105 protein-coding genes, 2 tRNA genes, 1 other RNA gene and 2 riboswitches (2 of these 110 only partly in view) are annotated in these 114,772 nt (G+C 70.1%); of the genes, 36 read left to right on the top strand and 72 right to left on the bottom strand.

The window, feature by feature from the left end:
- A protein-coding gene (locus OG302_RS26100; RefSeq protein ID WP_371528984.1) for a transglycosylase domain-containing protein crosses the window boundary here: on the top strand, positions 1-794 show its final stretch. Its footprint begins 1,777 nt before the window's first position; only the last 794 of its 2,571 coding nucleotides appear in the window; the start codon falls outside the window, past its left edge; its stop codon occupies positions 792-794.
- 40 nt (positions 795-834) lie between these two features.
- On the opposite strand, the gene OG302_RS26095 is transcribed toward OG302_RS26100, so the two are convergent.
- From OG302_RS26095 to OG302_RS26085, 3 genes are all read right to left on the bottom strand, one after another.
- Positions 835-1,155 carry a multidrug efflux SMR transporter gene (locus OG302_RS26095; RefSeq protein WP_160505255.1) on the bottom strand — a complete coding sequence of 107 codons (321 nt, stop codon included), beginning with the start codon at positions 1,153-1,155 and terminating at the stop codon, positions 835-837.
- A 49-nt stretch (positions 1,156-1,204) separates the two neighbouring features.
- A riboswitch (guanidine-III (ykkC-III) riboswitch) is annotated at positions 1,205-1,274 on the bottom strand.
- A 50-nt stretch (positions 1,275-1,324) separates the two neighbouring features.
- Positions 1,325-1,627, bottom strand: coding sequence for a co-chaperone GroES (locus OG302_RS26090; protein ID WP_258021436.1), 303 nt, complete (start codon positions 1,625-1,627; stop codon positions 1,325-1,327).
- Positions 1,628-1,745: 118 nt separating this feature from the next.
- On the bottom strand, positions 1,746-2,075 hold the full coding sequence (locus tag OG302_RS26085) for a DUF3618 domain-containing protein (protein WP_371528983.1): 330 nt from the start codon (positions 2,073-2,075) through the stop codon (positions 1,746-1,748).
- Between the two features lie 190 nt (positions 2,076-2,265).
- On the opposite strand from OG302_RS26085, the gene bcp reads away from it, so the two are divergent.
- From bcp to OG302_RS26060, 5 genes are all read left to right on the top strand, one after another.
- The gene (gene bcp / locus OG302_RS26080) at positions 2,266-2,733 is read left to right on the top strand and encodes a thioredoxin-dependent thiol peroxidase (RefSeq protein WP_361836452.1); all 468 of its coding nucleotides are present in this window, start codon (positions 2,266-2,268) and stop codon (positions 2,731-2,733) included.
- Positions 2,734-2,862: 129 nt separating this feature from the next.
- A complete protein-coding gene (gene proP / locus OG302_RS26075; RefSeq protein ID WP_371528982.1) occupies positions 2,863-4,359 on the top strand; it encodes a glycine betaine/L-proline transporter ProP in 1,497 nt (498 codons plus the stop codon).
- A 140-nt stretch (positions 4,360-4,499) separates the two neighbouring features.
- A complete protein-coding gene (locus OG302_RS26070; RefSeq protein WP_371528981.1) occupies positions 4,500-5,150 on the top strand; it encodes an HNH endonuclease in 651 nt (216 codons plus the stop codon).
- A 5-nt stretch (positions 5,151-5,155) separates the two neighbouring features.
- On the top strand, positions 5,156-5,815 hold the full coding sequence (locus tag OG302_RS26065) for an HNH endonuclease (protein ID WP_371750235.1): 660 nt from the start codon (positions 5,156-5,158) through the stop codon (positions 5,813-5,815).
- A gap of 51 nt (positions 5,816-5,866) precedes the next feature.
- Positions 5,867-5,949 (top strand) — tRNA-Leu (locus OG302_RS26060).
- Between the two features lie 70 nt (positions 5,950-6,019).
- Here the strand turns inward: OG302_RS26060 and rdgB are convergent.
- From rdgB to OG302_RS26040, 4 genes are all read right to left on the bottom strand, one after another.
- Positions 6,020-6,625 (bottom strand): RdgB/HAM1 family non-canonical purine NTP pyrophosphatase, encoded by a 606-nt coding sequence (gene rdgB, locus OG302_RS26055; RefSeq protein WP_371528980.1) that lies wholly within the window; start codon positions 6,623-6,625, stop codon positions 6,020-6,022.
- A gap of 27 nt (positions 6,626-6,652) precedes the next feature.
- A complete protein-coding gene (locus tag OG302_RS26050) occupies positions 6,653-7,048 on the bottom strand; it encodes a hypothetical protein (RefSeq protein WP_371528979.1) in 396 nt (131 codons plus the stop codon).
- 104 nt (positions 7,049-7,152) lie between these two features.
- A complete protein-coding gene (gene rph, locus OG302_RS26045; RefSeq protein WP_361836468.1) occupies positions 7,153-7,893 on the bottom strand; it encodes a ribonuclease PH in 741 nt (246 codons plus the stop codon).
- A gap of 175 nt (positions 7,894-8,068) precedes the next feature.
- Positions 8,069-8,302 carry a PTS glucose/sucrose transporter subunit IIB gene (locus OG302_RS26040; protein WP_361836470.1) on the bottom strand — a complete coding sequence of 78 codons (234 nt, stop codon included), beginning with the start codon at positions 8,300-8,302 and terminating at the stop codon, positions 8,069-8,071.
- A gap of 224 nt (positions 8,303-8,526) precedes the next feature.
- Between OG302_RS26040 and OG302_RS26035 the strand changes: the two genes are divergently transcribed.
- The 3 genes from OG302_RS26035 to OG302_RS26025 all read left to right on the top strand — a co-directional run bounded on the left by OG302_RS26035 (position 8,527) and on the right by OG302_RS26025 (position 12,362).
- The gene (locus OG302_RS26035; RefSeq protein WP_371528978.1) at positions 8,527-9,840 is read left to right on the top strand and encodes a PTS transporter subunit EIIC; all 1,314 of its coding nucleotides are present in this window, start codon (positions 8,527-8,529) and stop codon (positions 9,838-9,840) included.
- Positions 9,841-10,105: 265 nt separating this feature from the next.
- Positions 10,106-11,371, top strand: a complete 1,266-nt coding sequence (locus OG302_RS26030) for a PTS transporter subunit EIIC (RefSeq protein WP_361836474.1) — start codon at positions 10,106-10,108, stop codon at positions 11,369-11,371.
- Positions 11,372-11,459: 88 nt separating this feature from the next.
- Positions 11,460-12,362 (top strand): hypothetical protein, encoded by a 903-nt coding sequence (locus tag OG302_RS26025; RefSeq protein ID WP_371528977.1) that lies wholly within the window; start codon positions 11,460-11,462, stop codon positions 12,360-12,362.
- A 28-nt stretch (positions 12,363-12,390) separates the two neighbouring features.
- Here OG302_RS26025 and OG302_RS26020 read toward each other — a convergent pair whose 3' ends face one another.
- Positions 12,391-13,143 (bottom strand): MBL fold metallo-hydrolase, encoded by a 753-nt coding sequence (locus tag OG302_RS26020; RefSeq protein WP_371528976.1) that lies wholly within the window; start codon positions 13,141-13,143, stop codon positions 12,391-12,393.
- A gap of 224 nt (positions 13,144-13,367) precedes the next feature.
- Here OG302_RS26020 and OG302_RS26015 point away from each other — a divergent pair, with 224 nt between their 5' ends.
- The gene (locus OG302_RS26015) at positions 13,368-13,829 is read left to right on the top strand and encodes a type II toxin-antitoxin system PemK/MazF family toxin (RefSeq protein WP_371528975.1); all 462 of its coding nucleotides are present in this window, start codon (positions 13,368-13,370) and stop codon (positions 13,827-13,829) included.
- Positions 13,830-14,073: 244 nt separating this feature from the next.
- Here the strand turns inward: OG302_RS26015 and OG302_RS26010 are convergent, their stop codons facing one another.
- The 10 genes from OG302_RS26010 to clpS form a co-directional block, all read right to left on the bottom strand.
- Positions 14,074-15,027, bottom strand: coding sequence for a PLP-dependent cysteine synthase family protein (locus OG302_RS26010; RefSeq protein ID WP_371528974.1), 954 nt, complete (start codon positions 15,025-15,027; stop codon positions 14,074-14,076).
- A 6-nt stretch (positions 15,028-15,033) separates the two neighbouring features.
- Positions 15,034-15,312 carry a MoaD/ThiS family protein gene (locus OG302_RS26005; protein WP_371528973.1) on the bottom strand — a complete coding sequence of 93 codons (279 nt, stop codon included), beginning with the start codon at positions 15,310-15,312 and terminating at the stop codon, positions 15,034-15,036.
- Positions 15,313-15,450: 138 nt separating this feature from the next.
- Positions 15,451-15,552 (bottom strand): putative leader peptide, encoded by a 102-nt coding sequence (locus OG302_RS26000; RefSeq protein WP_336605789.1) that lies wholly within the window; start codon positions 15,550-15,552, stop codon positions 15,451-15,453.
- Positions 15,553-15,621: 69 nt separating this feature from the next.
- The gene (locus tag OG302_RS25995) at positions 15,622-16,434 is read right to left on the bottom strand and encodes an ABC transporter ATP-binding protein (RefSeq protein WP_371528972.1); all 813 of its coding nucleotides are present in this window, start codon (positions 16,432-16,434) and stop codon (positions 15,622-15,624) included.
- Positions 16,431-17,447, bottom strand: a complete 1,017-nt coding sequence (locus OG302_RS25990) for a FecCD family ABC transporter permease (RefSeq protein ID WP_371528971.1) — start codon at positions 17,445-17,447, stop codon at positions 16,431-16,433. The genes OG302_RS25995 and OG302_RS25990 overlap by 4 nt, the downstream gene beginning before the upstream one ends.
- Positions 17,448-17,512: 65 nt before the next feature.
- On the bottom strand, positions 17,513-18,499 hold the full coding sequence (locus OG302_RS25985; RefSeq protein ID WP_371528970.1) for an ABC transporter substrate-binding protein: 987 nt from the start codon (positions 18,497-18,499) through the stop codon (positions 17,513-17,515).
- Positions 18,500-18,543: 44 nt separating this feature from the next.
- A riboswitch (cobalamin riboswitch) is annotated at positions 18,544-18,701 on the bottom strand.
- The gene (locus tag OG302_RS25980; protein ID WP_361836495.1) at positions 18,665-19,087 is read right to left on the bottom strand and encodes a M67 family metallopeptidase; all 423 of its coding nucleotides are present in this window, start codon (positions 19,085-19,087) and stop codon (positions 18,665-18,667) included. Its footprint overlaps the riboswitch before it by 37 nt.
- Positions 19,088-19,170: 83 nt before the next feature.
- Positions 19,171-20,637, bottom strand: a complete 1,467-nt coding sequence (locus OG302_RS25975; RefSeq protein ID WP_371528969.1) for an amino acid permease — start codon at positions 20,635-20,637, stop codon at positions 19,171-19,173.
- A gap of 361 nt (positions 20,638-20,998) precedes the next feature.
- Positions 20,999-21,595 carry a DUF2017 domain-containing protein gene (locus OG302_RS25970; protein ID WP_371528968.1) on the bottom strand — a complete coding sequence of 199 codons (597 nt, stop codon included), beginning with the start codon at positions 21,593-21,595 and terminating at the stop codon, positions 20,999-21,001.
- Between the two features lie 11 nt (positions 21,596-21,606).
- The gene (gene clpS / locus OG302_RS25965) at positions 21,607-21,921 is read right to left on the bottom strand and encodes an ATP-dependent Clp protease adapter ClpS (protein ID WP_363211444.1); all 315 of its coding nucleotides are present in this window, start codon (positions 21,919-21,921) and stop codon (positions 21,607-21,609) included.
- Between the two features lie 80 nt (positions 21,922-22,001).
- Between clpS and OG302_RS25960 the strand changes: the two genes are divergently transcribed.
- Entirely contained in the window at positions 22,002-23,330 is a 1,329-nt protein-coding gene (locus OG302_RS25960; RefSeq protein WP_371528967.1) for a nicotinate phosphoribosyltransferase, read from the top strand.
- A 148-nt stretch (positions 23,331-23,478) separates the two neighbouring features.
- The gene (locus tag OG302_RS25955; RefSeq protein ID WP_371528966.1) at positions 23,479-24,063 is read left to right on the top strand and encodes an isochorismatase family protein; all 585 of its coding nucleotides are present in this window, start codon (positions 23,479-23,481) and stop codon (positions 24,061-24,063) included.
- A 16-nt stretch (positions 24,064-24,079) separates the two neighbouring features.
- Here OG302_RS25955 and OG302_RS25950 read toward each other — a convergent pair whose 3' ends face one another.
- Both OG302_RS25950 and OG302_RS25945 read right to left on the bottom strand, forming a co-directional pair.
- The gene (locus OG302_RS25950) at positions 24,080-24,409 is read right to left on the bottom strand and encodes a hypothetical protein (RefSeq protein WP_371528965.1); all 330 of its coding nucleotides are present in this window, start codon (positions 24,407-24,409) and stop codon (positions 24,080-24,082) included.
- Positions 24,410-24,565: 156 nt separating this feature from the next.
- Complete coding sequence (locus tag OG302_RS25945) at positions 24,566-26,977, bottom strand: immune inhibitor A domain-containing protein (protein ID WP_371528964.1); 2,412 nt, start codon at positions 26,975-26,977, stop codon at positions 24,566-24,568.
- Between the two features lie 474 nt (positions 26,978-27,451).
- Here OG302_RS25945 and OG302_RS25940 point away from each other — a divergent pair, with 474 nt between their 5' ends.
- Positions 27,452-27,745, top strand: a complete 294-nt coding sequence (locus tag OG302_RS25940) for a hypothetical protein (protein WP_371750234.1) — start codon at positions 27,452-27,454, stop codon at positions 27,743-27,745.
- A 101-nt stretch (positions 27,746-27,846) separates the two neighbouring features.
- On the opposite strand, the gene OG302_RS25935 is transcribed toward OG302_RS25940, so the two are convergent.
- Both OG302_RS25935 and OG302_RS25930 read right to left on the bottom strand, forming a co-directional pair.
- Positions 27,847-28,524: an RDD family protein gene (locus OG302_RS25935; RefSeq protein ID WP_361836517.1), complete on the bottom strand. Its 678-nt coding sequence runs from the start codon at positions 28,522-28,524 to the stop codon at positions 27,847-27,849.
- A 97-nt stretch (positions 28,525-28,621) separates the two neighbouring features.
- The gene (locus OG302_RS25930) at positions 28,622-30,181 is read right to left on the bottom strand and encodes an RDD family protein (protein WP_371528963.1); all 1,560 of its coding nucleotides are present in this window, start codon (positions 30,179-30,181) and stop codon (positions 28,622-28,624) included.
- Between the two features lie 221 nt (positions 30,182-30,402).
- Between OG302_RS25930 and OG302_RS25925 the strand changes: the two genes are divergently transcribed.
- Positions 30,403-30,882 (top strand): SsgA family sporulation/cell division regulator, encoded by a 480-nt coding sequence (locus OG302_RS25925; protein ID WP_361836523.1) that lies wholly within the window; start codon positions 30,403-30,405, stop codon positions 30,880-30,882.
- Positions 30,883-30,952: 70 nt separating this feature from the next.
- On the opposite strand, the gene OG302_RS25920 is transcribed toward OG302_RS25925, so the two are convergent.
- The gene (locus tag OG302_RS25920; RefSeq protein WP_371528962.1) at positions 30,953-32,332 is read right to left on the bottom strand and encodes an FAD-binding oxidoreductase; all 1,380 of its coding nucleotides are present in this window, start codon (positions 32,330-32,332) and stop codon (positions 30,953-30,955) included.
- A 98-nt stretch (positions 32,333-32,430) separates the two neighbouring features.
- Between OG302_RS25920 and OG302_RS25915 the strand changes: the two genes are divergently transcribed.
- Positions 32,431-34,035: a tetratricopeptide repeat protein gene (locus OG302_RS25915; protein ID WP_371528961.1), complete on the top strand. Its 1,605-nt coding sequence runs from the start codon at positions 32,431-32,433 to the stop codon at positions 34,033-34,035.
- A 538-nt stretch (positions 34,036-34,573) separates the two neighbouring features.
- Here OG302_RS25915 and nthA read toward each other — a convergent pair.
- The 4 genes from nthA to hppD form a co-directional block, all read right to left on the bottom strand.
- The gene (gene nthA / locus OG302_RS25910) at positions 34,574-35,161 is read right to left on the bottom strand and encodes a nitrile hydratase subunit alpha (protein WP_371528960.1); all 588 of its coding nucleotides are present in this window, start codon (positions 35,159-35,161) and stop codon (positions 34,574-34,576) included.
- On the bottom strand, positions 35,161-35,484 hold the full coding sequence (locus OG302_RS25905; RefSeq protein WP_371528959.1) for an SH3-like domain-containing protein: 324 nt from the start codon (positions 35,482-35,484) through the stop codon (positions 35,161-35,163). Before OG302_RS25905 ends, nthA begins: the two co-directional genes overlap by 1 nt.
- Positions 35,471-35,758 (bottom strand): hypothetical protein, encoded by a 288-nt coding sequence (locus OG302_RS25900; protein WP_361836535.1) that lies wholly within the window; start codon positions 35,756-35,758, stop codon positions 35,471-35,473. Before OG302_RS25900 ends, OG302_RS25905 begins: the two co-directional genes overlap by 14 nt.
- Before the next feature lie 71 nt (positions 35,759-35,829).
- Positions 35,830-36,990 (bottom strand): 4-hydroxyphenylpyruvate dioxygenase, encoded by a 1,161-nt coding sequence (gene hppD / locus OG302_RS25895; protein ID WP_371528958.1) that lies wholly within the window; start codon positions 36,988-36,990, stop codon positions 35,830-35,832.
- 133 nt (positions 36,991-37,123) lie between these two features.
- Here hppD and OG302_RS25890 point away from each other — a divergent pair, with 133 nt between their 5' ends.
- The 6 genes from OG302_RS25890 to OG302_RS25865 all read left to right on the top strand — a co-directional run bounded on the left by OG302_RS25890 (position 37,124) and on the right by OG302_RS25865 (position 42,237).
- Complete coding sequence (locus OG302_RS25890; protein ID WP_160505290.1) at positions 37,124-37,594, top strand: Lrp/AsnC family transcriptional regulator; 471 nt, start codon at positions 37,124-37,126, stop codon at positions 37,592-37,594.
- Positions 37,595-37,722: 128 nt separating this feature from the next.
- Entirely contained in the window at positions 37,723-38,370 is a 648-nt protein-coding gene (locus OG302_RS25885) for an ABC transporter permease (RefSeq protein ID WP_371750233.1), read from the top strand.
- A gap of 73 nt (positions 38,371-38,443) precedes the next feature.
- Complete coding sequence (locus OG302_RS25880) at positions 38,444-39,652, top strand: betaine/proline/choline family ABC transporter ATP-binding protein (protein WP_371750232.1); 1,209 nt, start codon at positions 38,444-38,446, stop codon at positions 39,650-39,652.
- A gap of 5 nt (positions 39,653-39,657) precedes the next feature.
- Positions 39,658-40,563: an ABC transporter permease gene (locus OG302_RS25875; protein ID WP_371750231.1), complete on the top strand. Its 906-nt coding sequence runs from the start codon at positions 39,658-39,660 to the stop codon at positions 40,561-40,563.
- Positions 40,560-41,531: a glycine betaine ABC transporter substrate-binding protein gene (locus OG302_RS25870; protein ID WP_371528957.1), complete on the top strand. Its 972-nt coding sequence runs from the start codon at positions 40,560-40,562 to the stop codon at positions 41,529-41,531. The genes OG302_RS25875 and OG302_RS25870 overlap by 4 nt, the downstream gene beginning before the upstream one ends.
- A 106-nt stretch (positions 41,532-41,637) precedes the next feature.
- The gene (locus OG302_RS25865; RefSeq protein ID WP_371528956.1) at positions 41,638-42,237 is read left to right on the top strand and encodes an ArsR/SmtB family transcription factor; all 600 of its coding nucleotides are present in this window, start codon (positions 41,638-41,640) and stop codon (positions 42,235-42,237) included.
- Positions 42,238-42,387: 150 nt separating this feature from the next.
- Here the strand turns inward: OG302_RS25865 and OG302_RS25860 are convergent, their stop codons facing one another.
- The 4 genes from OG302_RS25860 to OG302_RS25845 all read right to left on the bottom strand — a co-directional run bounded on the left by OG302_RS25860 (position 42,388) and on the right by OG302_RS25845 (position 47,608).
- Positions 42,388-43,194 (bottom strand): S16 family serine protease, encoded by an 807-nt coding sequence (locus OG302_RS25860; protein WP_371528955.1) that lies wholly within the window; start codon positions 43,192-43,194, stop codon positions 42,388-42,390.
- Positions 43,195-43,243: 49 nt separating this feature from the next.
- Positions 43,244-43,885, bottom strand: coding sequence for an IclR family transcriptional regulator (locus OG302_RS25855; RefSeq protein WP_190080202.1), 642 nt, complete (start codon positions 43,883-43,885; stop codon positions 43,244-43,246).
- 327 nt (positions 43,886-44,212) lie between these two features.
- Positions 44,213-46,009, bottom strand: a complete 1,797-nt coding sequence (locus OG302_RS25850) for a DEAD/DEAH box helicase (protein WP_371528954.1) — start codon at positions 46,007-46,009, stop codon at positions 44,213-44,215.
- A gap of 144 nt (positions 46,010-46,153) precedes the next feature.
- On the bottom strand, positions 46,154-47,608 hold the full coding sequence (locus OG302_RS25845; RefSeq protein ID WP_371528953.1) for an MFS transporter: 1,455 nt from the start codon (positions 47,606-47,608) through the stop codon (positions 46,154-46,156).
- A 294-nt stretch (positions 47,609-47,902) separates the two neighbouring features.
- Here OG302_RS25845 and OG302_RS25840 point away from each other — a divergent pair, with 294 nt between their 5' ends.
- The 3 genes from OG302_RS25840 (at position 47,903) to OG302_RS25830 (ending at position 53,002) form a co-directional block, all read left to right on the top strand.
- Complete coding sequence (locus tag OG302_RS25840; protein WP_371528952.1) at positions 47,903-52,411, top strand: DUF6531 domain-containing protein; 4,509 nt, start codon at positions 47,903-47,905, stop codon at positions 52,409-52,411.
- Positions 52,408-52,794, top strand: a complete 387-nt coding sequence (locus OG302_RS25835; protein WP_371528951.1) for a hypothetical protein — start codon at positions 52,408-52,410, stop codon at positions 52,792-52,794. The genes OG302_RS25840 and OG302_RS25835 overlap by 4 nt, the downstream gene beginning before the upstream one ends.
- Positions 52,795-52,927: 133 nt before the next feature.
- Positions 52,928-53,002: transfer RNA gene (locus OG302_RS25830), tRNA-Cys, on the top strand.
- 59 nt (positions 53,003-53,061) lie between these two features.
- On the opposite strand, the gene OG302_RS25825 is transcribed toward OG302_RS25830, so the two are convergent.
- The 12 genes from OG302_RS25825 to OG302_RS25770 form a co-directional block, all read right to left on the bottom strand.
- Positions 53,062-53,556 (bottom strand): AAA family ATPase, encoded by a 495-nt coding sequence (locus tag OG302_RS25825; RefSeq protein WP_371750230.1) that lies wholly within the window; start codon positions 53,554-53,556, stop codon positions 53,062-53,064.
- Positions 53,557-53,594: 38 nt separating this feature from the next.
- Positions 53,595-55,907: a xanthine dehydrogenase family protein molybdopterin-binding subunit gene (locus OG302_RS25820; RefSeq protein ID WP_371528950.1), complete on the bottom strand. Its 2,313-nt coding sequence runs from the start codon at positions 55,905-55,907 to the stop codon at positions 53,595-53,597.
- Entirely contained in the window at positions 55,904-57,601 is a 1,698-nt protein-coding gene (locus OG302_RS25815; RefSeq protein WP_371528949.1) for a 2Fe-2S iron-sulfur cluster-binding protein, read from the bottom strand. The genes OG302_RS25820 and OG302_RS25815 overlap by 4 nt, the downstream gene beginning before the upstream one ends.
- Positions 57,598-58,500 (bottom strand): xanthine dehydrogenase family protein subunit M, encoded by a 903-nt coding sequence (locus OG302_RS25810; protein ID WP_371528948.1) that lies wholly within the window; start codon positions 58,498-58,500, stop codon positions 57,598-57,600. The genes OG302_RS25815 and OG302_RS25810 overlap by 4 nt, the downstream gene beginning before the upstream one ends.
- A 297-nt stretch (positions 58,501-58,797) precedes the next feature.
- Positions 58,798-60,468 (bottom strand): beta-N-acetylhexosaminidase, encoded by a 1,671-nt coding sequence (locus OG302_RS25805; protein WP_371528947.1) that lies wholly within the window; start codon positions 60,466-60,468, stop codon positions 58,798-58,800.
- A 94-nt stretch (positions 60,469-60,562) separates the two neighbouring features.
- Positions 60,563-60,862, bottom strand: coding sequence for a DUF3039 domain-containing protein (locus OG302_RS25800; RefSeq protein WP_361186746.1), 300 nt, complete (start codon positions 60,860-60,862; stop codon positions 60,563-60,565).
- 152 nt (positions 60,863-61,014) lie between these two features.
- Positions 61,015-61,563: a hypothetical protein gene (locus OG302_RS25795; RefSeq protein ID WP_371528946.1), complete on the bottom strand. Its 549-nt coding sequence runs from the start codon at positions 61,561-61,563 to the stop codon at positions 61,015-61,017.
- Complete coding sequence (locus OG302_RS25790) at positions 61,560-62,297, bottom strand: hypothetical protein (RefSeq protein WP_371528945.1); 738 nt, start codon at positions 62,295-62,297, stop codon at positions 61,560-61,562. Before OG302_RS25790 ends, OG302_RS25795 begins: the two co-directional genes overlap by 4 nt.
- 32 nt (positions 62,298-62,329) lie before the next feature.
- On the bottom strand, positions 62,330-62,911 hold the full coding sequence (locus tag OG302_RS25785) for a hypothetical protein (RefSeq protein WP_371528944.1): 582 nt from the start codon (positions 62,909-62,911) through the stop codon (positions 62,330-62,332).
- 12 nt (positions 62,912-62,923) lie between these two features.
- Complete coding sequence (locus tag OG302_RS25780) at positions 62,924-64,222, bottom strand: putative T7SS-secreted protein (protein ID WP_371528943.1); 1,299 nt, start codon at positions 64,220-64,222, stop codon at positions 62,924-62,926.
- Entirely contained in the window at positions 64,219-64,533 is a 315-nt protein-coding gene (locus tag OG302_RS25775) for a hypothetical protein (protein WP_361836579.1), read from the bottom strand. Before OG302_RS25775 ends, OG302_RS25780 begins: the two co-directional genes overlap by 4 nt.
- A gap of 167 nt (positions 64,534-64,700) precedes the next feature.
- Positions 64,701-65,309 carry a YqgE/AlgH family protein gene (locus OG302_RS25770; protein WP_371528942.1) on the bottom strand — a complete coding sequence of 203 codons (609 nt, stop codon included), beginning with the start codon at positions 65,307-65,309 and terminating at the stop codon, positions 64,701-64,703.
- A gap of 244 nt (positions 65,310-65,553) precedes the next feature.
- Between OG302_RS25770 and murA the strand changes: the two genes are divergently transcribed.
- Complete coding sequence (murA, locus tag OG302_RS25765) at positions 65,554-66,897, top strand: UDP-N-acetylglucosamine 1-carboxyvinyltransferase (protein WP_361186749.1); 1,344 nt, start codon at positions 65,554-65,556, stop codon at positions 66,895-66,897.
- Between the two features lie 69 nt (positions 66,898-66,966).
- Here murA and OG302_RS25760 read toward each other — a convergent pair whose 3' ends face one another.
- The 6 genes from OG302_RS25760 to OG302_RS25735 all read right to left on the bottom strand — a co-directional run bounded on the left by OG302_RS25760 (position 66,967) and on the right by OG302_RS25735 (position 73,868).
- Entirely contained in the window at positions 66,967-67,248 is a 282-nt protein-coding gene (locus OG302_RS25760; protein ID WP_016645140.1) for an HU family DNA-binding protein, read from the bottom strand.
- Between the two features lie 296 nt (positions 67,249-67,544).
- Positions 67,545-68,978, bottom strand: a complete 1,434-nt coding sequence (locus OG302_RS25755; protein WP_371528941.1) for an NAD-dependent malic enzyme — start codon at positions 68,976-68,978, stop codon at positions 67,545-67,547.
- A 378-nt stretch (positions 68,979-69,356) separates the two neighbouring features.
- On the bottom strand, positions 69,357-71,720 hold the full coding sequence (locus OG302_RS25750) for a UvrD-helicase domain-containing protein (protein WP_371528940.1): 2,364 nt from the start codon (positions 71,718-71,720) through the stop codon (positions 69,357-69,359).
- 82 nt (positions 71,721-71,802) lie between these two features.
- Positions 71,803-72,603 (bottom strand): anti-sigma factor, encoded by an 801-nt coding sequence (locus OG302_RS25745; protein ID WP_371528939.1) that lies wholly within the window; start codon positions 72,601-72,603, stop codon positions 71,803-71,805.
- Entirely contained in the window at positions 72,600-73,184 is a 585-nt protein-coding gene (locus OG302_RS25740) for a sigma-70 family RNA polymerase sigma factor (protein WP_344521853.1), read from the bottom strand. The genes OG302_RS25745 and OG302_RS25740 overlap by 4 nt, the downstream gene beginning before the upstream one ends.
- A gap of 96 nt (positions 73,185-73,280) precedes the next feature.
- Complete coding sequence (locus tag OG302_RS25735) at positions 73,281-73,868, bottom strand: ABATE domain-containing protein (protein WP_371528938.1); 588 nt, start codon at positions 73,866-73,868, stop codon at positions 73,281-73,283.
- A gap of 166 nt (positions 73,869-74,034) precedes the next feature.
- Between OG302_RS25735 and OG302_RS25730 the strand changes: the two genes are divergently transcribed.
- On the top strand, positions 74,035-74,616 hold the full coding sequence (locus OG302_RS25730; protein WP_371528937.1) for a DUF1772 domain-containing protein: 582 nt from the start codon (positions 74,035-74,037) through the stop codon (positions 74,614-74,616).
- On the opposite strand, the gene OG302_RS25725 is transcribed toward OG302_RS25730, so the two are convergent.
- The 3 genes from OG302_RS25725 to OG302_RS25715 all read right to left on the bottom strand — a co-directional run bounded on the left by OG302_RS25725 (position 74,568) and on the right by OG302_RS25715 (position 77,888).
- Positions 74,568-75,719: a uroporphyrinogen-III synthase gene (locus OG302_RS25725; RefSeq protein WP_371528936.1), complete on the bottom strand. Its 1,152-nt coding sequence runs from the start codon at positions 75,717-75,719 to the stop codon at positions 74,568-74,570. The genes OG302_RS25730 and OG302_RS25725 overlap by 49 nt on opposite strands.
- Before the next feature lie 131 nt (positions 75,720-75,850).
- Positions 75,851-77,209: a nitrate/nitrite transporter gene (locus tag OG302_RS25720; protein WP_371528935.1), complete on the bottom strand. Its 1,359-nt coding sequence runs from the start codon at positions 77,207-77,209 to the stop codon at positions 75,851-75,853.
- Between the two features lie 139 nt (positions 77,210-77,348).
- On the bottom strand, positions 77,349-77,888 hold the full coding sequence (locus OG302_RS25715; RefSeq protein ID WP_371528934.1) for a MarR family winged helix-turn-helix transcriptional regulator: 540 nt from the start codon (positions 77,886-77,888) through the stop codon (positions 77,349-77,351).
- 135 nt (positions 77,889-78,023) lie between these two features.
- Between OG302_RS25715 and OG302_RS25710 the strand changes: the two genes are divergently transcribed.
- Positions 78,024-79,010, top strand: coding sequence for an EamA family transporter (locus OG302_RS25710; protein WP_371528933.1), 987 nt, complete (start codon positions 78,024-78,026; stop codon positions 79,008-79,010).
- Between the two features lie 72 nt (positions 79,011-79,082).
- Positions 79,083-79,727 (top strand): NAD(P)-dependent oxidoreductase, encoded by a 645-nt coding sequence (locus tag OG302_RS25705; RefSeq protein WP_371528932.1) that lies wholly within the window; start codon positions 79,083-79,085, stop codon positions 79,725-79,727.
- Between the two features lie 27 nt (positions 79,728-79,754).
- On the opposite strand, the gene OG302_RS25700 is transcribed toward OG302_RS25705, so the two are convergent.
- From OG302_RS25700 to OG302_RS25680, 5 genes are all read right to left on the bottom strand, one after another.
- Positions 79,755-80,279, bottom strand: coding sequence for a hypothetical protein (locus tag OG302_RS25700; RefSeq protein WP_371528931.1), 525 nt, complete (start codon positions 80,277-80,279; stop codon positions 79,755-79,757).
- A gap of 452 nt (positions 80,280-80,731) precedes the next feature.
- Positions 80,732-81,985 (bottom strand): acyltransferase, encoded by a 1,254-nt coding sequence (locus OG302_RS25695; protein ID WP_371528930.1) that lies wholly within the window; start codon positions 81,983-81,985, stop codon positions 80,732-80,734.
- Positions 81,982-84,231 (bottom strand): glycosyltransferase, encoded by a 2,250-nt coding sequence (locus OG302_RS25690; protein WP_371528929.1) that lies wholly within the window; start codon positions 84,229-84,231, stop codon positions 81,982-81,984. Before OG302_RS25690 ends, OG302_RS25695 begins: the two co-directional genes overlap by 4 nt.
- Positions 84,228-84,815 carry a hypothetical protein gene (locus OG302_RS25685; RefSeq protein WP_371528928.1) on the bottom strand — a complete coding sequence of 196 codons (588 nt, stop codon included), beginning with the start codon at positions 84,813-84,815 and terminating at the stop codon, positions 84,228-84,230. Before OG302_RS25685 ends, OG302_RS25690 begins: the two co-directional genes overlap by 4 nt.
- 340 nt (positions 84,816-85,155) lie before the next feature.
- Complete coding sequence (locus OG302_RS25680) at positions 85,156-86,157, bottom strand: LysR family transcriptional regulator (protein WP_371528927.1); 1,002 nt, start codon at positions 86,155-86,157, stop codon at positions 85,156-85,158.
- A 114-nt stretch (positions 86,158-86,271) separates the two neighbouring features.
- Between OG302_RS25680 and OG302_RS25675 the strand changes: the two genes are divergently transcribed.
- The gene (locus OG302_RS25675; protein WP_371528926.1) at positions 86,272-87,570 is read left to right on the top strand and encodes an MFS transporter; all 1,299 of its coding nucleotides are present in this window, start codon (positions 86,272-86,274) and stop codon (positions 87,568-87,570) included.
- On the opposite strand, the gene dacB is transcribed toward OG302_RS25675, so the two are convergent.
- From dacB to ftsE, 9 genes are all read right to left on the bottom strand, one after another.
- Positions 87,494-89,086, bottom strand: a complete 1,593-nt coding sequence (gene dacB, locus OG302_RS25670) for a D-alanyl-D-alanine carboxypeptidase/D-alanyl-D-alanine-endopeptidase (RefSeq protein WP_371528925.1) — start codon at positions 89,084-89,086, stop codon at positions 87,494-87,496. The two genes, OG302_RS25675 and dacB, sit on opposite strands and share 77 nt — an antisense overlap.
- A gap of 402 nt (positions 89,087-89,488) precedes the next feature.
- Positions 89,489-90,364 (bottom strand): collagen-like protein, encoded by an 876-nt coding sequence (locus OG302_RS25665; RefSeq protein ID WP_371528924.1) that lies wholly within the window; start codon positions 90,362-90,364, stop codon positions 89,489-89,491.
- Positions 90,361-90,633 (bottom strand): hypothetical protein, encoded by a 273-nt coding sequence (locus OG302_RS25660; RefSeq protein WP_371528923.1) that lies wholly within the window; start codon positions 90,631-90,633, stop codon positions 90,361-90,363. Before OG302_RS25660 ends, OG302_RS25665 begins: the two co-directional genes overlap by 4 nt.
- Before the next feature lie 180 nt (positions 90,634-90,813).
- Positions 90,814-91,202, bottom strand: a transfer-messenger RNA (tmRNA) gene (gene ssrA / locus OG302_RS25655).
- 128 nt (positions 91,203-91,330) lie between these two features.
- Positions 91,331-91,852 (bottom strand): SsrA-binding protein SmpB, encoded by a 522-nt coding sequence (gene smpB, locus OG302_RS25650; RefSeq protein WP_361836630.1) that lies wholly within the window; start codon positions 91,850-91,852, stop codon positions 91,331-91,333.
- Positions 91,853-91,870: 18 nt separating this feature from the next.
- On the bottom strand, positions 91,871-93,052 hold the full coding sequence (locus OG302_RS25645) for a S41 family peptidase (RefSeq protein ID WP_371528922.1): 1,182 nt from the start codon (positions 93,050-93,052) through the stop codon (positions 91,871-91,873).
- 131 nt (positions 93,053-93,183) lie between these two features.
- Positions 93,184-93,837, bottom strand: a complete 654-nt coding sequence (locus OG302_RS25640; protein ID WP_371528921.1) for a hypothetical protein — start codon at positions 93,835-93,837, stop codon at positions 93,184-93,186.
- A 112-nt stretch (positions 93,838-93,949) separates the two neighbouring features.
- Positions 93,950-94,861, bottom strand: coding sequence for a permease-like cell division protein FtsX (gene ftsX / locus OG302_RS25635; protein WP_361836638.1), 912 nt, complete (start codon positions 94,859-94,861; stop codon positions 93,950-93,952).
- A gap of 43 nt (positions 94,862-94,904) precedes the next feature.
- Entirely contained in the window at positions 94,905-95,594 is a 690-nt protein-coding gene (ftsE, locus tag OG302_RS25630) for a cell division ATP-binding protein FtsE (protein WP_030788113.1), read from the bottom strand.
- A 240-nt stretch (positions 95,595-95,834) separates the two neighbouring features.
- Here ftsE and OG302_RS25625 point away from each other — a divergent pair, with 240 nt between their 5' ends.
- Positions 95,835-96,026 (top strand): hypothetical protein, encoded by a 192-nt coding sequence (locus tag OG302_RS25625; protein ID WP_361186803.1) that lies wholly within the window; start codon positions 95,835-95,837, stop codon positions 96,024-96,026.
- Positions 96,027-96,128: 102 nt separating this feature from the next.
- Here the strand turns inward: OG302_RS25625 and OG302_RS25620 are convergent, their stop codons facing one another.
- From OG302_RS25620 to OG302_RS25605, 4 genes are all read right to left on the bottom strand, one after another.
- Positions 96,129-96,788, bottom strand: coding sequence for a hypothetical protein (locus tag OG302_RS25620; protein WP_371528920.1), 660 nt, complete (start codon positions 96,786-96,788; stop codon positions 96,129-96,131).
- 271 nt (positions 96,789-97,059) lie between these two features.
- Positions 97,060-98,166 (bottom strand): peptide chain release factor 2, encoded by a 1,107-nt coding sequence (gene prfB, locus OG302_RS25615; RefSeq protein WP_371528919.1) that lies wholly within the window; start codon positions 98,164-98,166, stop codon positions 97,060-97,062.
- 126 nt (positions 98,167-98,292) lie between these two features.
- Positions 98,293-99,528 (bottom strand): serine/threonine-protein kinase, encoded by a 1,236-nt coding sequence (locus tag OG302_RS25610; protein ID WP_371528918.1) that lies wholly within the window; start codon positions 99,526-99,528, stop codon positions 98,293-98,295.
- A gap of 108 nt (positions 99,529-99,636) precedes the next feature.
- Entirely contained in the window at positions 99,637-101,286 is a 1,650-nt protein-coding gene (locus OG302_RS25605) for a serine/threonine-protein kinase (RefSeq protein ID WP_371528917.1), read from the bottom strand.
- Between the two features lie 420 nt (positions 101,287-101,706).
- On the opposite strand from OG302_RS25605, the gene OG302_RS25600 reads away from it, so the two are divergent.
- The 6 genes from OG302_RS25600 to OG302_RS25575 all read left to right on the top strand — a co-directional run bounded on the left by OG302_RS25600 (position 101,707) and on the right by OG302_RS25575 (position 112,205).
- Positions 101,707-104,961, top strand: a complete 3,255-nt coding sequence (locus tag OG302_RS25600) for an FHA domain-containing protein (protein WP_371528916.1) — start codon at positions 101,707-101,709, stop codon at positions 104,959-104,961.
- A gap of 219 nt (positions 104,962-105,180) precedes the next feature.
- Entirely contained in the window at positions 105,181-106,575 is a 1,395-nt protein-coding gene (locus OG302_RS25595) for an ABC transporter substrate-binding protein (RefSeq protein WP_371528915.1), read from the top strand.
- Between the two features lie 73 nt (positions 106,576-106,648).
- The gene (locus OG302_RS25590; RefSeq protein WP_371750229.1) at positions 106,649-107,929 is read left to right on the top strand and encodes a carbohydrate ABC transporter permease; all 1,281 of its coding nucleotides are present in this window, start codon (positions 106,649-106,651) and stop codon (positions 107,927-107,929) included.
- Positions 107,926-108,807, top strand: a complete 882-nt coding sequence (locus tag OG302_RS25585) for a carbohydrate ABC transporter permease (RefSeq protein ID WP_371528914.1) — start codon at positions 107,926-107,928, stop codon at positions 108,805-108,807. Before OG302_RS25590 ends, OG302_RS25585 begins: the two co-directional genes overlap by 4 nt.
- A 160-nt stretch (positions 108,808-108,967) precedes the next feature.
- Positions 108,968-111,217, top strand: a complete 2,250-nt coding sequence (locus OG302_RS25580) for a CDP-glycerol glycerophosphotransferase family protein (RefSeq protein WP_371528913.1) — start codon at positions 108,968-108,970, stop codon at positions 111,215-111,217.
- 79 nt (positions 111,218-111,296) lie between these two features.
- A complete protein-coding gene (locus OG302_RS25575) occupies positions 111,297-112,205 on the top strand; it encodes a class I SAM-dependent methyltransferase (RefSeq protein ID WP_371528912.1) in 909 nt (302 codons plus the stop codon).
- Between the two features lie 36 nt (positions 112,206-112,241).
- Here OG302_RS25575 and OG302_RS25570 read toward each other — a convergent pair whose 3' ends face one another.
- Positions 112,242-113,426 (bottom strand): glycosyltransferase, encoded by a 1,185-nt coding sequence (locus OG302_RS25570; protein WP_371528911.1) that lies wholly within the window; start codon positions 113,424-113,426, stop codon positions 112,242-112,244.
- A protein-coding gene (locus OG302_RS25565) for a CDP-glycerol glycerophosphotransferase family protein (RefSeq protein ID WP_371528910.1) crosses the window boundary here: on the bottom strand, positions 113,423-114,772 show its 3' portion. The gene runs 1,467 nt beyond the window's last position; the window shows 1,350 of its 2,817 coding nt (coding positions 1,468-2,817); the start codon falls outside the window, past its right edge; its stop codon occupies positions 113,423-113,425. Before OG302_RS25565 ends, OG302_RS25570 begins: the two co-directional genes overlap by 4 nt.

The following is a 114,772-nucleotide window of genomic DNA, read 5'->3' as shown; positions in this document are numbered from 1 at the left end:
TCGAACTGCCGGAGCAGAAGACCGCGCAGGCCGTCAGCCGCGAGGCAGCCGACACCACCACCTCGATCCTGCAGAGCGTCGTCGACGGCGGCACCGGCACGGCCGCCCAGGCCGCGGGCCGCCCCGCGGCCGGCAAGACCGGCACCGCGGAGGAGGACAAGGCGGCCTGGTTCGCGGGCTACACCCCCGAACTCGCCACCGTGGTCTCCGTGATGGGCCAGAACCCGGACACCGGCGCACACACCCCGCTGTACGGGGCGCTCGGCCAGCCCCGCATCAACGGCGGCGCCTACCCGGCGCAGATCTGGGCCCAGTTCACCAAGGACGCCCTCCAGGGCGAGCCCGTACGGGACTTCGACCTGGAGCTGGAGGACGGCGCCGACGTGCCCCAGGTCCCGGACCCCTCGGGCACCGAGCAGGACCCGGCCACCGGCGGCGCGGTCACCGGCGGCGACGACACCCAGGGCCAGGACGCGGGGCAGACCCAGGGGCAGGACCAGGGCCAGACGCAGGGCCAGGACGCCGGACAGACCCAGGGCCAGGACCAGGGCCAGACGCAGGGGCAGGACCAAGGGCAGACGCAGGGCCCGACCACGGACGGCGGTGCCACCGCCGACGGCGGAACAACGGCCGACGGAGGCACCACCGCCGACCCGGGCGCCGCCCAGGGCGGCCAGACCGACGGCTCCACCGCCGACGGCGGCACGACCGAGGACCCAGGAGCCCTGGGCGGCCTCACGGAAGGCTCGGCGGCCAGAAGGAAGGGCGAGGGCAACCCGGCGTCGTACTACTAGGGCCCTGGGCCCTTCTGACGGATCTCCGTGGGAGAAGGGCCTAGTGCCCCGAGGTCGCCTTCAGGCCCACGACGGCGACCAGCAGCAGCACGACGAAGAAGATCCGGGCGGCGGTGGCGGGCTCACCGAGCACCATCATCCCGACCACCGCCGCACCGGCGGCACCGATACCGACCCACACGCCGTACGCCGTACCGATCGGCAGCGTCTTGGCGGCATGCGAGAGCAGCATCATGCTCGCGACGATCCCGAGGCCGGTGAACACGCTCGGCCACAGCCGGGTGAACCCCTCGGTGAACTTCATCCCGATCGACCAGCCCACTTCGAGCAGACCGGCGACGATCAACAGAACCCAGGCCACGACGGCACCTCCGACACTTAGAAACGCAAGATCGCGTCACTTCAATGGGGGTGCGTCGTCTTTGCGGAGACCCGGTACGGCGCGTCTCGTCGGGGTCCTTAAAAGGTAGCAAAGAACGCGCAAAGGGGGCTGGTGACGATGGTCACCAGCCCCCTTCGGAACGTCTGCCCTACAGATACAACCCCGTCGAATCCTCGGAGCCCTCGAACCGGTCGGCGGCCACGGCATGCAGATCGCGCTCGCGCATCAGCACGTACGCCACACCCCGTACCTCGACCTCGGCCCGGTCCTCCGGGTCGTACAGCACCCGGTCACCCGGCTCCACCGCCCGCACGTTCTGCCCGACGGCGACGACCTCCGCCCAGGCCAGACGCCTGCCGACGGCCGCGGTCGCGGGGATCAGAATGCCGCCGCCCGACCTGCGTTCGCCCTCGGAGGTGTCCTGCCGCACGAGCACGCGGTCGTGCAGCATCCGGATCGGCAGCTTGTCGTCGTGGGTGCTGTGTCCCTGGCTTTTGGCGCTCACGCCCCGAACCTACCTGCCGACGAGGCGCCAGGACGATGCCGGGGCAGTCCTAGCCGCGCAACGGTCAGTCCCTGCGGCGCCGCGAACCCACCGCGAGCATCCCCACGAGACCCACGACCACCAGCGCCACCGGCACGATGCGCTCCAGACGCGGCGCACCGTCCTCGTGCACCAGCTGGGCCCGCACGTCCGACACGATGCGGTTCGCACCGACGTACGCCCGCCCGAGGGAGTTGTCCACGCCGGCGACGACCTTGGCCTTCGCGTCACCGACGATCGTCTTCGGGTGCACCCGCACCCCGATCTCGTCGAGCGTCTCGGCGAGCGTCACGCGACGGCGCTTGATGTCCGCCTCGATCTGCGCCGGGGTCCTGATATCCGACGTGTCCGACACCGCGCTGCCTCCGTGGTCGTGTCCGGCTGTCTGTTCCTTCTGTACGTCTCGCCGACAGTCTGTCAGCTCCACGCGCACCGCACCCCACGGCACCCCTATTACGCTCGACTCCGTCACCACACGTTTTACGAGCATCCTGCTTATGACGAGCATCCTGCTTACGAGCAATCCTGTGCGAGGAGACCGAAAGATGAGCGAGCGACTCACCCCCGGCGACACGGCCCCGGCCTTCACCCTGCCGGACGCGGACGGCAACGAGGTCTCCCTGGCCGCCCACAAGGGCCGCAAGGTCATCGTCTACTTCTACCCGGCCGCCCTGACCCCCGGCTGCACCAAGCAGGCCTGCGACTTCACGGACAACCTCGACGTGCTCGCCACCGCGGGCTACGACGTCATCGGCGTGTCCCCCGACAAGCCGGAGAAGCTGGCGAAGTTCCGCGAGCAGGAGAACCTCAAGGTCACGCTGGTCGGCGACCCCTCCAAGGAGACCCTGGAGGCGTACGGCGCCTTCGGCGAGAAGAAGCTGTACGGCAAGACCGTGACCGGCGTCATCCGCTCCACGATCGTCGTCGACGAGGACGGCAAGGTCGAGCACGCGTTCTACAACGTCAAGGCGACCGGCCACGTAGCCAAGATCATCAAGGATCTCGGCATCTGACCGCCCGGCGGGACCCCCGCCCCTTCCCCGAGTGTGACGAAAGCCCCCTCGAAGGGGGCTTTCGTTTGCGTCGGCGCTGATCGAGCAAATGACCCCAGGAGGATTGTTCGCAGAACGGAAGGACTACCCATGGCGGCCCACGACGAGGCAGAGGCCGATGTTGATGCTGTGCGGCGACACCGCACCCTCTTCCGCGCCGTCAAACGCCGCAAGGATCCCCCACTGCGCCGCACCGACATCACGGTCACGGACGAGGCGGCGGTCAAACGAGCGGTCAAGGCCGCCTCGCTCGGCAACGCCATGGAATGGTTCGACTTCGGCATCTACAGCTACCTGGCCGTCACCATCGGCCACGTCTTCTTCCCTTCCGGGAACGACACGGTCCAGCTGATCTCCTCGTTCGCCACCTTCGCCGTCTCCTTCCTCGTCCGACCCATCGGCGGCATGGTGTTCGGCCCCATGGGCGACAAGATCGGCCGCAAGAAGGTCCTCGCACTGACGATGATCATGATGGCCATCGGCACCCTCGCCATCGGCCTCATCCCGTCCTACGCCACCATCGGCTTCTGGGCCCCGGTCCTGCTGATCTTCTTCCGCCTCGTGCAGGGCTTCTCCACCGGCGGCGAATACGGCGGCGCGTCCACTTTCATCGCCGAGTACGCCCCCGACAAGCGCCGCGGCTACTTCGGCAGCTTCCTGGAGATGGGCACCCTCGCCGGCTACACCGGCGCCGCGGGCCTCGTCCTCATCCTCAACAGCGCCCTCGGCTCGGACGCCATGGAATCGTGGGGCTGGCGCCTGCCGTTCCTCGTCGCGGGACCGCTCGGCCTGGTCGGCCTCTACCTCCGGCTCAAGCTCGACGAGACGCCCGCGTTCCAGAAGATGGAGGACGCCACCTTCCACTCGGCGTCCGAGGGCGCGTCCACGGTCGAGACGACCGCGAAGGGCGACCTGGCGAAGATCTTCCGCGACCACTGGCCCAAGCTGGTCCTCTGCATCGCCCTCGTCGGCGCGTACAACATCACCGACTACATGCTCCTGTCGTACATGCCGACGTACCTCTCGGACGAGCTCGGCTACGACGACTCGCACGGCCTGCTGATCCTCATCGGCACCATGATCGTCCTGATGCTGATCATCACCCAGATCGGCAAGCTCTCCGACCGCTTCGGCCGCAAGCCGCTCCTGATGACGGGCATGGTGGGTTTCCTGGTCATCTCGATCCCGGCGTTCCTCCTGATCAAGCAGGGCAGCCTGATCGCCGTCTCCGGCGGCATGCTCCTCCTGGGCCTCTCCCTGGTCTGCCTCCTCGGCACGATGTCGGCGACGCTCCCGGCCCTGTTCCCCACCTCGGTCCGCTACGGCTCCCTCTCCGTCGGCTACAACATCTCCGCATCGCTCTTCGGCGGCACGGCCCCGCTGGTCATCACCTCCCTCATCAGCGTCACGGGGACCGACATGGTCCCGGCGTACTACTCGATGGCGGCGGCGCTGGTGGGTGTCATCGCGGTGGCCTGCATGAAGGAAACGGCCCAGAAGCCGCTGGAGGGTTCACCCCCCTCGGTGGAGACGAAGCGGGAAGCAGCAGAAATGGTGGAGGCAGCGGCCCCGACCCCGCGCTTCTGACCCCACCCTCCTCTCCGGTCCGGACCGGCCCGCCCCACGTACAAGTGAGGCGGGCCGTTCCGCATTTCGGGCGTGACTGTCCGATAAGCGGTTCGTTAGCCCGTACGAGGCTGCAACGGGCGGCCGGGCGGAGGGGAATCATGCCGGTGAGTCAGTTCAGCAAGGAGCGTCTGGAGGAGGCCGCGAGGTCGTCACGGACGCTGTCCGAAGCGCTGGGGAAGTTGGGGGTGGACCCGAAGAGCTCGACGCGGCAGTACTTGCGGGAGCGGATGCGGAAACTGGGGGTGGATACGTCGCACTTCGAGCGGGAAGGCGTGCGATGGACGCGGGAAGTCCTTGAGGCAGCTGTTTCCACATCGACGAACATGTGCGAAGTGCTGCGCCGTCTCGGGCTTGAGGTCGTCGGGGGACACCACACGCACATCAGTCGCCGAATCAAGGCCTACGGGATCGACACGTCGCACTTTCGGGTGCCGACACGTCGTGGAATGCCCCGACGTCCCAGAACACCGGAGAGCCTGCTCGTCGAGCAGGCAGCTGCTCAAGCCCGACGTATTCCCAGCGATCGGCTCAGGTGGGCGATGACAGCAATGGGCGTACCGGAGCAGTGCGCCTTATGCGCTACGACAGGAGTGTGGCGAGGTCGACCGCTCCCCTTGGAGGTGGACCACATCGACGGAAACTGGCGCGACAGTCGCATCGAGAATCTGCGGCTCCTCTGCCCTAACTGCCACTCCACCACGGACAGATATCGGGGACGCGGCAAGCGTCGAGCCAGGGACATCTCATGAGCGGCATGCGGTACACCCGCGAGCTGCTCACTCACGCAGCCAAGGAGTGTTCCAACCTCGACGAGGTCATCGACTTCGTCGGCACTCGGCCGTACGCCAACCTCAGACGCCACCTGTACAGGCGCTTCCAGGAGTTCGGTATCGACATCTCACACTTCCCTGCGGCAAGCCGCAGACGCAAAGACCTGCCGAGTGAGAGCGAGTTGCGAGACGCCGTTGCTCAGTCCATTTCGGTTGCCGGAGTTCTACGGCTGCTTCAGCGCCCGGACAACACTCGTCTCCGAGCGCTGTTGCCCCAACTGACTGCCGAATACGCAGTGGACACCTCCCACTTCCTTGGCCAAGGCCACCAGCGAGGGAAACCCGGCCCGACGCCCTTGAAGCGCGCGAACGACGTGCTGATCCACCACGACCATAGGCGCCGGACCCAAACAGCCCTGCTTCGTCGAGCGCTCCGTGAAGTCGGCGTAGCCGAGGAATGCGCCGGGTGCGGGACCGGCCCCGAATGGCTCGGAAAGCCCATGACTCTGGAGATCGACCACATCAACGGCGACTGGAGTGACGACCGGCGCGAGAACCTGCGATTGCTGTGCCCCAACTGCCATGCGATCACCAGTACCTGGTGCCGAGGCGGCCGCAGGGGTCCGCGAAGCAGTACGGCGTAGGCCGATGCGCGTTCCACCACAGCTGCCAGCCAGATACGATACTGGCAGCTGGCGGCCGTTGCTGAATGGTATAAGCGGAGGTTTTAGGTGCCTCTGGGCGCATGCCCATGTGGGTTCGAATCCCATCGGCCGCACTAGCCTTGGATCCGAAGGCCCGGCTCGCGCACCCCGCGAGCCGGGCCTTCGTCATACGTACGCGCACCCTCAGCCCAACAACTCCCGAACCACCGGCACAAGCGCCCGAAACGCCTTCCCCCGGTGGCTGATCGCGTTCTTCTCCGCGGCGGAGAGCTCCGCGCACGTGCGCGTCTCGCCCTCCGGCTGGAGGATCGGGTCGTAGCCGAAGCCGCCCGAGCCGGACGGGGTGTGGCGGAGGACACCGCGCAGCTGGCCTTCGACCACCCTCTCCGTGCCGTCCGGGAGGGCGAGGGCCGCGGCGCAGGCGAAGTGGGCGCCTCGGTGGGTGTCGGCGTCGATGTCGCCGAGTTGGGCCAGGAGGAGGGCGAGGTTCGCGGCGTCGTCGCCGTGGCGGCCTGCCCAGCGGGCGGAGAAGATGCCGGGGGCGCCGCCGAGGACGTCGACGCAGAGGCCGGAGTCGTCGGCGACCGCGGGGAGGCCGGTGGCCTTGGCGAGGGCGTGGGCCTTGAGGAGGGCGTTCTCGGCGAAGGTGACGCCGGTTTCCCTGACGTCGGGGATCTCGGGGTAGGCGTCCGCGCCGACGAGCTCGTGGGTGAGGCCTGCGTCGGCGAGGATCGCCTTGAGTTCCGTGATCTTGCCGTTGTTGCGGGTGGCGAGGATGAGGCGGGTCATGCCCACCAGTATCCAAGCCTGGGCCCGTTACGGCGTACAGACCTTGGTGAGTTCTCCGGCGGCGTCGACGATGGGGCTGAGGTCGGGTGTCGTGTCGCCGTTGTCGATGGAGGTGCGGACGTTGCCGACGGCCTTGTCGAGGTGGTCGACGGCTTTGTTGACGTCGGCGTCGTCGGTCTTGTCGCCGATTTCGTCGATGTTCTTGTCGATGTCGTCGAGTGCCTTGTCGGCCTGTGTGGGGTCGTCGCCGGCTTTTTCGACGGCTTGTTGGAGGTCGGTGACGCTGTCGGCTATGGCGTCGGCGGTCTGGACGCAGTCGAGCGCCTTGTTGACGGCGTCGCAGCCGACCAGGCCGATGCCCGCCGGCACGGCGATCAGAACTGAGGTGATGGCGGTGGCGATACGGCGGTGGCGCGCGGCCATGCGTGGGTCCCTCCCCGAGTGCTGTTACGGGCGCTCGGCTTTGCCCGTGCGCCCGTATTCGTAAGAACGCCCGCGGAGGGCCCGATGGTTGCTTGTGGGGCGGTCTAGTTGGTTGCTTCGAGTGCCTTGCGCTGGAATGCAGCGAGGTCTTCGCAGCCGCCGACGGCGAGGTCGAGGAGGGCGTTGAGTTCCTTGCGGTCGAAGGGCTCGGCCTCGGCGGTGCCCTGGACCTCGACGAAGCGGCCGTCGCCGGTGCAGACGACGTTCATGTCGGTGTCGGCCTTGACGTCTTCCTCGTAGCGGAGGTCGAGGAGGGGGACGCCGCCGACGATGCCGACGGAGACGGCGGAGACGGTGTCGGTGAGGGGCTTGCGGCCGGCCTTGATGAGCTTCTTGCCCTGGGCCCAGGCGACGGCGTCGGCGAGTGCGACGTAGGCGCCGGTGATGGCTGCGGTGCGGGTGCCGCCGTCGGCCTGGAGGACGTCGCAGTCGAGGACGATGGTGTTCTCGCCGAGGGCCTTGTAGTCGATGACGGCGCGCAGGGAGCGGCCGATGAGGCGGCTGATCTCGTGGGTGCGGCCGCCGATCTTGCCGCGTACGGATTCGCGGTCGCCGCGGGTGTTGGTGGAGCGGGGGAGCATGGAGTATTCGGCGGTGACCCAGCCTTCGCCGCTGCCCTTGCGCCAGCGGGGGACGCCTTCGGTGACGGAGGCGGTGCAGAAGACTTTGGTGTCGCCGAAGGAGATGAGGACGGAGCCTTCGGCGTGCTTGCTCCAGCCGCGCTCGATGGTGATGGGGCGGAGTTGTTCGGGGGTGCGGCCGTCGATGCGGGGCTGTGAAGACATGCGTGGAGCCTAGCGTTCGGGCGGGTGTGGGGGTTGTTGGCCCTGGGCTCTGTCCTGGGCTCCGTCCCGGCCTCTTGTGTGTGGCACGCGGAGGCCCCGTCCAGGTTCTGGGCGGGGCCTCTGTGGTGCGTTCAGCCGCTGAAGCTGATGCTGGTGCTGCTGCTGGTGTTGCTGCTTACATCAGGTCTTCGATGTCGGCGGCGATGGGGTCGGCGTCGGTGCCGATGACGACCTGGATCGCGGTGCCCATCTTGACGACGCCGTGGGCGCCGGCGGCCTTGAGTGCGGCGTCGTCGACGAGGCTCGGGTCCTTGACCTCGGTGCGGAGGCGGGTGATGCAGCCCTCGACCTCTTCGATGTTGTCGATGCCGCCGAGCCCGGCGACGATCTTCTCAGCCTTGGTGGCCATGGTGTTTCTCCCTGTTCTTAAAGGACGCGGCCTCACCACACCGTAGGTCCGCTTTGTCACGGTAACGCACGGTTGGAGCATCTTCGCGGGCGGTTACGGCAGTCGTACCCAATGATGACGGTCAAGGTGCCACTCCTGCGGGCACGGCACCGCACTCGTTCCGCAACTGGTCTACACCAGTTTTCAACGACCGCCAAACCTGGCTTGTTCCGGAGGGGACGCCCATGAGTTCCAACGCAGCGGCGGTGCCGCAGAAGAAGTGGTGGAACGGCCTGTTCCAGGGCCTCCAGAAGATGGGCCGCAGCCTCCAGCTGCCCATCGCCGTGCTTCCCGCGGCGGGCATCCTCAACCGCCTCGGCCAGCCGGACGTCTTCGGTGCCGACGGCCTCGGCTGGGACAACGTCGCCAAGGTCTTCGCGGCGGCGGGCGGTTCCCTCCTGGACTCCACCCTCGGTCTGCCGCTGCTGTTCTGCATCGGTGTCGCGATCGGCATGGCCAAGAAATCGGACGGCTCCACGGCGCTCGCCGCTGTCGCGGGTTTCCTCGTCTACTACGCGGTCCTTCGCGCGTTCCCCGACGGCTGCCCCGCCGACACCACCTTCGGCGGCGCGGGGATGTGGGGCGGCGTCTGTGTGGCGGAGGACGGGACGGTCGCGCAGGCCCCGTACCAGAATCCGGGGGTCTTCGGCGGCATCGTGATGGGTCTGCTCGCCGCGTGGTTCTGGCAGCGCTACCACCGCGTGAAGCTGGTCGACTGGCTGGGCTTCTTCAACGGCCGCCGTCTCGTGCCGATCATCATGGCCTTCGTCGGTCTGGTCTTCGCCGGTGTCTGCGTGTGGATCTGGCCGCCGATCGGTGACGGTCTGACCAGCTTCTCCAAGTGGCTGGTGGACCTTGGGTGGTTGGGCTCCGGAATCTTCGGTGTGGCCAACCGTGCGCTGCTGACGATCGGTCTGCATCAGTTCCTGAACACGTTCGTCTGGTTCCAGTTCGGCGACTTCACCAAGCCGGACGGCACGATCGTGCACGGTGACATCAACCGGTTCCTCGCGGGCGACCCGACGGCCGGTCAGTTCACCTCGGGCTTCTTCCCGATCATGATGTTCGCGCTGCCGGCGGCGGCCCTGGCGATCACGCACGCGGCCCGCCCGGAGCGTCGCAAGGTGGTCGGCGGCATGATGCTCTCGGTCGGTCTGACGTCGTTCGTCACGGGCATCACGGAGCCGATCGAGTACTCGTTCCTCTTCATCGCGCCGCTGCTGTACGCGATCCACGCGGTGCTCACCGGTGTCTCGATGGCGGTGACGTGGGCACTGGGGGTGAAGGACGGCTTCAGTTTCTCGGCGGGCTTGATCGACTACGTCATCAACTGGAGTCTGGCCACCAAACCCTGGCTGATCATTCCCATCGGGCTCGCGTTCGCGGTGGTGTATTACGTCCTGTTCAGCTTCGTGATCCGCAAGTTCAACCTGCCGACGCCGGGGCGTGAGCCCGAGGAGGAAGCGGAAGCGCTGGACGCGGAGCAGACGAAGGCTTAGCCGCTGGCAGGGCTCGCATCGCGGGCGCACCCAGGTCACAGCCGGAAGACCCTTGGACCCTGTGGTCCAGGGGTCTTTCGACGTTAATTTCACGTTATGGCGGACCCCACAAATCTCGTGGGTTCCTTACGTCACCTTCACCGTGCTACAACAGGTCTACACCACTAATTGGTGTAGACCACGCGGCCGTCCGCCGCGGCCCCCGGAGACGCCGCCGTCCCCATCTTCCATGTCCTAGGCGGCGCCTTGCCCACTGGAGGAAGTTGTGTCCACGGCCAGTGCCGCCCCCGCGGCCGACAAGAAGAAGGGCGCAGGCGCGATGGCTGTCATGCAGCGCATCGGCCGCAGCCTCATGCTGCCGGTCGCCGTGCTGCCCGCAGGCGCCCTGCTCATCCGCCTCGGCCAGCCCGACATGCTCGGCCGCGAGTCCTTCCCCGCGTTCATCACCAAGATCGCCACGTTCATGGCGGCCGGCGGCAGCGCGATCATCGACAACATGGCGCTGCTGTTCGCCGTGGGCATCGCGATCGGCTTCGCCAAGAAGTCGGACGGCTCGACCGCTCTCGCGGCCGTCACCGGCTACCTGGTCTTCCAGAAGGTGCTCGGCACCTTCACGGACAAGAACCTGCCGAAGGTCGCCACCGCCGTCGACGGCAAGGTCGTCATGGTGGACGCCCCCGTGGACGCCAAGGTCCTCGGCGGTGTGGTCATGGGCATAGTCGTGGCCCTGCTGTACCAGAAGTTCTACCGGACGAAGCTGCCCGACTGGGCGGGCTTCTTCGGCGGCCGCCGTCTGGTCCCGATCCTCTCCGCCTTCGCGGGTCTGTTCATCGGCATCATCTTCGGCTACATCTGGCCGGTCCTCGGCACGGGTCTGCACAACTTCGGCGAGTGGCTCGTCGGGTCGGGCGCCGTCGGCGCGGGCATCTTCGGTGTCGTCAACCGTGCGCTGATCCCCGTCGGCATGCACCACCTGCTGAACTCCTTCCCGTGGTTCCAGGCCGGTTCGTACGAGGGCAAGAGCGGCGACATCGCCCGGTTCCTCCAGGGTGACCCGTCCGCGGGACAGTTCATGACCGGCTTCTTCCCGATCATGATGTTCGCCCTCCCGGCGGCCTGCCTCGCGATCGTCCACTGCGCACGCCCCGAGCGCCGCAAGGTCGTCGGCGGCATGATGTTCTCCCTCGCGCTCACCGCGTTCGTCACCGGCGTGACCGAGCCGATCGAGTTCACGTTCATGTTCATCGCCCCGGTGCTGTACGCGATCCACGCGGTGCTCACCGGTGTCTCCATGGCCCTGACCTGGGCGCTCGGCATGAAGGACGGCTTCGGCTTCTCGGCCGGTGCGATCGACTTCTTCCTCAACCTGGGCATCGCGACCAAGCCCTGGATGCTCGTCCTGGTCGGCCTCTGCTTCGCGGTGGTCTACTACGCGATCTTCCGCTTCGCGATCCTCAAGTGGAACATCCCGACGCCGGGCCGCGAGTCCGACGAGGAGCTCGCCGAGCTCCAGAAGGCCGAGGCCAAGTAGCCTCCCGCCCCACTTCGGGACGTAAGCCCCGCACCGTTGCGACCAACGGTGCGGGGCTTTGTCATGGTCTGCGGCTTACGGTCGACGTATGAGCACCCCCCGCATCCTCGACCTCGACCGCGACCAGCTCTCCGCCCTCCGCGGTCGCGCCCTCACCGCGTCCGTGGCCGCCGCCGAGGGCCGCACCATGGTCGGCGAGGTGTTCGCCGACCGGGCCGCCCTCGTCCCCGTGCCCGGCATGCCCGGTGTGCACAACGCCGAGCTCGTCGCGGCCTTCGGCGCCGACATCGTCGTGCTGAACCTGATCGAGCGGGCCTGGGACGGCGAGCGGCTCGACCTGCCGGGGCTCGGCACGTTCGACTCCATCGCCGGGCTCGCCGCCTTCATCGGGCGACCCGTCGGCATCAATCTGGAGCCCGGTGACGTCCCCGAGATCCGCCGTGCCAAGCCCGAGTACGCCAGACGGCTGATCGACATGGGTGCGGCGATGCTCTGCCTGACGGCGAATCCGGGGACGGGCGGTTCGTACGAGGGGCTCGCGCGGGTGACCGAGGAGCTGCGGCAGGGCCTCGGGGACGACGTCGCGCTCTGGAGCGGCAAGATGCACCACGCCGGGCATCCGGAGCGGGTCACGGCGGCCCGGCTCACCTCGCTCGTGGACGCGGGCGCCGACGGTGTCGTGATGCCGCTGCCGGGGACGCTGCCCGGGGTCACCAAGGAGCTGGCCGCCGAGGCGGTGGCCGCGGTGCAGGACGCGGGGGCGGTGGTGATGGGGGCGATCGGAACCAGCCAGGAGGGCAGTCACGCGAACGTCGTGCCGCAGCTCGCCCTGAACGCGAAGGAAGTGGGCGTCGACGCCCACCACTTCGGGGACTCCTACCTGCCGGGCATGTGCGATCCGGAGGTCATGTACGCGTACTCGGTCGCGGTCCGCGGCCGCCGCCACACCTGGAACAGGATGGCGCTGGGCGGCCGCGGGAGCAGGCGCTAGGTCAGGGGATCGCCAGGTCAGGGGGCCGCTAGATCTCGTAGCTGCGGCCGGATGCCGCGAGCTCGACCGGTCCGTCGTAGACCGCGCGCGCGTCCGCCAGGTTCACCTGGGGGTCCGTCCACGGCGGGATGTGGGTGAGGACGAGGCGCGAGGCGTTCGCGCGCCGGGCGGACTCCCCCGCCTCACGGCCGTTGAGGTGCAGGTCGGGGATGTTCTCCTTGCCGTGCGTGAAGGCCGCCTCGCAGAGGAACAGGTCGGTGTCGGCGGCCAGTTCGTCGAGCACGCCGCACACACCCGTGTCTCCCGAGTACGTGAGGGACCTGCCCCCGTGCTCGACGCGGATGCCGTACGCCTCGACGGGGTGGTGCACCTTCTCCGTGCGGACAGAGAAGGGGCCGATGTCGAAGGAGGCGGGCTTCACGGTGTGGAAGTCGAAGACCTCGCTCATCGAGGAGGCGGAGGGGGTGTCGGCGTACGCGGTGGTGAGGCGCTGTTCGGTGCCCTCGGGTCCGTAGACCGGGATGGGGGCGCAGCGGCCGCCTTCGTGCCGGTAGTAGCGCGCCACGAAATAGGCGCACATGTCGATGCAGTGGTCGGCGTGCAGATGGCTGAGGAAGATCGCGTCCAGGTCGTACAGACCGACATGGCGCTGCAGCTCGCCGAGGGCGCCATTGCCCATGTCGAGAAGCAGCCGGAAGCCGTCGGCCTCTACGAGGTAGCTCGAACAGGCCGAGTCCGCGGACGGAAACGACCCCGAGCAGCCGACGACGGTGAGCTTCATGGAGCGGAAACCTCCGGGGGCGAAACGGGGGTTGTGCGGGGGCTTTTGCGGGGGCTCGCGAAAGGCCTGCGAGAGGCTCTTCGAGGAGTTCTGCGGTTCGTCGAGCGTAAGGCGCAAAAGGTCCGGTCGCTCCTCCGTCGTGGGCCGTTGTGGGAGAACTCACCTGCTCTGTCACCGGTTCGGGGGGCGCGCGGGGCGGGGAGCGCGCCGGTACCGTCTGCGGTATGGATACGTCGTGGTGGCTCGCGCTGGCGGCCGTGGTGGTGCTCGCCGTGGTCGCCGCGGTGGTGGACGGCTGGGGTCGCGGCAACCGCGGACCGCGCGGCCGGACCACCCGTCCGCCGGGCCGTCCGCGGGGGCCGCGGCGCCGTCCGCCCGCGCCGAAACCGGCGGAGATCTGGTGGGCGCGGGTGCCGTACGAGGACGGCCCCGGCGGCAAGGACAGGCCCTGTCTCGTGCTGTCGGTGCGGGGCGAGAGCGCGGTCGTCGCGAAGATCACCAGCAAGTACCACGACGAGCGCCCCGGGGTGATTCCGCTGCCGCCGGGTTCCGTGGGGGACGCGCGGGGCCGCCCGAGCTTCCTGGAGACGGACGAGCTACGGGACGTGCCGGTGTGGGAGTTCCGCAGACAGGCGGGGATCGCGGATCCGGCGCTGTGGGACCAGGTCAGGTACTTGGCGGGGTAACGGAACGGACCTCCAGCCCGTCCGGCGGCGGATCTCCGGCCGCCCGGCATGGGATTTTCAGCCGTCCGGCGTTTGAGGACGAACGCGGCGGAGCCGGTGACATGCGGTGCCGTCGAGCCAGGCGTCGCCCGACTCCGCGGCGGGGCAGGGCGCGAAAACGCCGGGCAGGCCGAAGAATCTCAGCCCGTCCGGCGTTTGAGGACGAACGCGGCGGAGCCGGTGATGAACCCGCTCCGCCGGGCACCTAAGCCCAGAGTTGGCCCTGCAGTGTCTCGATCGCTGCCTCTGTCGTCTCCGCCGTGTAGACGCCGGTCGACAGGTACTTCCAGCCACCGTCGGCCACCACGAACGCGATGTCGGCGGACTCCCCCGCCGCCAGCGCCTTCTTGCCGACGCCGATCGCCGCGTGCAGCGCGGCGCCGGTGGAGACGCCCGCGAAGATGCCCTCCTGCTGGAGGAGCTCCCGGGTGCGCGTCACCGCGTCCGCCGAGCCGACCGAGAAGCGGGTGGTCAGGACGGAGGCGTCGTACAGCTCGGGGACGAAGCCCTCGTCGAGGTTCCGCAGGCCGTACACGAGGTCGTCGTAGCGCGGCTCCGCGGCGACGATCTTGATGTCGGGCTTCTGCTCGCGCAGGAAGCGGCCCACGCCCATGAGCGTGCCCGTCGTGCCGAGGCCCGCCACGAAGTGGGTGATGGAGGGGAGGTCGGCGAGGATCTCGGGGCCGGTCGTGGCGTAGTGCGCGCCCGCATTGTCCGGGTTCCCGTACTGGTAGAGCATCACCCAGTCCGGGTGCTCCGCCGCCAGCTCCTTGGCGACGCGTACCGCCGTGTTCGAGCCGCCGGCCGCCGGGGACGGAATGATCTCCGCGCCCCACATGGCGAGGAGCTCACGCCGCTCCTGCGAGGTGTTCTCCGGCATGACGCACACGATGCGGTAGCCCTTGAGCTTGGCCGCCATGGCGAGCGAGATGCCCGTGTTGCCGGACGTCGGCTCCAGGATGGTGCAGCCGGGCGTCAACCGGCCGTCCTTCTCCGCCTGTTCGACCATGTGCAGCGCCGGGCGGTCCTTGATGGAGCCGGTGGGGTTCCGGTCCTCCAGCTTCGCCCAGATGCGGACGTCTCCGGACGGGGAGAGGCGCGGCAGGCGGACGAGGGGCGTGTTGCCCACGGCCGCCAGCGGGGAGTCGTAGCGAGGCATCCGGGATCAGACCATGCCGCCGGCCACGGCCGGGAGGATCGTGACGCTGTCGCCGTCCGCGAGCTTGGTGGAGATGCCGTCCAGGAAGCGGACGTCCTCGTCGTTCAGGTACACGTTCACGAAGCGGCGCAGCTTGTCGCCGTCCACGATGCGCTCGGCGATGCCCGCGTGCCGCGAGTCGAGGTCGGTGAAGAGCTCGGCGAGGTTGTCCCCGCTGCCCTCGACGGCCTTGGCGCCGTCGGTGTAGGTGCGGAGGATGGTCGGGATGCGGACCTCGATGGCCATGGCTTGGGCTCCTGTCGGGGGAAGTCACGTGGGTGGGCGCGCGGCGGCCCGGTGGTGCGGATGCGTCAGTTCGGGTGCGTAGGCGTCAGGCGTTACGCGGAGGTGGCGCCGCGGCTCACGGCCGTACGGCGGCGGCTGTCAGCGCGAACAGATCGCGCTGGAGAGCCTGCACAAATCGACGTGCAGACGCGCAACGAGCAGCATGCCCGGCATCTTGTCGCTCACGTCGTGGGGAACCATGCGGTCATCGTATCGATTCCCGGTCCGGGTTCTGGAATGTGATCTCACATGGTGGACGGATTGCGTCCATCACGTGGATGACGGGGGACGCGGCCCAGCTGGGGGCAGGTAGGTGACCGTCGGAGCGCCCGTGGCCGGATGTATCGCCACCTCCGCCGTGACGCCGTACACCTCGGCGAGGAGCTCGCTGGTCAGGACCTCCTTCGGCGCTCCGGACGCGACGAGGCGGCCGGCGTCGAGGACGTACAGACGGTCGCAGTGGTACGCGGCCAGATTGAGGTCGTGCAGGGCGAGGAGATTCGTCGTGCCGAGCGTGCCGAGGCCACGGACCAGGGAGAGGATCTCCAGCTGGTAGCGGATGTCCAGGTGGTTGGTCGGCTCGTCGAGGACGAGGACCGCGGGCTCCTGCACCAGCGCCCTGGCGACCAGCGCGCGCTGGCGCTCGCCGCCGGAGAGCCCGGCGAAGGCGCGGTGGGCGAGGTCCGCCGCGCCGACCCGGTCAAGGGCCTCGCCGACCAGGGCGGCGTCGTGCGCGGTGTCCGCCTCCCAGAAGCGTTTGTGCGGGGAGCGGCCCATGGCGACGATCTGCCGGACGGTGAGCTCGAAGCCGGTGTGTCCGTCCTGCGGGACGGTGGCGATGCGGCGGGCGCGGTCCTTGGCCGAGCGGGCGGCGAGGTCGTCGCCGTCCAGGAGCACGCGGCCACCGGTGGGCGTGAGGGTGCCGTAGACGCAGCGCAGGAGGGTGGTCTTGCCGCTGCCGTTGGGGCCGACGAGGCCGATGGTCTCGCCTCGGGCGGCGTGCAGGGTGACGTCGTCGACGAGGGTCTTGTCGCCCACGCGGTAGGAGAGCGCGTCGGTGCTCAGGACTGCCGGTTCGCTCATGCGGTGGCCTCCGTACGGTTCCTTCGCAGCATCCAGAGGAAGAAGGGGCCGCCGGTCAGCGCGGTGAGCACGCCCACCGGGATGTCCTGCGGCGCCGCGACCGTGCGTGCGGCGAGGTCGGCGGCGACCAGGAACACCGCGCCCATCAGGGCCACCACCGGCAGGAGCGCCCGGTGGGCGGCGCCGACCAGCATCCGGGCCGCGTGCGGCACGAGCAGGCCCACGAAGCCGATGGCCCCGCTGTACGCGACGAGTACGCCGGTCAGGAGCGAGGCGAGGACGAAGACGGCGGCGCGGAAGCGGGCCGTGTCGAGGCCGAGGACGGTGGCGCCCTCCTCCCCCACCAGGAGCAGGTCCAGGGGGCGGGCGAGGGCGACGAGCAGGGCCGTGCCCGCGATGAGCGCGATGCCGGGCAGGGCGAGCATGTCCCAGCGGGCGCTGCCGAGGCCGCCGAGGGTCCAGTACAGGACTTCCTTGAGGTGGTCGGCGCTGTCGGCCGTGATCAGGATGAGGCTGGTCAGCGCGGAGAGGATGTACGAGACGGCCACTCCGGCCAGGATCAGGCGGCCGGTGGCGAATCCGCCGCCGGATCTTGCCAGGGTGTAGACGACGAGCAGTGAGAGCAGGGCGCCGGCGAAGGCCGCGGCGGGGAGGGTGACGGTGGTGGCGAGGCCCGCGCCCAGGCCGAAGACGCTGCCGAGGACGATGACGGCCACCGCTCCGGCCGAGGCGCCGGAGGAGACGCCGAGGAGGAAGGGGTCCGCGAGGGGGTTGCGCACCAGGGCCTGGAGGACGGTGCCGATGACGGCGAGCCCCGCGCCCACGGCTGCGCCGAGCAGGACCCTGGGGAGTCTTACGTCCAGGACGATGGTGCGGAACGGGGAGGGTTCCGCGTGGCCGGTGAGGATCTCCAGGACGTCGGCCGTCGGTATACGGACCGAGCCGAGGGCCAGGCCGGCCACGACCGCTGCCGCGAGGGCGAGAAGGAGCCCGGCGACGACGGTGCCGTACATCACCGGCTTCGCCGAGTTCGTCCTCGAACGCCGGACGGGCTGGGAGCGGCTCCGCGAAAGCCCCTTCACAGCTGGTCCGCCAGCTTCTTCACCGCCCCCGGTGCCCTCACCCCCACCACCGCGTCCGACAGCGGCAGTACCGCGAAGCGCTTGTGCTCGATGGCGGGGACGTCCGCGAGGACCGGGTCGTCCAGGAGGCGCTTCTTCTTCTGGGCCACGGTCGTGCCGCCGTAGTCGAGGATCACGATGACCTCGGGGTTGCGGTCGACCACCGTCTCCCAGGAGGCGTCGCCGAAGGACTTGTCGAGGTCGGCGAAGACGTTGCGGCCGCCCGCCCGCTCGATGATGTCGTTGCCGATGCCGCGGCCGCCCGCCGTGAACGCGGTCTTGTCGCCGCTGTCGTAGACGAAGACGGGGACGGGCTCGCGGCCCTTCGTGTCCTTGGCGGCGTCCTTCAGGTCGCGCCGCGCCTGGCCCACCCACTTGTCGGCCCGCGCCCGCACCCCGAAGGTGGAGCCGACCTCCCGCACCTCGCGGTAGACGTCGTCCATGGTCACGGGCTTCTTCGCGCAGCCCTCGACGTTGAGGCGGCTCTCGATGCCGGACTTGGCCAGGGCCCCGCGGCTGCGGCCCTCGCCCGCCTGGAAGGCGCTCGCGTAGCCGCCGTAGACGAATTCGGGGTCGGCCGCGAGGAGCTTCTCGTAGGAGGGGTACTCCTTGGCGAGGACCGGGGCGTCCGCGTAGGCCTTCGCGTACTTCGGCAGGACCTTGTCGTCCAGGTAGGCCGTGCCGGCGATGCGGTCCTCCAGGCCCAGTTCCAGGAGCACTTCCGTCGCGTGCTGGTTCATCGTCACGGCGCGCTTCGGGGGTTCTTCGTACGTCGTCTTCACGCCGCAGTTGGTGACCGTGTACGGGAATCCGGCGGCCTTCGCGGTGGGCTTGCCCGCATCGGATTGCGTGCCGGAGTCGGCGGCGGACGAGCAGGCGGCGAGCGGGACGAGCAGGGCTGCTGCCGCGAGCAGGCGTAGGGGGCGGGATATGGGGCGGGACATGGCTGAGCTGCCTCCTCCAGGGGATTTCCGCGTCCCCTGCGTCGTGGGAGAAGAAGGCGGCAGGTCAGTTCCTGACTGCCCCGCCCGCGGAGGGTGGGGTCACAGTGGCGGGACCGTGCCGGATTCGCACCGGCTTCCTGGGTCCTGCCGCCTCAAAGGTGAAGCTCAGTATGCCTGGACGACCTTCACCTCTTCTTCGGTGACCTCGCCGTCCACGATCCGGTAGGAGCGGAACTGGAACTCGCCCGCGTCGTCGGTGTCGGCCGTGGAAACCAGGACGTAGTGGGCGCCCGGCTCGTTGGCGTACGTGATGTCGGTGCGCGAGGGGTAGGCCTCGGTCGCCGTGTGCGAGTGGTAGACGATCACCGGCTCCTCGTCGCGGTCGTCCATCTCGCGGTAGAGCTTGAGGAGGTCGCCCGAGTCGAACTCGTAGAACGTGGGCGAGCGGGCGGCGTTCAGCATCGGGATGAAGCGCTCGGGGCGGCCTGTGCCCTCCGGGCCCGCGACCACACCGCAGGCCTCGTCGGGGTGGTCCTGGCGCGCGTGCGCGACGATCTGGTCGTGGAGGGCCTGGGTGAGGGTCAGCATGGCAGCCAGGATAAGCAGAAGGGCCGGTCCGTACCGAAGAGTGGTACGGACCGGCCCACATGCTGGGATGCAGCCTTACGGCACTACTTCACCGCGTCCTGCGGCGCGGTCTCACCGGTGGCCGCCTGCGGGCCACGGCGCTGCATGATCAGGTAGCCGACGCCCAGGATGAGCGCCCAGACGGGGGCCGCGTAGAGGGAGATCCGCGCGTCCTTGTCGATGCCCATCATCACGATGACCATCGCGATGAAGGCGAGCGCGAACCAGCTCGTGTACGGGGCGCCCGGCGCCCGGAAGGAGGACTGCGGCAGCTCGCCGCGGTCGGCCTTGCGGCGGTACTTGATCTGGCAGACCAGGATCATGATCCAGGCCCACATGCCGGAGATGGTCGCGAAGGAGACGACGTAGTTGAACGCCTCGCCCGGCCACTGGTAGTTGATCCAGACGCCGACCAGCATCAGTGCGGCGGAGAAGGTGGTGCCGACCAGCGGCAGGCCGTTCTTCGTGAGCTTGGTGAAGAACTGCGGGCCCTGGCCGTTCAGCGCCAGGTCACGCAGCATGCGGCCGGTGGAGTACATGCCGGAGTTGCAGGAGGAGAGCGCGGCCGTCAGGACGACGAAGTTGACGATCGCGGCGCCGACGCCGAGACCCATCTTGTCGAAGGCGGCGACGAACGGCGAGACGCCCGGCACGAACTGCGTCCACGGCACGACCGAGAGGATCATGATGAGCGCGCCGACGTAGAAGACGGCGATACGCCACGGCACGGTGTTGATCGCCTTCGGCAGGACCGTCTTCGGGTCCTTGGACTCACCCGCGGTGACGCCGACGAGCTCGACGGCGAGGAAGGCGAACATCACGATCTGCAGCGTCATCAGCGTGGAGCCAATGCCGTTCGGGAAGAAGCCGCCCTGGTCCCACAGGTGGGTCACGGAGGCGGTGTCACCGGCGTCGGAGAAGCCGATGGTGAGGATTCCGGCGCAGATGAGGATCATGCCGATGATCGCGGTGACCTTGACCATCGAGAACCAGAACTCGAGCTCGCCGAAGAGCTTCACGGAGATCAGGTTGGCGCCGTACAGGATGACCGTGAAGATCAGCGCGTACGCCCATTGCGGAATGGAGTCATGCGTCCAGAACTGCATGTACTGCGCGGCCGCCGTGACTTCCGTGATGCCGGTGACGACCCAGAAGAGCCAGTACGTCCAGCCGGTCACGTACCCGAAGAACGGGCCGATGAATTCACGCGCGTACTCCGAGAAGGAGCCCGACACGGCGCGGTACATGAGCAGCTCGCCCAGGGCCCGCATGATGAAGAAGATGACGAGGCCGGCGATGGCGTACGCCAGGATGAGGCTGGGTCCGGCCTTGTGAATGGCCTTGCCCGCGCCGAGGAACAGGCCGGTGCCGATGGCACCGCCGATCGCGATCATCTGGATCTGCCGGGCGCCGAGCCCGCGCTGATAACCCTCGCCTGACGAACCGGACGAACCGCCCGCTCCGTCGGCCTCATTGCCGTCGTGGTGCTCTTCGACCTGCACTGAGGTCATGGTGACGCCTTTCTCCACGCCGATCCGTGCCCGCAGTCTGCGTATGGCCACGGATCAGGTCCTGATCCCCCCGGATATGGATGGAGTGCTACCGGCGGTCTGCCGGCCCGAGCGCCACCGGTGACATGGGTGGCGTCACCGAGTGGTCGTGAAGATTTATCACGGCCGCAACAGTGATCGAAGGGGCGGCGTGTGGCCCACGCCACGAGAAGAACCGGACAAAAGTCCCTTGCCGCATCAAAAATGGGCAACGGAGTGACACGATCGTTATCCGGATTTGAGCGTCCGATGAGCGACCGAGAGGTAACCGCTGCTACATACAACGACTTTGCGGGTGACCCGCTCGGTTTCCGTGTGACTTCTAACCGATGAGGGTGGCGACCAGCGTCTCCTGCAGACCGCCGAGCCAGAGGTAGGCCATCACCATCGGCTTGCGCGGGTCGGAGTCCGGCAGCTGATAGAGGAGGTCCGTGTCCTCCTCGTCGGCCACCTCCAGGCGGGCGCCGATCGCGAGGCGGAGGTCGTTGAGCGCGCCGAGCCAGTGCCGCGACTCGTCGGCGGACAGCTTCAGGACGGCGCCGCCCTCGCCCGTCGACGTCATGGCGTCCAGGCTGCGGATCACCACGAGGGCGTCGTCGCGCTTCTTGGCCCGCAGGTCGTTCTCGGTGAAGCGCCTGAACTCCGAGGAGTACGCGCGCAGTTCGTCCTCATCCGCCTTCTCACTGCCGGGACCGCCATACGCGTCGGGCAGCAGCCGCTGGAGGACCGGGTCGGTGGGCGGCTCGCTGGGGCCCTCCGCGAACAGCTCCGCGAGAGGGTCGTCGGAAGCGTCCTCGGCGGGGCCGGGACCGATCAGCTCCAGGAGCTGCACGGCGAGCGACCGGATGATCGAGATCTCGACCTCGTCGAGCGCGACGGCCGCGCCGCCCCCGGGAATGGCTTCGAATTGTCCTGGCATCAGATGCGTCGCTACTTCCGGTCCTGCTGGAGGGTGGCCCACAGACCGTATCCGTGCATGGCCTGTACGTCGCGTTCCATCTCCTCCCGGGAGCCGGTGGAGACGACCGCGCGGCCCTTGTGATGGACGTCCATCATCAGCTTCGTGGCCTTCTCCTTCGAGTACCCGAAGTAGGACTGGAACACATAGGTCACGTAACTCATCAAATTGACCGGGTCGTTATGGACGAGCGTGATCCATGGGACATCCGGCTCCGGGACGGCGAAGGTCTCTTCGGCCGATTCGGGGCGGGTGATCTCTGCGGGAGCCGTACTCACCTGTCCCATGCTGCCACCCGCAGGCGGGCCTCGCACAAATGGACTCAGGAAATCGTCAGAGTGACGAGATGCGGGGTAGCATCCTTCGTATGAACACAGCGGACCTTGGGCTGCCGGTGGATGTTCCGTCGACCGCGCTCTTCACGGATCACTACGAGCTCACGATGCTGCAGGCCGCGCTGAAGGCCGGCACCGCCGACCGGCGCTCCGTCTTCGAGGTCTTCACGCGCAGACTGCCCGAGGGGCGCCGCTATGGAGTGGTGGCCGGCACGGGCCGGGTCCTGGACGCCGTGGAGAACTTCCGCTTCGACGCCGACGTCATCGGGTTCCTGCGCGAGCGCCGTGTCGTGGACGAGGAGACCCTGCAGTGGCTCGCCTCGTACCGCTTCGGCGGCGACATCTGGGGCTATCCGGAGGGCGAGGTCTACTTCCCGGGCTCGCCGATCCTGCGCGTCGAGGGCTCCTTCGCGGAGTGCGTGCTCCTGGAGACGGTGATCCTCTCCATCCTCAACCACGACTCGGCGATCGCGGCCGCCGCATCCCGGATGGCCTCGGCCGCCGGGGAGCGCCCGCTGATCGAGATGGGCGCCCGCCGCACGCACGAGCTCGCGGCCGTCGCCGCCTCGCGCGCCGCGTACGTCGGCGGCTTCACCACCACGTCCGACCTGGCGGCCGGCTTCCGCTACGACATCCCCACGGTCGGCACGTCGGCCCACGCCTTCACCCTGCTGCACGACAACGAACGCGACGCCTTCCGGGCCCAGGTCGACTCGCTCGGCCCCGGCACGACCCTGCTCGTCGACACGTACGACGTGACCGAGGCCGTCCGTACCGCCGTCGAGGTGGCCGGGCCCGAGCTCGGCGCCGTGCGCATCGACTCCGGTGACCTGCTCCTGGTCGCGCACCGGGTGCGCGACCAGCTGGACGAGCTCGGCGCGACGAAGACGAAGATCGTCGTGACCTCCGACCTCGACGAGTACGCCATCGCCTCGCTCGCCGCGGCGCCCGTGGACGCGTACGGCGTGGGCACGCAGCTCGTCACCGGGTCCGGGCACCCGACCTGCTCGATGGTCTACAAACTGGTGGCCCGCGCCCACTCGGCGGACCCCAAGGCCCCGCTTGAGCCGGTGGCCAAGAAGTCGCTGGGCGCCAAGTCGTCGGTGGGCGGCCGCAAGTGGGCCGCCCGGCGGCCCGACGAGCACGGGGTCGCCGAGGCCGAGGTGATCGGCACGGGTGCGGTGCCCGTGGAGCTCGCCGACCACCAGCTCCTCGTCGAGCTGGTCAAGGGCGGTGAGGTGGTGGCGCGCGAGCCGCTGGACACCGTGCGCGACCGGCACGCGGCGGCGCGGGCGCGGCTTCCCCTGTCGGCCACGCAGCTGTCGAAGGGCGAGGCCGTCATTCCGACGGAATACATCTGATTGTGCGCCGGAGCGGAGAGAGGGCGCTCGAACGCCCTCTCCCGCATCGCGTGCGAAGTCTCTACGCTCGGTTCATCCGGCCGAGTCCCCCTCCCCCTCCCCGACCTCCCCCAACACCTACGAGCCTTGCCGAGCCGAAGGACACCCGATGCGCCGCGCCCTGATCGTCGTCGATGTGCAGAACGACTTCTGCGAGGGCGGCAGCCTCGCGGTCGCGGGGGGTGCCGACGTGGCCGCCGCGATCACCGAGCTGATCGGCCAGGCACCGGCGGGCTACCGGCACGTAGTGGCCACCCGTGACCACCACATCGAGCCGGGCGACCACTTCTCCGACCAGCCCGACTACGTCCGCTCCTGGCCGCCGCACTGCGTGGCGGGCACCGAGGGGACGGGGTTCCACCCGAATTTCGCGCCGGTCGTGGCGTCCGGGGCCATCGACGCGGTGTTCGACAAGGGTGCGTACTCCGCCGCCTACAGCGGCTTCGAGGGGGCCGACGAGAACGGCGTGTCGCTGGCCGACTGGCTGCGGGACCGGAAGATCACCGAGCTGGACGTGGTGGGGCTCGCCACCGACCACTGTGTGCGCGCCACGGCGCTGGACGCGGTCCGGGAGGGCTTCGCCACGACGGTCCTGCTCGACCTGACCGCCGGGGTGTCCGAGAAGTCCACCGAGCGGGCCATCGAGGAGCTGCGGGCGGCCGGGGTCGAGCTGACCGGGAAGCCGGTCGTCTAGCCCCGCGGTCCCCCGCTCACACCTCGGAAGGCCTGACGCCCGGTCTCTGGCGCTTGAGGGCCCTGATGGGATGCCACAGCTCGGCCGCGCCGTCCGGCGCCGTACGCCATATCAGGCCGTCCGGGTGGTGCAGCACCGCCGTGATCTCGTCCGGCGTGGGCGGCTCCGCGTTGCCCCGCAGATAGACGGCTCGCATGCCCAGGTTCCGAAGCCGTGTCAGCGCCCTCGCGCGGTTCACCGCGTGGACGATCATCCGGACGTTGCCGCCGCCCATGACCGGGCTCGGCAGGGTCAGAGCCACCACCACGCTGCCGTTCGGCAGCTTGCTGAAACCTCCTGCGGACATGGCTGGTCACACCCCCGTGAGACGTCGCACGAGGCCCAGGTCCGATACAGCCGAGCCCCGTGTCAATAAGAAATCCACAGGACGCACCTAAACACGATCGGCCGCCGCCCGCTAGAGGGCGACGACCGATCATGTCTTGACCTGCGGAAACGCTAATTACTTCTTGGAGGGGCCGACCTGGACCGTGATCGAGGAGCCATCCTTCGGCTGCTTGATGATCTTGATCTGGGTGTTGGTGTCAGTGACCTTGACACTTCCCGTGCCGTTCTCCTTGTACCAGTAGGTGCCCTTGTGGTCGTCGAAGACCGGGACACCCTTCTGGGACTTGATCTTCAGCGCGACGTCCGCGTTGTGGAGCGTGAACTTGTCCGTCGCGAACTTGCTGAAGGGCGCGTCGAACGGCTGGATCTTGTTGCGGAGGAGCGTGCCGTCCTTCCACTTCAGCGGCTTGGCGTGCGCGTCCACCGGCAGGATCAGGCCCTGGCCGGGGTGCGCGCTGGTGTTGTTGTCCTTCTGCGAGGTGTCCCACTGCCAGACCATGAGGCCGGTCTGGTACGGGTAGTGCTCCACCCAGTCCGGACGCGACGCGGAGAAACCGAAGTTGTACGGGCCGACCTTGAGGGTCTTGTCGTACGACACGTACTGGCGGTTCTCGGCGAGGTAGTACTGGTCGTAGTTCTTGGTGAAGGACTCGCCGATGCGCGAAAAGCCCTTCGCCGTCCAGCCGTTGTCGTCGCCCTCGGCGCCGTCCTCGAAGACCTTGGCGCCGTCCGCGGTGACCGCGAGCGCGTCGGCCGCGAAGCCCTTGCCGCCCGCGCCGCCGTCCGTCGAGTAACGGAAACGGACGTCGATCTTCTTGCCGGCGTACGCGTCGAGCGGGAACGCGAGCTTCTTGTACGCACCCGAGACACCGGTCAACGCGGGCTTGTCACCGGCGTCGCGCGTGATGGGCTTGCCGTCGGCAGTGCCGTCCACGGGCGTCCAGTTGGCGCCGCCGTCCGTCGACACCTCGGTGTAGAGGTAGTCGTAGTTGGCCTCGATGTCCCACCAACCGTCGAGCGTGAGCTCGGCCTTGGACTTGCCGGTCAGGTCGACCGGGCGCGTCAGGGTGTTCTTGAGGTCGTCGCCCTGGTCGCTCCACCACTGCTTGGAGCCCTCGGTGGGCTTGGTGACCTTGGTGGTGACGGCCTTCTTCGGCAGGTCGACGACGAGCGCCTGGCGGTGCCGGGTGTTGTACTCCGAGACGCCCAGCTTGTGCTCGGACGTCGTCGCGGCCTTGGCCTTGGCGTAGTCGAGCCAGCCCAGCTGGAACTTGTCCCAGGCGGTCATGTCGCCGGGCAGGTCACCGATGGCGTCCTTGCCGGTGCCGAGCCAGGAACCGGCCGACATCAGCGACCAGAAACCGACCGAGTTCTCGCCCTTGCCCGAGGTGTCGTACAGGTCGGGCAGGCCCAGGTCGTGGCCGTACTCGTGGGCGAAGACGCCGAGGCCGCCGTTCTCCGGCTGCATCGTGTAGTCGCCGACCCAGATGCCGGAGTCACCGATCTGCGTGCCGCCGGCCTTGTTGTTGCCGGGGCCGGTGTTGCCCGCGTCGTTGCCGTACGCGTACCAGCGGTGCGCCCACAGGGCGTTCTCGCCCTCGGCGCCGCCGCCGGCCGACTCGTCCTCGCCCGCGTGCACGAGCTGGAAGTGGTCGATGTAGCCGTCCGGCTCGTTGAAGTTGCCGTCGCCGTCGAAGTCGTAACGGTCCCAGAGGTCGTACTTGGCGAGGTCCGCCTTGATCTGGGCGTCCGTGCGGCCCTGGGCCTTCTGGTCCTTGGTCCAGGCGGTGACGCCGTCCTTGACCGCGTCCCAGACGTTCGGGCAGTTGGTGTCGCCGCAGTAGTTCGAGCCGTAACGCGCCTCGTTGTAGTCGACCTTGACCCAGTCGGAGACCTCACCGTCGACCGAGTAACGGCCGGACGAGGTCTTCTCGTAGTAGGTCTTCAGGGACTCCTTCTTCTTGCCCGTGGAGTCCTTGCCCTCACCGAAGTAGAGGTCCTGGAAGTGCTTCTTGTTGTAGTCCTTCTGCCAGGCCGTGCTGTTGTCCTTCGCACGGTCCGGCTTCGCTATCTTGTTGTGCGCCGGGCCGGGCTTGCCGCCGTACTTCTTGACCGGCGCCTCAGGACCGTCCGGACCGTCGGGGTCGTACATGGTGGTGTCGTCCACCTTGTCCCCGAACTCGACCAGGATCGTGAAGATCTTGTCGGTCTTCTCCCGGCCCAGCTCGACGTACTTCTTGTCGTCGAGCTTCACGACCTGGGAGCCGCCGCGCTTCTGGACCTTGGCGTCGCCCTTGACGAGCTGCTGAAGGGCCGCCTGCCGCTCCTGGGCCTGCTGCTTGCTGAAGGGCCCGTCGAGGTCGTGGTCGACCTGCGCCTTGGTCCTGCCCGGGTCCTGCCGGTCGATGGCGGGAGCTCCGGTCGGCCCGCTGTCGGCCGATGCGGCGGCTGCCGAGAACGTGGCGGCTGCCGTGGCCATCGCCACGGCAGCCGCGGTGGCTCTGAACGTCCGTCTTCTGACTGTCACTTGATGCTGTCCTCCCCCGCGTCCGCGCGAAGGCGGGCCGAAGTCCCGGTCGGAGGAGGTCCGCGCGCGATACGCGTCACAAGTGACGACATTGGACCGGAGATACGAAAGAAAAGACAGACCTTGACTTGAACAGGCCAAGTACACTATGCAGGCCCGTGGATCCGCTATCCGGACATGTGCGCCCGCCCGTAGGCATGGTCAACAGGCGCGTCCCACCGTCCACTTGGTGGACGTCATGAACCCGTGCGCCCCCTGTGCTGCCGCACCGTGGGTTAGGTCACGCTTACCGCCCGTTCCCGTCGGGCATGCAGCGGAATAGAGTCAATCGACGGTGCTCTACAGCGTGAGGCGGCACTTCTCAAGTCGGCGCAGCCGAGCACCCTTTGATTCGTATACAGCTTCACATTGGGCTCGACCACCCCCGCATCCGCTGTCCCGAGGACGGATTACGCCATGCCTCGTCCCATGCCGCTGCCTCGTCCCACCCCTGCTCAGGTCACCTACGGCACGCTGACGGTCATCTTCTCGACGCTCGCCATGCTGCTGCTCTCCCAGACGAGTTCGGGGGTCGGCGTCGCGGTGATAGCCGTTGCCGCGCTCGGCCTCGGGTTACTGGTGGCCATGACGGTGCCCCAGCCGAAACCCGCGGCCTCACCGGCCGCACGCGTCGCTCCCGCCACCCGGACCACCGACGAGCGCGTCCCGGCCCAGCGGGCCTCCGCTCCCGTACTGGCCGAGTCCGTACGTGAGCCGGCGGGCCCGTGAGGAACACGAGCCCGCCGGAACTGCCGCTTCTGCTGCCGCACCTGTTGCCGCCGCGGTAGCCGTTTCCTTCGCCGTCAGCCGGTCACCGACACCGGTCGCCGTCAGCCGGTGCTGACCACCACCGTCTTGGCCGCCTTGTCGTGCAGGCCCTGCTTGTAGGGCTTGTCGAAGAAGCTCCAGCCGCCGCAGATCGCCGTCCAGATGCAGGCGCAGCAGAACGCGAACGGCAGCCAGAGGACGGCCGCGCGGACGAGCGCGGTCTGCAGGGTGGGGGTCGCCCCGTCGTTGAGGTTCGCGACCCGCAGCCCCAGCCACTTCTTGCCCAGGGTCTGGCCCGTCCTGGAGATCATGAAGCTGTCGTACGCGATGTAGAGCACGGCGGCGAGCAGCGACTGCCCGAAGCTCTTGCCGTACTGGACCTTGTCCGGGTCCACGTCGAACTCGTTCGTGCCGAAGCCCCAGGAGAGCAGCCAGACGACCACCCCGACGAGGATCATGTCGAGGATGCGGGCGAGCACCCGCTTGCCGCTCTCCGCCAGGGGCGGCATACCGGCGAGGGGGTCGTTCCCCCCGCCATACGCACCTCCGCCGCCGCTCCCCCCGTAGGGATCTCCACCGCCGCCGTACGGCGGGGGCGGCGGCGGTGTGCCATACGGAGAGCCGCCGCCGGGCGGGGGCGTGTCGTACGGAGAGCCGCCGCTGCCTTGCGGGGGCTGCTTCTTGAAGGGGTCGTTGTCGTCGTCGGGGGGCGGCGGGTACTGCGGCGGTTCGGTGCTCATGGGCCGAGTCGACCGCGAGTGCGCCGGGGGCGCATCCGGCGAGCGGCTGTCCGGGTTAAGCCCCTCGCGCAAACGTCCTCGAACGTGTGCGGGGGCCCTAGCCGGCCACGAACGTTCCCGCGGCCTTGTCGTGCCAGCACTGGCGCCACGGCCGGTCGAACAGCCCCCACAGCACGCCGACGACTCCGATCAGCAGGACTCCCGGCACCACGTAGACGAGCCACCGCTTCAGCGCCGACCCGAACGTCGGCGTCTCGTGCTCCTCCATGTCGCGCACCTGGATCCCCAGCACCTTCTTGCCGAGCGTCCGCCCCCACTTGGCCGTGGGCAGTACCTCGTAGATGACGCCGAAGAGGAGCAGCACGGCAAGGACCATGCCCAGGTACCCCGCCGTGGTGCCGTCGAGCAGCCACACCGTGACCTTCTCGCCGGACATCTTCGCCGCGTCGATCTTGCTGTCGACGTGGTCGGCGGCCTTCGTGCCGAGCGGCAGCGCAGCGGCCCCCGTCACGGCCACCAGGACGATGGTGTCGATGAACCGCGCGGCGAACCGCTTGCCGAGCCCCGCGGGCCGCCCCGCGGCCTGGCTCTGCGCCATCGCGAGGAACGGATCGCTGGCCACCGGCTTCCACGGCACGACGGGCTGCTGCCCGTCCCCCTCGGCGAGCTGGTGCACCTGCTGCGCCCACGAGGGCGAGCCGCCACCGGGCCCCGACGTCACGGGCGAGGCCGCGCCACCGGGCGCACCGCCCTGCTGCGGGACGGTGGGCTGGACGGGGGCGGGCGCGGGTGCCGGCGCGGGCGCAGGGGCCGGAGCAGGGGTGGGGGCGGCGGCCTGGGGTGGTACGGCGGCCTGCGGGGGCGCCGGGGCCTGCGCCGCCGCGCCGGACGACTTCGGGCGCAGCGCCCGGATCGCCATGGTGCCTTCGGTGGCGGGCGGGGCCGCGGCGGGCCGCACCGGCCCCGCGGGCCTGCGGAATGTCACGGTGCCCTCGGTGGAGGGCTGCTCCTGCTTCTCCTGCTTCTCCTGCTTCTCGCGCCTCTCCTGCTTCGGCGGAGTGCCTGACGTGCCCGGCTTGATCGCCCGGATCTGCACCGTGCCGGGCCCGTTGGCCTCCGGAGCAGGGGACGAGACAGAGGGGGAAGCAGAAGGGGCGGCGGAGGCGGCGGGAGGGGTTTCCGCCGGGGTCGGGCCGCTCGGCGTGCGCGGGTCCCGCGGGTCCCTCGGCTCTGCGGCCCCCGAAGCGCTCCGCTGCTCGGGCCCGCCCCAGGAGATCCGGCGCTCCTGCTCGCCGCCGAGCCCCGCCTGCCGGGCCGCGTCCGCCTGCCACGCGGAGGCGGGCTCGGGCCTCGACCCGTGCTGCGAGACATCGGCATCGGCCGCGCCGCCCGACGGCTCCGACGACGGCATGGGCTCCTCGTCGAAGAAGTGCGGCCCGGTCTCCTCCGTGGGCAGCGGCGCCGCCGCTCCCGCACCCGCTCCCCCGCCCGCGCCCGGAGGCGTGGGGAGCGATTCGCCGTCGGTCGGGGCGGGACGGCTGGTCCCGGGCACCCAGGCCGCGCCGTTCCAGTACCGGACATATCCGGGAATGGACGGATCGGGGTAGTAGCCTTCGCGGGGCCTGTCGTCGCCTGGGGCCGGAGTTGGGGCGCTCATGTCCGTCGTCCCGTATCTGCTCGGGGGTCTTTTTGAGGCTCCACATCTATCAGACCCTTGCGCCCGCCTGTGCGGCTCCTGCCCTACAGACCACTTTCCGGGCACAGTTCGGCCTCGTACGGAAAAACTTTCCGGAACCCGCGTAATGCTTCGCACCCATCCCGCTCTCTCCTTGCACGGGCCCGCTCCAGGGCCCAGGACAAGGAAGGAACAGCACCGACATGCACACCGTGGTGGAACGCGAGCTTGAGCTCAATCTCGTCCTCTCTCCGGAACGCGCGATCCCCGTTCCGGCCCGCCTCACCTACCGCACCGACGATCCCTACGCCGTCCACATCGCCTTTCACATCGGCTCCGAGCACCCCGTGAACTGGACGTTCGCCCGCGAGCTGCTGGTCGAGGGGGTGTTCAGGCCCTGCGGGCACGGCGACGTCCGGGTCTGGCCGACCAAGGTCGAGGGGCGCAGCGTCGTCCTGATGGCGCTGAGTTCACCCGACGGTGACGCCCTCCTGGAGGCCCCGGCGCCCGCCGTGTCCGCCTGGCTCGAGCGCACGCTGCGGGTGGTCCCTCCGGGCTCTGAGGCTGAGCGGCTCGGCATCGACGACGGCCTCGCCGAGCTGCTCACCCCCACCACGGGCCGCGCCGACGACCTGTGGCTGCGTGACCCCTGGCCCTCGGACGAGTCCAAGGACGGTGAGTGAGCTCCGCGGCCACGGGGGCGATCGCGGAGACAAGGTACGGAGCCCGGGGCACGCCGTGCCGGGCGCCGGGTCAGAACAGCTTGCCGGGATTGAGGAGGGAGAGCGGATCGAACGCCGCCTTGATGGCGCGCTGCATCTCCACGCCCACCGGGCCGATCTCGCGCGCCAGCCACTCCTTCTTGAGGACGCCGACGCCGTGCTCGCCGGTGATCGTGCCGCCGAGTTCCAGGCCGAGCGCCATGATCTCGTCGAAGGACTCACGGGCGCGGCGGCCCTCGTCGGCGTCCGCCGCGTCGAAGCAGACGGTGGGGTGGGTGTTGCCGTCGCCCGCGTGCGCGCAGACCCCGATCGTGAGGCCGTACTTATCGGCGATGCGGTCGACGCCCTCCAGCATGTCGGCGAGCCTGGAGCGTGGCACGCACACGTCGTCGATCATCGTCGTGCCCTTGACGGCTTCGAGCGCGGTGAGTGACAACCGCCGTGCCTGGAGCAGCAGTTCGGACTCCGCCGCGTCCTCGGCCGGTACCACCTGGGTGGCGCCCGCGGCCTCGCAGAGCGCGCCGACGGCCGCGAGGTCCGCGGCGGGGTCCGCGGTGTCGAAGGCGGCGAGGAGCAGCGCCTCGGTGGTCTCCGGCAGACCCATGTGGGCCAGCGCGTTCACGGCCCTGATGGTCGTACGGTCCATGAGTTCAAGGAGTGAGGGGACGTGCCCGCCCTCCATGATCTTGCATACGGCGTCGCAGGCGGCCTTCGCCGAGCCGAACTCGGCGGCCAGGACGAGCTGTTGGGGCGGCTGCGGCTTCAGGGCGAGGGTCGCGCCGACGACGATGCCGAGGCTGCCCTCGGAGCCGACGAAGAGGCGCGTGAGGTCGTAGCCCGCGACGCCCTTGGCCGTGCGCCGTCCGGTGCTCATGAGCCGTCCGTCGGCGAGGACGACGTCGAGGCCGAGCACGTACTCCGCCGTCACGCCGTACTTCACGCAGCACAGGCCGCCCGATGCGGTGCCGATGTTCCCGCCGATGGTGCAGGTCTCCCAACTGGACGGGTCCGGCGGGTAGTAGAGACCTTGTTCGTTCACGGCCCGGGAGAGCGTGGCGTTGACGACGCCCGGCTCGACGACCGCGATGCGGTCGACGGGGTTGATCTCCAGGATGCGGTCCATCTTGACCAGGGACAGCACGATGCAGCCCTCGGTGGCGTTCGCGCCGCCCGACAGGCCCGTGCGGGCACCCTGCGGGACCACCGGGACGCGTAGCTCGGTCGCCGTGCGCATGACGTGCTGGACCTGTTCGACGGTGCGGGGCATGACGACGACGGCCGGGGTGCCCGCGTCGCAGAAGCTCGCCATGTCGTTCGCGTACGCGGACGTGATGTCGGGGTCCGTGAGGACGGCGTCGCCGGGGAGGGCGTCGTTACCGCCACAGAGGAGTTCGATGAGTGTGCGGCTCATGATCACAGCCTCGCACCCGGGGCCATCGGTGTGAACCCGTGTGCGACGCCCGTCCGTATGCCGGGGTGTGCTCTTCGTATTGACGCACAGTGAGCGCCATGGAGATCGAGACCGGGTCCGAGTCCGTGACCCAGAAGGAACAGCGCCCGCCTCCCTCGCCTGCCCTCGCGTCCGGGTCGACGCCCGTGTCGGCGTCGGCCGTCTGGAGCGAGTCGCCGCGGGGTGCGCGCCGCTCCCCTTCCCTGCGGCGGGTGCTTGCCGCCTCCGTCGCCGGGTGTGTGGTGCTCGGGGGTGCGGTGGTGGTGCTGCGGCCCGACGCGGGCGGGAAGGCGGCGCCGCCCGCCCTGGGGCCGGCCGGGCGGGCGATGGCGGCGGCGGGCGCCGGGGTGCCGGCGGCGCTGCCCGACCTCACCGTGCTGATCGGGGAACGGGAGGCGCATCTGCGCAAGCATCCCGGGGACGACGAGTCGTGGGCGGTGCTCGGGGCCGCCTACGTCGAGCGGGGCCTTCGGACCGCGGACTCCGCGTACTACCCCAGGGCGGAGGACGCGCTGCGTACGTCCCTGAAGACGCGGCCGGAGGGAAACGCGCAGGCGCTGACGGGCATGGCGGCGCTCGCGAACGCGCGGCACGACTTCCGCGGGGCGAAGAAGTGGGCCGAGAGCGCGGTCGAGCAGGCGCCCAAGCGGTGGTCGGCGTATCCCGTCCTGATCGACGCGTACAGCGGTCTGGGTGACGCGAAGGGCGTGGGGAAGGCCCTGGACACACTCAAGGAGCTGAACTCGGGCACGTCCGTGATGGCGCGGTCCGGGCAGGTCTACCGGGACCGCGGCTGGCGCGAGGACGCGGCCTCGAAGCTGATGGACGCGGCGGCGCTCGCGGAGGGGTCCGCGGAGAAGGCGGCGTGCCTGTACCGGGTGGGCGAGCTGGCGTGGGAGCGGGGCGAGCCGACGGAGGCCCTGCGCTACTACGACGCGGCGCTGCGCTCGGACCCCGACCACCACCCGTCCCTCGCCGGGAAGGGCCGTGCGCTGGCGGCACTCGGCCGTACGTCGGAGGCCCTCCGCTCCTACCAGAGCGCGCTCCTCAGGCAGCCCGCCCCGGAGTACGCCCTCGCCCTTGGCGAGTTGTACGAGTCGCTGCGGCTGGCACCGGCCGCCCGGGCGCAGTACGACGTGCTGCGGGCCCGGGTGAAGCAGGAGGGGGTCAACGGCGTCAACGACGAACGGATCCTCGGCCTGTTCGAGGCGGACCACGGGGACGCGGACGCGGCGGTGGGCCGCCTCCGGGCGGAGTTCAAGCGGCACGGGAGTCCGGAGGCGGCGGATGCGCTGGGCTGGGCGTTGCACCGGGCCGGTGAGGACGAGGAGGCGCTGAAGTACGCGACCCGGGCTACGGACAAGGGCCCGCGGCTGGCCGCGTTCTCCTACCACCGGGGTGAGATCGAGCGTGACCTGGAGCGGTACGGGGCTGCTCGCCGGCACATCGGCGAGGCTCTCCTGCTCAACCCCTACTTCTCCCCGCTCCTGGCCCCGAAGGCGCGCAAGGCGCTGGACTCCCTGGGCGACCCCCCGGAGGGCGGACCCGCCGAAATGTACGCCGCGAAACCCCCCGAGCCCCCAACACCCCCTCCCACCACATCCCGCCCCACCCCCAAACCACCGGCACCCCGAAGCGGAACATCAACATCCCAAAATTCCTGACCCCGTCCCGGCGCTCCGCGCCGGACCTCCCCCACCCACCCACCCGATCACCCCGCAGCACAGGAGTACGGGTAGGACCACCGTGCTGGCGGGCGGGACGCGGATCCCGCTGCGGGGCAAACGGGTGAACGGGCGGGCGGGACAGGGGCGACCCGATGACCGCCGCAGACAACCGCCCGGCGGGGGCCGACACGCCCAGGAGCACACTGCCGGGCAAACGGGCGGGTGGACGGGAAAGATCCGGCGCGAAGCGGCGGGAGAGGGGCGACCCGATGACCGCCGCAGACAACCGCCCGGCGGGGCCCGTCACGTCCAGGAGCGCGCTGCGGGGCAAACGGGCGGGTGGGTGGGGGACTTCCGGCGCGAAGCGGCGGGACAGGAACAGCCCGATGGCCGCCGCAGGCAACCGACGGGCGAGGCCCGTCACGTCAGGGTCGCGCTGCCGGGTGAACGGGCGGGTGGGTGGGGGGCATCCGGCGCGAAGCGGCGGGGCAGGGGGCACGCCGCGGAGTGGGCGGAAGGGCCCCGCAGGCGGGGACTACAGCGCGGCTGTGCCGATCAAGGCGTTCCGGGTCACCAGGGCGGCGAGGTCCGCCTCCGGGAGGGATTCCGTGCCGGGAGGACGGCGGGGCAGGACCATGTAGCGGGTCTCCGCACTGGAGTCCCAGACCGTGACCTCCGTGTCCGGGGCCAGGGAGAGCCCGAACTCCGCCAGCACCGCCCGCGGCTCCCGCACCACCCGCGACCGGTACGCCTCGCTCTTGTACCAGCTGGGCGAAGGCCCGAGCAGCCGTACCGGATAGCAGGAGCAGAGCGTGCAGACGATGACGTTGTGCGTGCGGGCGGAGTTCTCCACCACCCGCAGACGCTGCGGCTGGACCCCGCCCGCCGCGTAACCCAGCTCCGCCACGGCAGCCGTACCGTCCGCAAGGAGGCGGTCCTTGAACGCGGGGTCCGTCCAAGCCCGCGCCACCACCCGCGCCCCGTTCACCGGGGAGGACCCCGCGAGGAACGCGTCGAGAGCCTCGTCGAGGACCGCCCCGGCGACGATCCCTCGCTCCTCCAACAGAGCCTCCAGGCCGCGTACTTGGCGGGAGATCGCCGCATCCGAGTGCGTACCGGACATCAGTTGCCCTCCGCTTCCGAGTAACTCTCCGGGGCCGAGCAGCTCTCCGGTTCCAGGTAGCTCTCCCACAGTTCCAGCACCACCCCGTGCTCCCCCTCACCCCACAGCTCCCGCGCCGCGAACCGCACCGCGTAGACCTGTTCCACCGGCGCGTCCCCCCGCCCCTGCGAGCTGACGTCCGCCAGCGGATGGCGGCCCTCGGGTTCGATCACCACACCCCGCTTGCCACGGGCGTACCGCGGCAGGCGGGTGTGGTGCGGCGGGTCGTGGTGGACGGTGCGGACGCGGGCGCCCGCGGCGAACCGGTCGTCAGACGAGGGCATCCAGCTCACCCGCCGTCACGACACCCTTGCGCACGAGCAGCACCCGGATCGCGTGGAACCACCGCTCGTAGTACGAAGCCGCCAGGTACTCACCCGGCGGCATCGTCTCCACGGCATCCCTGAACTCGTCCAGGTTGTAGACGCCCTCACGCACCAGCGCACTGTTGAGCGCGAAGACCCGCGCCTCCCAGTCCGCGTGGAAGGGCTCCGTGTCGTCGGTGGTGTCGATGGGCCCGAAGCCCGTCATCCCGCCGACGTCGTTGATCCTGGCCATGCCCGCACTCTAACCAGCGAGCGCCCGAAGCGGACCAGAAACAGAGCCCCTCGGAGCTTTCCCGGAGCCCCTCAGAGGTTGCCCCGCTTCTCCTGCTCCCGCTCGATCGCCTCGAACAGCGCCTTGAAGTTGCCCTTGCCGAAGCCCATCGAGCCGTGCCGCTCGATCATCTCGAAGAAGACCGTCGGGCGGTCCTGGACCGGCTTGGTGAAGATCTGCAGGAGGTAGCCGTCCTCGTCACGGTCGACCAGGATCTTCAGCTCGCGCAGGGTGTCGACGGGGACGCGCGTCTCGCCCGCCCACTCCCCCAGCGTGTCGTAGTACGAGTCCGGGGTGTCCAGGAACTGGACTCCGGCCGCGCGCATGGTGCGTACGGACTCCACGATGTCGTTCGTGGCGAGCGCGATGTGCTGGACTCCCGCGCCGCCGTAGAACTCGAGGTACTCGTCGATCTGGGACTTCTTCTTGGCGATGGCCGGCTCGTTGATGGGGAACTTCACCTTGAGGGTGCCGTCCGCGACCACCTTCGACATCAGCGCGCTGTACTCGGTCGCGATGTCGTCGCCCACGAACTCCTTCATGTTCGTGAAGCCCATGACCTTGTTGTAGAAGGCGACCCACTCGTTCATCTTGCCGAGCTCGACGTTGCCGACGCAGTGGTCGATCGCCTGGAAGGTGCGCTTGGCGGGCGGCTCGACGATCGGCGAGGCGGCCCTGAAGCCGGGCAGGTAGGGGCCGTCGTAGCCGCTGCGGTCGACGAGCGTGTGGCGGGTCTTGCCGTACGTGGCGATGGCGGCGAGGACGACCGTGCCGTTCTCGTCCTTGACCTCGTAGGGCTCGGTGATGCCGCGGGCGCCGTGCTCGACGGCGTACGCGTACGCGGCGCGCGCGTCCGGCACCTCGATGGCGAGGTCGACGACGCCGTCGCCGTGCTCGGCGACGTGACCCTCGATGAACTGGCCCCAGTCCGTGGAGGCCTTGATGACGGAGGTGAGCACGAAGCGGGCCGCGCCGCTGGTGAGGACGTACGAGGCGGTCTCACGGCTGCCGGTCTCCGGTCCCGCGTACGCCACGAGTTTCATGCCGAAGGCCGTGGAGTAGTAGTGGGCCGCCTGTTTGGCGTTGCCCACGGCGAAGACGACCGCGTCCATCCCCTTGACCGGGAAGGGATCTGCCTCGCGCGCGGTGTGGGGGGTGGTGGCCGTGTGCTGGGTGTTCGCGGTAGCTGCCATGTCCGCAGGCTCCCGCCGTATCGCAAGGTGCGCAATAGTTTGCGTATTCAGTGGGCAATCTGCATAGCCGTAGGCCAGGATGGGCGGGCTATCTGTACATGATGACCACCTCGGGAGCGGAGCTGAGCGCACCATGACGATCGATCATCTGGACGGCAGGCTCATCGTGCTTCTCGCCCGCGAACCCCGCATCGGCGTCCTGGAGGCGTCCCGCCGGCTCGGTGTGGCGCGGGGGACCGTGCAGGCCCGGATGGACCGCCTTCAGTCGAACGGAGTCATCCGCGGCTTCGGCCCGGAGGTCGACCCGGCGGCCCTGGGCTACCCCGTCACCGCCTTCGCCACGCTGGAGATCAAACAGGGCCAGGGCGCCGACGTACGGGCACATTTGGCGACCGTCGCCGAGGTGCTCGAACTGCACACCATCACCGGCCACGGGGACATGCTGTGCCGTCTCGTGGCCCGTTCGAACGCGGATCTCCAACGTGTGATCGACCGGGTCGTGGGTTTTGATGGCATCGTCCGGGCCTCCACGGCGATCGTCATGGAGAACCCTGTTCCGCTGCGGATCATCCCGCTGGTCGAACAGGCGTCAGAAGACACCTGACGCGGGTAGATAGGAGAGCGAACGGCCGAACAGACCCAGCTCCACAGGGCCGCACGACGCAGCACGCACGCGGGCGACGGGAGACTCCCGGCGCCGTCTGAACCGCGCCTGGGCAGGTGAGCAGTTCAGTGAACTTCTGGGACTACCTCGGCAACCGCCACCAGCAGTTGCTGACGGACGCGTACCAGCACGCCAGCGCAGTCTTCCAGTGCATGGTCGTGGCGACCGTCATCGGAGTACTGATCGGCGTCATCACGTACCGCAGCGAGTGGGCAGGCAACCTGGCCACGACCGCGACCTCCACCATCCTGACCATCCCGTCGCTCGCCATGATCGGTCTGCTGATTCCCGTCGTGGGCCTGGGCGTCGCCCCGACGGTCATCGCCCTGACCCTCTACGGCCTGCTCCCCATCGTGCGCAACGCCATCGTCGGCCTGCGCGGCGTCGACCCCTCGCTGGTCGACGCGGCGAAGGGCATCGGGATGTCGCGCGCCGCACGCCTCGTCAGGGTGGAGCTGCCGCTCGCCTGGCCGCCGATCCTGACCGGCATCCGCGTCTCCACGCAGATGCTGATGGGCATCGCGGCCATCGCCGCGTACGCGTCGGGTCCGGGTCTCGGCAACGAGATCTTCCGCGGCATCGGCTCGCTCGGCAGCAAGAACGCACTCAACCAGGTGCTCGCGGGCACGCTCGGCATCATCATCCTGGCCCTGCTCTTCGACGCCGCGTACGTCCTGATCGGCCGCCTGACCATTTCGAGGGGTATCCGTGTCTGAGACCACCGCGACTTCCACCGACGGGGCGACGGCCGGGGGCGCGGCGGCCCCGAACGCCACCACGGGCGCGACGATCGAGCTGGAGAACCTCACCAAGCGGTACGCGGGCAGCGGCGACCCCGCGGTGGACAGCGTCAGCATGGAGATCAAGGCGGGCGAGATCGTCATCCTCGTCGGCCCTTCGGGCTGCGGTAAGTCGACCACGCTGAAGATGATCAACCGGCTCATCGAGCCGACCAGCGGCCGCATCCGCATCGGCGGCGAGGACGTCACCGACATGGACCCGGTGAAGCTGCGCCGGAAGATCGGCTACGCGATCCAGTCGTCCGGGCTCTTCCCGCACATGACGGTCGCCCAGAACATCGCCCTCGTGCCGAGGATGATCGGCTGGGGGAAGACGAAGATCAAGTCCCGGGTCGAGGAGATGCTCGACCTAGTCGGGCTCGACCCGGCCGAGTTCCACGGCCGCTATCCCCGCCAGCTCTCCGGCGGCCAGCAGCAACGCGTGGGCGTGGCACGGGCGTTGGCGGCCGACCCACCCGTCCTCCTGATGGACGAGCCGTTCGGCGCGGTCGACCCGATCACCCGCGACCACCTCCAGGACGAGCTGATCCGGCTCCAGCACGAGCTGCACAAGACGATCGTCTTCGTCACGCACGACTTCGACGAGGCCATCAAGCTCGGCGACCGCATCGCGGTCCTGCGGGAGCGCTCGCACATCGCGCAGTTCGACACCCCGGAAGCCATCCTGACCAACCCGGCGGACGACTTCGTCTCCGGTTTCGTGGGCGCGGGCGCGGCCCTCAAGCGGCTCAACCTCACCCGCGTACGCGACGTGGAGATCGCCGACTTCGCGACGGTGACCGTCGACGACCCGCTCCAGGACATCTTCGACCGGCTGCGGGCCAGCGGCACGAACGAACTGCTGCTCCTCGACAAGCGCGGCCGCCCCTACAAGTGGCTGCGGCGCGGTGACCTGATGCGCGCCAAGGGCTCGCTGGCCCGCGCCGGCACGCTCGTCCACGACACGGTCACCCGTGACGCCACCCTGCGTGACGCGCTCGAAGCGGTGCTCACGGACAACGCGGGGCGGGTCGCGGTCACCGGGCGGCGCGGCGAGTACACCGGCGTGGTGGACATGGAGACGCTGATGAACTCCGTGCACGAGATGCTGGAGGCCGACCGGCTCGACGCGGTGGAGCACCAGCACGAACTGCAGGAACAGCGCGCCCTGTTGACCCACCACGAGCAGGAGGGCGACGGAGGGGCGGCGAAGGCGTGAGCGGCATCCCCGGGAGCAACCCCCGGATCCCCGACCGCACACCGGCCCCCGACGGCGGGCCCGGTCCACGGCCGGACGGCGAGCACGAGGTCAAGGGCCACCTCTTCCGCGACACGGGCGAGGCGGAGCCGGAGCCGCCGCCCTCGGCGGGGGCTGTGGCCACGGGCCGGGCGCGGCGGATCGGCTGGCAGAAGCTCACCGTCCTGCCCGCGTTCCTCGCCCTCATCCTGCTGCTCACCTGGTGGTGGTTCGAGCAGGCCGACCTGGACGCGATCAGCAAGAACGCCCTCGCGGACGGCAACGTCTGGCTCAGGCTCCGCCAGCACATCCAGCTGACGGTGATCTCCACCTTCTTCGTGCTGATCATCGCGATCCCGCTGGGCATCCTGCTGACCCGCAAGAAGCTCCGCAAGGCGGCGCCGGGCGCGATGGCCCTGGCGAACATCGGCCAGGCGACCCCGGCGATCGGCCTCCTCGCCCTCCTGGTGATCTGGATCGGCATCGGCGAGAAGGCGGCCCTGATCGGCATCATCATCTACGCCGTCCTGCCGGTCCTCTCCAACACGATCGCGGGCCTGAACGCCAACGACCCGACCCTCCTGGAGGCGGCGCGCGGCATCGGCATGTCGTCGTGGGGAGTCCTCGGCAAGGTCGAGCTCCCGCTGGCCGTGCCGCTGATCCTGGCGGGTGTGCGCACCGCGCTCGTGCTGAACGTCGGCACGGCGACGCTCGCCACCTTCGGCGGTGGCGGCGGGCTCGGCGACCTCATCACCACCGGGATCACCAACCAGCGGATGCCGGTGCTCATGCTCGGCTCGATCCTGACGATCGCGCTCGCGCTCCTGGTGGACTGGCTGGCCTCGCTGGCCGAACTGGTCCTGCGTCCGCGCGGGTTGGAGGTCGGCTCATGAGGCTCACGGTGCGTACGGCGGCGGTCGGCGTGGTGGGCGGTGCCCTGCTCGTGAGCTGCGGTCTCACCAGCGGCAGCCCGATGGTGGACGACGTGAAGCCGGGCACGATCGGCAAGGGCCAGCCCCTGAAGGGCGTCGACCTCACCGTCACGTCGAAGGAGTTCACCGAACAGCTGGTCCTCGGCGCGATCATGGGCATCGCCTTCGAGGCGGCGGGCGCGGACGTCCTCGACCGGACGGGCATCCAGGGCTCGATCGGCGCGCGCGAGGCGGTCAAGGGCGGTGACGCGGATGCCATGTACGAGTACACGGGCACCGCCTGGATCACGTACCTGGGCAACTCCGATCCCATCGACGACCCGCGGAAGCAGTGGGAGGCGGTGCGCAAGGCGGACGCGAAGAACGGCGTCAGCTGGCTGCCGCCCGCCGAGCTCAACAACACGTACGCGCTGGCCATCAATCAGAAGAACGAGGCCAAGTACAAGCCCAAGACGCTCTCCGACGTGGCGGCCCTGTCGAAGAAGGACCCGAAGGCGGTCACGCTGTGCGTGGAGAGCGAGTTCTCCTCGCGCGAGGACGGTCTGCCGGGCATGCAGAAGGAGTACGGGATGAAGATCCCCAACTCCAGCATCACCAAGATGGACACCGGGATCATCTACACCCAGGTCTCCAAGGGGTCGTGCACGTTCGGCGAGGTCTTCACGACCGACGGCCGCATCAAGGCGATGAAGCTGTCGGTGATGGCGGACGACAAGCACTTCTTCCCCAACTACAACGTCGCCCCGGAGATCAACAGCAAGGCGCTCGATGAACACCCGAAGATCGCGGAGGTCCTGGACCCCATCACGAAGAAGCTGAACAACACGGTGGCCCAGGAGCTGAACTCCAAGGTGGATGTGGAGGGTCAGGATCCGCATGAGGTGGCGCTGGACTGGATGGTGCAGGAGGGCTTCGTGAAGGAGGGGTAGCGCCGCCGGGCGGGGCGCCATCCGGAGTCACGGCCTCCAGAAGTTACAAAGACTCCGTTGCAAAGAAGGTGTTGCAACGGAGTCTTTGCATGTCTACGGTTGAGCCATGACGGACGGCACGACGGAACCAGAACCCCACAAGGTCCACACCCTCACCCCGCACTCGCTGCGGGGACTCGCGCATCCGCTGCGCATGGCGCTGCTCAAGTCGCTGCGGAAGGGCGGTCCCGCCACCGCCTCCCAACTGGCCGCCCGCCTGGGCGAGTCCAGCGGCGCGACGAGCTATCACCTGCGCCAGCTCGCGGCGCACGGCTTCGTCGAGGACGCCCCCGGGCGGGGCAAGGGCCGCGAGCGGTGGTGGCAGGCGGCGCACCAGGGGACGCGCCTCGACGAGGGGCTCATGAACGACCCGGACCCCACGGTGCGCGGCGCGGTCAGCGTCTACCTCCACGAGGTCGCGACGTTCCACGCCGCCGAGGTCTCCACCTGGATCGGCACCCAGCACGACTGGTCCGCGGAGTGGATCGAGAGCTCCGACCTCAGCGACTACACCCTGCGCCTGACGCCCGAGCTCACCACCGAACTGGCCGGAAAGATCGACCGCCTCATCGAGAGCTACCGCGCACTGGCGGTCGATGAGGACACCCCGGGCTCCGCCAAGGTCCGCCTGCACACCCACGTCTTCCCGACGCACCCCACCGAGTGAGAGAGGCCCCGGCCATGCACCCAGACATCCACCTGCGCCTGCACCACACCCGCGCCGCCGAACTCCACCGCGCGGCACCCTTACCGCAGCGCCGTCCCCGGCTCCGTACTCAACTGGGCTGGACCATGGTCGAGTTGGGCCTGCGCCTGGTCAGCAGCTCGGGACCTTCCCGCCCCGGTCCAGGGCACGCAGCGCGTCGACCGTGCCCTTCAGTGTCGTGACCGGGATCAGCCGCAGGCCCTTCGGCAGCTCCGCCTGAGCGTCCGAGCACTCGTCCTCCGGGACCAGGAAGACGCTCGCGCCGTCCCGTTTGGCGGCCTGCGTCTTCATCGAGACACCGCCGACCGGGCCGACCTCGCCGCCGGCGGAGATGGTGCCGGTGCCCGCGATCTTCCGGCCGCCCGTGAGGTCGCCGCCGCTGCCGTTGCCGTCGATCAGGTCGATGATGCCGAGCGAGAGGAAGAGGCCCGCGCTGGGGCCGCCGATCTTGCCGAGGTCGACCTTCACCTTCACCTTGCCGGTGCCGTCCACGCCGTTCGCGGCGAGGTAGGAGAGCGCCGCCTTCGTGGCCGTGTCCTGCGATTCCCTCATGTCGCCGAGGTTGTGCTTCTCGACTTCCTTCACGTTGTTGCCCGTGGGGTACACCGAGTCCTTGGGCATCACGGAACGGTCCGTACGGAACCAGCCGTCCAGCACGTCGCCCAGGCTCGCGTCCATGTCGGGCCCCGTGGCCACGATCGTCGTCATGCGCAGCTGCCCCTTCGGCTCACGGGTGGGCGCCCCGGTGATCGTGATGACCGGCTTGCCCCCGCTCTCGCCGAGTACGTCCGCCGTCGTGCCCGGCTGGGCCACGGCGAACGGCAGCGGCGCGAGGCAGGCGACGGCGAGCAGGGCGACCACGGGGGCGGCACAGACGGCGAGGGCCTTGGGGCGCGTGAGGCGAGAGAGGGAGAACACGGGATCAATCTAACGTGACCGGTTCCGTGACCGGATCAGCGGACAGGGCTCACCGCAAGGCGTCGGCGACCTCCCGGGCCGCGTCCACCACCCGTGGGCCCACCCGCTCCGGCACGGAGTCCGACAGCATGACGACCCCCACGCTCCCCTCGATCCCGGTGACCCCCACCAGCGGGGCGGCGGCCCCGCTCGCGCCGGCCTCCAGCTCGCCGTGGGTCAGCGCGTAGCCGGGGTCGGTGGCGAGCCCCTGCCGGGCGGCGAGGATGGCGCGGCCCGCGGCGCCCCGGTCGAGGGGGTGCCGGAAGCCGGTCCGGTAGGCGACGTGGTAATCCGTCCAGGTCGGCTCGACGACGGCCACGGCGAGGGCCTCGGTGCCGTCGACCAGCGTCAGATGCGCGGTGGCCCCTATGTCCTCGGCGAGGGAACGGAGAGCGGGCAGCGCGGCCTCACGCACCAGCGGATGCACCTGGCGGCCCAGGCGGAGCACCCCGAGGCCGACCCTGGCCCGGCCGCCGAGGTCACGGCGGACCAGGGCATGCTGCTCCAGCGTGGCGAGGAGGCGGTACACCACGGTGCGGTTCACACCGAGCTTGTTGGACAGCTCGGTGACGGTGAGCCCGTGATCGGTGTCGGCCAACAACTTGAGGACACGCAGTCCTCGGTCGAGGGTCTGGGAAGTCTCCGCGGTCACGACGCCCACTCCTTAGGTGAGGGTCGACGGCCCCTTTACGCGGCGGTTGCGTCGCCGGTCCCGTGGGCGACGCGCGTCAGAGGCCGCCGGTCGGAACTCCGGCTGCGCTCCGCGGCGGCGCTGCCACGGGGCGTGTACGTTGCGGGGACATTAGCGAGGCCGTCCCGCTCAGCGGAAGACTCCGTCCAGAATCCGGGCACGAGACCGGTTGTTAGGGGCGCAATGCCCCATACGCGGGGGACGCCGACGGAGGTGTGCACGACTCCCGCACACGGAACCCACCCCTCCTCCCGTAACGGAGCCCGCACGCTCACTTCCTGGGGGTGGTCACTTCATGCGGGTGGCCCACTCGCCGACCTTCGCGATCCGCTGCCGCAGCTGCCCGGCGGTGGCCTCCGCGCTCGGCGGCCCGCCGCAGGTGCGGCGCAGCTCGGTGTGGATCACGCCGTGCGGCTTCCCGCTCTGGTGGGAGTACGCGCCGACCATCGTGTTGAGCTGCTTGCGCAGTTCGAGCATCTCCTTGTGGGAGACCACGGGCCGCCGCTCGGCGGGCAGTTCGAGGAGATCGGCCTCCTCGTCGGGCCGCTTCTTGCTGTGCGCGATCTGCCGGGCCTGCCGCTTCTGGAGCAGCATCTGCACCTGGTCGGGTTCGAGGAGCCCGGGGATGCCGAGGTAGTCCTGCTCCTCCTCGCTGCCCGGGTGGGCCTGCATGCCGAACTCGGCGCCGTCGAAGAGCACGCGGTCGAAGACAGCATCGGATTCGAGGGCCTCGAAGGAGAACTGCTCCTGCTCGCCGGTGTCCTCGTCCTCCTCCTTGTTCGCCTCGTCCATCTCCTTCTCGGACTCGGCGTAGGGGTCCTCCTCGCCCTCCTTCTTCGGCTTGTCGAGGACGTGGTCGCGCTCGACCTCCATCTCGTTGGCGTGGCCGAGGAGGTCGGGGACGGTGGGCAGGAAGACCGACGCGGTCTCGCCGCGCCGCCGTGAACGCACGAAACGGCCCACGGCCTGGGCGAAGAAGAGCGGCGTCGAGATCGTGGTCGCGTACACGCCCACCGCGAGGCGCGGCACGTCGACGCCCTCGGACACCATGCGGACCGCGACCATCCACCGGTCGTTGCTCGCGGTGAAGTCGTCGATCCGCTTCGAGGCGCCCGTGTCGTCCGAGAGGACGACGGTGGCCTTCTCCCCCGTGAGCTCGCGGATCAGCTTGGCGTAGGAGCGGGCGGAGTCCTGGTCGGACGCGATGACGAGCCCACCGGCGTCCGGGATGGCCTTCCTGACCTCGGTGAGCCGCTGGTCGGCGGCCTTGAGGACGTTCGGCATCCACTCGCCGCGCGCGTCCAGGGCGGTGCGCCAGGCCTGCGAGATGGCGTCCTTGGTCATCGGCTCGCCGAGCCGCGCGGCGATCTCGTCACCGGCCTTCGTGCGCCAGCGCATGTTGCCGGAGTAGGAGAGGAAGATGACGGGCCGCACGACGCCGTCGCCGAGCGCGCTGCCGTAGCCGTACGTGTAGTCGGCGGCGGACCGCCGGATGCCGTCGTTCCCCTCCTCGTACGCGACGAAGGGGATCGGGTTCGTGTCGGACCGGAACGGCGTACCGGTGAGCGCGAGCCGCCGGGTGGCGGGCTCGAACGCCTCCAGGCAGGCCTCGCCCCACGACTTCGAATCACCGGCGTGGTGGATCTCGTCGAGGATCACCAGGGTCTTGCGCTGCTCGACGCGGTTGCGGTGCAGCATGGGCCGCACGCCGACACCGGCGTACGTGATGGCGACGCCCTGGTACTCCTTGCTGAGCGGGCCCGCGCTGTACTCCGGGTCCAGCTTGATCCCTATGCGGGCCGCCGCCTCCGCCCACTGCTTCTTCAGGTGCTCGGTCGGCGCGACCACCGTCACCTGCTGCACGACGTGGTGGTGCAGCAGCCAGGACGCGAGCGTCAGCGCGAACGTCGTCTTGCCTGCGCCGGGTGTCGCGACGGCCAGGAAGTCACGCGGCTGCTCCTGGAGGTACCGCTCCATCGCCCCCTGCTGCCAGGCGCGCAGCTTGTTGGCGGTGCCCCAGGGGGCGCGGCCGGGGAAGGCGGGAGAGAGGTGGTGCGATGCGGAGTTGGCGGCGGTGGTAGTCACGGTCTCCGGTTTGACGCTCGGGTACGGACGACAAAGCGCGTACGAGTACGTACGACAACCGGGCCACCCTACCGGTGCCGGTTGACGCGTCGCGGCGAACGGCACGGCCCCCGGGACGGGTGCGACGGGACTCACACGGCTCGCTCAGGCAGCACGTTCCTTCAGCCGCGTCCCCACCCACGCCCCCACCAGCGCGACCGCCGCCATCGGCAGGAACACGGCGACGAAGGCCCCCGGATGGGATCCGTTCGCCTCGCCCGCGCCGTGCCCCGCGCCCACCATGCCGCCGCCGAGCGCGGCGAACGCGGCGCCTCCGACGGCCAGGAGCAGGGCGTTGGAGAGGCCGTCGGAGATCTGCAGGGCGGCGGAGTTGGTGCCCGCGTCCTCGGGCGGCGAGAGCCGCAGGAGCAGGACGCTGGTGGACCCGATGACCGTGCCCATGCCGAGGCAGCCGAAGGCCCAGGCCACCGCGACGATCCACACCGGGACGGCGTCGATCAGGACCGTGGGCGCGGTGGCGATGGCGGCGGCGACCAGGAGCATCCCGACGACCGTGAGCCGGGTCCGGTGCGGCTCCATGGCCGGCCGCGACTGTACGAACGAGCCGAGCGCCCAGGTCGCACCGCCCACGGCGAGCGAGAGCCCCGCCATGGTCGGCGAGAGCCCGCGCTGGGTGACGAGCATCAGCGGCACGAAGGATTCCGCGGCGATGAACGATCCGGCGGCGATGCCGCGAAGGAGCACCACGGAGGGCAGGCCGTGCGAGGCCCGGTAGGTGCCGCGCGGCAGCAGACCGAGGACGGAGGGCACGAGCACGGCCGCGCCGAGCACGGCGGGCAGCAGCGAGAGCCAGCGCAGCTCCTGCCCCGCGTACTGCAGGAGCCCGGCGCCCAGCGAGATCCCGAGCGCGAGCCGGATGCGGCGGCGGTCGAAGGGGCCCGCGGACGCTTCGGAGACGGGCCCGGCGGCCCTGAGCCTGATCTGCGGCAGGGCGAGCGCGAGCGGCGCCACGACGAGCACCGGGATGCCGATGAAGACCCAGCGCCACCCCAGGTGCTCCGTGACGGTCCCGGAGACCAGCGGCCCCACCACGGACGGCACGACCCAGCTCGCCGCGAACGCCGCCATGATGGACGGCCGCAGATGCTCCGGGTAGGCCCGGCTGACGACGACGTACAGCGCGACGATGACGAGCCCGCCGCCGAGCCCCTGCACGGCGCGGCCCAGGATGAACATCCACATGGCCCCGGCGGTCCCGGAGAGCAGCAGCCCCGCCGCGAACCCCGCGATCCCGGCGGCGAGCGGCCCGAGTGGCCCGCGCCGGTCGGCCCACTGCCCCGAGAGCACCATGCCGAAGAGGCTGGTGGTGAAGTACGCGGAGAAGGCGAAGGCGTAGAGCGAGAGGCCGTCCAGCTCACGGGCCGCGACCGGCATCGCGGTCCCGACGGCGGTGGCCTCGAAGGCGATGAGCAGCACCACGGAGACGATCCCGAAGCTGAGCGCGCGGTAGGGCGCGCGAAGCACTCCGCCCTGGAGCTCGGACGGCGGTGCTATCGGTTCGGCGGCGACGGCTGCGTCACGCGGTTCCAGAGCGCTCATGCCGGCCAGCGTAAGGGGCGTGACGGGCTGTGGCCCCTGTCCGGGGGCGGGGGTGCGCTGGTCCCTTGGTCGTAGGGCCAGGCCATCAGCGGTGAGGCTCCGTCCCCGCTGGACAGTCTGCCGAAGAGTCCATTTTTACACCTAAACGCCCTTACGAGCTGTTGGGTAAAACCCGGGCTTGCCTCTTTGTCGAAACTTGTTCTGGTGTCCTCACCAACCTCATGGATAACGTGAGTTGGCCTTTTACCAGCTACGACAACCGCCAAAACGTGAGTCACGACGGGGGATTGAACCGTGTCGCACCGACCGGCTGACTGGCATGTCCTTGACTTGGACAAGGACCCGACGCCCGGGGACCCGGACCGCGTCCGGAACCTCGCCAAGAATCTGCACGACTTCGCCGACGACGTGTCGAAGGTCCTCCGTGACATCAAGGGGATGGCGGGCGAGGACGCCATCCTGACCTGGGCGGGCAAAACGGCAGAGTCCTTCACCTCCGAGTTCGAGGACGCGCCGGGCAAGCTGAAGAAGCTCAAGAAGAGCTACGAGATGGCCGGCGACGCCCTCTCCACCTACTGGCCCGAACTCGAACGCTCCCAGGCTCTCGCCGACAAGGCCCTGGCCAAGGGCCGTGAGGCGCAGACCAGCCTCTCCGCCGCCCAGTCCCGCCTCACCTCCGCCGACTCCTGGGTGGACAGGGCGGGCAAGGAAGCCGACAAGTACAAGGACGACGACGGCGGTTCCAAGGCCGGCAAGGACGTCCCGAAGCCCGACCCGGACAAGGTCAAGGCCGCCACCCGCAACGCCAACTCCGCCGAGAAAGCCCAGACGGCAGCGAAGTCGGACGTCTCGGCCGCCCAAAGCAGTCTGGACGCGGCGAAGAAAATGGCCGAAGACGCCCGCAAGATGCGTCAGGACGCGGCCGGGACGGCGAAGAAGAAGCTCGAGGACGCCTCCGACGCCGGGATCCAGAACCGCAAGTGGTGGGAGGAGGTCGGCGACTGGGTCACCGACAACTGGGACACCATCGTCGCCGTCTGCAAAGTCGTCGTCGCCGTCCTCGGCGTCATCGCGATGATCATCGGCGGGCCCATCCTCGGCGCCATCGTCCTCATCGCCGCCCTCGTCGTCCTCGCCGACACCCTCAACAAATACGCCAACGGGGAAGCATCCCTATGGGACGTCGCCTTCGCCGCCCTTGACTGCATACCCGGCATGAAGGGACTGACCTCCCTCCGCGGCCTCGCCAAGGGCATGAAGGGCCTCAAGGCCGGGCTCAAGGGGCTGAAGTCGGCCCGTGGTGCCCTGACCAAGGGTGCGAAGGGAGCCTTCAACCGCCTTAAGGGCAAGATCAAGGGCTGCGGAGACCCCGTGGACGCGGCCACCGGGCAGATGTTCTTGGACGCGACCGACATCACGCTGCCCGGCACCCTGCCGCTGGCTTTCACTCGTCGGGTTGCCTCCGGCTACCGCACGGGCGGTTGGTTCGGCCCCACCTGGACTTCCACGATCGACCAACGCCTGGAGCTGGACGAACAGGGCATCGTCTTCGTCACCGAAGACGGCATGCTCCTCGAATATCCACACCCCCAAGGGCCGGACGCCGCGGTACTGCCCATCTCGGGGCCGCGCTGGCCGCTCACCCGACGGGACGACGGCAGCTACCGCGTTGCCGACCCGATCATCGGCCACACCCGCTGCTTCGGCGCGCCCTTCGACGACACCGCACTCCTGACCCGGATATCTGACCGCAATCACAACACCATCGATGTCGACTACGACACCGAGGGCGCCCCGCTGGCGATCCGGCACAGCGGCGGCTACCACCTCGCACTGACCGTCGAGGAAGAGCGCATCACCGCACTCAGCCTGACGAACGCGGGCGAGAACCATACCGACGTCACGATCAAGCAATACGAATACACCGACGGCAACCTCACTGCGGTCACCAACTCCTATGGCTCACGCATGCTGTTCACCTACGACGAGCAACTGCGCATCACGTCTTGGACGGACAGCAACCACAGCCGCTACAACTACACCTACGACGAGCAGGACCGCTGCATCGCCCAGGGCGGTGAGGCCGAGCACCTGTCCCACACTTTCGTCTACGACGTGATCGACCCCGAGTGGCCCGGCTGCCGCGTCACCGAGGTCACCACGGCAGAGGGCTCCACTTCCCGTCTCGTCGTCGACGACCGATGCATGGTCATCGCCGAAATAGACCCCCTTGGCGGGGTCGTACGGACGGACTACGACGCTCACCAACACGTCACGGCCTGGACGGATGAACTGGGTAACACCACGAGGATCGTGAACAACGGGCTGGGGCAGCCCGTTGAGGTGACCCGGCCTGATGGCGCCGTCGTGCGCGTGGCCTACAACAGCCTGGCCCTTGCCACGGCCATCGACCTGCCGGACGGGACCTCCTGGCAATACGCCTACGACGAGCGCGGCAACTGCACCAGCACTGTCGATCCGTCCGGAGCGACCTCTCAGAGCACGTACACCTCGCAAGGCCACCCAGTCACGACCACCGATGAGCTCGGTCACGTCACCAGAGTGCGCTGCAACCCCGCCGGGCTTCCTCTTGAGGTCACCGACCCGTTGGATGCCACGATCAGTTGGGCACGCGACGCATGGGGACGTCCTGTCGCCGTCACCGACGAAACGGGGCGCACCACCCGACTGGGCTGGTCGACAGAGGGCCGCCTCGTCCACCGCCTCATGCCCGATGGAGCGACCGAGGCATGGACATATGACGGCGAAGGCAATCTGACCAGCCACACAGACCAGCTGGGGCAGGTATCCCACTTCGAGTACACCCACTTCGATCTGCTGTCGGCCCGCACCAACCCCGACGGCGCCCGCCACGAGTTCACCTACGACACGTCACTGCGCCTCAAGCAGGTCACCAATTCGATGGGTATGACCTGGAGTTACGACCACGATGAAGTCGGTCGTCTGAAAGCAGAGACCGACTTCGACGGCCGCACACTCACCTATACCCACGACGCCACAGGCCGCCTGGCCTCCCGCACCGACGCCCTCGGCCAGACCATCACATTCGACAGGGACGTGCTCGGCCAGGTCGTACGCAAGGATGCCGCTGGGACAGTCAGCACGTATTCGCACGATCTGCTGGGTCGGCTCACGCACGCGACGGCATCGGAATGCACCCTCGTTCTGGAGAGGGACCGCGCCGGCCGGCTCCTCACGGAGTCCGTGAACGGGCGGACCCTCACCTACGCATACGACGACGCCGGCCGCCGTACCGGCCGCACTACTCCCGTCGGGGCGACCAGCACAAGGACCTACGACGCCGTAGGCCATCTCGCGCGCATCAATGCTGCCGGCCGTGTCATCGACTTCGACCGTGATGCCTCGGGACGGGAAGTGGCCCGCCACATCGGCGCGAACGTCACCCTGGCCCGCGCCTATGACGAGGCAGGCCGGCTCACCGCCCAGTCGGTCACCGCCGAGGACGGAAGGTCGATCCAGCACCGCGCCTACACCTACCGGGCCGACGGCAACCTCACAGGCATCGACGACCAGATCTCCGGCACCCGCCACTTCGACCTGGACTCAGCTGCCCGGGTCACAGCAGTCCGGGCCCGCGGCTGGACGGAATCCTACGCATACGATGCAGCCGGCAATCAGATGCAGTCGGACTGGCCCGATACCCACCCGGGCCACGAATCCTCTGGACCACGTGCTTACACCGGCACTCGCCTTACTCGCGCCGGACGCATCCGCTACGAATACGACGCCCTCGGTCGAGTCACCCTGCGCCAGAGGACGCGTCTGTCCCGTAGACCCGACACCTGGCGCTATGCATGGGACGCCGAAGACCGTCTCACGTCCGTCACCACTCCGGACGGCACCTGCTGGGTCTACCTCTACGACCCCCTTGGCCGCCGTACCGCCAAGCAACGCCTGGCTTCCGACAACAAGACGATCGTCGAAGAAACCGTCTTCACCTGGGACGGCAGCACTCTGTGCGAACAGACCACCACAGCACCAAACTTTCCCAATCCCGTCACTCTCACCTGGGAGCACCAGGGGCTTGCACCCGTCGCGCAGACCGAACGGGTGTCCACGCCAGATGAGCCGCAACACGAGATAGACTCCCGCTTCTTCTCGATGGTCACCGACCTCATCGGCACGCCCACCGAACTCATCGACGAGACCGGCGGCATCGCTTGGCGCGCGCGCAGCACCCTCTGGGGCAAGACAGCCTGGCCCGCCGACAGCGCCACGTACACACCACTTCGCTTCCCGGGCCAGTACCACGACCCTGAGACCGGGCTCCACTACAACTATCTGCGCTACTACGACCCCGAGTCCGCCCGTTACCTCACCAGCGACCCTCTCGGACTCGAACCGGCGCCCAACACCGTCACGTACGTCAACAACCCTCACATGTGGGTGGACCCCCACGGGCTTTCTCCATGCAGACCTTGGGTCATCGGCAAGGGAGATGATCCGCTGGTCCCGGAACTGGCGGATGAGATTCACGCACGATACCCGGGACACATGAAGGCACAGGGCGTTGACATAGTCGGCGCGGACGGAAAGCCGCTCACCGACTTCGATATCGTGACAGGCAACGCCGTCGTCCAGGTCAAGGATGGTTCGGGTAAGGGAGCCTTGAAGCAGGCGCTCAACACTCAGAGCCTGACGGACTACCCAGTTATTGTCTACCTGCCGAAGGGGCGCGGATCCGTCATCAAATCCCTGGAGGAAGCCGGGATAATGGTCACTCGAGACAAGGAAACCCTGATGCAGGTGCTTGCGCCATGAGGGACACCATGGTCCTGTTTACGAACTCGAACGATTGGGACACGTTCACGAGCAGGCTAAATGTCCTGCAAAAACTGGAGACTGGCCCTTACTTCCAATATTACGAAGTCGAGGGCGGAGTAATTGGATTCGACTCGACGGAGGATGTCACGGCTGATTTCGAAGCCGAGGAACTCTCCCATATCGAGGGAATCATCGGGAGCTTCCGAGCCGCGCTTGTGGAGTACGAAAATACTGCGTGCAGAGACGCGTTCCTTCGGTGCGTAGCTCCGGGCCTAAAGGGAGTATTAGATACGAATTACGAGGAAATTGTCCCATACGCCGAAATTTTGCGATGGATCTCCTCTCACCCAGGAACCCACTTCCGCGAGTACTCCAAGTAGACGTGAACCTCGCGGCGGCGCTCATGAACGACGTATGGCAGTTCTGTTGCAGCCCTGGCTCCGACCTTGAACAGGTCGATGGTCCTCGCCTACGTTCAAAGGGTCGAACTCGGCAGTTCATCGGGTTCAACACGGCCGTGTGCCCGAGTGGCTTAGGGGCTGGACTGCAAATCCAGTAACGCGGGTTCGATTCCCGCCACGGCCTCCAGTGAGAAGTGCACGGACTGGAAGGCGCGGTAGCCCCACCCGGGGCCGTGGGGTCCCGTTCTAGAGCCGCGCCTCGTCCAGCCCCGCGAGGATCGCGTCCACCGTCTCGTCGACCGTCAGGTCACTGCTGTCCAGCCAGAGGCCGAGCCGTGGCGTCGTCTCCCGCAGGCCCGTGTCCAGGTCCTGTACGGTCCACGCGCCATAGCCGGTCTTCCCGCGACCGGCCTCCCTCGCCTCGACCGCGTCCGGCCTCGGGGCGAGCACCACGACATGTACGGGGCGCGTACGCAGCAGGTCCACGTACGTCTTCAACTCCTCGCCCAGGATGACGTCCTGGACCACCGCGACGAAGCCCGCCGACGCGTATGCGTCGGCCGTCGACGCCGACAGGCCGTAGCGCAGGCGGAGTTGGGCCTCCGCTTCATCCGATGCGCCGGGCTCGTACTCCTGGCCGCCCGACACGATCATCCGGCGGAAGACGTCGCCCCGCACGTGCGCCGCGCGCGGCAGGCGCTCGGCCAGGGCCTGCGCCACCGTGGACTTGCCCGAGGCCATGATGCCGGTGATGACGACGACACCGGCCAAGGGCGCCGTCACGTCGCGACCGCCGCCTGCGGGCGGATCGGGAGGCGGTTGACCGGGCGCCCGGTGGCCGCCCGTACGGCTGAGGCGACCGCAGCGGGGGTCGTCACGACCGGTACCGCGCTCGCCGCCTTCGCGCCGAAGGGGGCGACCACGTCGCGCTCCTCGACCAGCTTCACGATGCGGATGTCGGGGGTGTCCAGGGCGGTCGGGAGCGCGTAGCCCGTCAGGTCCGGGTGGCGGACCAGGCCGCGCGGCGTGCGGAGGTTCTCCGTGAGGGCCGCGCCTACTCCCTGCGTGACGCCCGCCTCGATACGCACCTTCAGCTGGGTCGGGTTGAGGATGCGGCCCACGTCCTGGGCCACCGCCAGCTCCACGACCCGTACGGATCCGATCTCCACGTCCACGTCCACGACCGCGCGGATCGCGCAGAACGCCATGCCCACGAACGCGTCGCCCTGGCCGGCCTCGTCGAGGGGCTCGGTGGGGTGGGGGCGGCACTGGGCCGTCGCCCAGAGCTCCTTGCCGTCCATCGCCTCGGTGACGGTCGTGCTCAGCACCCCGTCGTACGAGGTGATCTTGCCGTCGGTGATCTGGAGCAGCTCCGTGGACATCCCGAACTTGTGGGCCAGGGGCTGCAGGAGCTGGGTGCGGACCATCTTCGCGGCGCGCTCCACCGCACCGCCCGACACCCAGGTGTGGCGGCCGTGGCAGCTCGGTCCCGCTGGGGGCTGGTCCGTGTCGACGGGGGCCACGCGGACGTCGTCGATGCCGAGCGTCTCCTGGACGATCTGGCGGGCGAGCGTGGTGAAACCCTGGCCCGTCTCGACCGCCGCGCAGATGACCGTCGCGATGCCGTCGTGGACCTTCACCGTGGCCGTGGACACCTCGTCCGTGCCCTCCGCGCCCAGGAGTTGGACCATCCCGAGGCCGTAGCCGACACCCCGGCGCACCGCGGCCGGTTCGCCCGCGCCCTCGGGCCCTCCGGGCAGCAGCCACTCGTCCTCGGGGGTGTCCTTGGGCAGCTCGGGGAGGGGGAAGTCCCGTACGGCGCCGAGGAGTTCGGCGACCGGGGCCGGGCAGGTCACCGTCTGCCCGGTGGGCAGGATGTCGCCGGTGGCCATCGCGTTGCGCAGCCGCACCTCGGCCGGGTCGATGCCCAGCTTCTTGGCGATCTTGTCCATCTGGGCTTCGTACGCCGCGCACACCTGCATGGCGCCCTCGCCCCGGACATGCCCGGACGGCGGGTTGTTCGTGCGGACCGCCCAGCCCTCGATGAAGGCGTTCGGGACGACGTAGGGACCGCAGGCGAAGGAGACGGCCGCGGCGAGCGCGTCCGACGACGTGTCCGCGTACGCGCCCGCGTCGAGCAGGACCTGCGCCTCGACCTTCACCAACTTGCCCTCGGCGTCCGCGTGATGGCGGTAGCGGAGCAGCGTCGGGTGGCGGTGGGCGTGGCCCAGGAAGGATTCCTCGCGGGTCGCGGTCAGCTTCACCGGGCAGCCGGTGGTCAACGCGAGCAGGCCGAGCGGGAGATGGAAGCTGGCGTCCTCGCGGTCGGCGGTGGCGCCGGGGACACCGGTCACGACGACCTTCACGATGTCCGGGTCGATGCCGTAGCAGGACGCGGCCATGTCGCGGTCGGTGTGCGGGTCGGTGGAGGCGATGTACAGCTCCACTCCTCCGTCCGGACGCGGCACCGCGAGCCCGGCCTCCGCGCCGATCGGCGCCGGGTCCTGGCGGCCGATGCGGTAGAGCCCCTCGACGACGAGCTCGCCCGCCGCCTCCGGGTCGCCGTGCCGCAGCGGGATGTGCCGGATCAAGTTGCCGTCGGGGTGCAGGGGTTCGGCCGCGAAGGCCTTCTCCGGGTCGGTGACCGGGTCCATCAGTTCGTACTCGACGAAGATGGCCGCGGCGGCCATCCGCGCCGTGTCGGGGTGGTCGGCGGCCACGGCCGCGATGGGCTCGCCGTGGTGGCGTACGACGTCGGAGGCGAAGACCGGGCGGTCCGGGGTCTTGCGGCCGTGCAGGGCCTCACCGGGCACGTCCTCGTGCGTGACGACGGACCGCACGCCCGGCATCTCGCGCGCCTGGGAGGTGTCGATGGAGACGATGCGCGCGTGCGCGTGCGGCGAGCGCAGGACGGCCGCCCACAGCAGCCCCTCCGCCCACAGGTCGGACGCGTACGGGAACGTGCCCTCCGTCTTGGCGCGCGACTCGGCGGACGGCAGCGAGGCGCCGATGCCGTGCGGCAGCGGCTCGGGGCCGGGCTGCGGCTCCACTGCGGTCGCGGTGTTCCCGTTCCCCGCGGCTTCGCTGCTCACGCCTGGCCTCCGTCCTGGCCGTACGGCCCTTCGTACGTTCCGTCCTGCGCCGCCGGGTTGATCCCTCCGGCGCCGGGTCCCGCCTGGTGCGGAATGCGTGCCTCGCCCGCCTGGTCGTCCCGCACCGACGGCTCGGCGGCCGCGGCGGACGCCTCGCGCTCGGCGACCACCTCCTGGACGGCGTCGAGCACACCCCGGTAGCCGGAGCAGCGGCAGAGGTTGCCGCACAGGGCGCGGCGGGTCTCCAGGTCGGACGGGGCGGGGTTGCCTTCGAGCAGGTCGTGCACGGTCATCGCCATGCCCGGCACGCAGAAGCCGCACTGGACGGCGCCGCAGGCCGCGAGCGCCCGCTGTACGTCGGAGGGCCTGCCGTCGACGGCGAGGCCCTCGACGGTGCGCACCTCGCTCCCGGCGGCGGTGGCCGCGGGCACCAGGCAGGAGGCGACGAGACGGCCGTCCACCTGGACGTTGCAGGCACCGCACTCGCCCTGCGAGCAGCCGTCCTTGGCGCCCGCGAGGCCGAGGCGCTCGCGCAGGACGTAGAGGAGGGACTCGCCGATCCAGGCGTCGGTGACGGGGCGGTCGGCGCCGTTGACGCGCAGGACGTAAGAGCAGAGGGGGTGTTCGTCGGAGAGGGCGGTGGGGGCCGCCTCGGCTTCGGCTTCGGCTTCGGCTTCGGGGGCGGCTTCTGCTTCGGCTTCGGGGGCGGCTTCTGCTTCGGCTTCGGCCTCCGTCTCGGCTTCGGCGTCCGCTTCGGCCTCGGGGCTCTCGTCGACGGGGGCGGTCTCGGCTTCGGGCTCCGGCGCCGCTTCAGGCTCGGGCTCGGGCTCCGGCTCTGCTGCCGCGACGTCGGCCGCCTCAGGCACCTCGGCCGCCTCAGGCACCTCGGCCCCCTCAGGCGCCACGGCCTCCTCGGGCACCACGTGCATCTCGGGAGCCACCGGCGCCGTCGGGACGAACGCCTCCGGGGGCACCACGGGCTCGTGGTGGTGCTGCGGCTCGGCGTGCCCGGCGTACGGCTGCGCGTGCGGGTCGGCATGCGGCTGCGCGTACGGCTCGGCATACGGCTGCTGGGCCGGCTCCGACCACGGCGCGCCCGCGCCCGCGCCACCGGTCGCCCACGGCGCCGCGGCGCCGCCGGGCAGCGTCGCGGGGGGCGTACCTCCCCACTGCGCCGCGAGCGACGACGCGGTGAACTCACCCGATTCGTCCGGAAGATCACCATTGGCGACGGGGATCGACCACTGCCCGGTGACATCGGCCGGGGCAGGGGCGGCGGGCGCGTGCCCCTCCGCCTCGTGGAAGCTCCACTGCCCGGTCGCCCGGGGGTCGTAGGCGTGCTCCTGTACGTCACGGCCACCGTGGCCCTCGTGGCCGCCGTGGCCCTCGTGGCCGGACTGCTCGGGCATGCCGCCCGCGTCGGGCCACTGGACGTTCTGGGCACCGGGGCCCGCGCCGGTCACCTCGGGCGGCATGACCCAGACGCCGGTGGCGGCCGGGTCCGTCGCGTCGGCCGTCGTGGGGGTGACCGTTATCTGCGGCGGCACGTAACCGTGGCCGGGCGCGGCCAGCGGAGAGTGGTCGAAGGAGTCCAGGGCGCCTTCCGGCAGCTGCACGAAGGCCGTGGCGTCCGAGTCGTACTCGCCCTGTGGATGTGGCTGCCAGCCGCCATTTCCGTTCTGGTCGTCGCTCACGACAGCGCCCTCCCCAGTGCTCGTCGGGCCAGCGCGGCGACGGTGCGCCGCAGGTGCAGTACGGCGGGCGGCAGCGGCTGCGGTGAGCCGTCCTCCGCCGGAGGGTGGTCGGGGATGCAGGCGGCGGCGACGTACTCGCCGAAGGCGGTGAGCGCCTCCGGCACGATCGTCCGCTCGCCGTCCCAGTCGATCAGCGACGCGACCCACTGCTCGGCCTCCAGGGGCCGCAGCGGCATCGGCGCGACGGCACCGACCGCGCAGCGCACGCCGCGTCGCGCGGGGTCCAGGACGAGCGCGACGGACGCGGTGGCGCGGCCGGGGCCCGTGCGCCCGGTGGCCTTCAGGAAGACCTGCGGGGCGTGCAGGAGCGGCAGCCGTACGAAGCCGATGAGTTCGCCGGGGCGGAGCATGTCCATCCCCGCGAGCAGGTGCGAGACGGGAACCTCGCGGCGCGTGCCACCCGGTCCCGCGATGATGAGGACGGCTTCCAGGGCGGCCAGGACGGGCAGGGTGTCGCCGGTCGGTCCCGCCGTGGCGATGTTGCCGCCCAGGGTGCCCGCGTTGCGGATCTGCGGGGGCCCGGCGGCCCGTGCGGCCGCGGCGAGCGCCGGGATCAGGGCGGCGAAGTCGGGCCGCCCGACGCGTGCGTGGGTGAGGCCCGCGCCGAGCAGCGCGTGGCCGTCCTGGTACTGCCAGCCGCGGATCTCGCTGATGCGGCCGAGGCCGACGAGCGCGGCGGGGCGCAGGAGGCCCGCGTTGACGGACGCCATGAGGTCGGTGCCGCCGGCCACGGGCACGGCGGCGGGCATCGCGGCGAGTGCCTCCACGGCCTCGTCCAACGTCCCAGGCAGCTTCGCCGTCTGCGCGTGCTGCGCCGCCTGCGGTGCGTGCGTGCTCAAAACCGGCTGCCCCTTCCCGATGCCCGGCGGTTCTCTCGCCGTTCTCACCGTTACGCCTGTTCCGCCGTACGGTACGTGTTCACAGCCCGGACGTGGCAACTCTGGCACATCTTCCCCGGCCCCCGGCGCGGGGGTCCGCTAGGAGTCATTCGTCCGTAGACCTGGGGGATGTGCCGTTTTCACACGCCCTTGCCGGTCAGCGGGAATTGCCACTCTTCGGTGACTCTTGTACGGCTTTCGTCGAACCGCCCACGCTGCCAGCGCGGGCGGCCCGACACGCGGAGCATGGGGTACGCCTCACACGTTCGGGGGCGCCCCGTCGATCGGGCGTCCGAGCACTCCCGGGCGCTTCTGCCACGGCAACGGGCCGCCGGGCGGGCGGTAGTCGACGCCGAGTGCGTCAAGTCGCGCGTAGTGCGGGGTCATTCGCCGCTCGAAGTCCGCGAAGTCGCGCTCGGCGGATGCCGGGAGCGAACTCCAGGAGACCTCGGCGAAGGCGGCGAGGCGCGGGAACACCTGGTAGTCCACGCGTGCGTGGTACTCCATCACCTCGGTCCAGACATTGGCCTGGGTGCCCAGGACGTGCCGGGCCTCGTCCTCGGTGAGCTGCGGCGGCACCGGCTCGAAGCGGTAGACGTCCTCCAGGGTGCGGACGAAGCCGATGGGCGCGGGCTCGTCGGGGCCCTCGTGCTGCCGGTGGTCCAAATACACCTGCTGCTCGGGACACATGACGACGTCGTGCCCCGCCTTGGCCGCCGCGATGCCGCCCCCGTAGCCGCGCCAGGAGGACACGGTGGCGCCCTCCGCGAGGCCGCCCTCCAGGATCTCGTCCCAGCCGATGAGCCGGCGCCCCCGCTCGGTCAGCCAGGAGTCGAAGTGCCGGATGAACCAGCTCTGCAGCCCGTTCTCGTCGCCGACCCCCAGCTCCTTGATGCGGGCCTGCGCGGTGGGCGACTCCCTCCACTGGTCCTTGGGACATTCGTCGCCGCCGACATGGATGAAGGTGGAGGGGAAGAGGTCGAGCACTTCCTCGAACACCCCCTCGTAGAAGCGGAGGGTGTTCTCGGTCGGGGCAAGGACATTGGGGTTGACGCCCCAGGTGTCCCAGACGCCGAGCGCCGAGGTGTCGACGACGTCGGTGTTGCCGAGCTCCGGATAGGCGTGGATGGCGGCCTGCGAGTGCCCGGGGATGTCGATCTCGGGTACGACGGCGATGTGCCGCTCATGGGCGTACGCGACGATCTCGCGGATGTCGTCCTGCGTGTAGAAGCCGCCGTGCGGGGTGTCGTTCCACAGCTCGGACGCGCGGTGCCCCCACTTCGAGCGCGGCCGCCACGAACCGGCCTCCGTCAGCTTCGGGTGGCGCTTGATCTCGATGCGCCAGCCCTGGTCGTCGGTGAGGTGGAAGTGGAAGACGTTCAGCTTGTGGGCGGCGAGGAGGTCGAGGTAGCGCAGGACACCGTCCTTGGGCATGAAGTGCCGGGCCACGTCGAGCATCATGCCGCGCCATCCGAAGCGGGGGCTGTCCTCGATGAGGCACCCCGGCACGGCATACCGCCCGGCGGCCCGCAGCGGGGCCCGCCGGAACGCCTCCGCCCCGATGAGCTGGCGCAGGGTCTGCGCACCCCAGAAGACACCGGGGGCGGCGCCGCCGAGGATCTCGATGCCGCGCTCCCCCGCGGTGAGGCGGTACGCCTCGGGCGCGAGGGAGTCGTCGATGCCCAGCGAGATGCCGCTGCCCTCGCCGGGCGCCAGGGGCAGGCCGAGCGCGCCGCCGAGCGCGGCACGCAGCCAGCGCTCGGTGGACTCGGTGCCGGGACCGGCCCGGAGCACGGTCGACGAGTCGAGGATGAAGCCTTCGGAATGCGGTCCCTCGGCGCGTGCGGGCGCCGGGACAAGTTGAGACAGCGGCCCGGAGGGCCGTCGAGCAGGGCGGTGGTGGGCGACGGGTGGGCGCTCAAAGGTCATGCGGGGAGGCTGCCACGCGATTGCACATCGCAAAAGGGGCGTTGCGGTACACGCAACGCCCCGTCGCGAGGAGGGTCATGGGCCGCGCCGCGTGCTACTTCTTGCCGCCGTCCTTGCCGCCCTTGTCCTTGTCGCCACCGGCGCTCATGGACTCGTAGATCTCCTTGCACATGGGGCAGACGGGGTACTTCTTCGGGTCACGGCCCGGCACCCACACCTTGCCGCAGAGCGCCACGACGGGCGTACCGTCGAGCGCGCTCGCCATGATCTTGTCCTTCTGGACATAGTGCGCGAAGCGCTCGTGGTCACCGTCACCGCTCGACACCTGCGGCGTCGGCTCGACGAGGGTCCCCGTACCTGCCCCGCGCTCGGGCTCGGGCTCAAGAGTGCTCATGGCATCCAAGGGTACCTACGCTTGCCAGTTGCGGGCATCGTCCGCCGGGCCGTACGTACCCGGCTGCCGCGAAAGACCACCGGAAGTCAGCCCACGAACTTGTAGACCAGCGCCCCGACCATCATCGCGTGGTCGTTTTCCTCGGTCATGCCTCACACCCATCTCAACGAGTACGCGATCGCTTCACACAGGTCGCCCATGGGGCCCTCCGTGCCGCTCAGCGGCATGGAGAACGCGAGCACCAGATAGCCCACGCCGCCCGGCATGCGCACGTGGAAGTCCGACGTCGTGTCCGTGACGGCACGGACCGTCTCCCCCGCGGGGAGCTCACCGGTCGAGATCCGCGCGTCCGGGCCCCTGCGCCGGGCCAGCGTCCCGGCCAGGCCGGCGACCTCCGGAGCGAGCCCCGGCGGCGTGGGGAGCAGGGAGACCAGCAGCGACGCGGGATAGGCCGAGTCCTGGGGCGACTCGGTCTTGAGGAAGAACTCCAGGGCACCCTGCGCGACTCCCACCTCGGCGGTGTTGCGCAGGGTCGTCCAGATGCCGCGCCGGGTCTCCGCGGAGGCACCGCTGTCGGCGGCCTCGCGGTCCACGAACGTCTTGAGCTGGCCACGCCACCGCTCCTGTGTCAGGTCGACGCGGAACCAGTCGCGGGGGACGAGGATGCGGTAGTCGGACGGCGGCGCCACGGTGTCGCTCACGCGTCCGCGTCCCGGTCCGGGATGATCAGCGGCTCCCCGTCCGCCTCGAACAGGCGGATGCTGCTGACTATGTTCCCGAACATCGTGGAGAACTCGTCCCAGCCGACCTGGGTGGGCGTGCCCATCTCCATCACCAGCGTCGTGCCGTTCGGCAGCGGGACGTAGACGCGGATGAACCACGTCGGGATCCGGATGCCGTCCGGGGACTCGGTCAGCTCGCCGGTGACCTTGTCGACGCGCGTGCCGATGCAGGACACCGCGGGGCCGCACGGCAGCAGGAGCTCCGTGACCTCGCCCGCGTCCTCACGGCGCAGGCTGGACGCGATCGCCGCGAGGGGGTCCGCGTCCTCGTCCTCGGGGCTGTCGACCAGGGCCGCGTAGACCGTGGCGCTGCACGGGGCGTCGCCGACCGCGCCCACCGCGATGGCCGCGTACTCGGCCCCGGACTCCAGCAGGTCGTCGATGCCGAGCGCGCAGATGACCGCGAGCTTGAGCAGGTCCTCGTCCTCGGCGCCGGGCAGCGCCTTCGCCGCGAGCTCCTCCAGGAGGCGGGCGCCTTCGTCCTCGTCCTCCTCGTGGAGGGGGAGGTCGTGGAAGATCTCCGGCATCACCCAGCGGACGTGGATGCCGTCGCGGTCGATGCGGGTGGCGGATCCGGAATCGGGCCCGGCGTTCTGCGCGGGGATCGCCGGGGTCGTCGCCTCGAACCGCAACGGCTCGTAGGGAGGGGCCACTAGGGAGGCCGTGGCTGCTGGGGATTCCGTGGTCACTTGGCGCCGTTGCTTTCCGGGAGCGGTGGGATGGGGAGTTCGGGGGCCTCGGGGAAGAACTTCCGGGAGGTCGCGTACATGCCGTAGTACGGGTAGAGGGCGGGGATGTCGGCGCCGCCCCTGCGGGCGATGCCGACGATCTTCCGGTAGAGGCGGACCCTGCAGCGCATGTTCCGCAGGGTCGGATCGGCCACATCGGGGCCGCGCAGACGGTAGGCCACCAGGACGGACGCCAGGATGAGCAGCGCGTCCACGCAGAAGAAGGCGATCTGGAACGGCCTGGACCGCTGGGATGCGACGAGATCCCAGAAGGGCCACGCGCCGACCCCGAACACGAAGACCGGGACGGCGAGAAAGCAGCCGACGAGGCTCCCCTTCTCCGTGTCCCTGCGCCGCTGGTACAGCAGCCAGTGCACGGCCCGGTCGTCGAGGAAGTCGAACCGCACCGCACGCCCGTACGCCTCGGCCGCTTCCCGCGCCGCGGGCACGGCGGCGATGACCGACGACGGAACCAGCTCGTGCCCGGTCCCGCTGTCGTCGACGAACGTGCCGCGCCCCAGGGCGTGGTAGTCGCTCATCCGCCCCTCTCCTTACCCGGCCGGGGCCAGCGAGGAGTGGAACGACGTGGAGGAGGGCGTCGGGCTCGGGCCCGGCCTCGGGGACGGCGTGGGCGTGGGCGTGGTGGGGTTCGACGGCGTGGTCGGCGGGGCGCTGGGCCTGGGGCCGGGCCCGGGGGCCGGGGTGATGGGGTGCGGCGTGTCGGACGGCTCTCCCATGGCCTCCTTCATCCGCATGATCGACTTCACGTAGAGGTTCCCCAGGGCGGCGCCCTTGATGTAGCGGGTGACGACCTCCGGGTTCCAGCCGCCGGCCGGCAGTTTGGGGGTGGTGATGCCCCGCTTGGCGAGCATCTTGGAGGCGAAGCCGACGCCCTTGTTGATGTTCTTCACGGCGAAGCCGTTGGTGAACGCGCCCCAGACGCCCTTGCCCGCACCGGCCAGACGCGCGCCCTTGGCGGCCGCGGTGAGGCCCTTCAGGGCGCCGAGCCCGGGGATGATGCCGAGGACGTCGATGCCGATCGCAAGGAGGTCGAGTTTCCCGCCGCGCGCGAAGACGTCGTACAACCGCCCGGACAGGGCCGTCGCGCTCATCGCGGCGCCGACGCCGACCAGGACGATCGCCAGGGTGCCGCCCGACAGGACGATCGCCGCCACGAGCGCCGCCACCGCGAGGACCGTCGCCGCGGCCGTGAACCAGTCCGCGTGATCCGCGATCCAGTTCATGAACCCGCCGGGGTCACGCACCCCGTCATGGTGGATGACGTTCTTGATCTTCTTGGCCGCCGCGCTCGCCGCGTCGTCCCGGATCTCGACCGCTTCCATGATCTTGCCGCGGTGCTGGGCCATGATCGTCGTCGCGTCGTCGCGCTTCTTCTGCTGCTTCGTCCGGTCGACGGAGTCCTCCTTGGAGGAGGGCACCGTCCCCTCGGTCTTCTCCAGCTCCTTGAGCGCGGACTTCTGCTCCGTCTCCGCCTTGCGGAACTCCTCAAGGGCCTTGTCCGCCATGCGCTGCGCGCGGTGCAGCTCGCTGGCGTACTCCTTCGACTCGCCCTCCCTGACCTTGGTGCCCAGGGCGTTGGAGGCCTCGTCATAGCGGTCGTACGCCTTCTTCAGGCGTCCCGCGGTGTCGCCCGCGACCTCGTGGAAGGCGCGCCCGGCGTCACTGTCCCAGCTCTCGACCGACGCGAGCGCCTTGATGTTGCGCGCCTGCTTGTCGATCTCCTCGGCCATGCCGCGCAGCTTCTTGCCCAGGCGCGCGACCTCGTACGGGTCGCCGGGCACGGGATCGGAGTCGTAGAGAGGAGTCCAGTCGGTCGGCCGCCCGCTCACTTCGCGCCCTTCTTGTCGCTCTTCTTCGCGTCACGAAGCGCGTTGGCGAGCTCGTGGTCGATGTCCTCGTACGCCTTGGCCGCGTCGGCCGTGATCTTGGCGAGGTTCTCGATGTCCTTGTTCAGCTTCTTGCGCGTCTTCTTCCACGTGCTGGAGAAGTCGTCGAAGATCTCGCGCAGCTTGTCGCTGCCCAAGTCCTTCTCGTAGCCGTCCGAGGGGTCGCCGTTGTCCTTGAACTCGCGGTGGATGCGGTAGAGCGACTCCGAGCAGTCCTTGATGAGGTCGAGGTCGTACCTGGTTCTGTCCGACACGGGCTCAGACCTCCCGCTCGTACGAAGCCGCCGCGAGGGCAGGCAACTTGGGCGGATAGCGGCGCTTCACGGTCAACCCCCGTATGCAAGACGTCAAGTACGCGTCAGGACGGTAACCGTGTGACTCGTGGTTGCGCCACTGCGATCCATTGTGCGGCGCCGGACCGTCAGTTGAGCGAGGGATCGTCCGGATATGTCGCCACCATGGCCAGCTCACTGCGCTGCCTGCGCAGGACCGCGCGCCACAGTCGCTCGGGGTCCGGCGACGAGACGTCGCCGGGTTCGGACTCGACCACGTACCAGGCGCCCTCGACGAGCTCGTCCTCCAGCTGGCCGGGGCCCCAGCCCGCGTAACCGGCGAAGATCCGCAGCGAGCCGAGCGCGGGGGCCAGGAGTTCGGGGGGCGTGTCCAGGTCGACCAGGCCGATCGCGCCGTGCACGCGCCGCCAGCCGATCGGCTCGCCTCTGCCCGAGCGCGTCCGTGAACCCGCCGCGGGTCCCTCCTCGCCGGGGATGACAGCCACGCCGAGCGCCGAGTCGAGCGAGACGGGGCCACCCTGGAAGACGACTCCCGGGGCACCGGCCAGATCGCCCCAGCCCTCCAGGATGTCCGCCACGTCCACCGGCGTGGGCCGGTTGAGGACCACGCCGAGCGAGCCCTCCTCGTCGTGGTCGAGGAGCAGCACCACCGCGCGGTCGAAGTTCGGGTCCGCCAGGGCAGGCGTGGCCACGAGCAGCCGCCCTGTGAGCGAGGACACCTCCGTCATGAACGACATGATCCCGCATCTTTGCCCCGCGGGGGGAGGCAATGCCCGTACGGGAGTGAATGCAGCTCAGGGCGCACTGAAGCGTCCCGAGCGCACACCGGGGCCGGTGACCCGGAGTGTCCGGTTCCGAACGTTTCGTGTTGTCGCGAACTCCTGACGCGGTTTGCGCGTCCTTAGCCTTACGGAAGGGGGGTACGCGCCCATTACCCTTGCCCTTTGGTCCACCCGTCCATCCAATCGGAACGCGAGATTCATGACCGTCACCGACGATGTACTGCTTGTCCACGGCGGAACCCCGCTGGAGGGCGAGATCCGTGTCCGCGGCGCGAAGAACCTCGTGCCCAAGGCCATGGTCGCCGCGCTGCTCGGCAGCGCTCCGAGCAGGCTGCGCAATGTCCCCGACATCCGCGACGTCCGCGTCGTACGCGGGCTCCTGCAGCTGCATGGCGTAACGGTCCGCCCCGGTGAGGAGCCGGGCGAGCTGGTCATGGACCCCTCGCACGTGGAGAGCGCCAACGTCGCGGACATCGACGCGCACGCGGGCTCCTCGCGGATCCCGATCCTGTTCTGCGGGCCGCTCCTGCACCGCCTGGGCCATGCCTTCATCCCCGGCCTCGGCGGCTGCGACATCGGCGGCCGGCCGATCGACTTCCACTTCGAGGTGCTCCGCCAGTTCGGCGCGACCATCGAGAAGCGCGAGGGCGGCCAGTACCTGGAGGCCCCGCAGCGGCTCCGCGGCACGAAGATCAAGCTGCCGTACCCGTCCGTCGGCGCCACCGAGCAGGTCCTGCTGACCGCGGTCCTGGCGGAAGGCGTCACCGAGCTCTCGAACGCCGCCGTCGAGCCCGAGATCGAGGACCTCATCTGCGTCCTGCAGAAGATGGGCGCGATCATCGCGATGGACACCGACCGGACCATAAGGGTCACCGGTGTCGACAGCCTGGGCGGCTACAACCACCACGCCCTCTCGGACCGCCTGGAGGCCGCCTCCTGGGCTTCCGCGGCTCTGGCGACCGAAGGCAACATCTACGTCCGCGGCGCCCAGCAGCGGTCGATGATGACGTTCCTGAACACCTACCGGAAGGTGGGCGGTGCCTTCGAGATCGACGACGAGGGCATCCGCTTCTGGCACCCGGGCGGCTCGCTCAACGCGATCGCCCTGGAGACGGACGTGCACCCGGGCTTCCAGACGGACTGGCAGCAGCCTCTCGTCGTCGCCCTGACGCAGGCCGCGGGCCTCTCGATCGTCCACGAGACGGTCTACGAGTCCCGGCTCGGATTCACCTCCGCGCTCAACCAGATGGGCGCGCACATCCAGCTCTACCGTGAGTGCCTCGGCGGCTCCGACTGCCGCTTCGGGCAGCGGAACTTCCTCCACTCGGCGGTCGTGAGCGGCCCCACGAAGCTCCAGGGCGCCGATCTGGTCATCCCCGACCTGCGCGGCGGCTTCTCGTATCTGATCGCGGCTCTGGCGGCGCAGGGCACGTCCCGCGTGCACGGCATCGACCTGATCAACCGCGGCTACGAGAACTTCATGGACAAGCTCGTGGAACTCGGCGCGAAGGTGGAACTGCCGGGCCGGGCGACGCTCGGCTGACGCCACACCAAGCACGCCGAAGGGGCGGCCACCCAACCGGGTGGCCGCCCCTTCTATAGCTGCTTCAGGCTACTTGCCCTTGGCGGCTTCCTTGAGCTTGGAGCCCGCCGAAACCTTGACGCTGTAGCCGGCCGGGATGTTGATCGGCTCGCCGGTCTGCGGGTTCCGGGCGGTGCGAGCGGCACGGTGGGTGCGCTCGAAGGTCAGGAAGCCGGGGATGGTGACCTTCTCGTCGCCCTTGGCAACGATCTCGCCGACGGTCTCGGCGAACGCGGCCAGCACGGCGTCGGCGTCCTTGCGGGTCACCTCGGCACGGTCGGCCAGCGCGGCCACCAGCTCACTGCGGTTCATGTTTGTACTCCCGTGTTCTTCTTGCCGTTGAGGCGTGCCACGCGGCGGAGCCGCATGATGGGCACAGCGAAGCCGATGCTGCCAGGGTCCTCGGTCAGGCCCCGGACCCGGGTCCGGTCATCCGGACCCTCGCGCCCAGAAAGGCATCCTGCCCCCACCTGCGGCGGGAAAGCCAATCCGGGCCCCTTGGGGTCACACGAAAAGCTTCACCGCCCCTTGGAAGGTGGCAGTCGGGGGCGCGCTTCCACGCCACCCTAGAGGGCCTTTGCGGGCCCCGCGTTCCGCGACGCGCCGTACTACTGGGCCGTGGCGGCTGTCACAGTCACCCCGGCGGCCTTCGCCGCGCTGCGCACCGCATCGGCGACCGCGCCCGCGACCTTGTCGTTGAAGACGCTGGGGATGATGTAGTTCGGGTTGAGCTCGTCCTCGGCGACGACGTCCGCGAGGGCGCCCGCCGCCGCCAGCATCATCTCCGTGTTGACGGTGCGCGACTGGGCGTCGAGCAGACCGCGGAAGACGCCGGGGAAGACCAGGACGTTGTTGATCTGGTTCGGGAAGTCCGAGCGGCCGGTGGCCACGACCGCCGCCGTCTGGCGGGCGATCGCGGGGTCGACCTCGGGGTCGGGGTTCGCGAGCGCGAACACGATGGCGCCGTCGGCCATGGCCGCGACGTCGTCCGCGCCCAGGACGTTCGGGGCCGAGACGCCGATGAAGACGTCCGCGCCGACGACCGCTTCCTTGAGGGTGCCGCGGGCGCCCTCGGGGTTGGTGTTGTCGGCGATCCAGCGCAGCGGCGAGTCCGGCGCGGCGTCCACGAGGTCCTCGCGGTCCGCGTGCACGACGCCGTGGATGTCGGCGACGACGGCGTGCTTGACGCCCGCCGCGATGAGCAGCTTCAGGATGGCCGTACCGGCCGCGCCCGCACCGGACATGACGACCCGTACGTCACCGACGCCCTTGCCCACCACGCGAAGTGCGTTGGTGAGAGCGGCCAGTACGACGATGGCGGTGCCGTGCTGGTCGTCGTGGAAGACGGGGATGTCCAGGGCCTCGCGCAGCCGGGCCTCGATCTCGAAGCAGCGCGGCGCCGAGATGTCCTCGAGGTTGATGCCCGCGAAGCCGGGGGCGATGGCCTTGACGATCGCGACGATCTCGTCGGTGTCCTGGGTGTCCAGGCAGAGCGGCCAGGCGTCGATGCCGGCGAAGCGCTTGAAGAGGGCCGCCTTGCCCTCCATGACGGGCAGCGCGGCCTTCGGGCCGATGTTGCCGAGCCCGAGAACGGCCGAACCGTCCGTTACGACCGCAACGGAGTTGCGCTTGATGGTGAGGCGGCGTGCGTCCTCGGGGTTCTCGGCGATCGCCATGCACACGCGGGCCACGCCCGGGGTGTAGATCATGGAGAGGTCGTCGCGGTTCCGGATGGGGTGCTTGGACGCCATCTCGATCTTGCCGCCGAGGTGCATCAGGAACGTACGGTCGGAGACCTTGCCGACCGTGACACCCTCGATGGTGCGCAGCTGCGCGACGATCTCGTCGCCGTGCGTCGTGGAGGTCGCCGCGATCGTGACGTCGATCCGGAGTGCCTCATGGCCGGAGGCCGTGACGTCGAGGCCGGTCACCGAGCCTCCGTGGGACTCGACGGCCGTGGTGATCTGGGAGACCGCGGTGCCGCTCGCGGGCACCTCCAACCGGACCGTGTTCGAGTAGGAGACGCTGGGCGCCGTTGCCATGGCCGACTTCCTCTGCTTTCACCGTGTTGCTCTTGCCGTCCGATCGTCGCACCTACCACTGAGTACGTGGTAGCCGCCTCGGATTGCGAACTTTTCGTTCATCAGACTTTCGGAAACTAGTTTCCACCATACGAGAAGTTGGCGACCGTCGGTAGGGGGAAACGGAAACCGGTGGTTGAAACCGAAAGAGGCCCTCGTCACGTGGTGACGAGGGCCTCTCTCTGACGCTTATGACACCGACCCGCCATGCTCGCCTCGCGGCAAGTGGTCGCTCGTAGCGACGAAGGTTGGGCCCGGGGGCTTGGATCGGGCCGGTGCCACATCAACGGTAACAAACGATCCCCGCAAGGCAATTCCCGTACCGCAAAGTCCTTCAAGTCATTCGCGGAGCAGGTCCGGCACGCCCTCCGCATCGGGCTCGTCGCGCTCCCCCGACAGCACCGTGAGCTGCTGGGTCGCCCTGGTCAGCGCCACGTACAGGACGCGCAGGCCCGCCGGGGACTCGTCCGCGATCTCCGCCGGAGAGACGACGACCGTCGCGTCGTACTCAAGTCCCTTGGCCTCCAGGCTGCCGAGCGCGACCACGCGGTCGCCAAGCCCGTCGAGCCATCTCGCCGCCTGCTCGCGGCGGTTCATCGCCACGACGACGCCGATGGTGCCGTCCACCTGGTCGAGCAGCCGCGCCGCCTCCTCGCGCACCGAAGCGCCGAGATCCTTGTCGCGTACGACGGCGAAGCGGGGCTTCACCCCGGTGGACCGGACGGCCGATGGCGACTCGGAGCCCGGCATCGCGAGCGCGAGCACCTTGGCGGCGAGATCGGCGATCTCGGCGGGGTTGCGGTAGTTGACGGTCAGGGTGAAGCGGCGGCGCGGGCGGCTGCCCAGGGCCTCGTCACGGGCCGCTGCGGCCTCGTCCGGGTCGGACCAGGAGGACTGGGCGGGGTCGCCGACGATCGTCCACGTGGCGTGCCGGCCCCTGCGCCCGACCATGCGCCACTGCATGGGGGTCAGGTCCTGCGCCTCGTCGACGATGACGTGCGCGTACTCGGTGCGCTCGGCGGCGAGCCGCTCGGCGCGCTCGCGCTGGGACTCCTCGCGCTGCGGCATCAGTTCGTCGAGGCCCGTGAGCAGGTCGAGGGGGTCCAGATCCTTCTTCTTGCGGGGCTTGGGCGGCGTGCCGAGGATCGACTGGAGCTCGTCGATGAGCGCCACGTCGTGCACGGACAGGGCGTCACGCTTGAGCGAGCGGGCGACCTTGCGGACCTCGCCCGGGTTCAGGACGCGGCGCGACCAGCGGCCGAGGCGCCGCTCGTCGGCCATCGCGGAGAGCACGGCGCGCGGGGTGAGTTCGGGCCACCAGGCGTCGAGGAACCGGATGAAGTCGTCCTCGGACGTGATGTCCTCGTCGAAGGACGAGCGCAGCTCGGCGGCCAGCTCCGGATCGCTGTGCCGGCCGGCGGAGCCCGACTGGGACCACAGGGCGTCCAGGAGGAGCTTGCGGGCGCGCGGGCGCAGCAGGTTGACGGGAGCGGTGCCGCTGAGCGCGTTGCGGCGGATGCGGCCCAGCGCGTCGGCCTCCAGCTCCAGGCGGCGCCCGAAGGCCACCACACGCAGCCGTGTGGGCGTCTCGGCGGGGGTCTGGCGCTCTTCGGCGGAGTCCTCGTCGTAGTCGCCGAACGCGAGCTGGCCGTCCTGCGCGGCGGCCTTGGGCGCCGTCCCCGCGCCGCCCTCCAGGGCACCCCGGGCGGCCTTCCGCAGGACGTGCAGCATCCGGGAGGAGCCCTTGACCCGGGCCACCGCGGGAGAGTCGTAGACCGTCGCCTCCGCCGGACCCGAGGCGTCGTCGGCCAGCGCGCCCACCGCGCGGATCGCGACCTGCCCCTCCTCGCCCAGCGAGGGAAGCACGCCCTCGGTGTAGGCCACGAGCAGCGGGGTCGGCGAGACGATGAGGATGCCGCCCGCGTACCGGCGGCGGTCCTGGTAGAGGAGGTAGGCCGCGCGGTGCAGGGCCACGGCGGTCTTGCCGGTGCCGGGGCCGCCCTCGACGTACGTCACGGAGGCGGCGGGGGCGCGGATGACCATGTCCTGCTCGGCCTGGATCGACGCCACGATGTCGCGCATGGTGTGGCTGCGGGCCTGGCCGAGCGCCGCCATCAGGGCGCCGTCGCCGATGACCGGCAGGGACTCGCCGTCCAGGGTGGCCCTGAGCTCCGGGCGCATCAGGTCGTCCTCGACGCCCAGGACCTTGCGGCCCTTGGAGCGGATGACCCGGCGGCGCACGACACGGCCCGGGTCGACCGGCGTCGAGCGGTAGAAGGGCGCCGCGGCCGGTGCCCGCCAGTCGATGACGAGCGGGGAGTAGTCCGCGTCCAGGACGCCGATACGGCCGATGTGCAGGGTCTCGGCGATCTCGGCGGTGTTGTTCGCGCTGATCGCGTCCTCGGCCGGCTCGACCGAGGTGTAGGCCCCGTCCGGGCCCTTCTTGCCGTCCTTGCCGAGCAGCAGGTCGATCCGCCCGAAGAGGAAGTCCTCGAACTCGCTGTTGAGGCGGTTCAGATGCACTCCCGCGCGGAACACCTGGGCGTCCCGCTCGGCGAGCGCGCCGGGCGTGCCGACCTGCGCGCGCTTGGCCGCGTCGGTCATGAGGAACTCGGCCTCGTGGATCTTCTCCTCGAGACGCCGGTAGACCTGGTCGAGATGTTCTTGTTCGACGCTGATCTCACGGTCGCGTACGTCGGCCACCGAGGCCCCTTTCCGGACGTGCAGCTGCTCTATTGAGCAGCCGTCTACCGTACGCGAAAGGGGGACCCCTTGTGCACTTCTCCTACGCGTCGACCTCCACCAGGCGCTTGCCGTCCAAGGTGGTGACCTCGAAGTGGTCGATGTCGTTGCGGTCCATCGCGGCGCCCCCGTGGACGTACAGGGGGCTGCGCGCCCACTTGTTCGGGCTGTCCTTGATGCCATAGCCCCACTTCGGGACGGACCAGGTGGTGACCGTCTCCTTCTCGCCGTTCTTGCCGACGGCGACCAGGGAGCACTTGAGCGGGCCCTTCACGTTCTTCAGCTCCAGGACCGCGTGCGTGCCCCAGGCCTTCTCCTCCGTGCCGACCGTGGCGCTGACCTTGGTCGTCGGGTCCGTGGCCTTCATCTTGTCGCTCATGTGGTTGAAGAAGGCGTCCTCGGCGGGACTCGTGGGGTGCGGCTCGCCCGCCACGTCCTTCGAACCGCCGTCGCCGCTCACCGCGAGGACCGTGAGCGGCCCGCCGATGATCAGCGCGGCCGCTGCCGCCACCAGGTACATGCCGCGCCTGCGCTTCTGCGCGCGCTTGACGGAGACCTCGTCCACGAGCCGGTCCGCGAGGCGCGGGCTCGGCCTCGCGGCGAGCTGTTCGCCGATCGCCGGTACACCGCGTGCCTCCGGAAAGTCCGCGAGCGCGGACAGCATCGGCTCCATCCCGGAGAACTCCTCCAGCTGGTGCGCGCAGAACTCGCAGCCCGCCAGATGCGCCTCGAAGGCCGTGGCCTCCGCGTCGTCCAGGATGCCGAGGGCGTAGGCGCCGACGGTCTCGTGCACGTCGCCCGCTTCCGCATGGCCCCGCGCGTCATGTCCGTAGGACTCGTTCATGCCGTCACCCCCCGCTCCTCAAGCGCCAGCTTCATCGAACGCAGCGCGTAGAAGACCCGCGAGCGCACCGTCCCACTCGGTATACCCAGTGTCTCGGCCGCCTCATTGACCGTACGCCCCTTGAAATAGGTCTCGACAAGTACCTCCCGGTGGGCGGGAGTCAGGTCGTCGAGCGCATCCGAGAGTGTCATCAGCCACAGCGCCTTATCGATCTCGTCCTCCGCGGGGATGACCTCCAGCGGCGACGGATCGACCTCCTGCGGCCGGGCCTGCCGGCTGCGGTGGCCGTCGATGACGATGCGCCGGGCGACCGTCACCAGCCAGGGGCGTACCGAACCGGTCGCACGGTTGAGCTGACCGGCGTTCTTCCAGGCACGGATGAGCGTTTCCTGTACGACATCTTCGGCGCGCTGCCGGTCTCCCGCCACCAGACGGAGCACATAGGCGAGAAGTGGCCCCGCGTGCTCGCGGTAGAGGGCGCGCATCAACTCCTCGTCCGGTCCGTTGCGTTGCGGGACCAGACGATGTCGGTGCGGGCGTTCCTGCGGGCGCTCATCGGCCACGGCGGAATCCTTGCGCACGTCTGCCTCCGGTGTCCGCTCTTCGTCTTGGCTGGCTCACCGGGGATGTACGTACACGGGAGCGGCCGTGTTCAGCCGCGCCCGGAAGAATTTTGATCAGGCCCGCGCGAGCGCCGCCCGCCGCCGGTGTCTGGCCACCCGTTCCCGGTTGCCGCACACCTCGCTGGAGCACCAGCGGCGGCGGCGCCCGCGTGACGTGTCCAGGTAGACGATGGGGCAGGTGTCGCCCTCGCACTGGCGCAGCAGGGCGCGCGCGGCGGGGTCGGTGAGCAGGTCGACGGTGTCGCGGGCGACGGCGGCGAGCAGGGCCGCGCACCCGGGGGCGCCGTCGAGGATGCGGACGAGGCCGCCCTCGGGGGTGCGGACGGCGCGCGGGGCGGGCGGGGCCGGCACCGCGAGGGCGTTGACCCTGGCCAGCGGGGTGTCGGCGGGCCGCCCCGCCAGTTCGGCGAGCACCAACTGCTCCACCTGTGCCCGCAGTTCACGGAACGCCACGAGCCAGACCGGGGTCGCTCCCGGCAGGGCCGTGCGATCCGGGATGAGCCCGGCACCCGCGAGCCAGGCGAGCAGCCGGTCCACGGAGTCGAGCCGTTCCACGGGATGGTTCGTCGCCACGAGGTCCAGACAACTCCGCCCGGAGTCGAATCGCAGCTCGTACGTGGCCGGGTCCATGCCCAGTGCCATGCGCCTGTCACCGCCTTGTGGGGTTACCGGTGAGTGCTCCCCCTTACAGTGCCTCGCCTCGGGCGGGTGCGGAACCCCTGCCACCGGGCCTGGGTGAGACGCCCGCTTATGGCAGTGCGCCGCAGAACCATGGTCAGGAGCGCGCCCACCCGCTTGACTCGGTCCCATGACAGACACACGTGGGACGGACAGTCGGGTACGGGGCACCGCCGGAGTCGTTCTGGGGGCGGCCGCCGTCACCATGGGCCTGATCGCCGGGGCCTTCTACGTTTTCGCCTGCGCGGTGATGCCCGCCCTCGGGCGCAGCCGTGACCGCGTCTACATCGAGGTCATGCAGAACATCAATGACGTGATCCAGAATCCGGTCTTCTTCGCGAGCTTCATGGGGGCCCTGCTCTTCACGGCCGTCTCCGCCTGGCAGTTGCGCGGGACGGGGCCGCACCGGTGGGTGGTGGCGGCGCTCGTCGTCTACGTCGTGGCGTTCGCGCTCACGTCGTTCGTGAACGTGCCGTTGAACGACGACCTCATGAACGCCGGCGATCCGGCGAAGATCTCCGATCCGGCCGCCGTGCGCGAGAAGTTCGAGGACGCGTGGGTGGCGTGGAACGTCGTGCGGGCCGTGCTCTGCACCCTCTCGGCGGCGCTGCTCGTGCGGGCGCTGGTGCTGTTCGGCAGGTCCGGCAGGAGTGAACGGGCCGGTCAGTCCGCGTACTTGGACTCGGCGACCGGGTCGAGCGCGAGCCGGTAGCCGCGCTTGACCACCGTCTGGACGAGCTTCGGGGCGCCAAGTGCCGTACGCAGCCTGGCCATCGCGGTCTCCACGGCGTGCTCGTCGCTCCCCGCGCCGGGCAGCGCCCGAAGCAGTTCGGCGCGGGAGACCACCCATCCCGGGCGCCGCGAGAGGGCCCGCAGCAGCGACATGCCGGCGGGCGGCACGGGCCGCAGCTCGTCGTCGACCAGGACGGCGTGGCCGCGGATCTCGACGCGGCGCCCCGCGAGGGGCAACGTACGGGCGCGGGACGGCAGTTCCTGGCAGAGGACCTGCACGAGAGGGCCGAGCCGGAAGCGTTCGGGCTGCACGGTGTCGATACCGAGGGCCTGGAGCGGCAGCGCGGTGACCGGCCCCACACAGGCGGACAGGACGTCGTGCTGAAGGGCGGCGAGGAGCTCGGCGGACATCCCGCGGTCCTCGGCGCGGGCCAGCAGGGACGCGGCGGCGGGCGCGCTGGTGAAGGTCAGCGCGTCGACGGCGCGCGCGACGGTGGCGTCGAGGAGCCGGTCGACGGGCGCGAGGTCCTCGGGCGGCATCCACCGGTAGACGGGCACGCCCACGACGTCCGCTCCCCCGGCGCGCAGCGACTCGACGAAGCCGGGCAGCGGCTCGCCGTGCAGCTGGAGCGCGATGCGCTTGCCGTCGACGCCTTCCGCGAGCAGCCGGTCGAGCACCTCCGCCATCGACTCGGACGAGGGCGACCACTTCTCGGTGAGCCCGGCGGCGCGAATGGCGCCTTTGACCTTGGGCCCGCGGGCCAGCAGCTCGACGCCCCTCAGACACCCCAGGAGCGCCTCCCCGAAGCCCCACCCGTCGGCGGCCTCGACCCACCCGCGGAACCCGATGGCGGTGGTGGCGACCACGATGTCGGGCGCGTGGTCGAGCAACTGCTTGGTGGCGGAGAGGAGTTCGCTGTCGTCGGCGAGCGGAACGATGCGCAGTGCGGGAGCGTGCTGGACGGTGGCACCACGCCGCTGGAGCAGCGCACCGAGCTCGTCGGCGCGCCGGGCGGCGGTGACGCCGACGGTGAATCCGGCGAGTGGGGCGTTCTGGTGACCGTTCTGAGGGGTCGCGTGCATGGCAGCTGCTCTCGTCCCGCTAGTACCGCGTGATGGATGGGCCGGGGTTGGACGAGCCTGCCAACGGCCCGTGACAACCCCGGATCATCACGATGTCGTACGTGTTACACCAGGCTACGGCCACCCCTCCGTCAGACTTCCGCGTACGTGAGCTGGGGCTTCGTCTCCGCGTCCGGGGTCTGCCCGGAGTCCTGCGTCGCCGCCGGGCGGCGAAGGTATACGGCCCACGTGACGCAGAAGCAGGCGGCGTAGAAGGCCAGGAAGGCGACGAAGGCACCGGTCCCGGACCCCACGGTCTGGAAGGACTGCCGGAAGGCGAGATTGATCCCGAGCCCGCCGAGGGCCCCGACGGCGCCGATGAGCCCCATGGAGGCCCCGGAGAGCCGCCGTCCGTAAGCCGCGGCGGCCTCCCCCTGGAGCCCCTTCTGCAGGGCCTTGGCCTGGAAGATGCCGGGGATCATCTTGTACGTCGACCCGTTGCCGAGCCCCGTGAGCACGAAGAGCACGACGAAGGCGGCGACGAAGAGGGCGAGCGACTCCCGCATGGAGGCGATGACGACGACGGCGGTGGCCGCGCCCATGCCGACGAAGTTCCACAGCGTGATGCGGGCCCCGCCGAACCGGTCGGCGAGCCGCCCGCCCACGGGCCGGATCAGCGAGCCGAGCAGCGGCCCGATGAAGGTGACGGCGGCGGCCTGCAGCGGCGTACGGCCGAACTGGGTCTGGAGCACGAGCCCGAAGGCGAAGCTGTAGCCGATGAAGGACCCGAAGGTCCCGACGTACAGGAAGGCCATGATCCAGGTGTGTGCGTCCCGGACGGCCTCCTTCGCGGCGCCGGTGTCGTTCTTCACCGTGGCGAGGTTGTCCATGAAGAGGGCGGCGCAGAGGGCGGAGACGAAGATCAAGGGGATGTAGATCCCCAGGAGCACGCGGGGCCCGCCGCCCGCTCCGATGACCGCGAGTCCGGCGAGTTGCACGACGGGCACACCGATGTTGCCGCCACCGGCGTTGAGCCCGAGCGCCCACCCCTTCTTCCGCAGCGGGAAGAAGGAGTTGATGTTGGTCATGCTGGAGGCGAAGTTGCCGCCGCCGACGCCGGTGAGCAGGGCGCACAGCATGAAGGTGGTGTACGAGGTCCCGGGCTCCATGACGACGAAGGCCGCGACGGTCGGGACGAGGAGCGCGCTGGCCGCGATGATCGTCCAGTTGCGTCCGCCGAAGCGGGCGACGGCGAAGGTGTACGGGACGCGGGCGACGGCCCCGACGAGGGTCGCCATGGACACCAGGAAGAACTTTCCGGCGGGATCGATCCCGTACTCGGGCCCCATGAAGAGCACCATCACGGACCACAGGGTCCAGATGGAGAACCCGATGTGCTCCGAGAGGATCGAGAACACCAGATTTCGCCTGGCGACCCGCTCCCCTTCCTCCTCCCAGAATTTCCCGTCTTCCGGGTCCCACCGTTGGATCCACATGCCAGACCTCCGCATCTCCACAGCCGGCGGCTGATGGCTGATGGCCCGAAGGTAGGGAGGCCGCATTTCAGCCCTGTGGCACGCGGTGACCACGGGGGAACTTCGCTCTCACCTGGGGGCGGGGTGGGCGGTGAGGGGCGCGGCGGCGAGGGGCTCAGCCCAGGTGGGTGTCCCCCAGGGATACGAGCAGCCTGCGCAGCGCCCCGTCGAGGGCGCCGCGGTCCTCGGGGGTCAGGGCCGCGAGCATGCGTTCTTCGTTCGTGATGTGGTCGACCACCGCGCGGTCGACCAGGTTCAGGCCCGCCTCGGTGAGGCGGACGCGGATGGCCCTGCGGTCGGCCGGGTCGGGGCGGCGTTCGATCAGGCCCTTGCGCTCCAGCTTGTCGAGGCGGTTGGTGATGGCACCGGAGGTCACCATCGCCGTCTTCAGGAGGCCGCCCGCGGTCAGTTCGTGCGGGGCGCCGACCCGTCGCAGCGTGGCGAGGACGTCGAACTCCGCGAACTCCAGCCCGTACTCGACGAAGACCTTCTTCATGCCCTTGCTCAACAGATGGTCGGCGCGCTTGATGCGGCCCACCAGGGCCATCGCGTCCAGCGCGGCGAGGTCCAGGTCCGGGCGCTCCCTTCGCCACTGGCCGCGGAGCTCGTCGATGGCGTCGGCTTCCTTCGACGGCTCGGGCTCAAGCTCAGCCATTTTCCGCGTTCCTCTCTCGACAGGCCGACCCCGCGCAATATCTCAACGTTCAGATACTTGACGTTCGCAGACCTGGGGTACATATTTACCTCAACGTTGAGAATAACAGCGTTGAGGAGTCGAGGGGGAGTAACCATGTCCATCCACAGCCCGCGCGCAACCACAGCCCACCGCCCGACCGCCCACCGCCCGACCGGCCAGGGCCGCTCCGTCCCCGCGGTTCCGGCACTCCCGGCGTCCCCGGCGCCGCGGACCTACGCCCTCGCTGCCGCGGGCCTCGCGGCCATCGGCCCGGCGACCTGGGGCACCACCTACGTCACGACCACCGAACTCCTGCCCGCCGACCGCCCGTTGCTGGCTGCGGCCCTGCGCGCGCTGCCCGCCGGGCTGATCCTCCTCGCGCTCACCCGGCGGCTGCCGCGCGGCGACTGGTGGTGGAAGGCGGCCGTGCTCGGGGTGCTGAACTTCGGGGCGTTCTTCCCGCTCCTCTTCTTCGGCGCGTACCACCTCCCCGGAGGTGTCGCCTCGACGGTCAGCGCCGTCATGCCGCTCCTGGTGGCGGGCTTCGGGATCGGCGTGCTCAAGGTACGCCCGTCCGGCCGTACGCTCCTCGCGGGACTCGTGGGTGTCGCGGGAGTGGCCCTGCTGGTCCTGCGCGGCAGCGCGGCGGTGGATCCGGCGGGCATCGCGGCGATGCTGGCGGCGACCACGCTGATGGCCCTCGCGGTGGTGCTCAGCAAGCGCTGGGGCCGCCCCGAAGGGGTCTCGCTCCTCACCCTCACGGGCTGGCAACTGACGGCGGGCGGCCTCATCCTGGCCCCCATCGCCCTCACCGCGGAGGGCCTGCCGGACCACCTCACGGGCGCCAACATCGCCGGGTACACGTACCTCGGGGTGATCGGTACGGCGATCGCGTACGCCCTGTGGTTCCGCGGCATCGAACGCCTCCCCGCCTCGTCCGTCTCCTTCCTCGGTCTGACCAACCCGGTGGTGGCCACGCTCGCCGGCCTCCTGCTCCTGGGCCAGACCCTGACGACCTGGCAACTTGGCGGCCTGGTGCTGGTACTGGGGAGCGTGCTGCTGGGCCAGAGCGGTGGCGCGAGGCGAGCACAGCAGAAGTAACGGAAGTACCCACCGGACAAGCAAATCCGCCCCCCACCACCCCCATCCCCCAGTCATCAAGGAGCTGAGGTCATGCGCATCACCGTCTTCGGAGCCGCGGGAAACGTAGGAAGCCGAGTGGTCGCGGAGGCCCTGTCCCGTGGGCACGAGGTGACGGCGGTGGTCCGCGACGCGGCCCGCTACCCCGAGCTGCACCCCGCGGCCACCCACCGCACGGGCGACGCCGAGAACCCTTACTCCATCGCGGAGTTGAGCACGGACCAGGACCTCGTGATCAACGCCACGAGACCGGCGCAGGGCCGGGAACACGAGCACGCGGCCGTCGCCAAGTCACTCCTGGAGGGCCTGGCCGGCACCGGTGTGCGCCTGCTGATCGTCGGCGGCGCGGGCAGCCTGACGGTGCCCGGCACGCAGGGGGTCCTGGCCATCGACGACCCGACGTACGTGCCCACGGCGTGGCGGCACATGGCGCAGGCGTCCAACGACCAGTACGAGGCGGTCCGTACGGCGGACACGGACGTCGACTGGACGTACGTGAGCCCGTCCGCGGTCCTGGAGCCGGGCACGCGCACGGGAACGTTCCGCCTGGGGCTGGACGAGCTGCTCGTGGACGAGACGAACAACTCCTCCATCTCCATGGAGGACTTGGCGACAGCGCTCCTGGACGAGGCGGAGACCCCGAGGCATGTCCGGACCCGCTTCACGGCAGGCTACTGAGCCCCGGTCAGGCGAGGTCAGACGGGGTCAGGCGCTGTTGATCCAGGGCAGGACGTCGCTGCCGCCGCCCTTGTCCCACTTGATGGTCACCTCGTCGTCGGCCTGGGTGAGGTTCGCCGAGACGTACTTCGCGTCGTCGCCGGTGCCGCACTTGAGGGCGATACGGAAGCCGGTGCCGTCCTGCTCCTGGCCGAGCCCCATGCAGAGGCCGTCGCCGCCCGCGTCGATGTAGGACACCGAATGCTTGCCCTTGCCCTGGCCCGAGGTCAGCTTGGACCCGATGGTGAGGGTCTTGCTCTCGGCGTTCTGCCACTGCCCCTGGTACCCGGTGTCACCGGCGGGCCGGGTCTTGTCGTCCCCGCCCAGGGGGTCTTCGGTGGTCGGATCCTCGGAGGGCAGCGCCTCCGGCTCGGACGCGGAGGGCTCGGCGGAGGGCCCGGCCGAAACGCTCTTGTCGGCCTGCGGCTTCTTCCCACCGCCACCTTCGTCGTCGCCGTCACCACCGGTGGCAAGAAGGACCCCACCACCGACAAGCGCGGCAACGACGACCACGCCCCCGACGATCAGGGCGAGCCGCTGCTTACGGGAACCTCCCGGGGGAGGCGGCGGCGGATAGCCCCCGTAAGGGGCCGGAGACTGAGGCGGCCCGTAAGGGGGCTGCTGCCCATAAGGTCCCTGCGGAGCCTGCCCATACCCGGGCGGCTGCCCATACCCGGGCGGCTGCTGAGGAGGCGCCCCACCGTACGGCCCCTGCCCCGCATACGGATTCTGCCCGTCGGGCTGCGGCGGAGGCGGCGGAGCCCCATAGGGCCCGGCGGGCGGCTGCTGGGGTGGGCCGAATCCGTCCTGCGGCGGCTGGCCGGGAGGCTGGGTCATGTCGGTTCGGGTCCCCTCGCTGTCCGGCTCTTCACAGAGCCCAGCGAAGACCCCCTGCCCCCGCCGACTCCCCAACATCCACTACCCACCACCCCCACACAAGCCCCGCCCACCGCAAGCGCGTTCCCCTACCGAGCCCTCCGCCCCTTCCCCGACTTCGCCCCGTTGGGCCACAGCCTCGGACTCCGCTTCGCCGCGAAGTCCTCTATCCAGCCCACCGCCAGGACCATCAGGCCGATCAAGGGCCAGACCAGGACCGTCATCCACACCATGTATGTCGTGTCGAGTGCCGAGCTCCAGCGTTCGTTCTCCATGAACGGCAGGTCGTACGCCAGGTCGATGATCGGCACCGTGGCCATGATCAGGAGGTTGTGCCAGAGGTAGATCGTCACCGCTCGGTTGTTGGACAGGGTGATGAGCTTGTCCCAGCGCTTCAGGCGGCCCGGGAGCTCCTGCCACGACGGGGAGTACTGGAAGAGGATGACGACGAAGCCGAAGGACCACGCCGCCTGGGCGAGGGGGATGTCGTTCAGGTCCCAGCCGTCCGGGCCCAGGTGGCCCGAGGCCCACCAGAGGCCGAAGGCCATGATCAGGGCGGAGACGGAGACCGCCAAGTAGCGGGGGACACGGGCCAGTACGCCCTCCTGGTGGGCGAAGCCCAGGACCCAGCAGCTGCCGTACACCGCGAAGTCCGACACCGCGTTGCCCGTCTCGCCGGGGATCTTGACGATCTCCGTCGCGAGGACGGCCGTCAGGGCGAGCGGCGCGAACAGCGTCGCCCACGGGACCCGGCGGAACGCCCACAGCAGCAGCGGCGACGCGATCACGAACCAGAGGTACGCGCGGATGTACCAGAGCGGGCCCGCGGCCTGGGCCGGCCAGGTGTCCTCCAGGAGGCCCGCCTTGTCCCCGATGTGCCAGGGGAAGGGCGGGGCGCCGATCGGGAACACGTAGTTGAGCATGCTGACCAGGCCCCACGTGCCCCCGTGGTCCGGGTCCTTGGTGACGTTCCAACCGCCGTAGAACAGGAGGAACAGCGCCACCGCGCTGAACGCCCACATGGGCGGGAGCAGGCGGCGGATGCGGCCCCTGATCACGCCCCACGCCGGGCGCTTCAGCGAGCGTGCCATCAGCGCGCCCGCCAGCGCGAACATCACGCCCATGGACGGGAAGATGATCGTCAGCCAGGCCCAGCCGAACAGGTGGTAGATGACGACGCGGACCAGGGCCAGGGAGCGCAGCACGTCGAAGTAGCGGTCGCGGCCCGGCTTCTTGGGGGCGGCGGGAACCGGCGCGGCCGGGGGCGCAGGGGCGTAGGCCGCCGGGCCTCCCAGGCCGGGGGGCGGCGGCATCTGCGGCAGCGGTTGCGTGGGATGGGTCATGCGACGGGCCTCCGATCAGGGCTGCCCGTCCGCTGCTGCGGAATCGAGGGCGGGGTTCCAAGGACTCCCGTGCGCCGAAGCTTCTGCCAGCGAAGGCGGCCTCCGGTCAGGGCGGTGATCCAGGACTGCAGCAGCACGACGTACATCAGCTGCCGGTAGAGGATCTGCTGCAGGGGCAGCGAGATCAGATGGGTCATGCGTTCGCGGTCGAGCCGGAAGGCGTACGCCGCGCACACCGCCTGGACGGCGAGCACGCCGAGCCACGCGGCGATCGTCTTCTGGGTGGGGCCGAAGACGAGGCCGTAGAGGAGGAACACGTCGATCAGGGGTGCGAGGAGCGGCGCCAGGACCATGAAGAGGGACACCAGCGGCATGCCGACGCGGCCGAAGCGGCCCGAGGGCCCGGACTCGATCACCGAGCGGCGGTGCTTCCAGATCGCCTGCATCGTGCCGTACGACCAGCGGTAGCGCTGCGACCACAGCTGCTGCACCGTCTCTGGCGCCTCGGTCCACGCGCGTGCCTTCTCGGCGTACACGACCCGCCAGCCGTCGCGGTGCATCGCCATCGTGATGTCGGTGTCCTCGGCGAGCGTGTCGTCGCTCATGCCGCCGACCCGTTCCAGCGCCGAGCGCCGGAAGGCCCCGACGGCGCCGGGGATGGTCGGCATGCAGCCGAGCATGTCGTACATCCGGCGGTCGAGGTTGAAGCCCATCACGTACTCGATGTGCTGCCAGGCGCCGATCAGCGAGTCCCGGTTGCCGACCTTCGCGTTGCCCGCGACGGCGCCCACCCTCGGGTCACCGAACGGCTGCACGAGCTCGCGCACGGTGGACTGCTCGAAGACCGTGTCGCCGTCCATCATCACGATGAGGTCGTAACGGGCGTTGGCTATGCCGCGGTTGAGGGCGGCCGGCTTGCCCGCGTTCTGCTGGCGTACGACGCGTACGTTCGGGAGGCGAAGGCCCTCGACGATCAGCGCGGTGCCGTCCGACGAGCCGTCGTCGATGACGATGATCTCGATGGGATGGTCGCTCGTCATGAGCGAACGGACCGTGGCCTCGATGCACTTGGCCTCGTTGTAGGCGGGGACGAGGACTGATACCGGTTCGGTGATGTCCGGGCCCCAGCGGAAACCCTTCTTGCGCACCTTGCGCGCGTGCACCGCGGAGAGCAGCAGCATCAGGCCGAAGCGGAGCATGACCAGGGAGCCGATGACGGCGAGGGCGACGACGAGTACGCCGGTGATCTTCTCCGAGGCGCCGACCAGGAAGACCCAGGCCTTGCCCTTCCACAGGTCGATGCCGGTGACGGGCGCGTGCGCGCTGGGGGCGTCCAGCGCCTCGGTGAGGTTCGTGAAGCGGTAGCCCTTGTCCTGCAGACCGGGCAGGAAGGTGTCGAGCGCGGCCACCGTCTGCGAGCGGTCGCCTCCGGAGTCGTGCATCAGGACCACGGCGCCGTTGCCGTTCTTGGGGGTGGCACGGCGGATGATCTCGGCGACGCCGGGGCGCTTCCAGTCCTCGCTGTCGGTGTTGTTGACGACGGTGAGGTAGCCGCGGCTGCCGATGTACTTCGTCACCGGCCAGGACTTGTTGTCCATGGCGTCGGAGAACGAGGAGTACGGCGGGCGGAAGAGGGAGGTGCGGATGCCCGCGGCGCCCGCGAGGGCGAGCTGGTTCTGCGAGAGCTCCCAGTCGATGCGGCTCTCGGACTGGTACGACAGGTCGGGGTGGTTGAACGTGTGCAGGCCGACCTCGTGACCCTCGTCCACCATGCGCTCGACGAGGTCGGGGTAGCGCGACGCCATGGTGCCGGTGACGAAGAAGACACCGTGCGCGTGGTGCTTCTTCAGTACGTCGAGGACCTTGGGGGTCCATTCCGGGTCGGGACCGTCGTCGAAGGTCAGCACGAGCCGGTGGCGGGGGACGCTCAGCGTCTCCTCGTGGCCGCCGCGGGTGTTGATGACCGGGCCGCCGCCTTCGAGGACCTTCTGCGGGACCTTGTCGGTGGCCGCGGGCGGGCGTACGCGGTGGTCGGCGAGGATCTCGCTGTGCGTGTAGCCGCGCAGCATGAGCATCGCCATCAGGGCGACCAGGAGGAGCAGGGGCAGGAGGTAGCGCAGGGGCAGCCTGCGCCGCTTGGCGCCACGGGCGGGCTGCGCACGGCGCCTGCCGCCTCCGCCGCCCCGGGGCTGGGCGTGACTGTGACGGGAGCCGGCGGACCGGCCCCTGTTGGTGCGGGTGTTCATAGCTGTGCGCCCTCCGAGGGCTGCTGGCCTGCGCCTCGCGGGGACAGATAACCGACCGCCTGGGCGCGCAGCGGACTCTGTTGGTCGGCGGCGGGCTGCACGGCGGGGACTTCGCCGCCGCCTCCGCCCGCGCCGCCCGGGTTCTCGGTCGACGGGTCAGGGGACGGCGTGATGGGGTCGTCCGTCGGGTCCGGGTCCGGGTCGGGCTTCGGGGGGTCGTCCGTCGGGTCGGGTTTGCCGCCGCCCGTGGGGTCGGGGTCGGGCTTGCCGCCGCCGTCCGTGGGGTCCGGGTCGGGCGTCTTGCCCGGCTTGGCCTTGCCGTCATCCGGCTTGGACGGGTCGGCCGGATCGTCGTCACCGGTGGTGGGAGCGGTGCTGCCGCTCTCCGACGCGCCGGGCGAGGGGGTCGAGCCGGGTGAGGCCGTGGGGTCGAGGGAGCCGGCCGGGCTGTTCGGTGTGTCCACCTTGCTCGCCGGCTTCTCGTCCTTGGGGCTGATCGGCAGCCAGGGCGCGCTGGAGTTGCCAGAGAACAGGGTGCCCACGATGATCACCGCGTAGACGGCGCAGGCTATGCCGACGATCACGCCTATCCGGCGGTACCTCCGGCTGCGGCGGCCCGTCTCGTCGACGAAAACCGGCCCGTCAGGCGCATCCTGATCACTCTGGGCGGCAAGATCCGCCAGCTGTCGCCCCACCCCGTCGATCTGAACGGTGACCTCGTTCGGATCATGGGTGTGTTCCGGTAGGGCATCTTCTCGCCAATTCTCCATGCGCACGCACAACCCCCACATAACCTGACTTGGGCGCGCAAGGCTCCGGGCAACTTGCCGTCGGACCAGGCCCCCACCCGGTCCGAGCGCCCCCCTATCACACCGCGCCCGGACCATGAATGTAGCGCACGGCAGTGACAGTCGTACTAATCCGTCAGTCCAGCCTCATCATGATGAGTGCATCTGTGGCCGGAACCCAGCCATCTCGGGGCCTCCGCAGCCAGCCTTCGGCGGCGGCGAGCTCGGCCGCCGCCTCGCGCAGGGCGTCGACCCCCGGGTGCGCGAGCCCCTTTCTCCACACCATCGACACAGGTGACAGCGGCACGGGGTCGATCAGAGGCCGCAGGACCGACTCGGGCATGGCCGGAAAGTCCACCGCGGTGAGGACGGGGTGGCGGTTCTTGGCCATGATCCGTCCGAACTCCTCGGGTCCCACCGCCAGCGGTGCGGGCGCCGCCACCTCGATCCCGCGTCCCTCGAAAAGGCGACGCGCGAGGTCGGTCCACTCCAGCGTCCGGGGGTTTCCCGCACCCGCGTACACGCTCTCCCCCGCGAGCGCACCGAGCGGCACCGCGTCGAGCTCGGCCAGCGGGTGGCCCAGCGGCAGCAGCACCGCCATCGGCTCGTAGCGCACGGGCTGCTGGGCGAGCCGCGCCCGCAGCGCCGGTTCGAGCCCGGCGTACCGCCCGAAGGACACATCGAGGCGCCCGGCGAGGATCTCGGCGGCGGCCCCGGTGAGCCCGCTCTCGAAGCGGGCCATCAGCTCGCACTCCGGGACGAGTTCGCGGGCCCGCTCCAGGACGCGGCCGGAGATGAGCCCCGGGCTGTTCAGGTCCACGAGCAGCGGGCGGGCCGCGCCGCCGATTCCCGTGCCGCGCGCGAAGGCCGCCGTCAGGTCGTCCTGCGCCTCCAGGACCCGCCGCGCGTACGGCAGCAGCCGCTCCCCCTCGGCGGTCGGCGTGACCTGCCGCGTCGTCCGCACGAACAGCTCGGCCCCCAACTCCCGCTCCAGGCGCCGCACATCACGGCTGAGTGCCTGCTGGGCCACATACAGCCTGGCGGCGGCCCGCGTGAAGTGCAGCTCTTCAAAGACGGCCACGAAGGCGCGCAGGAGGCGGGGCTCCAGGTCGCGGGGTATGCGGGGTTCTGCTGTCACCCCGGGAACCTACAGCGGGAGCGGAGGCGGGATCCGCAACTTACAACGGAAGTGCGTGAGTCGGGCCTCAGAAGGTGTTGGACCGCGCGGCACCGCCCCGGTGAGGGTGATCCCATGCCGCCCGCCGATCCCGAAGCACCCCCGTCGCCCGCCGAACCCGCCGACCCCGAAGCACCCCGCCGCCGCAATCCCTACGCCCGGCTCTTCCGGATACCCGGAGCCACCGCCTTCACCATCGGCAACCTCATCGCCCGCCTCCCCATGGGCATGTTCAGCGTCAGCGCCGTCATCATGATCGCCGGAGCACGCGGCTCGTACGCGCTCGCCGGCGCCGTCACCGCGACGGGCCTCGCCACGACCGCTGTCGTGGCGCCCTGGACGGCGCGGCTCGTCGACCGGCAGGGTCAGGCGCGGATCGCCGTCCCCGCCACCGCGATCGCCGCGCTCGGCTCGCTCGCGCTGCTGCTCTGCGTGCACTACGGAGCGCCCGACTGGACCCTGTTCGCCGCGTACGCCGCGACGGCCACCACGCCCAACACCGGCGGCATGTCCCGGGCCCGCTGGGCCCACCTCCTGAAGGACGACGAGCGGGCCCTGCACACCGCCAACTCCTTCGAGCAGGCCGCGGACGAGCTGTGCTTCATGCTCGGCCCCGTCCTCGCGGCCTTCCTCTGCGGGGCGTTCTTCCCGGAGGCGGGCACCCTCGTCGGAGTCGTGCTGCTCCTGACCGGCGTACTCCTCTTCGCCTCCCGGCGCGAGACGGAACCGCCGCCCCTGGGGCGTACGGCCGCTCCGGGGAAATCGCCCCTTCACGCGCGCGGGATGCCCGCTCTGCTCGCCGCGTTCCTCGCCACGGGTGCCGTCTTCGGCTCGATGGAGGTCGTGACGATCGCCTACGCCGACACCCAGGGCCACAAGGCCGCCGCGGGCGCCATCCTCGCGCTCCAGGCCGCGGGCTCCTGTGCGGCGGGCCTCCTCTACGGAACGCTCAAGCCGAGCGGGCCCCTGCCCCGCCGCCACCTCCTGTGCGTCGCCGCGATGGCAGCCCTGATGACCCTGCCGCTGCTGGCCGCCACGCTCACCGGCTCGCTCCTTGTGCTCGCCGGGGCTCTCCTTGTCGCCGGAATGGCGACGGCGCCGACGATGGTGACCGGCATGACCCTGATCCAGCGGCACACCCCCGAGGGCAGGTTGAACGAGGGCATGACCCTCGCCGTCACCGGCCTCCTCGGGGGCATCGCCTGCGGCGCCGCGAGCGGCGGCTGGATGGTCGAGCACCTGGGCACCGCCCAGGGCTACGCGGTCCCGGTCACCGCCGCGTGCTGCGCGCTGCTGCTCAGCATCGCGCAGGCTTGCGCCACGAGCACTCCAGGTCGCCGCTCGGCTCGGCCCCACGCTCCGAGCGCGGCCTGACGAGCACGGCCTTGTCCTCGGTCGACTTGGCGAGCGTCACGACGATCGCGTCCTCCAGCGCCTTCACCGAGGAGGGCATGTAGTTGTTCAGGATGATGCTGAACACCAGCTCACGCCCGCCCGCGTCCTTCACGTACCCCGAGAGGGCAGAGGCCGCCGTCAACGACCCCGTCTTCGCCCGTACGTTGAGGGCCGCCGGAGTCCCGCACATCCGCGTGCGCAGCGTGCCGCCGACGAACTTGTCCGGGTCGCAGGCCACCGGGAGGGACTTGTACCAGTCGGCGTACCAGGGCTCGCCCTTCGCCGAGAGCAGCAGCTTGATCAGCTGGTCGGCGGGGGCGTTGTCCTTGCGGGAGAGTCCGGAGCCGTCGACCTGGCGGATCTTGCCGGGGTCCACACCGGCGGTCTTCAAGTAGGCGCTGATGGCGGCGAGTCCGTCGGGCCAGCTTCCGGGCCGCCCGGACGCCTCGTACCCCATGGTCTTCGTGAGGTTCTCCGCGTGCATGTTGTTGGAGAGCTTCATGAAGGGGATCATCAGCTCCTTGAGCGGCATGGAGTCGTGCGACGCGAGCTGCCGTGCGCCCTTGGGGGTGGCGAGCCCGGCCTTGGTCGGCCCGCTCACGCGCACCCCGTGCGCCTTGAGGGCGTCCCGGAAGATCGCGGCGGCGTACCCGGTCGGCTCCCAGACGGTGATCCACTCCTTGGTGGCGGAACCCCCCACCGGGACCGTGCCGGTGACCGTGATGGTGTTGGTGCCGTGCTTCCGCTCGATGGTGAGCGTGTCCTGGCCGCCCGAGGGGACGGTCCTGGCGCTGATGTCGACGTCTACGTAGTCCGTCTTCGGGGTCACCGTCACCTTGGGCTTGTCCCCGGCCGTCGCACCGGGAGTGCCCTCGACGATGACGGTCCCGGTGTCGTAGTCGGTGTCGGGGGCGACGCTCAGTGCGGAGATCTGGGCGGCGTAGTACGCGAACTCGTCGTCGCCGGACCAGGTGTCGCCGATGCGCTTGTCGTCGAACCGGGTGTCGTCCGCGACGAGGCGCCCCGAGACCCGCCGGACGCCCGAATCGGCGATCTTCGCGGCGAGTTGGTCGTAGTCCTTGGCGAGCGTGGTCGGATCACCGGTGCCCCGCAGATAGAGATCACCGTCGAGCTCTCGGCCATGCCGCTTGCCATCGGTGAGCACATCGGTGGTGAAGCGGTGGTCGGGGCCTAGCCGCTCCATGGCCGCCGTCGACGTCAGGAGCTTGGTGTTGGACGCCGGCATCAGGCGCCCGCTGGGCAGGTGCTGGTAGAGCACGTCGCCGGACGCGGCATCGGCGACGACGACGCTCGCCGCGCCGCCCTCCATCCGGGGGTCGCCGAGGATGGTGTCGATGGCTTCGGGCAGGCCGCTGCGGTCGGAATCCGCACCGGCCGGCGAACCGGCGGAGAGGGTGGCCGCCGCGACACCGAGCACGGCGGGCCAGATCCAGTGGCGCATACGGGCGTTGACGCGTCTCGCGGGTCTACTCATGACCCAGCAGCATCCCCGACTCCCCCGCCCCGCAACAGCCCCCACACCGGCCACGTATCGAGCCGACATGGCACTCTCACCGCCGGCCCGCGGTGCCGAACGAGCGGCGGCGGGGCGGGGCGTCTGGTGGCCCGCCCACGGCCAGGCATGCGACGACACCCCGGCAGCGACGCCGGGCGAGGTCACGGCGACACGTCACCCCGCTGCCGGTCCGGTATGCCGACCGAGCGGCAACCACCCGGCAGCAACGCCGACCGAGCGCGCGATGCCCCAGCACCCCACCGCCCGCCATCAGTCCCGTACATCGGCCAAGCCGCAAACCGCACGGCAGCGGCGCGGGGCGAGACCGTGGTGGCGGGCCCCCGCCCGCAGCCCCCGAGGCCGACAGGCGGCACCCCGCCGTCAGTCCGGTACCTCCGACGAGCCGCGGCAGTCGGGCAGCCGCGCCGGGCGGCGGCGTAGTGGTGTCGAGGCGTGTCCGGCGTCCGGTGGGGTCGGGCGGCGGCGGGGCAGCAGGGTGGCCAGGAGGAGAATGGCGGGGGCCGGGTCCGCGGGGGTCACGCCGTTGCGGCGGCAGACCAGGGCGTCGGGGTCGTCCGGTGGCTGCTGGAGGCTGTAGCCGTCGGGGCAGCTGGGACCCGCGGCGCCCGCCTCGCCCTTGGGGCCTCGCTCGCCGCGTGGACCCGTGGGGCCTGCCGGGCCTTCGGGGCCCGAGGCGCCGCCCGCGCCGTCGGAGCCGTTGGCCCCGTCAGCGCCATCGGCTCCGTTGGAGCCTGGCGGGCCCGCCGCTCCTGCCGGACCTTCCGGGCCCCGTTCGCCGTTCGTGCCGTCAGCGCCGTCGGACCCCGCGGGGCCCGGATCGCCGGACTTTCCCGGGGAACCCGGCTCTCCGGCCGTGCCCGCGTCCCCCTTCCGGCCGCCGACGCCCGGTGGTCCCTTCTCGCCCTGTTTCCCGTCCTCGCCCTGCGAGCCGGTGGCACCAGGAGAGCCGGGCACCCGCGCCCTGGACAGGAGGTCCTCGACGGCGTCGGAGGGGTCCGGTGCGGCCGGGGTCTCGCCGTGGGCGCGGACCTGCGCGCGCAGGGTGCGGACGTCACGGGCCAGAGTGGACACCGCCTCGCCGCGCCGGTCCGTCTCGGCGGCGAGTCGGTCGGCCCGGCGGTCACCCGCGTCGATACGGGCCCACAGCAGCACCGCGACACCGGAGAGCGCGACCAGCACACAGACGAGGAACACGGTGCGCCAACGGCGGGCCAGGAGTCGCTCGAGCTGGATCACGAAGTGCCTCCGAGCCGTTGGTTGTCGATGAGCAGCCTGGCGATCTCACTCTGGTCATGGACATGCAGGGCGTTTAACTCGGCGAGTTTCGTGTCGCGTTCGGCGACCTGCCGCTCCAGCCGGTCGCGCTCGGTCTGCAGCTTCTCCGTGAGGCTGGAGTAGCCGGTGAGCGCGTTCTCACCGCGCTTGCCGAGATACGCCACCACTGCCGCGCCCAGAACCCCGAGACTGGCGACGAGGGAACCTAAGAGTGTGACGGTGGCATCCAAGCGACTGCCTCCTGCACTCGCGTACTCGGCCGCGCTTCCGTGCCGCCCGGCCGTTTGGGAACCTGCATTCCCATGCAGTAACGAGTCACATGCCCAGAGGATGTGCCCAGCCCTTCCATGCCCCGCACACGGAAAAAGCCCCCCGACCACTGGTCGGAGGGCTTTGACCTCACATGGGAATTGTGGAGATGGCGGGAATCGAACCCGCGTCCAACGGTGCAAAAGGAGGGCTTCTCCGAGCGCAGTTCGCTACGATTTTCTCGGCCCCGGTGATCTCGCGAACAAGTCTCCGACGGGCCCAGTCACTGTTTGATTTCCCATCGAACCCCGTGACCGGGATCGATGGTTTAGTTCCCTAGATTATGCCAGGGTCCGGGTCGGGAACACCCCCGGGCTGACACCCATTAAGGGTCCTTCACTCACTGCTAATTAAGCAGCGAGGGCGAAGGACTGGGAATCGCTCTTGGAATTGGCGATTATTGGTTGCGACAGGTGGTTTACGAGATCATTGTCGCTTCCTCGGCTCGCTTCCCCTGCTTCGACATCCGCTGTCGAAACCGATCATCCCCATGCGTACCACTATTGAATTAGATACTGCTCACCACACCCACCTTCGGTGAGGTGCAGTGCCCATCGTACGTGAACAACGCCCGACGGGGCCAGCCAATTCCCGCGGCGCCCGTCCGGGCTCCGGGGGCTAGGCGCTGCGCTGACGCTTCTTGACCTCCGCGACCGCGCGGTTCGTCTCACGCAGGTCCTGCTTCTCCTTGAGCGTCTGACGCTTGTCGTACTCCTTCTTGCCCTTCGCGAGCGCGATCTCGACCTTGACCCGGCTGTCCTTGAAGTACAGCGCCAGGGGCACGATCGTGTGACCCGTCTCCTGCGACTTGGAGTCCAGCTTGTCGATCTCCGCCCGGTGCAGCAGGAGCTTGCGCTTCCGCGTGGCGGAGTGGTTCGTCCAGGTGCCCTGCACGTACTCCGGGACGTGGATGTTGTGCAGCCACGCCTCGCCGTTGTCGATGTGCACGAAGCCGTCCACCAGGGAGGCCCGGCCCATCCGCAGCGACTTGACCTCGGTGCCCATGAGCACCAGGCCGCACTCGTACGTGTCAATGATGTGGTAGTCGTGCCGCGCCTTCTTGTTCTGCGCGACCATCTTCCGGGCAGGGGCCTTCTCAGCGGCCTTCGCGGCCTTGCGCTTTACCTTTTCCTTGGCCATAGTGCGGCCATTTTCGCACTACGAGGGGGGTCCGAGGCCAGTCAATACTGTCTCGGCCCGCGTCTCGGCCCCGTCCTCGACCTCCAGGTCCGGGGTGATGCCCCGGCCGTCGACCGCCTGCCCCGAAGGAGTGCGGTAGTGCCCGACCGTCAGCTCGGCGACCGAGCCGTCGGGCAGCCGGCTCGGCATCTGGACCGAGCCCTTGCCGAAGGTCTTCGAGCCCACCACGACCGCGCGGCCCCGGTCCTGCAAGGCGCCCGTGAGCAGCTCGGCGGCGCTCATCGTGCCGCCGTCGACCAGCGCGACCACGGGCCGGGTGGTGTCCCCGCCCCGCTCGGCGTGCAGGGCCTTCTGCCGGCCGCGTACGTCATACGTGGCGACCAGGCCGCCGTCGACGAGACCCGATGCCGCCGTGACCGCCTCCGTCACCAGGCCCCCGGAGTTGCCGCGCAGGTCGAGCAGGATTCCGGCGCCCTTGGGTGCCTTGCGCACCGCGGACCGTACGCGCTCGCCCGTCCCCTTGGTGAAGGCCTCGACCTTGATCATGACGGCGCCGCCCGCGAGCTGTGTGACCGTGACGGAGTCCGTGGAGAGGCGGGCCCGGTGCAACGTCTCGCTCCACGCGCGCGTGCCCCGCTCCAGGCCGAGCTCGACCGGGGTGCCTGCGCGGGCACCGCGCAGCAGGGACACGACCTCGGTGACGGGAAGTCCCGCCACGCGCTTGCCGTCGATGCTGTTGAGCTGATCGCCCTCGCGGATGCCTGCCTGTTCGGCGGGACCGCCGCGCTGGACCCGGGAGACCTCGATGCGCCCGTCCTCCGCGCGCCTGGCCCAGAGGCCGACGCCGGTGTACGCGCCGTCGAGGGCCTGCTCGAACTCCTGGTACTCCCCGGGGGAGTAGACCGATCCCCAGCGGTCACCGCTGCGGCTGACGGCCTCCTCGGCGGCCTTCTTGCCGGACTTGCCGTCGGCCATCGCCTCGGCCGCGGCATCCGCGGCTTCGTCGGCGGCGTCACCGGACAGGGCGACGGAACGGGTGGCCGGGGCAGGCGACTTCCGGCCTTCGCCGGTCGCCTCGCTCCAGGATCCGGTGGCCGCACCGGTGGCGAGGACGCTCGCGAACACCAATGTCAGGGTCGCCCCGCGGCGGATGCGGCGGGGCCGGGAGAGCCGGTCGCAGAACCGGTCGGGGCCTGACATGCCGGTGAGTCTAGGACAACGAAGGGCGCCGTACGGTCGGTTGAACCGTACAGCGCCCCGGACATACCTCACACCCCGGAGCACACGCCCGGCTTCACGAAGCACGCCCTTGCCGATCGGATCGGGTCTGATCAGATCAGGTTGTACTGAGCGGCACTGCTGAGGTTGGTCGCGTACATCCCCCACATGGTCTTGGCGAACAGCTTGTTCGCGCCGCCGCCCAGCGGGTGCCGCTGCCACACGGTCTTCGGCCCCTTGGCCCGCACGTCCAGGTAGAGCCTGCCGCCGCTCTTCTTCTTCAGGGTGAAGGTGATCACCTTGCCCGCGCCCTCAAGGTGACCGGGGAGGGACTTCAGTACGAAGTAGGTCTTCCCCACCTTCGTCACGCGCACCGGGTTGCAGCGACCGCCGCCCTTGAGGCAGATCTTCTGCCCCTTCTTGACCGTCTTCGGCATCCCCGGGATCGGGAACACCGAGTTCATGATCCGGTTCATCTTCCGGAACGACACCTGGGCCGTCGCGGTGCGCCGGGAGACGTAGTACTCGAAGTGGTAGCCGTACTGGCTGCCACGCGCCGCACGCGGCTCCGCTCCCTGCGGCGTGACCGGCTGCGCGGGCAGCTCGGCGGCCACCTCCGCGCGCGCGGGCCTGGCCTCCGTCACCGCGGCCTGTGCGGGCGTCCCCGCGGCCACCACGGCGGCGGACAGCACCACGCCGAGCACCGCCGTCCGGATCCCCCGCGTCCCCCTGGCCGTACGGCCACCCTCGAAACGTCGCATACGCACGACAGAACCCTCCCGATTTTCTTGTCAATAAGCCCTGGTCAAAGGCGAATTGATCTTCGTTCAGGAGGGTTCGGCGCGTCAAATCCGGCTACGGGGTCAGACCTTCACCGGGTCAGACCTTCAGGTACTTGCGCAGGGCGAAGAAGCCCGCGAACGCCGGCATGAGGAAGCTGACCGTAAGCACCAGCGGCAACTTGCCCAGGACCGCGTCCCAGCCGATGAAGTTGACCATGTCGATCTTGTCGACGAGCCAGTTGTTGATGAGGAAGTACTTGCCGGCGACCAGCAGCACGCAGGCAAAGGCGCCGCCGATCAGACCGGCGATCGCGGCCTCCATGACGAAGGGCACCTGGATGTAGAAGCTGGACGCCCCGACCAGGCGCATGATGCCGGTCTCGCGGCGTCGGCTGAAGGCCGATACGCGCACCGTGTTGACGATCAGCATCAACGCGACGACCAGCATGAGCCCCATGACGCCGAGCGCCGCGTACCGCATGCCGTTCAGGAGGTTGAAGAGGTTGTCCAGGACGCTGCGCTGATCCGTCACGCTCTGCACGCCCGGCCGCCCGCTGAACGCGGTGTTGACGACCTGGTACTTCTCCGGGTTCTTCAGCTTGACCCGGAACGACTCCTGCATCTGGTCCGGGGTGAGGGAGCTGGACAGCGGGGAGTCGCCAAACTGCTCCTTGTAGTGCTTGTACGCCTGGTCGGCCGTCTCGTACTGGACCGTGTCGACGACGGGCATCTTCTTCAGATCCGTGCGGATCTGTTCCTTCTGCTCGTTCGTGACGGCGCCCTTGGCGCACCCGGGGTCCTGCTCGGCGTCCCCCTTGTTGCACAGGAAGATCGAGACGTTGACCTTGTCGTACCAGAAGCCCTTCATCGTGCTCACCTGGTCGCTCATGAGGAGCGAGGCCCCGAAGAGGGCGAGCGAGAGCGCTACGGAGACGATGACGGCGAAAGTCATCGTGAGATTACGGCGGAGGCCGACGCCGATCTCCGACAGGACGAACTGGGCGCGCATGGCTCCCTTTCAGTGGATCAGTGCAGTGGATCAGTACGGGTCTTCAGTGCTGGTAGCCGTAGACGCCGCGCGACTGGTCGCGGACGAGACGGCCCTTCTCCAGCTCGATGACCCGCTTGCGCATCTGGTCCACGATCTGCTGGTCGTGGGTCGCCATGACGACGGTCGTGCCCGTGCGGTTGATCCGGTCGAGCAGCTTCATGATGCCGACCGACGTCTGCGGGTCGAGGTTGCCGGTCGGCTCGTCCGCGATGAGGAGCTTCGGGCGGTTGACGAAGGCTCGCGCGATCGCCACCCGCTGCTGCTCACCACCGGAGAGCTCGCCGGGCATCCGGTCCTCCTTGCCGCCGAGACCGACGAGGTCGAGGACCTGGGGCACGGACTTGCGGATCTCGCCGCGGGACTTGCCGATGACTTCCTGCGCGAAGGCGACGTTCTCGCCGACGGTCTTGTTCGGAAGGAGCCGGAAGTCCTGGAAGACGGTGCCCAACTGGCGCCGCATGTGCGGCACCTTGAAGTTGGAGAGGCGCGCGAGGTCCTTGCCGAGGACGTGCACCTGGCCGTGGCTGGTGCGCTCCTCACGGAGCACGAGCCGCAGGAAGGTGGACTTTCCGGAGCCGGAGGAGCCGACCAGGAAGACGAACTCGCCCTTCTCGATCTCCAGAGAGACATCCCGGAGGGCGGGCCGGGTCTGCTTGGGGTAGGCCTTGGAGACGTTGTCGAATCGGATCACGGATGCACCACGGGTCGCCGGGGGTAGGTGAGCGTGACCATACGCGAACCCGGTACGCGAGCGCAGTCAGCGTCCTGAGTTGCGCGAATTGTCGCGGATATACCACGGAACGTAACAGTCGGAAACCGACGAGGACGGGCGGGCCGCGCCGAAATTCGTGGAAGCTGGCACAGTGGTAGGGGGAACGGTTGAGTTCCCCCTAGCGTTGGGCAGGCTGTGACTGTGCGGGAGGAGGAGCGCATGACCTATGACAGGTTGGTGTGCGCGAACTGCGCGGCGCCCGTGAGTGAAGGCCGCTGCCCCGTGTGCCGGGCCAATCGCGAGCGCATGCAGCAGGAGGGTCCCTTCGGCGGCCTCAGCCCTGCGGCCCTGATAGGGGTGCTCGTCGTGCTGATCGCAGCGGTGGCCCTGCTGGCGCACCAGACCGCTTAGCGCGCCACGAGGCGCGTGCCAGGACACCAGAAGGGCCCGGAGCTGGCTGCTCCGGGCCCTTCTGTCATGTCGTGCGTGTCATGTCGCGCACGGTGCCTTTTATCAGGCAGCGGCACCGCGGTTGCCGACGAAGCGCGGCAGGATACGGAAGCCGATGCCGCCGGCGATCATCGTCGCGGCGCCGATCAGCAGGAACGTGGTCTCGGCTGCGCCCGTCTCGGCGAGCTCGCCCTTGTCGGCCTTGTCACCCTGCTCGACCGGGGCGGAGCCCGTGTCGGTCAGGCTGTCCTTGCCCTTGCCCTGCTCGACGGGGTTGGCGCCGCCGTCGGGGTCGTTGTCGTTGCCACCGGTGCCGTTGCCACCCGTGCCGTTGCCGTTACCGGGGTCGCTCGGGCCCTCGGTGGGCTCGCTCGGGTCCGTCGGGTCCGACGTGGGAGGCGTGGTGGGGTCCGTGGGCTCCTCGGTGGGCTCGGTCGGCTCCTCCGTGGGCTCGGTGGGCTCCTCGGTCGGCTCCGTGGGCTCCTCGGTGGGCTCCGTCGGAATCGCCGTCGGCTCGGTGGGGTCGTCGGTCGGCTCGTCGTCGCCGATGCCGACGTCGACCCCGATGCCGTTCTCGTCGGCGCTGGCGCTGGCGCTGGCACCGCCGAGGTCGACACCGACGTCGAGGGCCGAGGCGGCACCCGCGGCGGTCAGCGACGCACCGGCGGCGATCACCGCACCGGCCGCTATACGTGCAACGCGGATCCGCGTCTTCTTGGTCATCTGGCTGCTACCCCCAGTAGCTGAATCGTCAGTGAGGCAGCGTCCGGGTCCGCGTTCGTCAGGAGCGCTGAATCCGCCCCCCACAGATCACACGCGCCCCAGAGATACGCATGCCGCTCGCTAGCCTTTCCAGTTTCCACAGCAACGTCAAGGTCGTTGCGTGCGCGATGTCTGAAATAGCAGCAGTTGACTGGCGTACGGAGATGTGACTGTGACGTAAAAGGCAACTGCCGCCTCGTGGGCGGCAGTTGCCTTGTCGATAAAGCGGCGCTTACTTCTCCTGCTGCTTGCGCCAGCGAATTCCCGCTTCGAGAAAACCGTCGATCTCGCCGTTGAAAACGGACTCGGGGTTACCGACCTCGCACTCCGTCCGCAGGTCCTTGACCATTTGGTACGGGTGCAGGACGTACGAACGCATCTGGTTGCCCCAGGAGTTGCCGCCGTCCCCCTTGAGGGCGTTCATCTTCGCCTGCTCCTCCTGGCGGCGGCGCTCAAGGAGCTTGGCCTGGAGGACGTTCATCGCGCTCGCCTTGTTCTGGATCTGCGAGCGCTCGTTCTGACAGGAGACGACGATGCCGGTGGGGAGGTGCGTCAGGCGGACCGCGGAGTCGGTCGTGTTGACGCCCTGGCCGCCGGGGCCCGACGAGCGGTAGACGTCGATGCGGAGCTCGGACTCGTCGATCTCGATGTGGTCGGTCTGCTCGACGACCGGGAGGATCTCGACTCCGGCGAAGGAGGTCTGGCGACGGCCCTGGTTGTCGAAGGGCGAGATGCGGACGAGACGGTGCGTGCCCTGCTCGACCGAGAGCGTCCCGTACGCGTACGGGACCTGGACGGCGAAGGTGGTCGACTTGATGCCGGCCTCTTCCGCGTACGAGGTCTCGTAGAGCTCCGTCTTGTAGCCGTGGCGCTCGGCCCAGCGGAGGTACATGCGCTGCAGCTTCTCGGCGAAGTCGGAGGCGTCCACGCCGCCGGCCTCCGCGCGGATGGTGACGAGCGCCTCACGGGCGTCGTACTCACCGGAGAGGAGGGTGCGGACCTCCATCTCGTCCAGCGCCTTCTTGACGGCCGTGAGCTCGGTCTCGGCCTCGGCGCGGGTGTCCGGGTCGTCCTCCTCCTCGGCCATCTCGAAGAGCACGCTGAGGTCGTCGATACGCCCGCGCAGGGCCTCGGCCTTCCGTACCTCCGCCTGGAGGTGGCTCAGCTTGCTGGTGATCTTCTGTGCCGCATCCGGGTCGTCCCACAGGGACGGCGCGGCCGCCTGCTCCTCGAGCACGGCGATGTCTGCCCTCAGCTTGTCGAGGTCCAGGACGGCCTCGATCGACTCCATGGTCGAGGAGAGGGACTTGAGCTCTTCGGATACATCGACGACTGCCACGGGTCCAGCCTAACGGCTGGGGGCAAGGGGTCTGCCCTCCTGGCCTGCGGGCGTACCCCACCACGCGCGCCGGTGGCCCTGCCGGCCCTCCGCCCAGCGGCCTGAACGGCCGCCTCCGGCCCCCGGCTACGGCGCCGAAGGGGAGGAGTTACGGGTGTCCTGGGGCTTCGCGTCGGCGTCGTCGCCGTTCGTGGCCACCCAGGTGCCGATGCCCGCCGCGGCCACCAGGACCGCTCCCGCCACGCCGAGCGTGATCCTGCGGCGGCGGGCCGACGCGCGGTGGCGGGCCGAGCCGGGGCGGGCCGCACCGGACGCGCGCGGGGCGCGGGCCGTGCCGCGGGCGCCCCCGGCGAGCTCGTCCGGGCCCGGGACGCGCATGGAGGTGTGGGTGTCCCGGTTCGAGTCGGGGGACGACCCGGGGACGAGGGGGACCGCGCCACGGCGTGGGGTGCCGGGGGACGGCTCCGGCGCAGGCTCCTCCTCCGCCTCTTCCGGCAGCGGCTCCGTGTCCGGCTCGTCCACGTCCAGCGGCGGCATCCCGGCCACCAGCGACTGCAGCTCCCGCAGCCGTGCCGCGAGCTCCGAGGCGCGCAGCCGGGACGCCGGGGCCTTGGCGAGGCACTGGACCATCAGCTGCCAGAGCTCGTCCGGGATGCCGGGGAGCGGCACGACCGTTTCCGTCACGTGGCGGCGCAGGACCGCCCCGGGGTGGCCGCCGCCGAACGGGGTGAAGCCCGCCAGGAGCTCGTACAGGACCGTCGCGAGGGCGTAGATGTCGACGGCCGCGCGCGGCGGCAGGCCCTCGATGATCTCGGGGGCGAGGTAGTCCGGCGTACCGATGATCTTCGTGGCACGGGTCCTGCGCGGGGAGTCGATCAGCTTGGCGACGCCGAAGTCCGTGAGCAGGGCGGGGTGCGAGCCGCCGGGCCCCAGCGGTCCCTGCATGTCGAGCAGGACGTTCTCCGGCTTCACGTCACGGTGCACGATCCCCGCCGCGTGCGCCGCCGCGAGGCCGTCCGCCACGTCCGCCACGATCGCCACCGCCGCCTCCGGGGCGAGGCGGCGCTCACGGTCGAGGCGGGTGCGCAGGTCCGTGCCGCGGACGAGGTCCATGACCAGGGCGAGGTCGTTCCCGTCGACCACCAGGTCGTGGACGCCCACCACGCGCGCGTGGTCGAGGCTGAGCAGGGCCGTGCGCTCCTGGACGAAGCGGCCGACCAGTTCCTGGTCGGACGCCAGGTCCTCGCGCAGCAGCTTGATGGCGACGGGACCCTCGGGTCCCTCGCCGAGCCACACCGTGCCGGCGCTGCCCCGACCAAGGATCTGGTGGGCGGTGTACCGGCTGCCGATCTTGCGTGCCAAGACTGCTCCTACGGATGCGTGTTGGCGACAAAACTACGCGGCCTCGACGCCAACCTTCACTCCAGGAGCAGAAATCACCCCGCAGGTGTCGACAAATCTCCAGAGCGGCTAGTTGCCGCTCACCTTCCCCATCCAGCCGGAGACCGTGTCGTACCACTCGCCGAGCTGGGCCCAGTACCCCTTCGTCGTGCCGATCCACTCCTGGAGCGGGCTCAGCTCCCAGACGAGCCAGCTCGCCACGAAGAGGATGATCAGCGTGAAGAGGCATCCCTTGAGGCAGCCGAGACCCGGGATCTTCATCGGGTTCGAGCTGCGCTGCCGGGGCTGCCTGGGCTCACGCGGCGGCCGTCCCGCGGGCGGCTGCTGGGGAGGCGTCTGCTGCGGCGGCGCGTACTGCTGCTGCTGGGGCTGCGGGGCGTACTGCTGCCGCTGCTGGGGCTGCTGACGCTGCTGCTGCGGCGCGTACTGCTGGGGGCGCTGTTGCTGCTGCGGCTGCTGCACCTGGCGCTGGGGACGGCGGCGGCGCAACGGGTCGTCGTTCGGGTCCAGGTACGACTGGACCTGCGTCTGTTCGTTGCGGTCTCGGGCCGCCCGCATCTGGTTCTGCCAGGGGTGCGGGTCGTTCGGGTCGTAACCGGGCTGGTTCGGCGGCACCGGCGGCATGACGGCCGTCGGGTCGGCCGCGCCGCGGCTGCCGCCGGGGAGCACCGAGGTCGGGTCCGCGTCACCGGAGCCGGTGTTCTGCATGACGCTCGTCGCCGCGTTCGGGTCGTACGACCCGGCGTTGTTCGGGAGGACCTGGGTGGGGTCGGCGGCTCCGGCCGTCCCCGGCACCATGGCGGGGTCCGGGTCGGGCATCAGGAGGGCGCCCACGCCCTCGGCCGCGGCGATCTGCGCGCTGGACGCGTGCACGCCCACGCCGTCCGCGACGGCCCGCAGGCCGCGCGCGAGGTTCTCGGCGCTGGGGCGGTGGTCGGGGTTCTTGCTGAGGCACCGCTCTATGACCGTCCACAGCGGGTCCGGGACCGTCGAGGGGCGGCGCGGTTCGGCGCTCAGGTGCTGGTGCAGGACCTCGAGGGCCGAGCCGCCGCCGAACGGCGGGCTTCCGGTGACGAGCTCGTAGAGGAGGATGCCCGCGCCGTAGATGTCGACCGCGCTGGTCTGCGGGCGGCCCTCGGCGGACTCGGGCGCCACGTATGCGGGCGTGCCGACGAATTCGTGGGTGCGGGTCAGGCCCGGGGAGTCGGCGAGGCGCGCGATGCCGAAGTCGGTGAGCATCGGGTGCATCGACCCGTCCGCCTCCTGCTTGAGCAGGACGTTCGCGGGCTTCAGGTCCCGGTGCACGACGCCGTCCGCGTGACTCGCGGCGAGCGCGTCGGCGATCTGGGCGGTCATGAGGGCCGCCCCGACCGGCGTGAACGGGCCGTTCTCGCGGAGGTACCGGTGCAGGTCGGGGCCCTCCACCAGGTCCATGACGAGGGCCAGGAGCTCGCCCTCGACGACCAGGTCACGGGTCCGCACGATGTTCGGGTGCGTGAGCCTGAGCAGGACGGATCGCTCGCGGAGGAACCGCATCACGATGTCCGCGTCGTTGGCGAGCTCCTCCTTGAGGACCTTGATCGCGACGGTCTCGCCGGGCTGGCCGGCAACGGCCGCCTCGGCACCCGCGGTCTCGCGCTGGCGGGCTCGCCAGACGGTGCCCGTGGCGCCGCGCCCGAGCGGCTCCTCGAGCAGGTACTTGCTGCCTACCGGCCGCACGTCATGCGCTCCCTGCTGATCTGGCTGGTCTGTCCGGACCCGGCTACCCGCCGGAGGGTGTTCCGACCCACTGTAGTGCCGCCGAACGGGGCACCGCCGGGTCACATTCCGACCAGGCCGCCGGGGTGACTGGACAGCTGTTCGGTGGAAAGACGCCCCATGGGAGCCGTTGGTTGCCGGATGCCGTCGAATTGACCTTCGTCACGAGGGGGCCACCGGCGATCGCATCGGTCCAAGCAGGCACTTTTCCGAGCAGAGCCGACCAATCAAGATCACTTACGGGTGGCCGCCGGGCGTGTTGTCAGTGGCAGGTGCGAGGATGCTTTCTTGTTACTGGCCGATGTGGCCGTGTGCGGTGGGGGGAATCACAGCGCGAGTCCCCGTGCCCGGCGGCAAGGGCAGAAGGGACCGCTGACGGCGATGCAGATCCGGCTGACCGTCCTCGGGCCGCGCAGCGGCCAGACCGCCGAGCCCCATGGCCACCCAGTCGTGCCGCGCGGCGCCTGTGACGTGCTGGTCACCGCCCCCGCGGGGACCGCTCTGGCCACCGTCGCCTCCGGCCTGGCCGCCGCCGTCGCGGGCGGCGAAGGACCCGTCGTCCTGTACGCGGAGTCGGAGCGCCTCGACGCCCAGCGCTGCACCCTCGGGGAGCCCCCGCTGATAGACGGAGCGGTGCTCTCGCTCGGCTCCCCCGCCGAGCCCGGACCCGAACTCGCGGGAGCCGCCGCCCAGTTGCACGTGGTCGCGGGCCCCGACGCGGGCGGTGTGCACCTCCTGCACGGCGGCCAGATCCGCGTCGGCCGTTCGGCGGACGCGGACGTCCCGCTGGACGACCCGGACGTGTCGCGGCTGCACTGCGCGGTGACGCTCACCCCGGACGGCCAGGTCACCGTCACGGACCTGGGCTCCACGAACGGCACGACGGTGGACGGCCGCGAGATCACCGACCGCCCGGTGCGCCTCACCCCCGGCTCCCTGCTGCGCCTCGGCGAGTCCGCGCTGCGGTTCACCACCGGGGACGGGACGGGCGGCGCGTTGCCGACGGCCCCGGACGGCGAGGGACATGTGCGCGTACGGGTCGCGGCGAGCGCCGACGCCCCCCGGAGCGCGCCCCCGGAAGCGGGCCGCACGCCCTCCGACGGCACCCACCACGCGTACGGCTCCGCGAGCTGGGGCGCGGCGGGCGAGGACGGCCAGGGCGGGGCGCACGGCAGGACATCCCTCACCGATGTGCCGCTCGTGCCGCAGCAGGGCGGCGCCCCGGACGCCGAGAGCACCCGTATCGGCACCCCCGCGCGCGGGACGACCGTGCCGCGCGCGCTCCGCAAGCGGGGCGGCCTCTCGGCCTGGGCCCGGCGGCTGACGGGCGCACGCGACGACGAGTACGGACCGGCGGACCACGAGGACGACGGGTACGGCACGGGGAGCGACGTCGCGCCCCCGGAGCCCCCGGCCCCCACCCCGGAGGACCTCGCGGTGGCCGCCGCCGCGCGGACCCCGGAGTCCTGGCCCGACCCCGCGGCCCTGCTGCTCACGGCGCTCGGTCCGGGCCCCCGGCTCTGGGAGCGCGGCCCCGGCCACCCCGAGGCGCTCGCGGTCCGGCTCGGCACGCTGGACCGCGCGACCCCGGGCGAGCGGGGCCTGCTGCCCGCCGTCCCCGTGACGGTCAGCCTGCGGGAGGCGGGCGCGCTGGGCCTGGCGGGACCGCGCGAGCGGCTCACGGGGCTCGCCCGTGCCGTCGTGGCCCAGCTCGCGGCGCTGCACTCCCCCGACGCCCTGGAGATCGTGCTGCTCAGCACGGACCGCGCGCGGCCCACACCGGAGCGCACCGCCGAGTGGTCCTGGCTCGGCTGGCTCCCGCACCTGCGGCCCACGCACGGCCAGGACTGCCGCCTCCTCCTGGCGTACGACCGCGAGCAGGCCGCCGCGCGCACGGGAGAGCTGCTGCGGCGCCTGGAGGACCACATGGCGGACCGGGCGTCCGCCGCCGCGGCCGGACCCGCTCTCGACGGCCCTCTCGACCCCCTTCTCGACAGCACCGCCGAAGACGCCCCGGACACCGGGCCCCGCACCGTCGTCGTCGTGGACGGCGACCCCGGGTCCGCCGGGCTCCGCGAAGCCGTGGTGCGGCTGGCGCGGGAGGGAGCCACCGCGGGGATCCATGTCGTCTGCCTGGCGGAGACTCCCGCCGCGTCACCCGCCTCCCCGGTGTCGGCCACGTACGAGGCCGCTTGCTCCGTGTCGCCCGCTTTCCGCGCCTGCGGTGCCGTCGCGCTGCTCAGCGGCGACGTGGCCACGGCGCTGCGGCTGCTGCGCACCGCCGACGGCCGGCCTGCCGGGCACGGCACGGTCGCCGCGGTGGACGCGGTGTCGCAGGCCTGGGCCGAGCGGTTCTCCCGCGCGCTGGCGCCTTTCCGCACGGACGGGGCGCCCGGCGACGGGCACGCGCGCGTGTCCGCTCCACTGCCCCAAATGGCCCGGCTCCTTGACGAGTTGGGCCTCGCCCGGGCCACCCCCGCCTCCCTGATGGCCCGGTGGGCGGCAGCCGCCGACGATTCCGATGCGCTGGGCGGACGGGCCTGGACGGTGCTCGGGGCGGGCCCGCGCGGGCCCGTGGTCGTGGACCTCGCCGCCGAGGGCCCGCACATCCTGGCCGAGGGCCCTTCGGGCAGCGGTCGTACGGAGCTGCTGCGCTCCATCGCCGCCTCGCTGGCCGCTGCGGAGCGCCCCGACCGCCTCGGCATGGTGCTGATCGACGGACGGGACACCACGGGCAGCGGGGGCAACGGAACGAACGGCGGGAACGTACGGCTGGTCGAAGGCCTCGCGGTCTGTACGGACCTGCCGCACGTCACGACGCATCTCGCCGCCAACGACCCTGTCCGGATGCGGGAGTTCGCCCAGTCACTGACCGCCGAACTGAAGCGCCGGGCCGAGCTCCTCGGGCGGCTCGGGTTCGCCGAATGGCACACGCAGGCACCTCCCGGCAGCGGGGGCGGCGCAGGCGGCATGGGTGCCGGGAGCACCGGAGGCGCGGGAAGTACCGGGAGCATGGGAAGCGCCGGGAACGGCGGGGGTGGCGCGGACGACCTCGACCCGCCGCCGAGTTCCACGATGCGGCTGCGGCCCGTCGCCGCCCGCAAAGGGACCGAGCCGGGGCCTCCGCTGCCTCGGCTCGTCGTGCTCGTCGACGACTTCGACGCACTGCTTTCGCCCGCACTCGGATCGCCGGGGCGTCCCGCCGCGGGGTCCGTCGTGCGGGCGCTCGAAGCGGTGGCCCGGGACGGGGAGCGGCTCGGGGTGCACCTGATCGCCACCACCGCACGCAGCGAGCGGACCCCGGAGACGGAGCTGGGGAGGCGCGCGTCCCTGCGGATCGTGCTGGACGCCGTCACTCCGGGGCCGGAGGAGCCTGCCCCCGGGCGGGGCGAGCTGCGTACGGCCGAGGGGCGCGTGAGCCCCTTCCAGGCGGGACGGGTCACGGGACGGATTCCCCGTACGTCCACGGTGCGGCCCACCGTCGTCCCGCTGGAGTGGGAGCGGATGGGCGACCCTCCGGCCCGCCGCCCGGTGCGTGAACTGGGCAATGGGCCAACGGACTTGGCGCTCCTGGCCAGCGCGCTGGAGCGGGCCGCCCGATCCGTCGCCGCCGACCAGGTGCCGTCCCTCCTGTAGTTCCGCTGGTTCCTCCGGCTTTGCCGGTTCCGCTGGTTCTGCCGGTTCTCCACCACCTCTCCTTCAGCTCTGCACCACGTGGGGCCCGACGGCTCATGACGTCACGTCACAACGCCATCACGATCACCTGGTTGACACTGTTTGCGCTCTTGCCGCCCCTCCCCGCGCGGGCGTAGACAGACCGCACGGGACTCGCCAGGGCAGAGAAACGGGGCAGTGATGCGCAGCAGTCTTCGATCACGCAAGGCACCGCAACACCGGCGTACCACAGCCAAATTCGCCGCGGCCGTCGTCGCGGGCACGCTCGTGCTCACCGTCACCGCATGCGGCGGGGACGACGACGGCGGCAAGGACGGCGGGGACAAGGGCGGTGGCAAGGAGAGCGCCGCCGCGGTCCAACTGCCCAAGCTGGACGGCCAGACCGTCTCCGTCGCCGCCGTCTGGGGCGGCTCGGAGCGCAAGGTCTTCCTCAAGGTTCTCGACGAGTTCGAGAAGCGGACCGGGGCGAAGGTCACCTTCGTACCGGCCCAGGACCCCATCATCAGCTTCCTGGAGTCGAAGGTCGCGGGCGGCCAGCCGCCGGACGTCGCGATGCTGCCGCAGGTCGGCGCGATCGACCAGGCCGTGCAGAACAAGTGGGCCAAGCCGGTCGGGCCCGAGGCGCAGAAGCAGCTCGACAAGAACTACGCGCAGGGCTGGCAGGACCTAGGGGCCGTCGACGGCAAGCAGTACGGCGTGTACTTCAAGGCCGCCAACAAGTCCCTGGTCTGGTACAACACGAAGGTCTTCGAGAACGCGGGCGCCAAGGAGGCGAAGACCTGGGACGACTTCATGAAGACGGCCCAGACCGTGTACGACTCCGGCGTACCGCCGGTCTCGGTCGCGGGCGCCGACGGCTGGACCCTCACCGACTGGTTCGAGAACATCTATCTCTCCCAGGCGGGGCCGGAGAAGTACGACCAGCTCGCCAAGCACGAGATCAAGTGGACGGACCCCTCCGTGAAGGAGGCGCTGACCACGCTCGGCGAGCTCTTCGGCAAGAAGGGCTTCGTCGCGGGCGGCGCCGACAAGGCGCTGCAGACCGAGTTCCCCGCCTCCGTGAAGCAGACGTTCACCGGCGGCGAGCAGCCCAAGGCGGGCATGGTCTTCGAGGGCGACATGGTCTCGCTGCCGATCTCGGAGACGAAGGCCGAAATCGGCACGGACGCCAAGGTGTTCCCGTTCCCGGCGGTCGGGGACGAGTCCCCGGCGGTCGTCGGCGGTGACGCGGCCGTGGCCCTGAAGGACAACAAGGGCGCCCAGGCGCTGCTGACCTTCCTGGCCTCGCCGGACTCGGCGAAGATCTGGGCGGAGGCGGGCGGCTTCGTCTCGCCGAACAAGAACCTCGATCTGTCGGCGTACCCGAACGACGTGCAGCGCGGCATCGCCAAGGCGCTCATCGCGGCGGGCGACGACATCCGCTACGACATGTCCGACCAGGCCCCGCAGGCCTTCGGCGGCACGCCCGGCAAGGGTGAGTGGAAGGCGCTGCAGGACTTCCTGAAGAACCCGAAGGACGTGGCGGGCACGCAGAAGGCGCTGGAGACGGCCGCCGCCAAGGCCTTCAAGGACTGACACGGTGGCGTCCGCGAACGCCGGGGGCACGCCGAACGTGGCGCTGCCCCCGGCTCCAGAACCGCGCAAGAGCGTGACCGGCACCCGCAAGAGCGTGGCGGTGCTGTTCCTGGCACCCGCCCTGATCCTGCTCGGCGCGCTCGTCCTGTACCCCATCGGGTACTCCGTCTTCCGCAGCTTCTTCGACAAGTCGGGCGACTTCACGGCGTTCGGCAACTACAAGACCCTGTTCACCGACGACACCATCCTCACCGCGATCAAGAACAACGCGATCTGGGTGGTGGTCGCCCCGACGGTCGCGACCGGTCTCGGCCTGATCTTCGCCGTGCTGACCGAGCGGATCCGCTGGGGCACGGCGTTCAAGCTGGTCATCTTCATGCCGATGGCGATCTCGATGCTCGCGGCCGGCATCATCTTCCGGCTCGTGTACGAGTCGGACCCGGACCGGGGGGTGGCCAACGCCGTCTTCGTGGGGGTGCACGACACCTTCTCCGAGTCGTCCGCCTTCCCGCAGGCCCATCCCAGTACGGAGTCACCGCTCAAGCCGGCATCCGGCGGCGCCTTCATCACCCGCAAGCCGGTCAGCGCGGGCACTCCGGTGGCGCTGCCGCTGACCGGTGTCGCGCCGGACAACATGCCGGACGACGCCAAGGCTGCCGCGGCCGCGAAGCCGGAACCCGGCAAGGTCACCGGCACGGCCTGGCAGGACTTCACCCGCGGCAAGGGCCGGGGCGAGATCAACGCCCCGGACAAGACCGAGTTCGGCTACCCCGGCATCAAGATCGAGGCCGTCAAGGACGGCAAGGTGGTGGCCACGGCCGAGGCCGCGTCCGACGGCACCTTCGCGCTCCCCAAGGATGCCGACGGGGCCCAGCTCCGCTTCCCCGCGTCGAACTTCCGCGAGCCGTACAACGGCGTGGACTGGCTCGGCCCGTCCCTCATCACGCCCGCGGTGATCGGCTCGTACCTGTGGATCTGGGTGGGCTTCGCGATGGTCCTGATCGCGGCCGGTCTCGCCAGCGTCCCGCGTGAACTCCTGGAGGCCGCCCGGGTGGACGGCGCCAACGAGTGGCAGGTGTTCCGCCGGATCACGGTGCCGATCCTCGCGCCGGTGCTCGCGGTGGTGGCGGTCACGCTCATGATCAACGTACTGAAGATCTTCGACCTGATCTTCATCATCGCGCCGAACTCCTCGAAGGACGACGCGAACGTCCTGGCGCTCCAGCTCTACAACTCCGCGTTCCTCGACAAGGATTCGGGCGTGGCGAGCGCGATCGCCGTGCTGCTCTTCCTCCTCGTGATCCCGGTGATGCTCTTCAATATGCGGCGACTTCGGCGGGAGGGACGACGATGACCACCCAGGTCGAAGTGGTGAAGGCCAAGCAGTCGCTCGGCGGGCGGATCGCCGGCGTCCTGAGCGGTACCGCCGTACGCGTCTTCCTCGTCGTCGTCGCGCTGTTCTGGCTGGTGCCGACGGTCGGGCTGCTGCTCGGCTCGCTGCGTACCTCGCAGGACATGGCGGAGAGCGGCTGGTGGAAGGTCTTCAGCACGCCGTCGCAGATGACGCTGGACAACTACACGAACCTCCTCAAGGACGAGACGATCACCGACTCGATCCTGTCCAGCATCATGATCACCGTCCCGGCGACCCTGCTCGTCGTGATCATCGGCTCGCTCGCCGGATACGCCTTCGCGTGGATGGAGTTCCCGGGCCGCGACTGGTGGTTCCTCGGTGTCGTCGGGCTGCTCGTGGTGCCCGTGCAGGTGGCGCTGCTCCCGGTGTCGAAGATCTTCGGCGCGATCGGCATCTTCGAGACGACGATCGGTGTGGTCGTCTTCCACGTGGCCTTCGGGCTGCCGTTCGCGATCTTCCTCCTGCGGAACTTCTTCGCGGAGATCCCCCGCGAACTCCTGGAGGCGGCACGCCTGGACGGGGCCGGTGAACTGCGGCTCTTCTTCCGGGTCGTGATGCCGCTCGGCGCGCCCGCGATCGCCTCGCTCGGCATCTTCCAGTTCCTCTGGGTCTGGAACGACATGCTGATCGCGCTGATCTTCGCCGACTCCGAGAAACCGCCGATCACGGTCGCGCTCCAGCAGCAGGTGCGGTCCTTCGGCGACAACGTGCAGATCCTGGCGCCCGGCGCGTTCATCTCGATGGTGATCCCGCTCGCCGTGTTCTTCGCGTTCCAGCGGCAGTTCGTGTCCGGCGTGATGGCGGGCGCGGTGAAGTAACCGATCACGAACAGCACGGGCACATACGTTCGACGAGCGAGGCGGTCCGGCACCGGGCCGCCTCCTTCGCGTCCGTCCCCCGTATGCCTCACACGGCGTAACCCGGCCGGCGGCCTGGGCGTTTGCGGGCAGTATGCCCCCGCCGACCCATGGATGTGCCTTGCCCCGGTTCAGTGTCATCGTGCCCGTGTACAAGGTGCAGGCCTATCTGCACGCATGCCTCGAATCCGTCCTCGAACAGTCGTTCACGGATCTTGAGCTGATCGTGGTCGACGACGCATCCCCCGACGCATGCGGCGCCCTGATCGACGAGTGCGCGGCGCGTGACAGCCGGGTGAAGGCCGTCCACCTCAAGGAGAACGTCGGCCTGGGCCGGGCGCGCAACGCGGGCATGGAGCGCGCCACCGGCGACTACCTCGTCTTCGTCGACGGCGACGACACCCTCACCCCGGACGCCCTGCACGCGATCTCCGACCGCCTCAAGGAGACCGACGAACCGGACGTCCTGATCTACGACTACGCACGCGTGTTCTGGTCCGGCGATGCCGTGCGCAACCAGTTCGCGGGCCTCCTCAAGGAGGACGGCCAGGCCCCGTTCCGGCTGATCGACCGGCCAGGACTGCTGCGCCTGCTGATGGTCGCCTGGAACAAGGCCTACCGCCGCGACTACATCGAGCGTGAGGGCTTCACCTTCCCGCCCGGCCTCTACGAGGACACTCCCTGGACCTACCCGGTCCTGATGAAGGCGGACTCGATCGCCACCCTCGACCGGGTCTGCGTGCACTACCTGCAGCGCCGCAGGGGCAGCATCCTGCGCACCACGACCCGCAGGCACTTCGAGATCTTCGACCAGTACGAGCGGGTCTTCGCGTTCCTCGACGAGCACCCCGAACTCTCCGCGGCCTGGCGGCCCATCCTCTTCCGGCGGATGGTCGACCACCTCACGACGGTCTTCACCAAACGCGACCGCCTCCCGCGCGCCAGCCGCGCCGCGTTCCTGCGCAAGGCCCGCACCCACTACCGCCGCTACCGCGTCCCCGGCGCCCGCCCCCGCACCAGCACCCGGGTGCGCCACGGCCTCGTACGCCTGGGCACGCACCGCACCTACCGCACCCTGTGGACGGCGCTGCGCCTGCGGGCCAGGGCCCAGCGGTACGCGGCGACCACCCGCCGCCGCGCCAAGGGCGCCGTGCTGCAGCTGCACTACCGCCTCCAGCTGCGTCTGCCGCTGCGCGCCGACCGCGCGGTCTTCTCCTCGTACTGGGGGCGCGGCTACGGCTGCAACCCCGGCGCCCTGGAGGCCGCGCTGCGCGAGCACGCCCCGCACGTGCGCACCGCGTGGATCGCCGACCCCGTCCACCACCACACCCTGCCCACGGCGACCCGCAGGCTCCGCCCCGGCACGGCCGCGTACTGGAGTGCCCTCGCGCGCTCCAAGTACCTCGTGAACAACGTCAACTTCGACCGCAGGCTGGTCAAACGCCCCGGCCAGGTCATGATCCAGACCCAGCACGGCACACCCCTGAAGCTCATGGGCCTCGACCTCCAGGACCGGCCCGCCGCCGCCCGGGGCATGGACTTCGCCGCCCTCCTGCAAAGCGCCGACAAGTGGGACTACGTCCTGTCGGCGAACCGCCACTCCACGCTGGTCTGGGAGCGCGTCTACCCCGCCTCGTTCACCACGCTCGAATACGGCTACCCGCGCAACGACATCTACCAGCGGGCCAGCTCCGCCGACGTGGCCCGCCTGCGCGAGTCCCTCGGCATCCCCAAGGGCGCCGTCGCCATCCTCTACGCGCCCACCCTGCGCGACTACCGCCACTCGCAGCTGCACTCCCTCGACCTGCGGCGGATGCTGCACAGTCTCGGCCCCCGGTTCGTCATCCTGACCCGCGCCCACCACTCCTACGGGGCGCCCCTCGCACCCTCCTCGGACCGTCTGATCGACGTGTCGGACCATCCCAGCGTCGAGTCCCTCTGCCTGGCCTCCGACGCCCTGGTCACCGACTTCTCGTCGCTGATGTTCGACTACGTCAACCTCGACCGCCCCGTCGTCCTGCACGCCACCGACTGGGAGGCGTACGAGGCGGCCCGCGGCACCTACTTCGACGTGCGCGAGTTCCCTCCGGGCGCTGTCGCGCGCAGCGAGGACGAGCTCACCGACATCTTCGCCACCGGCCACTGGCGCGGCTCGCGCTCCGCACAGCTGCGCGCCGCCTTCCGAGACCGCTTCTGCGTGTACGACGACGGGCGGGCCGCTGAACGAGTTGTGAGGCATGTGGTGCTCGGTGAGACCGGGGGTCTACCGTCTGTGGCGCCACTGGCGGACCGGCACCCGGCGCCGGCCGCGGGGGTGGCCGATGAGCCGCTGCCGCGGGCCGACGTCTCCCGGCCCACTCCGCGCTTCTAGCCGCACCGTGCTTCTGACGGCACTGCGCGTCCGGCGCACCGTGCGCACCGCCCGCCTTCCCCCATCCACGGGACCTGAGATGCAGAACGCTTCCACCACCATGCCCTCGAACGAAGCCGGGCGGCTGCCGCGGCCGAGCCGGCTCTCCGATGTGAAGGGGTGGTTCCACCCGGTCGACCAAGTGCTCTTCGACTGGACCCTGAGCCGCCAGCGCGACCAGGGGCAGCGGGGTGATCTGCTGGAGCTCGGCGCGTACCTGGGCAAGAGCGCCATCTTCATGGGCGCGTACCTGCGCGCGGAGGAGACCTTCACGGTCTGTGACCTCTTCGACTCGCCCGCCCCCGACCGGGCCAACTCCGCCGAGATGGGCCGCTCGTACGCCACGCTGACGCGCCGCGCCTTCGAGGCCAACTACGGCTCCTTCCACGAAGGGCTGCCGCGGATCGTCCAGGAGCCGTCCTCCGGGATCACCGCGCACGTGCGGGCGGACAGCTGCCGCTTCGTGCACATCGACGCCTCGCATCTGTACGAGCACGTCCACGCGGACATCGCCGCCGCCAAGGAGGTGCTCGGGCCGGACGGGATCGTCGTGCTCGACGACTTCCGGGCCGAGCACTGTCCGGGCGTGGCCGCGGCGACCTGGGGTGCCGTGGCGAGCACGGGGCTCAAACCGCTGTGCATCACGGCCACCAAGTTCTACGGGACCTGGGGCGACTACGACGCGATCCACGCCGATCTCGCGGTGTTCCTCAAGGAGCGGGACGACATGTGGCACGGCGCCGAGGAGGTCGCGGGCTTCCCGATGATCCGGATCAGCGGCAAGAAGGCGAGGTCGCCGGAGCATCCCGTGTCACGGCACGCGGACGAGGCGGCCCCCGACGCGCCGGGCCGGACGCCCGTGCCCGCCGGGGTGCCTGCCGTGGCCCGGGCCGGTGGCCGGGCCAGGGGCCTGCTGTCGTCGCTGCTCGCGCGCTCGGAGCGTTCCTGACGTCCACCGGTGTCCGGTGGGCCGGGTCCCTGGCCCCTACCGCTCAAGGAGCTCGAACAGCTCTTCCCAGCGGGCCAGGACCCGCGCCTCGGAGAACCGCTGCACGTTCCTGCGGGCCCGCTCCCCCATCGCGTCCCGCAGTCTCGGGTTGCCGGTGAGGCGCAGGATGCGGTCGGCGAGTGCCTCGATGTCGCCGGCGGGGGCGAGGAGGCCGTCCTCGCCGTGGCGCACGATCTCGCGTACGCCGGGTGCGCAGTCGAAGGCCGCGCACGGCACCGCGCTGGCCATGGCCTCCATCAGGGCCAGCGGGAAGCCCTCGCCGCGCGACGACTGCACGAAGAGGGAGCTCTCGGCGAGCACGCCCGGCACGTCGCTGGTGCGGCCCCGCCACTCCACCGAGCCGTCGAGTCCCAGGCGCGTGCACTGCCGCTTGAGGTCGGCCTCGTCCGCTCCGGCGCCGTAGATCCGCAGTGTCCAGTCGGGGCGCCGCGGGGCCACCAGCGCCCAGGTGTCGACGAGCATGTCGACGCCCTTCTGGTCGGCGAGCCTGCCGATGCTGCAGACCACCTTCCGGTCGCGCGGCGAGGGCACGTCGGGGAGGTGGGCCAGGGCGTTGGGCATCGCCCCGACGTTGTGCATGCCGTCGGCGATCCAGTCGTCGGCGTCCTCCTGGGTGAGCGCGAGCCAGCGGTCCACGTCGGGGTAGCTGCGCTTGACCGCGCGGTAGCGGTGGCAGGCGCGCGTGTAGGCGTACGACTCGTGGCTCATGCCGATGATGCGCAGGCCCGCGGTGTCCGCCTCCCTGATCCACTCCATCGGCCAGACCTGCGTCACGATGGCGACGGCGCCGGGGCGCGCGGCGCGGAAGAGCTCCGAGAGCCGGTCGACGGTGCGGCGCTTGGCGGTGATCCGCGCCGACTCCCGGCGGCGTGCCACGACGTTGAGGCGGCCCAGGCCCCTGGCCGGGCGCGGAGAGGCGGGGTGTTCGCGGTAGAGGCTGGTCACGGGGTAACCGAGGTCGTCCGGGAGCACCAGTTTCAGCTCGGCCTCGTGGACGCCGATGACGTGCACCCGGTGGCCGTTGCCCTGGAAGAGCCTGGCCATCTGGTGGGCCCACGCGGTGACGCCGCCGAGCTCGTCGACGGTGTTCGCCACGAGGAAGAGATCGCGGCTCTTCGTCGTGGTGGTGGCGATCCGCGTGGTCGCGATCGTCGTGGTCATGCCCCGCCCCTCGTCTCCGTGTTCCCGTTCCCGAACCGCTCCCCGAACAGCGCGTCCACCACGCCGGCCGCGGCCCGCCCCTGGTCGTACGCGCCGAACCGCGCGGCGAACGCCCGCCGGGCCTCTGTCCACGCGCCGTCGGTCTGCTTGAGCGTGCCGAGCACGCGCAGCAGTTCCTCCTCCGTCTCGACGACGGGCCCGCCCGCGTCGTCCCGCAGCGAGAAGTAGCTGCCCCGCTCGGCCGTGTACGCGTCGAGGTCCGGCGCGAAGTGCACCAGCGGCCGGTCCAGGAGCGCGAAGTCGAACATGATCGACGAGTAGTCGGTCACCAGGACGTCGGCGAGGCAGAGCAGCTCGCTCACGTCGTGGTGCGCCGAGACGTCGACGACGGTGCCGGGCGGGCAGACCGGGAGGCTCGCCGCCTGCATGTAGTGGGCGCGCACCAGGAGGACGTGGGTGTCGCCGAAACGGTCGGCGAACTTGCGTACGTCGAGGGGCAGTCGGACCGCCTTGTTGTTCTTCGGGGGAAGGCCGCGGAACGTCGGCGCGTACAGGACCACCGTCTTGTGGTCGGGGATGCCGAGGTCGGCGGCCACGGGCGGGCGTGGGAAGCGGCCCGACGTCTCGTCGCGGGCGCGCGCGGCGAGCAGCCGGTCGTTGCGGGGGTAGCCGCAGCGCAGCAGCCGTTCCTCGGGGATGCCGTAGGCGCGGGCCAGAGTGTTCACGTCGTGCTCGGAGCGCACCAGGAAGTGGTCGAAGCGGTCGACGGCCCGCTGCAGCCATTCGCGGTGCGGGGCGTTCTGCGTCTTCACCCGCGCCTCGTCGAAGCCCATGCGCTTGTACGCGGAGCCGTGCCAGGTCTGCAGGTACGTGGTGTGCCGCGGCTTGTCCAGGGCGTGCGGGAAGCCCTGGTTGTCGATCCAGAATTCGGCGCGGGCCAGCGCCCACAGGTAGCGCCAGGACCAACGGGGCACGAGGCGTGCGGAGCCGGGGAAGCCGTCGGCCGATGTGGCGTACGACCAGGTGCAGCGCAGCCGCAGGCCCCGGTCGGTGATCTCCTGGTGGACGGCGCGGGGGCTGTCTCCGTAGCACCTGCCCATGTGGCTCTCGAAGACGACCGAGCCCTTGCTGACAGGGAGCCGCCGCAGCGCCCGCCGGTAGACCCGCACCTTGACCCCGTGGCCGCTGAGCCCGTCCCACCGCTTGCGCAGGGCCCGCAGTCCGAGCCTCAGCTTGCGCGCGGGGCGGAAGTGCGTGGCGTAGTGCAGTGCCGCGCGCAGGGTGCGGGCGGTGCGGTGGCGGGGCGCCAGGCGCAGCTCCACCTTGTTCGCGCCGGTGACGGTGAC

It is taken from the genome of Streptomyces sp. NBC_01283, assembly GCF_041435335.1.
In the GTDB taxonomy this organism is placed as follows: Bacteria; Actinomycetota; Actinomycetes; order Streptomycetales; family Streptomycetaceae; genus Streptomyces.
The sequence above is the reverse complement of the archived record's forward strand: the minus strand, read 5'-3'. Positions and strand labels throughout refer to the sequence as shown.

Coding starts and splice junctions, on each gene's coding strand:
- OG302_RS26090 (WP_258021436.1), bottom strand. CDS start 1,627: ATGCTGCACGACCGCGTGCTCGTGCGGCAGGACACCTCCGAGGGCGAA.
- bcp (WP_361836452.1), top strand. CDS start 2,266: ATGAGCGAGCGACTCACCCCCGGCGACACGGCCCCGGCCTTCACCCTG.
- proP (WP_371528982.1), top strand. CDS start 2,863: ATGGCGGCCCACGACGAGGCAGAGGCCGATGTTGATGCTGTGCGGCGA.
- OG302_RS26070 (WP_371528981.1), top strand. CDS start 4,500: ATGCCGGTGAGTCAGTTCAGCAAGGAGCGTCTGGAGGAGGCCGCGAGG.
- OG302_RS26065 (WP_371750235.1), top strand. CDS start 5,156: ATGCGGTACACCCGCGAGCTGCTCACTCACGCAGCCAAGGAGTGTTCC.
- rdgB (WP_371528980.1), bottom strand. CDS start 6,625: ATGACCCGCCTCATCCTCGCCACCCGCAACAACGGCAAGATCACGGAA.
- OG302_RS26050 (WP_371528979.1), bottom strand. CDS start 7,048: ATGGCCGCGCGCCACCGCCGTATCGCCACCGCCATCACCTCAGTTCTG.
- rph (WP_361836468.1), bottom strand. CDS start 7,893: ATGTCTTCACAGCCCCGCATCGACGGCCGCACCCCCGAACAACTCCGC.
- OG302_RS26040 (WP_361836470.1), bottom strand. CDS start 8,302: ATGGCCACCAAGGCTGAGAAGATCGTCGCCGGGCTCGGCGGCATCGAC.
- OG302_RS26035 (WP_371528978.1), top strand. CDS start 8,527: ATGAGTTCCAACGCAGCGGCGGTGCCGCAGAAGAAGTGGTGGAACGGC.
- OG302_RS26025 (WP_371528977.1), top strand. CDS start 11,460: ATGAGCACCCCCCGCATCCTCGACCTCGACCGCGACCAGCTCTCCGCC.
- OG302_RS26020 (WP_371528976.1), bottom strand. CDS start 13,143: ATGAAGCTCACCGTCGTCGGCTGCTCGGGGTCGTTTCCGTCCGCGGAC.
- OG302_RS26015 (WP_371528975.1), top strand. CDS start 13,368: ATGGATACGTCGTGGTGGCTCGCGCTGGCGGCCGTGGTGGTGCTCGCC.
- OG302_RS26010 (WP_371528974.1), bottom strand. CDS start 15,027: ATGCCTCGCTACGACTCCCCGCTGGCGGCCGTGGGCAACACGCCCCTC.
- OG302_RS26005 (WP_371528973.1), bottom strand. CDS start 15,312: ATGGCCATCGAGGTCCGCATCCCGACCATCCTCCGCACCTACACCGAC.
- OG302_RS26000 (WP_336605789.1), bottom strand. CDS start 15,552: ATGGTTCCCCACGACGTGAGCGACAAGATGCCGGGCATGCTGCTCGTT.
- OG302_RS25995 (WP_371528972.1), bottom strand. CDS start 16,434: ATGAGCGAACCGGCAGTCCTGAGCACCGACGCGCTCTCCTACCGCGTG.
- OG302_RS25990 (WP_371528971.1), bottom strand. CDS start 17,447: ATGTACGGCACCGTCGTCGCCGGGCTCCTTCTCGCCCTCGCGGCAGCG.
- OG302_RS25985 (WP_371528970.1), bottom strand. CDS start 18,499: ATGTCCCGCCCCATATCCCGCCCCCTACGCCTGCTCGCGGCAGCAGCC.
- OG302_RS25980 (WP_361836495.1), bottom strand. CDS start 19,087: ATGCTGACCCTCACCCAGGCCCTCCACGACCAGATCGTCGCGCACGCG.
- OG302_RS25975 (WP_371528969.1), bottom strand. CDS start 20,637: ATGACCTCAGTGCAGGTCGAAGAGCACCACGACGGCAATGAGGCCGAC.
- OG302_RS25970 (WP_371528968.1), bottom strand. CDS start 21,595: ATGCCAGGACAATTCGAAGCCATTCCCGGGGGCGGCGCGGCCGTCGCG.
- clpS (WP_363211444.1), bottom strand. CDS start 21,921: ATGGGACAGGTGAGTACGGCTCCCGCAGAGATCACCCGCCCCGAATCG.
- OG302_RS25960 (WP_371528967.1), top strand. CDS start 22,002: ATGAACACAGCGGACCTTGGGCTGCCGGTGGATGTTCCGTCGACCGCG.
- OG302_RS25955 (WP_371528966.1), top strand. CDS start 23,479: ATGCGCCGCGCCCTGATCGTCGTCGATGTGCAGAACGACTTCTGCGAG.
- OG302_RS25950 (WP_371528965.1), bottom strand. CDS start 24,409: ATGTCCGCAGGAGGTTTCAGCAAGCTGCCGAACGGCAGCGTGGTGGTG.
- OG302_RS25935 (WP_361836517.1), bottom strand. CDS start 28,524: ATGAGCACCGAACCGCCGCAGTACCCGCCGCCCCCCGACGACGACAAC.
- OG302_RS25930 (WP_371528963.1), bottom strand. CDS start 30,181: ATGAGCGCCCCAACTCCGGCCCCAGGCGACGACAGGCCCCGCGAAGGC.
- OG302_RS25925 (WP_361836523.1), top strand. CDS start 30,403: ATGCACACCGTGGTGGAACGCGAGCTTGAGCTCAATCTCGTCCTCTCT.
- OG302_RS25920 (WP_371528962.1), bottom strand. CDS start 32,332: ATGAGCCGCACACTCATCGAACTCCTCTGTGGCGGTAACGACGCCCTC.
- OG302_RS25915 (WP_371528961.1), top strand. CDS start 32,431: ATGGAGATCGAGACCGGGTCCGAGTCCGTGACCCAGAAGGAACAGCGC.
- nthA (WP_371528960.1), bottom strand. CDS start 35,161: ATGTCCGGTACGCACTCGGATGCGGCGATCTCCCGCCAAGTACGCGGC.
- OG302_RS25905 (WP_371528959.1), bottom strand. CDS start 35,484: ATGCCCTCGTCTGACGACCGGTTCGCCGCGGGCGCCCGCGTCCGCACC.
- OG302_RS25900 (WP_361836535.1), bottom strand. CDS start 35,758: ATGGCCAGGATCAACGACGTCGGCGGGATGACGGGCTTCGGGCCCATC.
- hppD (WP_371528958.1), bottom strand. CDS start 36,990: ATGGCAGCTACCGCGAACACCCAGCACACGGCCACCACCCCCCACACC.
- OG302_RS25890 (WP_160505290.1), top strand. CDS start 37,124: ATGACGATCGATCATCTGGACGGCAGGCTCATCGTGCTTCTCGCCCGC.
- OG302_RS25870 (WP_371528957.1), top strand. CDS start 40,560: ATGAGGCTCACGGTGCGTACGGCGGCGGTCGGCGTGGTGGGCGGTGCC.
- OG302_RS25865 (WP_371528956.1), top strand. CDS start 41,638: ATGACGGACGGCACGACGGAACCAGAACCCCACAAGGTCCACACCCTC.
- OG302_RS25845 (WP_371528953.1), bottom strand. CDS start 47,608: ATGAGCGCTCTGGAACCGCGTGACGCAGCCGTCGCCGCCGAACCGATA.
- OG302_RS25835 (WP_371528951.1), top strand. CDS start 52,408: ATGAGGGACACCATGGTCCTGTTTACGAACTCGAACGATTGGGACACG.
- OG302_RS25825 (WP_371750230.1), bottom strand. CDS start 53,556: ATGGCCTCGGGCAAGTCCACGGTGGCGCAGGCCCTGGCCGAGCGCCTG.
- OG302_RS25805 (WP_371528947.1), bottom strand. CDS start 60,468: ATGACCTTTGAGCGCCCACCCGTCGCCCACCACCGCCCTGCTCGACGG.
- OG302_RS25800 (WP_361186746.1), bottom strand. CDS start 60,862: ATGAGCACTCTTGAGCCCGAGCCCGAGCGCGGGGCAGGTACGGGGACC.
- OG302_RS25785 (WP_371528944.1), bottom strand. CDS start 62,911: ATGAGCGACTACCACGCCCTGGGGCGCGGCACGTTCGTCGACGACAGC.
- OG302_RS25770 (WP_371528942.1), bottom strand. CDS start 65,309: ATGTCGTTCATGACGGAGGTGTCCTCGCTCACAGGGCGGCTGCTCGTG.
- murA (WP_361186749.1), top strand. CDS start 65,554: ATGACCGTCACCGACGATGTACTGCTTGTCCACGGCGGAACCCCGCTG.
- OG302_RS25760 (WP_016645140.1), bottom strand. CDS start 67,248: ATGAACCGCAGTGAGCTGGTGGCCGCGCTGGCCGACCGTGCCGAGGTG.
- OG302_RS25755 (WP_371528941.1), bottom strand. CDS start 68,978: ATGGCAACGGCGCCCAGCGTCTCCTACTCGAACACGGTCCGGTTGGAG.
- OG302_RS25745 (WP_371528939.1), bottom strand. CDS start 72,603: ATGAACGAGTCCTACGGACATGACGCGCGGGGCCATGCGGAAGCGGGC.
- OG302_RS25735 (WP_371528938.1), bottom strand. CDS start 73,868: ATGGCACTGGGCATGGACCCGGCCACGTACGAGCTGCGATTCGACTCC.
- OG302_RS25730 (WP_371528937.1), top strand. CDS start 74,035: ATGACAGACACACGTGGGACGGACAGTCGGGTACGGGGCACCGCCGGA.
- OG302_RS25725 (WP_371528936.1), bottom strand. CDS start 75,719: ATGCACGCGACCCCTCAGAACGGTCACCAGAACGCCCCACTCGCCGGA.
- OG302_RS25720 (WP_371528935.1), bottom strand. CDS start 77,209: ATGCGGAGGTCTGGCATGTGGATCCAACGGTGGGACCCGGAAGACGGG.
- OG302_RS25715 (WP_371528934.1), bottom strand. CDS start 77,888: ATGGCTGAGCTTGAGCCCGAGCCGTCGAAGGAAGCCGACGCCATCGAC.
- OG302_RS25710 (WP_371528933.1), top strand. CDS start 78,024: ATGTCCATCCACAGCCCGCGCGCAACCACAGCCCACCGCCCGACCGCC.
- OG302_RS25705 (WP_371528932.1), top strand. CDS start 79,083: ATGCGCATCACCGTCTTCGGAGCCGCGGGAAACGTAGGAAGCCGAGTG.
- OG302_RS25695 (WP_371528930.1), bottom strand. CDS start 81,985: ATGACCCATCCCACGCAACCGCTGCCGCAGATGCCGCCGCCCCCCGGC.
- OG302_RS25690 (WP_371528929.1), bottom strand. CDS start 84,231: ATGAACACCCGCACCAACAGGGGCCGGTCCGCCGGCTCCCGTCACAGT.
- OG302_RS25675 (WP_371528926.1), top strand. CDS start 86,272: ATGCCGCCCGCCGATCCCGAAGCACCCCCGTCGCCCGCCGAACCCGCC.
- dacB (WP_371528925.1), bottom strand. CDS start 89,086: ATGAGTAGACCCGCGAGACGCGTCAACGCCCGTATGCGCCACTGGATC.
- smpB (WP_361836630.1), bottom strand. CDS start 91,852: ATGGCCAAGGAAAAGGTAAAGCGCAAGGCCGCGAAGGCCGCTGAGAAG.
- OG302_RS25645 (WP_371528922.1), bottom strand. CDS start 93,052: ATGTCAGGCCCCGACCGGTTCTGCGACCGGCTCTCCCGGCCCCGCCGC.
- ftsX (WP_361836638.1), bottom strand. CDS start 94,861: ATGCGCGCCCAGTTCGTCCTGTCGGAGATCGGCGTCGGCCTCCGCCGT.
- OG302_RS25625 (WP_361186803.1), top strand. CDS start 95,835: ATGACCTATGACAGGTTGGTGTGCGCGAACTGCGCGGCGCCCGTGAGT.
- OG302_RS25620 (WP_371528920.1), bottom strand. CDS start 96,788: ATGACCAAGAAGACGCGGATCCGCGTTGCACGTATAGCGGCCGGTGCG.
- OG302_RS25600 (WP_371528916.1), top strand. CDS start 101,707: ATGCAGATCCGGCTGACCGTCCTCGGGCCGCGCAGCGGCCAGACCGCC.
- OG302_RS25595 (WP_371528915.1), top strand. CDS start 105,181: ATGCGCAGCAGTCTTCGATCACGCAAGGCACCGCAACACCGGCGTACC.
- OG302_RS25585 (WP_371528914.1), top strand. CDS start 107,926: ATGACCACCCAGGTCGAAGTGGTGAAGGCCAAGCAGTCGCTCGGCGGG.
- OG302_RS25575 (WP_371528912.1), top strand. CDS start 111,297: ATGCAGAACGCTTCCACCACCATGCCCTCGAACGAAGCCGGGCGGCTG.
- OG302_RS25570 (WP_371528911.1), bottom strand. CDS start 113,426: ATGACCACGACGATCGCGACCACGCGGATCGCCACCACCACGACGAAG.